Origin of the sequence: Roseomonas aerilata DSM 19363 (genome assembly GCF_000711725.1) — a bacterium.
Classification (GTDB): domain Bacteria; phylum Pseudomonadota; class Alphaproteobacteria; order Acetobacterales; family Acetobacteraceae; genus Roseomonas; species Roseomonas aerilata.
Genome location: NZ_JONP01000011.1, coordinates 113553 through 202657 on the forward strand (window position 1 = coordinate 113553; position 89105 = coordinate 202657).

Consider the following 89105-nt stretch of genomic DNA (forward strand, 5'->3'; position numbering starts at 1 on the left):
GTGCTGTCGAAGATCAAGCTCGGCCGGCTCGGGCAGGTGGAGGACCTGATGGGCGCGATCGTCTTCCTCGCCGGTGACGGCGCGGCGCTGATGACAGGAAGCGCAATCCTCGTGGATGGAGGATGGACGGCGGAATGAGCACCGCGCGCCGCGTCACCGCCACCGACGTGGCACGGCGCGCCGGCACCTCGCAATCGGCCGTCAGCCGCGTCTTCACGCCGGGCGCCAGCGTCTCGCCCGATTTGCGGGAACGGGTGATGGAGGCGGCGCGCAGCCTCGGCTACCGGCCCAACGCCATCGCGCGCTCCCTCATCACGCGGCGATCACGCATCGTGGCCGTCGCCATGGCCGATCTCGGCAACCCGTTCTACGCGCTGGTGCTGGAGGCGCTCTCGGCCCGCTTGCAGGCGGAGGGCTATCAGATCCTCCTCTTCACCGCCGATCCGGCCGCACCGAGCGATCCGATGATCGAGCAGGTGATGCGCTACCAAGTGGACGCGGTGGTGCTGGCTTCGACGGGTCTCTCCTCCGCGCTGGCGCGGGAATGCCGGGCCCTGGGCGTGCCCGTCGTGATGTTCAACCGGATGACGGACGATCCCGACCTCTCCTGCGTCACCGGCGACAACGAGCGCGGCGGGAGGGAAGTCGCGGCCTTCCTGGCCTCCGGCGGCCATCGGCGCCCCGCTTTCATCGCGGGGCTGGAGGGATCCTCGACGAACCGGGACCGCGAGCGCGGCTTCGTGCGCGGCCTCGCGGAAGCGGGCCTCGCCGCCCCGCCGCGCGCGGCCGGGTACTACAGCTACGAGGGCGCGGCGGCGGCCACGCGCGCGCTGCTACGCGAGGCGGCACCCGATGCCATCTTCTGCGCCAACGACCACATGGCCATCGCCTGCATCGAGGTGGCGCGGCACGAGCTCGGTCTCTCCATCCCCGGCGACCTCTCGGTCGTCGGCTTCGACGACGTGGGGCCGGCGCGCTGGCGCAGCTACGACCTCACCTCCTTCTCGCAGCCCCTCGGGCCGATGGTGGAGGCGACGGTCGGGATGCTGCTCGAGTTCATGGACGATCCCTCCCTTCCGGTGCGGCGGGTGGTCGTCGGGGGGGAACTCGTGCTGCGCGGCTCGGCGCGGCGACCTCCGGCTCCCCTGCCCTGCCCCTGAGATCCCGCTTGCATCGCCTTCTCGCCGCGGATTAGGTTCCGCCCGCGAGTAGAAGCGGTCAGGGCGGCCCCGCCCAGGACATTGCTCCGGCACCCTTTGGCCGAGGCACCCCGCATGCTCGCGATCCCCACCCCTCGAATAGAAGCCACCGGCCGCAGCCGGCGCGGGGCCGTTGCGTGGAATCCTTCTTGCAAGCCCTTCTCCCGCGAGCCGGCCGGTGCATTCCGCCGCCGCGCGTGGTCGCCCCTGCCGGGCGCCTGACGAATTCCGTCCGCCGCCGACCCGGCCGGCGGGTGGCACCCAGGAGTAGAAGCGGTCGGAGCCCCTTCCCCGGGCCGGACATTGCTCCTTCAACCGGAGGCAGCCGCGGGCCGCCTCCCCGAACGAGGAGAGTACGAGCATGAGCGCGACGCAGAAGACCTACGCCCTGGAGGAGCTGAACCGCGAGAAGGGCTTCGGGGGCATGGGCACCACGAAGGAGCGCGAGGTTCCCCGGATCGACATGAGCGACTTCCAGGCCCGCAAGGCGGAGATCGCCGACCAGCTCTGGGCGGCCTCGACCGACACCGGCTTCTTCCAGCTCGTCAACCACGGCATCACCCAGGACCAGATCGACGAGGCATTCGACCTCTGCGCGAAGTTCTTCGACCTGCCGATGGAGAGCAAGGCGAAGCTGCCGATGCTCAAGGGCACGAACACGGGCTGGGAGTACAAGGAGCAGGTCCGCCCCTCCACCGGTACGGCGGACAACAAGGAATCCTTCCAGATCACCGTGCCCCGCATGAAGGGCCTCTGGCCCTCGGGCGACGAGCTGCCGGGCTTCAAGGCCACCATGCTCGCTTTCGAGCGGGCGAACTGGGCCCTGGGGATGAAGGTGCTGTCCTGCTTCGCCCTCAAGCTCGGCTTCCCGCCGGACTTCTTCACCGAGGCGCATGACCCGACCTCCCCCGAGTACCAGTCCACGCTGCGCATGATCCACTACATGGCCATGGAGAACGCCAAGCCCGAGGACTTTTCGGGTTGGCGGGCCGGCGCGCATACCGACTTCGATTGCCTGACTCTGCTGCACCAGCGCACCGGCCAGGGCGGGCTCCAGCTCTGCCCCGGCAAGGAGGTCTCGGGCGAGCTGGCCTGGACCGACGTGCCGCCCCTGCCCGGCGTCATCACCTGCAACATCGGCGACATGCTGATGCGCTGGAGCGACGACCAGCTGCAATCCACCCTGCACCGGGTGCGGATGCCGCGGGCGGACGAGTATCTCGGCCCGCGCTACTCGCTGCCCTTCTTCTGCCAGGCCAACAAGGACGCGGTGATCCGCAGCGCCAGCGGCCGGTTCGAGCCGATCACGGCGCACGACTACCTGCAGCAGCGGATCGCCGCCAACTTCGCGAAGCAGGGCTAAGGCCAGGACGGGGCGCCCGGCCGCGCAGGCCGGGCGCCCTTTTCCTCGGTCCGGCCCCCAGGGCCAGAAGGGCACGAGGGCGGACCGGGCCGCGACAACCCTGGGGGGCTTGCGTCGTTGAGACCGCGCAATGCCGAGGACCCTTCCATGCCCGCACCCAAGCTAAAGCCCCTATCGGAACAGGTGATCGTCGTCACCGGCGCCACCTCCGGCATCGGCCTCGCGACCGCCCGCATGGCCGCCAGCCAGGGGGCTGCCGTGGTCATCGTCGCGCGGAACGAGGACGCGCTGAACGCCCTGGCCGCCGAACTCCGCGCCAAGGGCGGCCGGGCCGAGCCGGTCGTGGCCGATGTCGCCGACCTCGCGCAGGTCGAAGCGGTCAGCGCCGCCGCCATCACGGCCTTCGGTGGCTTCGACTCCTGGTGCAACAACGCGGGCGTCGCGATCTACGGCTCGCTTGAGGACGTGCCGGTGGAGGACCAGCGCCGCCTCTTCGACGTGAACTACTGGGGCGTCGTCCACGGCACCCTCGTCGCGGCGCGGCACCTCAAGGGCAAGGGCGGGGCCATCGTCAACACGGGCAGCGTGCTCTCGGACCGCTCCATGGCGCTGCAGGGCCCCTACTCGGCCTCCAAATTCGCCATCAAGGGCGTGACCGAGGCCTTCCGCACGGAATTCCTGGCCGAGGGCTACCCGATCAGCGTCACCCTCATCAAACCTGGCCCGATCGACACTCCTTATATGGAGCACGCCCGGAACCTGATGGGCACGACCGGCGTCCGGAACCCGCCGCCCGCCTATCACCCGCGCGTGGTGGCCCGCGCCATCCTCTATGCCTGCGAGCACCGCGTGCGCGACCTCACGATCGGCGGGGGCGGGCTCGCGGTTTCCATCATCGGGCGCCTCGCCCCCAAGCTGACGGACCTTGTGATGAGCAAGATCGCCAGGCCCACCCAATCGAGCGTCCAGCCCGGGCGGCAGGAGCGCCGCGACAACCTCTATGACGCGCGCGAGGATCTGGCCGAGACCTCCTCCCTCGCCGGCCCGCCGCCGCGCCGCACCTCGTTCCTGCTGGAAGCCCAGATGAACCCGCTCGGCCCGGCCGGGATCATCCTGGGGGCCACCGCCCTGCTCGCGGGCGCCGCCTTCGGCATGTACACGCTGCGCCACTCCCGGCCCCTGCCGGAGCGCTTTGCGGACCGGGCGCGGCGCGGCATCGGCTCCCTGGGCTCCGAGGCGCGGCGCGGGATCGGGTCGCTCGGCCACGAAGCGCGCCGGGGGATTGGCTCCCTGGGGTATGAGGCTCGGCGCGGCATCGGCTCCCTGGGCTCCGAGGCGCTGCGCGGCATCGGCAGCCTCGGCGACGAGGCGAGCCGCATCGCTGGCCGCGCCCTCGGCCATACGGGGAAGGAAACGCGCCCCTATCTGCGCGGCGCGCGCAAGGGCAGCGAGCGCTTCGCCGATCGCGCCAGCCGCTACGCCGCATCGGCCTATGAGGACGTGCTGGATCGCGGCGCGGACCTCTACGACGAGGCGCGCAGCCGCGGGCGCTCGCTCTACAAGGCGGCGCGCGGCGGCGGCGAGGACGTCTACGACGACGCCCGCGACCGCGGCTGGAGCCTGTTCCGGCGCGGCCGGAACACGGCCGAGGACGTGCGCGATGCTGGCTGGGGCCTCTTCGGCCGGGCCCGGCACGAGACGGAGAAGCGGAGCCGCTACGCCGCCCGGCAGAGCGAAGGGCTGCTCGACCGGCTTGCCGACCTGCTGAAGGGTCGGTGAGACCCGGGAGGAGACAGCCTCTCCTCCCGCCCCATCATCTCGCCCCCGGCCCGCTTGGCGACCGGGGGCGAGCGTTTACTGCGCCTCGGAATAGGCCTTGAAGAAGGCCGTCGGCGCGACGATGCGGTTCTGCATCTCCTGCAGGACGCCCAGCTCCGCCGCCTTGGCGAGATAGGCCTGGAAGCCGGGATCCGCGGCCATGGCCGCGCGGCGCTGCTCGCGGTCCGCCTGGCTGTCATAGGCCCAGAGGTGCACCACGCGGTTCAGCGGCCCCTCCAGTGTCGTGTACCAGCCGAGGCAGCGGCCGAGGTACCTCTTCTGGATCTCCCAGGCCATGGTCTCGTACAGCTTCACGAACTCGGCCATGCGGTTGGGCTGGCATGTGTAGATCCGCAGGTCCACGATCATCGCGGTCTCCTCTCATATGGGCGCCGAAGTCGCCGACGCCCGCAGTGGCGGCCGGTGAGCGTCCGAGCTTCCCTGTTTGCGGGCAGACCCTCCGTCCGGGCGACGCGGCCCGCCGGGGGTCTGCTCCTGTCCGAAGGTCAGGCCGGCACACGTTCCTCGACCGCGAGGAGGGCGTCCAGGGTGCGGGCGGCGATCCGCAGCACGCCTTCGTCGCCGCTCACCATCAGCTCGGCGGCCGTGCCGTCCACCAGGAGCAGCAACTGGCGCGCGAGATCCCTGGTGGCGGCGTAGCCGGCGTCGCGGACCAGCCCCTCCAGGAAATCGAGGCAGGCGCGCTGGTGCTCGGCCGCCAGCTCGCGCAGCCAGGGCTCGCCCTTCGTGTGCTCGGCGACGGCGTTGATGAAGGCGCAGCCGTAGAAACGGCCGCCGTTGAACCAGCCGGACAGCACGGGCACGATGGCGCGCAGCCGCTCCATCGGGTCTTCGGCGGCCTCCATGACCTTCGACGAGAAGGTTGCCCGCCAGATCTCCCCCTCCTGGCGCAGGGCGGCACGAACGAGCGCCTCCTTCGAGCCAAAGCGGGTATAGAGCGTCATCTTGGAGGCATTGGCCGCGGCGAGAATACGGTCCACGCCGGTCGCGTGGATGCCGTCGCGGCAGAACATCTCCCGGGCGACAGCCATGATCCGCTCGTGCGGGGGAGCCCCTTCGGGCACGGAAAGGGACGCGGCGATCCCGGCCTTGGGCGAGATGGGACCTCTCCTGTCGATGAATGGGGGTGACGGTCGAGCGGACTTCCGAGCCCGCCCGAGGTTTTCAGGCTATCATGCCTATTCGGGGAACGCAGGCGAGCATCCGAACCGGCGCGGCGCCCCGCAGGGCGAAGTGGGGAATGCTTCACCCGCTCCCCTGCCCCAATGCCTCCCGCCCGTGCGGCGCGCGGAGGTCCTGCAAGGGCCCGAGCGGCACGATGCCCGTCGGGTTTACGCCGCGATGGCTGCCGTAATAATGCCGCTTGATGTGGCCGAAGTCGCAGGTCTCCCCGAACCCCTCGGACTGGTAGAGGTCGCGCAGATAGGGAAACAGCGCGGGGTAGGCCGCGATCTGCCGGAGGTTGCACTTGAAGTGGCCGTGGTACACGGCGTCGAACCGCACCAGCGTGGTAAAGAGGCGGATGTCCGCCTCGGTCAGCCCGTCGCCCACGAGGTAGCGGCGCGAGGAGAGGCGCCAGTCCAGCAGGTCCAGCGTCTCGAAGAGCGGGCGCACCGCCTCCTCATAGGCTTCCTGCGTGGTGGCGAAGCCGGCCTTGTAAACGCCGTTGTTGACGGTGTCGTAGATCGTGGCGTTCAGCCCGTCGATCTCGGGGCGCAGGGCTGCCGGGTAGTGATCGCCCGGGCCGCCGAAGGCGTGGTCGAGCATCCGGATGATCTCGGCCGATTCGTTGTTCACGATCGTCCCGCGCTGCTTGTCCCATAGGACCGGCACCGTGACCCGGCCGGTGTAGTCCGGCTCGGCGGCGGTATAGACCTCGTGCAGGAAACGGGCGTGGTGGATGGGGTCGGGGATGACGCCCGGTCCCTCCTCGAAGGTCCAGCCGTTCTCGCCCATGTGCCAGTGCACCACGGAGAGGCCGATCGCCTCCGTCAGCCCCTTGCGCGCCCGCATGATCAGCGCGCGATGCGCCCAGGGGCAGGCAAGGGAGACGTAGAGGTGGTAGCGGCCTGGCTCCGCCTTGAAGCCGCCCTCGCCGCTGGGCCCGGGGGCGCCGTCGGGGGTCACCCAGTTGCGAAAGGCGCTCTCCTTGCGGAGAAAGCGGCCGCCGCTGGCCTTCGTATCATACCAACGGTCCTGCCACCGGCCGTCCACGAGCAACCCCATCCCGGCTCCTTTCCTTAGCGCGCCCGATAGTCGGCGAGGATTCCTGCGCCCTCCGCCCCAGCCCGCGCGGACCATTCCGCCAGCACGGGCGCGGCCGCGGCGCTGAGCGCGGCCCGCAAGGGCCCTCCGCTCGAGAGCGTCACGCCGTTTTCCCGCATTCGCGTCGCGTTCTCAACTAGGCGATTGCCGATGGCGCGAAACTGCCGGGCCTCCGTCTCGCGCCCGGCTGCCATGATCGCCTCCTGCCCTGCGGGCGGGAGCGCGCGGAGCGCCGCGAGGTTGCAGAAGGCAAGGCTGAGCGGCGAGGCATAATCGAGCGCGGTGAAGTGCGGCAGCACCTCCCACAGCCGCGCCCCGGCCCCGCCATCCCCGGAGGAGAGCACCGCGTCCAACTCGCCGGCGCGCAGGCGCGGCATGGCGTCGGCAAAGGAGATCTGTGCGGGGGCCGCGCCGGCCTCGCGCATCACCGCCGTGCTGGCGGCGTCATAGGTGCGGATGCGGAGGCCGCGCAGCGCCTCCGGGCCGGAGACGGGATTGCGGGACCAGAGGCCGGTGGCGGGCCAGGGGGTCGCGTAGAGAAGCGTCACGCCGCGCGCCTCGAGCGCCGAGGCATAGGCCCCGCGGGCGGCGCGCAACAGACGGGCGGTATCCTCGCCGGAGGCGGTGAGGAAGGGCAGCGCGGAGAGCTGGAAGATCGCCCCCTCCCCCGCCAGCGCGCCGGTGAAGGCATCGGCGGCCTCCACTCGGCCCTCGGCCGTGGCGCGGATCATGGCGGCGGAGCGCAGGCCCTGCGGCGCGTCGAAACCGGGGGTGACGGTCGGCACCCCGGCGGAGAGGCGCGTCGCCGCCTCGGCGAAATAGGCGATTCCCTCGCCGGGCATGGCATTGGCCGGGTATTCAGTAACGATCCTCCACCCGGGCGCGGCGCGGGCCGACCGCGCGGCAAGGGCCGCCGGGGCCAGGGCGAGAAGGGCACGGCGAAGCATGGGCGGGTCTCCAGAGGGAAGCGGGCGAGTATCCCGCCGCCCGCACCCGCACTGCAACATCCGGCCGCCGCACCGCGCGGCCGGATGGCTCCCGCCCTGCGCCGGCTACTCCGCCGCCTGCGCCGCAGAGAGCACGCCGCGCCGCAGTTGGTCCTCCTCGATGCTCTCGAAAAGGGCGCGGAAGTTGCCCTCGCCGAAGCCGTCGTCGCCCTTGCGCTCGATGAACTCGAAGAAGACAGGGCCGATGACGTTGCCGGAGAAGATTTGCAGCAGCAGTCGCGCCTTGCGGTCCTCCACCACGCCCTCGCCGTCCACGAGGATGCCGTTCCGCTTCAGGCGAACCAGATCCTCGCCATGGCCGGGCAGGCGGGCATCGACCTTGTCGTAATAGGTGTCGGGCGGCGCCGGCATGAAGGAGAGGCCGGCCTCGCGCAGGCCCTCGATCGTGCCGTAGATGTCGTCGCAGCCGCAGGCGATGTGCTGGATACCCTCGCCCTTGTACTCGCGCAGGTACTCCTCGATCTGGCTCTCGTCGTCCGCGCTCTCGTTCAGCGGGATGCGGATGCGGCCGTCGGGGCTCGTCAGCGCGCGGGAGAAGAGGCCCGTGTACTCGCCCTTGATGTCGAAGTAGCGGATCTGCCGGAAGTTGAAGATGCGCGCGTAGAAGTCGTACCAGACGTCCATGCGACCGCGGAACACGTTATGGGTCAGGTGGTCGATGTAGTAGAGGCCCGCGCCCACCGGCCAGGGGTCGCGCGCACCCAGCCACTCGAACTCGGCGTCATAGGCCGAGCGTCCCTCGCCGTACTGGTCGATGAAGTAGAGCAGGCTGCCGCCAATGCCCTTGATGGCCGGGATGTCCATCGTCTTGCCCTCGGTCGCGGGCTCGGCGCCGTTGGCGACTGCGCGCTCGAAGGCGTGCTTCGCGTCCACCACGCGGAAGGCCATGGAGGGCACGCAGGGGCCATGGGACTCGGTGAAGCGCACGGCGTGCGAGCCCGGCTCCTCCGTCAGCAGGTAGTTGATGTCGCCCTGGCGATAGAGGGTGCTCCGCTTCGTCCGGTGCCGCGCAACGGCGGTAAAACCCATCTGGCGGAAGAGGGCGTGGAGCTTCTCGGGCTCCGGATGGGCGTACTCGACGAAGCCGAAGCCGTCCGTGCCGGCTGGGTTGTGCTCGGAGATGGTGGCGCGGGGCGCGTCGTGCGGGAAGGGGCCCATCGGGAAGTCTCCTCTTATCCTCTGACTTCCCATCAGCCTATTGCGTCCGCCTCGCGCAAAGCGTGCGAACTCGAACCCGACCGGAGCTTTTCCACACAGTCCGTGCACTGTATTGGCTTTTTATGCACGGAACCCTTGACCTTGATGCCATCGACCTCCGGCTGCTCGCGGCCCTGCAGGAGGACGGGCGGCTGACGAACCAGCAGGTAGGGGAACGTATCGGCCTCTCGCCTTCCCAGTGCTCGCGCCGGCGGCTGGCACTGGAGGCGGCGGGCGCCATCCGCGGCTATCATGCGGAACTGGCGGCGGGCGCGCTGGGGCTGCGGCTGCTTGTGTTCATCAACGTCACGCTGGCTACCCACAGCCGCGACAACGCCCAGCGCTTCCGAGAACTCGTCGCGCGTCTGGACGAGGTGCAGGAGGCCTATGCCATGACCGGCGACGCCGACTACCTGCTCAAGGCCGTGGTGCCGGAGCTGAAGGATCTCTCGGCCCTCGTAAATGACGTCCTGCTGCCGCATGAAAGCGTTGCGCGGGTGCGCTCCTCCATCGTTCTGGACCGCCTGAAGGAAGCGAACCGGCTGCCGCTAGGGGCGCTCCGCCGCGGGTAGTGTTCGGCACGAGGTTTGCAAACGAGCTGCCCATGGGCTGCCGATCCTCCTTACAGGGCGCGACGACGAACCACGTGGAGGCCCGCCCTCCGGGCTCGCACGGGTTGAGCCGGGCGCGGGTCCGCTGGCGGCCTCGCCGCTGAATCCCGCCCCTCCCGCCTCCTGCCCACCACGTCCGCCTCAGGCTCCCTGATGCATCCCATTCCCCGTGCCAGCGCGCTCGACGACCTGCGATCCCGGATCCGCCGGGATCTCGAAACCCTCGCCTACCCCACCCCGGCCTGGGTCGAGCCGGTCGCGGCGCCGGACGGCACGGTGGCGCTCGATTGCGCGGTCATCGGCGCGGGCCAGTACGGGCTGACCCTTGCCGCCGGGCTGCGGCGGGAGCGGGTGGAGCGCATCGAGGTCTTCGACGCGGCCGAACCCGGGCGGGAGGGGCCCTGGGTGACCTTCGCGCGCATGTCGATGCTGCGCACGCCGAAGACGCTCACCGGCCCCGACCTCGGCCTCCCCTCCCTCTCCTTCCGCGCTTGGTGGGAGGCGCAGCACGGGGCGGAGGGGTGGGAGGCGATGTTCCGCATCCCGCGCACTGCCTGGATGGACTACCTCAACTTCTACCGCGAGGCGCTCGATCTGCCGGTGACGAATGGCTGGCGCCTTACGTCGCTGGAGCCGGTGGAGGGCGGCGCGCTACTGCGCCTCGGCTTCGAGACCACGGCGGGGCCGCGGAGGGTCTTTGCCCGCAGCTGCGTCCTCGCCACCGGGGCGGCCGGCAGCGGCGGCTTCTCCATCCCCGACTGGATGGCGCAAGCGGTGCCGGCCGACCGGGTGCACCACGCAAATCACGCTTTCGACCCGGCCATCCTGCGCGGCATGCGGGTGGGCGTGCTGGGCGCCGGAGCCTCGGGCTTCGACACGGCGGTGGCGGCGCTGGCGGCCGGGGCGCGCTCGGCCGACCTCTGCTTCCGCCGCCCCGCCCTGCCGCTGACCAACCCGCGCCGCTGGATGGAGAATGCGGGCTACCTCGCCCATTACGTGGACCTGCCGGACGCGCGGAAATGGGCCACGATGCACCGGCTGCTGAGCATCGGGCAGGGCCCGCCGAAGCCGACCTACGACGCGGCCCTGGCGACGCCAGGCTTCGCGCTGCACCCTGCCACACCCTGGGATTCCATCCGCTGGACCGGGGGCGAGATCCTGGTGGAGGGTGGCGGCCGCCGCTTCGCCTTCGACGCGGTGATCGCCGCCACCGGCATGCGTGTGGACCTCGCCGAACGGCCTGAGATGGCGGCCATCGCCGCGGAGGCCGCGCTCTGGTCCGACCGCTACGCCCCGCCGCCGGAGGAGGCCAACCCGGCGCTCGGCCGCTTCCCCTATCTCGACCGCCTCGGCGCTTTCACGGAGCGCGAGGTGGGGCGGGCGCTCTGGCTCTCCCGTGTGCTGACGATCACGCGCGGGGCGACGCTCAGCCTCGGCCCTGTCTCGGCCTCCAACAGTGGGATGAAATACACGGCGCCGCGGCTGATCGAGGGCGTGAAGCGCCGCCTCTTCCTCGACCAGGAAGCGGCCACCTGGCGCGACTTCATCGGCGGCGACCACACCGAGCTCGCGCGGGAGGCCGTTGCGTGAGCGCGGTCTCCGCGCCGGCGTCGGTCTGGGGTAGCTACGACCAGGCGGCGCTCGACGCACAGTACGACAACAACGCCGCCGCCGGCGCGGAGGGGGCTGCGGCGCTTGCCCGGCTGCGGGCGCTGGCGCAGCGCAACCGCGCCGCCCTGCCGATCCGGCCCGACATCGCCTATGGCCCACACCCGGCCATGCGCCTCGACCTCTATCCGGTGGAGGGGGTGGACGGGCCGCAGCCACTTCTTGTCCTCGTGCACGGCGGCGGCTGGAGCACGGGCAATGCCGCCGGCGCAGGCTTCTGGGCGGCCCGGCTGCGCGAATGGGGCATCTCCCACGCGGTGGTGACGCACGCGAAGCGGCCCGAGGCGAAGCTGGCCGAAATGGCCGCGCAGGTGGCCGAGGCCTGGCGTTTCCTCCGGCGGGAGGCCGACGCGCTCGGGATCGATCCGCGGCGCATGCACCTCGCCGGCATCTCCTCCGGCGCGACTCTGGCAGCGATGGCGGCCATCGCCCTGCGGGAGGAAGCGCAGCCGGCCTCGCTGCTGCTGATGGGTGGCATGTACGACCTCGAGCCCGTGCGCCGCTCCTTCCGCAACGCGGTCCTCTCGCTGAGCGAGGCGGAGGCCGCCGCCCTCTCCCCGCTGCATCGTGCCGCGCTGCTACCCGGTGAGGTCACGATCACCCACGGGGCGCGGGAGACGGCCGAGTTCCGGCGGCAGGCGGGGGAACTTGCGGCCCGGCTCGGCCCCCGCGCCACGCTGATGGTGATCGAGGGCGCCGACCACTTCTCCCAGGCCGAGGCGGTGCTCGATTCGGGAACGCCCCTGGCGAGGCGCCTCCATGCCATGCTGACCGCCCCCCGCATTACGGAGCCTAGGCCATGAGCGACACAGCTATCGAGACCCGCGCCCTCCCCGCACGCGAGGCGACGCCCGAGGCAATCGCCCCCTACGGCACGCTGATCGAGCCCGGCGAGGACGGCGCGCCCTTCGGCCCCGCCGAGGCCGTGCTCGAACTCGGGCGCGGCACGCCCCGGCTCTATATCATGCGGCTGACGGCACGGCCGATGCGCGTCACCGGCATCACCCGCCACACCGCCGTCACCCAGTGCCTCGCGGCCACGAAGGGGGAGGAGTGGTTCATCGCCCTCGCTGCCCCCGGCAACGTGGACGATGCGGGCGCGGAGCCCGATCCTGCTGCCATGGAGGCCTTCCGCATCCCCAGCGGCAAGGCCCTCGCCCTGCACCGCGGCACCTGGCACGCGGGGCCCTACTTCACTGGATCGTCGGTCGATTTCCTCAACCTGGAGCTGGCGGACACGAACGTCACGGACCACCACACGGTGCGGCTCGACCAGCGCTTCGGCCTCGCCCTCGACATCACGCCCTGATGCCGCTCGCGACCCACGGCCGCTACGCCTACTCGCCCCTGCCCGAGCGGCCGGTCTGGGAATGGCCGAACGGCGCGCGGCTCGCCGTCTACATCGCCGTCAACATCGAGGCCTTCCCGTTCGCGGAGGGGTTGGGCATCCCGCTGGTGAACCCCCTGCCCGAGCCTGACGTGGTGAATTTCGGCTGGCGCGACTGGGGCAATCGGGTGGGCATCTGGTACCTGCTGGACGCGCTGGCCGAGCACGGGCTGCCGGCCGCCGCGCTGATGAACACCGAGATCATCGACCTCTGCCCGCAGATCCCGGCGGCCCTCCTCGCACGGGGCGACGAGATCGTCGGCCATGGCCGCACCAATGCCGAGCGGCAGTCCGACATGGACGAGGCGGCGGAGCGCGCGATGATCCGGGAGTGCCGCGACCGCCTCTCGGCGCTGACCGGCGCCCCGCCGCGCGGCTGGATGGGACCCTGGGTGGCCGAGACGCACCGCACGCCGGAGATCCTGGCCGATGCCGGCTTCGACTACGTCATGGACTGGCCGCATGACGACCAGCCGACCCTTCTCTCCACCGAGACTGGTCGCGACCTCGTGGCCGTGCCCTATGCCCGCCCGCTGAACGACCTGCCGGCGCTGCACGCGGCCAAGTGGACGCCCGCCGAATGGGCGGATGCCACGCTGGACGGCTTCGAAGAGACGCTGCGCCTTTCCGCCCGCCACCCGATCGTCTTCAACCTCTCGCTCCACCCCTTCCTCGTCGGCTGGCCGGCGCGGCTGCGACACCTGCGGCGGATCCTTGCCCGGCTTGCCGCGGCCGCCATCGCGGGGGAAGTGTGGCTCTGCACGCCGGGCGCCATCGCCGCCCATGCCCGGCCGATTCTATGCGCCCAAGGAAAGAGAGCATGACCGACCCGCTGAACGCCTTCACCCCCGGACCGCAGCCGCATATCGCGGGCTCGCCGGGTGGCGCGCTCTCCGGGATCACCTTCGCGGCCAAGGACCTTTTTGATGTCGCGGGCTTCGCGACCGGCGCGGGCAACCCGGACTGGGCGCGCACCCATCCGGTGCCGGCGCGCCACGCCGAAGCGGTCGCGGCGATGCTGGCCGCCGGCGCCACCCTATCGGGCAAGACGCATACGGACGAGCTGGCCTTCTCCCTCAACGGCGAGAACGCGCATTACGGCACGCCCGTGAACACGCGGGCGCCAGGGCGCATTCCCGGTGGTTCCTCCTCCGGCTCGGCCTCGGCCGTCGCGGGCGGGGCGGTGGACACGGCGCTCGGCACCGACACGGGCGGCTCCGTGCGGGTGCCCGCCTCCTATTGCGGGCTGTTCGGCATCCGCACCACGCACGGGGCGGTGCCGGTGGGCGGACTGGTGCCGCTGGCGCCGCGCTTCGACGTGGTCGGCTGGTTCGCGCGCGAGGCCGGGTTGCTGGCGCGCGTCGGTCGCACCCTGCTGCCCCAAGTGGAGGCGGCGCCGATCACCCGCCTCGTCCGGCTGGAGGACGCCTTCGAGCTGGCAGGGGCAGAGGTCGGCGGCGCGCTGGCGCCGGCCGTCGCAATGCTGGCGGAGCGCCTGCCGGTCGAGTCCGCGCGGCTGGCGCCGGCGCCGGAGGGGCTGTCCGGCTGGTTCGGCGATTTCCGGGTTCTGCAAGGCCGCGACGCCTGGCGCACCCATGGGGAATGGGTGACCGCGGTGGAGCCGGCCTTCGGTCCCGGGGTCCGCGAGCGCTTCTCCTGGGCCTCGAGCCTGAACGAGGAGGCCGAGCAGGCCGCCGAGGCCGGGCGCAACGCCGCCCTGCGCGTGCTGGACGCCGCCCTGCCGCCGGGCACCGCGCTCTTGTTGCCCACCGCCCCAGGCATCGCGCCCCGCTTGGCGACACCGGCCGCGGAGCTGGAGGCCTTTCGCACGCGGGCAATGACGCTGACCTGCATCGCGGGCCTGGGCGGCCTGCCCCAGGTTTCCATGCCCGCGGGGCTGCTGAACGGGTGCCCGATCGGGCTTTCCGTCATCGGCGCGCGCGGAGCGGATCTGGCGCTTCTGGATGCGGTGGCCGGATGGGGCCTCCCGGTGGCCTGATCTGCCCGCCCGCTATGGCCTGGCCGGCTCAGCGCCGGCGCAGGCCGGGATGGCTGACGAGGATCGCGGCAAGTAGGGCGGAGAGCACCCAGACCGAGGTACCCGTCGTAAAAAGGGGATGGATCTCCCGCGCGAACTCCTGAAGGGCCGCGACGGGGGTAGATTTCACCGCGAAGAGGGCAACGAGAAGGAAGATGCTGCGGCGAAGGAAGAGAACTGCCATGGGGATTCCTGAGCCGTGTCGAGGGGCCCTTGGCCAGGGGGGGTGGCCAGAGGTCGGTTCGGGCGCTTAACGCTTCCTTCAGGAATTGGTTGATCATCCAAATCGATTTTGCACTCTCTTTTTTAACCTGGTCTTTATTTTGTTATGGGACGTCGAAATTTCTGTCCCGCCTGGGGCCCGGAGACGGCCGTGAAAGCGCCCAGCCGGGTCGACGCGTGTCAGTCAACGATGAACAGCCGCGCCCCGGTTCGCGTCGAGGATCGGTGCGCGGCATCCCCGAAGTCGGAGACCTGGTAACTCATGCCGGGCCGCAGCGTAAAACGGCGGCCATCGCGCAGTTCGGTCTCCAGCTCGCCCTCCAGCACGGTCAGCACATGGCCGCGGTCGCACCAGTGGTCCGCGAGATAGCCCGGCGAGTACTCCACCATCCGCACCCGCAGGTCCCCCACGACGAAGCTGCGCCAGGTGGCCTCCCCGGTCTCGCCGGGGTGGTGGGTCGTGGGAACGGCGGCCCAGTCGGTGACGGTGAAGGGCAGATCGGGGATCTTCATGGGCGCGCATGCTCCGGGGCGCGCCGGGACGGGATGGCCCCGCGCCGGCGCGCGGAGGCTGTCACCCCGCCTGGCGTGCCGCAAGCGCCGCGCCGGGTCAGTCGGGGGTGATCCCGGCCTCGCGGATCACCCCCGCCCAGTGGGCGATGTCGTTCACGATGCCCTGGCGGAAGGCCTCCGGCGTGCCGCCATCCGCGACCATTCCCTGGGAGCGCAGCCGCTCCTTCGTCTCCGGCAGGGAGAGCCAGCCGTTCACCGCCGCGTTGATCCTGGCGACGAGGGCGGGCGGCATGTTGGCAGGGCCGAAGAGGCCGAAGAGGAGGGTGGCGCTCGTCATGGGAAAGCCCGCCTCCGCCATGGTCGGCACCTCCGGCGCCTCCGCCGAGCGCTTATCGGCCACGATGGCGAGGATCCTGATCTGCCCATCGCGCGCCATCGGCAACGCGACGTGGACGGGCACCATCATCGCGTCGATCCGCTTGCCGATGAGGTCCTGGAGGGCCTGCGAGGCGGCGCGATAGGGCACATGGGCGATGTCCAGGTGGTTCGTCACCTTGAACATCTCCATGATCATGTGATGGGGCGTGCCGTTGCCGGGGGAGGCGTAGTTGAGCCGCCCTGGGTTCGCCCGCGCCAGTTCCACGAAGCCGCGGAGGTCGTTGGCCGGCGAATCCGCCTTCACCGCCAGCACGACAACGCCGCTGGCGAGGCGGATGAGGAAGGAGAAGCCCGCGACGGGATCGTAGGGCAGGCTCTTCGTCAGGCTGGGGCTGGTGACGAAGGGATCGCCCATCACCAGCAGCGTGCGTCCGTCGGGGGCCGCGCGGGAGACGGCCTGGGCGGCGATGATGCCGCTGGCGCCCACGCGGTTCTCCACCACGACCGGCTGCCCCAGGCGCTGCTGCAGGTAGGGCTGCATGAGGCGCGCGAGGATGTCGTTGCCGGTGCCCGGCGCGGAGCCGACGATGATGTTCACGGGGCCGTCCGGCAGGCGAGTGGCGCCCGCCTCCGGGGCGCCTTCCTGGGCGGCGGCGGGTGCCGCGAGCGCGAGCAGCCCGGCGGCCGCGGCCTGTCGGCGGGTGAGCATGGCGAACCTCCCCTCTCCGGCGCGCCGGTTGTCCCGGCGTCGCCCTCGTCGTTGCGAGCGTCGCTTGGGGGCGGCGCGCGAGAGGGCGCGCCGCCCGATGCGTCAGCGGGGCTTGAGCCCGAAGAAGCCTTCGGCGTTGCGGTAGTTGATCTTCAGCCGGTCCTCCTCGGGCATGTCGATGCTCTCGAGCACCTTGATCGTCTCGCGGATGTAGCCGGGACCACGCTCGGGATCGAAAGGGCAGTCGGAGGCGAAAAGAACCTTGTCGGCGCCGTAGAAGTCGAGACCGCAGACGGTCGCCGCGCGCGAGCCGAAAGTGGCGCTGTCGGCGTGCATGGCCTTGAAGTAGTCGAGCGGCCGCTTCTTGAGTCCGGCAAGCACGCCCGAGAGATCCTCGTCCGTCGTGCGCTTGCCGAGCTGGTCCCAGCCGGGCCCCACGCGCCCCTCGAAATAGGGAACCATGGCGCCGAGGTGGTGGGCGAGGATCTTGAGGTCCGGCAGCCGGTCCATCACGCCGCCGAAGACAAGGCGGGCCATAGCGGCGGAGGTCTCGTAGGGCCAGCCGAAGGTCCACCAGATCTCGTAGCGAGACTTCGGTTCCGTGACGTAGTCGGTCACCTCGTTGCCGCGGGAGGGATGCAGGCAGACCGGCTTGCCGTGCTTCGCCGCCATCTCGAAGATCGGGAAGAAGCGCTCCTCGTCGAGCGGCGCGCCGTTGATGTTGCTGTGGATCTGCACGGCATTGGCGCCGAGGTCGCGGAAGGCGCGCTCGGCCTCGCGCACGGCGGCGTCGGGGTCGTTCATCGGCAGGGCGGCGGCGTAGCCGGCGAAGCGATCGGGGTGCTTCTGCACGAGCTCCGCCATGCCGTCATTCGCGAGCTTCGCGAGCTCCACCGAGACCTCGGGCGTGCCGAGTTGTTCCAGCGGCGGCATGCCGAGCGAGATGACCTGCGTGTAATCGTGCTGGCTGAACAGATCCATCACGCGCATCCGCTCATCCAGGTCGTAGATGGCGGGAATGCCGCGCATGCGCGACCCAATGCCAGCGCCAGCGCCCTCCAGGGTCAGGATCCGGTCCCAGAGGCGCTTGGGAAAGAAATGGCAGAAGGCATCGACGTAGCGCACGGCGTTTCCTCGTTTCTTGTTGGTGGAGGGGTGGGCGCGCCACCCGCCTCCGGCCACTCGGGATGCCCGCTCGGACACGGGTCGTCGCCGATGGCAACATGCTTAACCAGCGCCACCGGCCCGTCCAGGCCGCGCGCACCAACGGTGCGGTGAGCCGCGCCGCTTCACCGGCGATCAGTCGCGCGCGTGGAGCCGCAACAGGCGCTCGGCATTGCCCCGCATGACCGCGTGGCGCTGCTCCGGCGTCAGGTCCAGCCCTTCCAGCGCGCGCAGGGTCTCGGGGATGGGCCCGAGCGGTGCATCGGTCGAGAAGACGAGGTGCTCGTGGCCGAAGAAGGCGAGGGAGGCGGGCAGTCCGGTGCCGGAGCCGAACATGGCGGTGTCGGCGTAGAAGTCGCGGAAGTAGTCGAGGTGGGGTCGCCTGAGGGCGGGGAGGATGCCCGAGAGGTCCTCGTCGGTGGTGCGGCTGCCGAGCACGGCCATGCCGGGGCCGACGCGGCCGTCGAAGGTCGGGATCATGCCGCCGCCGTGGTGGGTGATGATCTTGAGGGTGGGGTGCTGGTCGAAGAGGCCCGACAGCACGAGGCGGGCCATGGCGACGGAGGTCTCGTAGGGCCAGCCGAAGCACCACCACATCTCGAAGCGCGACTTCGGCTCGCTCGCGTAGTCCGCCATGTCGGCGGTGCGGGCGGGGTGGAGCCAGACCGGCAGGTCGTGCCCGGCCATGGCGGCGAAGAGCGGCTGGTACTCGGGCAGGTCCAGCGGCTTGCCCGCGACGTTGGTGAAGATCTGCACGCCGCGGGCGCCAAGCGTCGTGATGGCGCGGTCCGCCTCGCGGAGCGCGTCCTCGGGGTCGAGGAGGGAGAGGGTGGCGACGAAGGCGGGGAAGCGCTCGGGGTGGCGGGCGCAGAGCTCGGCCATGGCGTCGTTGGCGATGCGCGCGAGGTCGGCGGCCTGGGGTGCCGAGACGATGTCCTCGAGCGGCGGGTTGGGCAGCGAGATGACCTGGCTGTAGCCGGGCACCTCGTCCATGGCGCGGAAGCGGGCGTCGAGGTCGTGCAGCGCGCGCACGCCCTGCAGCCGGGCGGTGATGTTGCCGAGCTTGGGCGAGACCTTCCCCAGCGCCTCCGAGAAGGCACGCGGCAGGATATGCGTGTAGATGTCGATCATGCCTGTTCCTCAGCTGGCGGCGCGCAGGGCTTGCCAGATGCGCTCGGGGGTGGCGGGCAGCACCAGGCGGGCGGCGGCCTCGGGCGGCAGGGCGTTGGTGATCGCGCCAAGGATGGCTGGAGGTGCCGCCGTGGTTCCGGCCTCGCCGGTGCCCTTCACCCCCAGCGGATTGGTCGTCGAGGGAACCTCGATGTGCAGCCCGCGGATCGGCGGCACGTCCTCGGCGCGCGGCAGGGCGTAGTCCATGAAGGAGCCGGAGATGAGTTGCCCATCGGCATCCATTGCCACGCGCTCCGTCAGCGCCTGGCCGAGGCCCTGAGCGACGCCGCCCATGATCTGCCCCTCCACCACCATCGTGTTCAGCACCCGCCCGCAATCATCCACGGCGAGGTAGGAGACGACCTGGGCCGCTCCTGTTTCGGGGTCGATCTCCACCTCGGCCACGTGGCAGCCATTGGGGAAGGTGGTGGGGGCCATGACCTTGCCCGTGGTGTCGAGCGGCGTGCCGAGTTCCACCGCTCGCGCCGCGACCTCGATCAGGCCGACGCCGCCCGCGGCACCCGCGGAGAAACGGCCCTCTGCATAGGCCACGTCCTCTTCCCGCGCCTGCAGCAGCAGGGCGGCGACGGGACGCGCCTTGCGCAGCACCTCGTCCGCCGTGTTGGCGATGGCGCCTCCCACCGTCATGGCGGAGCGCGAGGCGACGGCGCCGAAGCCGGGCACGTCGCGATCGCTGTCGCCCTTGGTGACGCGCACGGCATCCCGCGGCACGCCCAGCCGCTCTGCCACGAGGTCACCGAACACGGTCTGATGCCCCTGCCCGCTGGAGACGGAGTTGATGCTGACATGCACCTCCCCGCCCGCGGTGAAGGCGATGCGCGCCGGCTCCTCCGGCATCACGCCGGCATTCTCCAGGAAGCAGGCGAAGCCGATGCCGCGCAGTCGCCCCCGCGTGGCGGCCTCCGCGCGGCGGGCCGGGAAGCCCTCGTGGTCCGCGGCCCTCAGCGCGGCATCGAGGATCGCCGGGAAGTCGCCGCTGTCATAAGTGGTGCCGACCGCCGTGGCATAGGGCATGCGCGCGGGCGGGATGAGGTTGCGTCGGCGCAGCGCCGCGCCGCTCTCGCCGCGCAGCCGGGCTGCCTCCTCCACCGCGCGCTCCAGCAACAGGTTGATCTCTGGCCGCCCCGCGCCTCGATAGGGGCCGGTGGGCACCGTGTTGGTGAAGGCGCAGCGCGTGTGGAGGGTGATGTGCGGGATGTCGTACATTCCCGGCAGGCACATCATCACCAGGCCGGTCGGCACGAAGGCCGCGGCTTGGGTGAGGTAGGCGCCGAGATCCGCCACGCCCTCTACGCGCAGCGCGAGGAAGCGGCCCTCGGCGTCCAGCGCCAGCTCGGCCGTCCAGTCGCTGCCGCGACCCTGGTTGTCGGTCAGGAAGGCCTCCGAGCGCGTGGAGACCCAGCGCACCGGCCGCCCCAGCCGCTCCGCCGCGCGCAGCAGGGCCGGGTATTCCGGGTAGTTGCCTGACTTCATGCCGAAGGCGCCGCCGACATCGTGGCTCACCACGCGCAGAGCGGCTTCCGGAATGCCCATGGAGGCCGCGACGCCCTGGCGCATGCCCGCGGCGCCCTGGGAGCCGGTGATCAGCGTATAGCGGCCTGTGCCGGGGTCGTGCAGGGCGGTCGCGGCGCGCGGCTCCAGGGAGGCGACGACCAGCCGCCCGATCGGCACCTCGACGCGCGCGACGAGCGCCGCGCGGGCAAAGGCGGCCTCCACCGCCATGGCCATCGTCCCGTCCGGGTCGGGCGGGCCCACCCAATCGAGCGCGAGGTTCCCCGGTGCCGCTTCAGGCCAGAGCACCGGCGCACCCGGGGTGAGCGCGGCAGCGGCATCGGTCACGGCGGGCAGCGGTTCGTAATCCACCGCCACCGCCTCCGCCGCGTCCTGCGCCTGGGCGGCCGTCTCGGCCACGACGAGCACGACGGGCTCGCCGAGATGCAGCACGCGGCCCCTCGCCAGCGCTGGCCGGTGCACGGGGCGGATCGGCACACCGTCGCGCCCGCGAACGGGCATGGGGCTGGTGACGCTGCCGAAACCTGCGAGATCCTCGCTGGTCAGGACCGTGAGCACGCCAGGCATCGCGCGCGCGGCGTCCGTATCGATGCTGCTGATAGCGGCATGGGCGTGGGGAGAGCGGAGGAAGAAGGCGCAGGCCGCGCCCTCCGCCATCTCGTCATCGGAGTAGCGGCCAAGGCCGCGCAGCAGCGCCTCGTCCTCGACCCGCCGGCCGATGCTCCAATGTCCCATGCCGCCCCCTCCGCGCGTTACAGGCCGAGCAGGCGCTTCGCGTTCCCGCTCGCGATTCCCTCGCGCACCGCGTCGCTGACGGGCACCTCGTCGAGGAAGCGGCCGGCAATGTCGGCCGCTTCGAAGGGGTAGTCCACCGCGAACATCACCCGGTCCTCGCCGAGCGAGGCGAGGGTGCAGAGCAGCGGCTCCTTTGCGCACTGGCCGGAGGTGGTGACAAGGATGTTCTCCCGTATATAGGCGGAGGGCTCCTTCTTCAGCGGACGCTCCGCCTTGTAGAGCTTCGCGCGGCTGTCGAGGCGCCACAGCAGGAAGGGCAGCGTCTCCCCCATGTGGCCGAGGATAACGCGGGCGTTGGGATGACGGTCGAAGACGCCCCCAAAGACGAGGCGCAACGCGTGCGTCGCCGTCTCCACCGTCCAGCCCCAGGTGGCGCGGGAGAGGATCTTGGCATCCGCCCAGCCGCCATAGGGCGCGGGCGGGTCGTTCGGGTGAATGTAGATCGGTACGCCCAGCGCGGCCGCCCGTTCCCAGAAAGGCTCGTACTTGTCGTGGTCGAGGTAGGTGGCATCGGTCTGGCCGTTCACCATGCCGCCGACGAGGCCAAGCTCGCGCACGCTGCGCTCCAGCTCATCCGCCGCCGCGCGGCCATCCTGCATCGGCAGGTGCGCGAAGCCGGAATAACGGTCGGGGCGCTTCGTGATCTCGGCAGCCAGCGCGTCGTTCGCCTCCTTCGCGCGGCGGATGGCGGTCGCGGTGTCCGGTTCCGCCTGCACGCCCGGCCCCGCGAGCGAGAGCACCGCGCGCGAGATACCGGCCGTGTCCATCGAGGCCAGGCGGCTCTCCCCGAAATCCGAGAGGCGGCCGTGAATGTCCTTGTAGAGCGCGGGTGGAAGGTCCTCCACCGTCGCCCGCCAGTACTCCTCCATGCCCGGGGTCATGAAGTGTTCCTCAAGCGCGATCTTGCTGATCAAGCCTCATCTCCGTCACGGCGAGTCCGGCTACGGCCGGCGTCTGGGAAGGATGCGCGGCGCGATCAGGCCGCGCCGCGGTGCGAGCGCAGCAAGCTGCGCCGCAGGACTATCGCACCTCGATGCCGGCCGCGCGCACGATGGCCACGCCGCGCGTGCGCTCCTCCTCGATGATCGCGGCGAACTCGGCGGGGGTGTTGCCGACGGCCTCGTAGGCCTGGGGCTCCAGCAGGCGAGTGCGGAGATTGGCGTCCTGCAGCGCCGCGCGTGTCGCGGCCGCGATGCGCTCCATCACCGGCGCGGGCGTGCCGGCGGGCGCGGCGAAGCCCCACCAGGGGCCGTCATAGGGGAACTCGTAGCCGAGTTCGCCGAGGGAGGGCACCTCCGGCAGGCGTGGCGAGCGGCGGCTGCCAAGCACCGCCAGCGGCTTTACCCGCCCCGTCGCGATCGGCTCCAGCGCGAAGCCGAGGGCGATGTAGGAGACCTGCACGCGCCCGGCCGCCATTTCGTTGAAGGCCTCGATGATGCCGCGATAGGGCACGTGCTCGATCCGCAGCCCGTCGTGCTGCTTGATGAATTCCCAGAGGAGATGCGGCGTGGAGCCCTGGCCGGAAGAGGAGTAGTTCAGGCCCGTCTGCCCGCGCGCCCAGGTGACGAACTCGCGCAGGTCCTTCGCGGGCACGGCGGGATTGGCGAGCAGCACGCCCGCATTCCGCGCGATGAGCGTCGCTGGCACGATCGAGCTGTAGCGGGCGTAGAGCGCGGGCTCTACGAGCGGGTAGGTCGAGAGCACCTCGGCCGAGACGGCGCAGATCGTGTAGCCATCGGGCGCCGCGCCCGCGCAGGCCTCGAGGCCGACCACGTTGTTCCCACCGGGGCGGTTTTCCACCACGATCGGCTGGCCGAACTGCTGGCGCAGCGGCTCGGCGAGGGCGCGGATGAGGATGTCCAGCACGCCGCCGGGCGGCTGGGGGATGATGACGCGCACGGGGCGGTTGGGCCAGGCGCCGGCGGGCTGGGCACCTCCCTGGGCCTGCGCCCCCGTGATAGAGGCGAGGTCGCCCATCAACCCGGCGGCCAGCAGCAGGAGCGAACGGCGAAGCGACTTCCGCTTGTTCATGACGACCTTCTCCCGTTTCGGCGCGGCCTTTACGACGCGCATTCTTTTCGTTGTCCACGATACGGTATGTGTGTCCCACATCCCGGTCAACGACGATCGCATGACGGGTGTCTCATTCGCGCTCGGACCGGGGTGGCGGAAGCGCTCCGGTGGATGCCGGGACGCTTCGGCCGCGCGCTAGGCCGCGAAGGTTTCGGCCAGGAAGTCGCGGATCATGCGGTAGCTCGCCCACGCCGCGGCCTCGTTATACTCGGCGATCCCAGGCACCGCGGCGTCCTCCTCGCAGAAGGAGTGGACGAGGCCGCCGAAGGTCATCATTCGCCAGTTCGCGCCGGCCGCGTCCATCTCCGCCTCGAAGGCGTCGCGCTCCGCTTTCGGTGCCACCGGATCACGCGACCCGTGCAGGACGAGCAGCGCCGCGCGCACCGTGCCGTGCATGGCCGGCATCGGGCTGGTGAGGTCGCCGTGCAGCGAGATCGCGGCCCGGATGTCCGCGCCGGTGCGGGCGAGTTCCAGCACGTTGCCGCCACCGAAGCAGAAGCCGATGGCGGCGCGCATCGCCGGATCGCCCAGGCCGCGCCGCGCCGCTTCGGCGGTCAGCGCGTGGAGCGCGGCCACGATGCGGCGGCGGCGCTCCGCGGGGTCGCGGCGCAGCGCGTCGGCCAGCGGCCCCGCGTCCTCCGGTCCCTTGGCGGTCCGGCCATCGCCATACATGTCCGCGACGAGCGCGATGCCCCTCTCGCCCGCGATGCGGGCGGCGCGGGAACCGGCTTCAGGCGTAGTGCCCAGCCAGTTGGGCGAAACCAGCAGCAGCGGGCTGCTCCGGTCCGCGCGCGGCCCGATGACGAGCGTGCCCGCGCAGGTGAGATCGCCGCTTGCATAGCGCAGCGTCTCGGTGGCGGCCTCAGAACCCGACAAGATCGGCCCCCTTCAGGGCGAGGGCTTGGCGCGCTTCCTCGGGGGTTGCGACCTCAAGGCCCAGCTCCTCGATGATGCGGCGGATCTTCGCGACCTGCTCGGCGTTGGATGAGGCGAGCTTGCCACGGCCGATATAGAGGCTGTCCTCCAGCCCCACGCGCACGTTGCCGCCCATCATCGCGGCCTGGGTGCAGATCGGCATCTGCTGACGCCCGGCGGCGAGCACCGACCAGACGTAGTCCGTGCCGAAGAGCCGGTCTGCCGTGCGCTTCATGAAGAGCACGTTGTCCCAGTCGCTGCCGATGCCGCCGAGGATGCCGAAGATCGTCTGCACGAAGAAGGGCGGTTCGATCAGCTTGCGGTCCACGAAGTGCGCCAGGTTATAGAGGTGCCCGACGTCGTAGCACTCGTGCTCGAAGCGCGTTCCGTGGTCCTTGCCGAGCAGTTGAAGGATGCGCTCGATGTCGCGAAAGGTGTTGCGGAAGATGAAGTCGTCGGTGCCCCGCAGATAGGGCTCCTCCCAGTCGTGCTTCCAGGTCTTGTAGCGGTCCGCCAGGCCGAAGATGGCGAAGTTCATCGAGCCCATGTTGAGCGAGCACATCTCGGGCTTCGCGCGGAGCGGCGCGGCGAGACGGTCCTCCACCGTCATGTTCAGCCCGCCGCCGGTGGTGACGTTCAGCACCGCCCCCGTGGCTTGCTTGATGCGCGGCAGGAACTGCATGAACACGTCCGGGTCCGGCGTGGGCTTGCCGGTCTCGGGGTCGCGCGCGTGCAGGTGGAGGATGGAGGCTCCCGCTTCCGCCGCCGCCACCGCCTGCTCCGTGATCTCGTTCGGGGTGATGGGCAGGGCGTCGGACATGGTGGGGGTGTGGATCCCCCCCGTGACCGCGCAGGTGATGATGACCTTGTTGCGAAGGCTGCTCATGACGGTTCTCTCGACGAGGGGGTGGAAACCAGGGGAGCGCGAAGCGGCGGCCCGGCGGCTTGCGCCTCGAGCCGCCGCGCCAGCGGGAAGACCTGCCAGCCCAGCCGGTCCGCCAGCACCCCCCAGAGGCCGCGCGGCGCGAAGAGCATGACCGCGATCGCGACCGCGCCGAGCACCATGAGATAGAGGCTGCCGAGCTGCGACAGGGTCTCGCGCAGGAGGAAGAAGATGGCGGTGCCGATCAGCGGCCCCTCCACGCGCCCGATGCCACCGATCACAGCGATGAAGATCACGAGCGCCGTCCAATCGTTCACGCTGAAGGCGGCGTCCGGCGAGATGCGGAGCTTCTGGAGGAAGATCAGCGCCCCCACCATCGCGGCGCCGGCCGAGGCGAGGACGAAGACCACCAGCCGCGTCCGGTCCACCTCGATCCCGCAGGAGCGCGCGGCCACCTCATTGTCCCGGATGGCCGCGAGCGCCAGGCCGTGGCGCGAGCGCAGCAGCAGCAGGATCGCGAGGAGAACCACGACCGCCAGGCCAAGCGCCAGCCAGTAGAGAAGTTGTTCCCGTGCCGCTCGCCCGCTGGCGATGGAGGCCACGACCGAAGCCGGCAGGCTGGTGCCCGACCCGCCGCCCAGCGCGGTGAACTGCGCTGCGAAAAGGCGGAACACCTCCGCCACTACCCAGGTGCCGATGGCGAAATAGGCGCCGCGCAGCCGAAAGGTCAAAGCGGCCACAGGCACCGCGGCCAAGGCGCCGATCAGCCCTGCGGCCGGGATGCCCCAGAGCGGGTTCAGGCCGAGCAGCAGCGAGAGCGAGAAGAGAGCATAGGCGCCAAGCCCCACGAAAGCCTGCTGCCCCACCGTCACCAGCCCGGCATAGCCCGCCAGGAGGTTCCAGAGGCTGGCCAGCGCCGCATAGGCGTAGATCTCGCCCAGCAGCCGCATGCCCTGGCGGTCCGTCCACCAGGGCGCAGCGGCCAGGACGGCCAGCAGCAGGATGAAGAGCGGCAGCCCAACCCGGCTCGCGCGCGTGCCATGAGTGACGTGGACGGCGCTCATCCGCGCAACCTCGGGAAAAGCCCCTCGGGCCGGACGGCGAGCACGAGGAGGAAGAGGAGGTGCCCCGCGAGGATCTGCCAGCCCGGGTCGATCTGCGCCCCGATGGACTGGGCGACGCCGAGCAGCACGCCGCCCGCCAGCGTGCCCCAGAGGCTGCCGAGGCCGCCGATGATCACCGCCTCGAAACCGAAGATGAGGCGTGCCGGGCCGATCGCCGGGTCGAAGTTTGTGCGCACCGCCAGGAACACACCCGCCAGCGCCACCACGGCCAGCGACAGCGCCATGGCCAGGGCAAAGACGTGCCGGTTGTCGAGCCCCATCAGCCGCGCAACCTCCGGGTCATCCGCCGTCGCGCGGAAGGCGCGGCCGAGCGGCGTGCGCCACGATAGAAGCTGCAGCCCCGCGATCGCCGCGACGGCCACGCCGAATTGCAGCAGCGGCAGCACGCCCACCGCCAGGCCGCCACCGAGCGGCAGGGCCGCCGTCTCGATCGCCCCGGCCTGCAGGCGCCGGCTGTCGGCGGAGAAAGCTTCCAGCAGCCCGTTCTGGATGATGACAGACAGCCCGAAGGTGACCAGCAGGGGCGGCAGCAGGTCGTCGCCCAGTGCCCGGTTCAGCAGAAGCCGCTGCAAGCCGTAGCCGATCGCCGCCATCAACGGCACCACAAGCAGGAGCGAGGTCAGCGGCCCCAGGCCGAGCGCCCCCGTGACCACCAGCGCGAGATAGGCGGCCAGCACGATCAGGTCGCCATGCGCGATGTTCACCAGCCGCATGACGCCGAAGATGAGCGAGAGCCCGGCCGCGAAGAGGCCGTACAGCCCCCCCAGCAGCACGCCCTGGATGATCGCGTTGATCCATTCCATCGCGTCAGACCCCGAAATAGGCGGCCGCGACCGCCTCCCGCGTCAGGGCCCGCGCCGTGTCCTCCAGCACCACCCGTCCCTCCCGAAGGCAGAACACATGATCCGCCGCGGCCAGCGCCTGGGACACGTCCTGCTCCACGATCACCATCGCCGTGCCCTGCGCGGCCAGAGCGGGCAGGCGCGCGTAGATGTCGCGCACGATGACGGGCGCGAGGCCGAGGCTGATCTCGTCGCAGAGCAGCAGCCGGGGATTGGACATCAGCGCGCGCCCGATCGCCACCATCTGTTGCTGCCCGCCCGACAGCGCCGTGCTGGGTGAATGCCGCCGCTCCGCCAGCACCGGGAAGAAGCCATAGACCGCTTCCAGCGACCAGGGGCCGGGCCGGCGCGTGCGCCCGCCGATCAGCAGGTTCTCCTCCACGCTGAGGGAGGGGAAGAGGCGCCGGCCCTCGGGCACCAGCGCGATCCCGCGGCCGACCACGCCATGCGCCGGCAGCCCACCGATGGGCTCCCCGCCAAAAACCACGGCATCCCGGCGCGGCGCCGCGATCAGCCCGGCGATCGTTTTCAGCAGCGTGCTCTTGCCCGCGCCGTTCGCGCCGATCACGGCCACGACCTGGCCGGGCGCGACCGCCATGGAGATGCCGAACAGCGCCTGGAAGTCGCCGTAGAACGCGTCGAGCGCGCGCAGTTCAAGAAGGGGTGCCTCAGGCATCCATGGGGATTCCCATATAGACCTCGGCCACGGCGGGAATGCGGACCACCTCGTCCGCCCGCCCCTCCGCGATCAGGCGGCCGCCATGCAGCACCACGACGCGGTCCGCGACGGCCACCAGCGCGTGCAGCACGTGCTCGATCCAGACGACCGTCACGCCGCCCGCGCGTACCTCCCGCACCAGATCGACCAGAACAGCGCATTCCCGCTCGGTCAGCCCGCCCGCCACCTCGTCCAGCAGCAGCAGCTTCGGGCGTGTGGCCAGCGCTCGCGCCAGTTCCAGCCGCTTGCGGTCCAGCAGCCGCAGCCCGCCGGCGCGCCCGTTCGCCTGGGCCATCAGCCCGCAGCGCTCGAGGATAGCGGCGCAGCGGTCGTAGGTGGCGCGCTCCCCCTCCCCCGCTCCGAAGGCGGCGGCGGCGACGAGGTTCTCGAAGACCGTCAGCCCCGCGAAGGGCTGCGGCACCTGGAAGGACCGCGCCATCCCCTGCCGGCAGCGGCGCGCTGGCGAGAGGGCGGTGACGTCCCTCCCCTCGAACAGCACGCGGCCGGCATCGGGCCGGACGGTGCCGGTGACCATGCCGAAAAGCGTGGTCTTGCCAGCGCCGTTGGGGCCGAGGATGCCGAGCGCCTCGCCCTCCCGCACGGAGAGGTCGATGCCGTCGGCCACCACCACCGCGCCGAAGCGCTTGCGGATGCCCTTCAGCTGGAGGATCGGGACCGTATCAGCCGAGGGGTTCAAGGGTGCTGCCGACCGGGATCTCGGCCGAGCCGGGATTCGCGAGCACCACCAGGTCGAGCGAATTGCCCCCGGCCCGCCGCCACTGCCCCGCCACGAGCGGCGTCTTGGCCACGTTCTTCACCGGCCCCGATCCCCACTTCACGGGCCCCGCGATGGTGCGAAGGTCGGTCGAGCGGATCGCGCGGATGATCGCCTCTGGCTCCAGCGCCGTCGTGCGCTTGAGCACGTCCACCGCCACCTCGAACAGCGCGTGCTGATAGCCGATGGGCTGGGTCCAGAGCTTGCCGGTGGACTGCGTGTATGCCGCGCAGACCTCCGCCGCCGTCTGGTTCGTCAGCGAGGAGCGGAAGGGGTGGTGCGGGGACCACCAGATCTCCGTTGTCAGCCCCAGCCCGCGCTCGCCCAGCGAGGACACGGCCGAGGGGAAGAGCAGCGCCTTGCCGATGGTCGCGATCTTTGGCCGGAAGTCCTGTTGCCCGGCCTGGGTCCAGAAGGTCGCGAAATCCGGCGGCGGCATGACGCCCGTCACGATCTGCACGCCCGCCGCCTTGAAGGCGGAGATCTGCGCGGAGAAGTCGTTGGCGCCCGGCTGGTAGCGGCCGGTATCGATCAGGCGGTAGCCCTTCCCCGCGAGTGCCGGCGGCAGCCCCAGCCGCGCGTCGCCCCAGGCATTGCCGTCGGCGTCGTTCGGGAACAGGGCGCCCACCACCTTGTTTGTCTCGGTCTTGGACCAGAGATCGGTGAAGGCCGCGATCACGTCCTCCAGGCCCCAGAAGAAGTGGTAGGTCCAGTCGAAGCCCTTCGCGGGGTCGCCGCGCCGCCCGAAGAAATAGGGCTGCCAGGGGCAGTTGGTGGTCAGGCAGGGAACCTCGTTCACCTCCGCCTGGTCGGCCACGGGGTTCACCGTCTCGGGCGCGCTGGTGGCGGTGATCAGATCCACCTTGTCGCGCAGGATGAGCTCGGAGGCGACCTCGGCCGCGCGGCTCGGGCTCGACTGGCTGTCGCGCGCGAGGATCTGCACGGGGTGGGTGCGGCCGGCGATGCGGATGCCGCCCGAGAGCGCGCGGGCCAGCCCTTCCTGCACGAAGGCATCCGCCTCCCCGAAGGCCGCGAGCGGCCCGGTGCGCGGGTTCACGAAGCCGATCTTGATAGGGCGCCCGGCGCCCTGCGCGTGCAGCACCGAGGGTGCCGCCAGCGCCCCGATGGCCGCTGCCGCGGCGGCGCGGCGCGTCAGTTTGGCGCTAGTCGCCTGCCCGTCCGTCTCCATGGCCGTCATCTCCGTCCGTTCCCTTGGCACGCAGGGCGTCGTTGCTTCGCGCCCGCTTCAGTTCGACGACGATATCACGGCGCAGCGCCGCCTGCTGCTCCGGAGTCCAGCGGCGGAAGCCCTCGCCGGACTTCATGCCCAGCCGGCCCTCCGCGACGAGCTTCTCCAGCAAGGGCGAGGGGCCGGGGCGGCTGTCGATCGCCCCCAGCACGTTCTGGTGGATGGCGAGCGTCAGGTCGGTGCCCACCAGGTCCGCGTTCTCGATCGGCCCCAGCACGCCCGAGCGGCGGCCGAAGCTGTTCTTGACGACGAGGTCCACCGTCTCGGCGTCGCAGATGCCGTTCTCGATCAACGAGATCGCCTCTCGCCACAGCGCGTGCTGAAGGCGGTTGCCGACGAAGCCCGGCACGTCCCGCTTCACGTGAACCGGCACCTTCCCCAGCGCCTTGTGCAGCGCCATGGTCCGCGAGATCACCTCCGGCGCGGTCCATTCCGTGCCGATCACCTCGACGAGCGGGACAAGGAAGGGCGGATTCCACCAATGGGTGCCCAGCGCCCGCGCGCGGTCGCGGAGCCCGCCCATGATGTCGGTGATCGGGATGACGGAGGTGTTGCTCGCGAGGACCGCGTCCGGACGGCAAACCGCCTCGATCGCGGCGAAGAGTTCCCTCTTCACCGCCAGGTTCTCCAGCGCTGCTTCTACCACGAAGTCGGCCTCGCGCACTGCCTCGGCGAGATCCGAAACCGGTGTCACGCGGTCCGCGGCAGCCTCGTCCTCGCCGAGGTCGCGCAGGTTCGCCCGGATGCGGTCGAGCAGCGCATTGCGGGCGGCGGGGGCGGGGTCATAGACGGAGACCGCCAGCCCCGCGCCGGCGAAAACCTGCGCGATGCCGTGGCCCATGAGCCCGGCGCCGATCACCGCGATGCGGTTGAAGCCCTCGATCATCCTGCGGTGTATCCGCCATCGGCGTAGAGCACGTGCCCGGTGTAGAAGTCCGAGGCGCGGGAAGCGAGGAAGAGCAGCGGCCCCGCAAGGTCGGCTGGCTCGCCCAACCGTCCCTTCGGGACGCGCGAGAGGAATCCGGCACGCACCGTCTTGGCGCGGTCCGTGTCCTCGAACATCCAGGCGGTGAGAGGGGAGCGGAAGACGGTGGGCGCGATGGCGTTCACCGTGATGCCCGTCTCGCCCCACTCGCAGCCCAGCGCGCGCGTCATCCCATCCACCGCGGCCTTGGAGGCGCAATAGGCGGAGTAGCCCGCGGGATGCCCGAGCTTGCCGCGAGCGGAGGACATCAGGACGACCTTGCCGCCCTCCCCCTGCTCCAGCATCCGCTTGCCAGCGGCGCGCGCCATCAGCCAGGACTGGGTGACGTTCGCGTCCATCACGTCGAGGAAGCGCTCGGGCGCCATCTCCGTGATCTTGGCCACGTCGTTCTTGCCGGAGGCGACGACGAGGATATCGACCCGCCCGTAGTGCTGCACCGCCTCGGCCACGATGGCGTCGCACTCGGCCTCGGAGGACGGGCGGCGGTTCACGCCCTCCGCCTCGGCGCCGAGGGCGCGACACTCGGCCACCACCTCGTCCAGCGCGTCCTTGCTGCCGGCGACAGCAATGATCTTCGCCCCCGCCCCCGCCAGGACCTTTGCGGCCAGCGCTCCGAAGGCGCCGGAGGCGCCGGTGACGATCGCCACCTTCCCCTTCACGCCGAAGAGCGACATGGGATCCGACAGGAAGTCGCTCATGCAGCACCCTCCGGATAGGGCATGATGACGATCATCGTCGCGACGGTATTGGAGGCGTTCACCACCTCCCGCACCACGTTACCACCGATATAGATGGAATCGAGCGGCCCGAGCACGACCTCCTCGCCCTCGGCGCGTACCGTTACCTCGCCGGCGACGACGACATAGACCTTCTCCAGCGGCGAGCTGTCGGGCCCCGCGCCGCCGCCAGGCAGGAAGTGGGAGAGGCCCGTCCAGAATTTCTCCGGACCGCCCTCCTCGAAGCCCTGGAGGCGCAGCCCCTTCATGTCGAAGTGGTTGGGCGCCTCGTAGGGCTTCGCGTCCTGAAAGCGCCTGACGCGCATCAGAAGGACGAGCCCGGCTCGATCCGGTAGTTCTGCGTGGGATCGGTGATGGCGACCAAGCGGATGATGCAGCCGTCGCCGCGGTCCCAGTTCCAGGGGAAGAAGGCAAAGGTCACGCGCTTGCCGGTCACGGCGTCGAGGTCGCCGCCCACGTTCTCGATGCCGAGGATGCCGTTGGTGAAGAGCTTGCGGTGCACCGGCTCCCACTCCGGATGGTCCTGGTCCCAGGAACGGCCGCCGGACCACTCCAGGTATTCCTTCGCCAGGTGCGGCAGCAGCGGGCCGTTGCGGTGCGGGCCGATGGCGGTGGCCAGCGGGTGGTCGTTGGCCTGGGTGTCGTGGCCGACCACCTTCACCTTCTTCTCGACGAACCAGTCGCCGGCCGAGGGCACGAAGCCCGGGCAGTAGGCGAAGTATTCGTCGTTGTCCTCGTACTTGTGGTGCCAGCCGGTGTTGACGATCACCACGTCCCCGGGGCGCACAACCTTGCCGGCCGCCTTCTCCAGGTCGTCATAGGTAATCATCTCCCAACGCTTCTTGGGGATGGAGACGACGATGCCCGTGCCGAAGAAGTGCGGCAGCGGCACCTCGTCGATGAAGGGCGTGCCGGAGACCACATGCGCGGGCGCGTCGATATGCGTGCCGTTGTGCATGGTGGTCGTGATGCGCTGGCTCAGCACGCCCGACTTCGCCATGTAGTGGATGCGCTCGATCTGCACGTCCTGGAAATACGGCCAGTTCGGCGACTGGAAGCCGAAGCGGTGCGAGAGGTTGTGGAAGTGCAACCCCATCGTGTTGTCGAGATTCGCCTCGAACTGGATGCCCTTGACGGTCACCGGCATGCGCGTTCCCCCTTCGCCGGAAGGGGCGACTGCCCCCATCAACCCCGGCTTCTTGTACTGCTTTGTGGGCGGACCGTATCGGGATACGGGCGAGCTTCGCAAGAGGTTTTTCGGTCAGGCGCTCTCGGCGGCAAAGCGGTCGGCCAGCGCCCGCTTCGTCGCGAGCAGCCGCGCGGCGATGTCCTCCTCCCGCCCAAGGAAGCGTTGCGTCGGCACCGGCACAGAGATGGCAACAGGGTTTCCCATCATGTCCCGCAGGGCGACTCCGACCGCGGAAATGCCGAGAACGTGCTCCTCCCGGTCGAAGGCGAATCCCGCCTGCCGGACAACCCGAATTTCCTCCAGCAGTGGCTCGGCCGCGGTGAGCGTGTTCGGGGTGCGGCGCGGGTAGCTGCGCCCGACAAGGGCCAGGATCTCGTTGTCCGACAGGGTTGCGAGATAGGCCTTGCCGTTCGCGGTGCAGTAGAGCGGGAAGGTCTCCCCCACCGCCGAGACCGCCTGCAGCCGCTGCATCCCAATCACTTGGTCCACAAAGACGAGGTGGTCGCGCCGCACAGCCGCAAAATCCACCGTCTCGCCGAGCGAGGCCGAGAGTTCCGCGATGAATGGATGCGCGAGCGCGGCCACGTTCGTCTCCACGGAGGCCGCAAGCCGCAGCAGCGCCGGGCCCAGCCGCACGCGCCCACCGGGCGTCGCGGCCACCACCAGCTTCTCGCTCTCCAGTGCCGCGACGATCCGCTGAACCGTGGAGCGTGCGAGTTCCACCTTGGCGGCGATCTGGCCCAAGCTGAGGCCGTGGGACTGGTTCTCCAGGCAGCGCAGGATGGCGGCGGCACGGCCGATTACCTGGATCTGGTTCTTCTCGGGTGGCAACCTGTTCTCCTGACGCCATTCTTCCGGTGCTGGCGCGCCTGGCAGGGAAAGCCATTCGTGCGGTGATGCGCAAGACGGGAGGCTTCCTTCGCCTCCGCCACCCCTTCCTGTTGACAGGACGGGGTAGCCGAACCGTATCGTAGGCTTGGCGTACTGCAATGCGGTTCAGGACAACACCGTGCACCGCAGGCCAGCAAAGAAAAAGCCGCGCCAGGACAAGGCCGCGGCATCGGGGAGGGGTTCGATGGCGACACGACGCGCCCTGTTGACCAGCATTGCCGCAGCCGGCACGGCAAGCGGCCTGCCCGCCCTCGCGCAGGGCCACGCGACGCCCGGCGGCTATCCCGATCGCCCCGTCCGGGTCGTCGTTCCCTACGCGGCCGGCGGTGGCAACGACATCCTCGCGCGCATCTATGGCCAGAAGCTGGCGGAAGCGCTGGGCCAGCCCTTCGTGGTGGATAACCGGCCCGGCGCCAGCGCGGTGATCGGCACCGAGTCGGTCATCCGCTCCCGCCCTGATGGCTACACACTGCTCGTTCATGCCAGCGGCCCCGTCCTGTCGGAAAAGGGCGCGACCAAGCCGGCCTACGATTTGCAGTCCGACATGACGCCGGTCGCCGTTCTCGGTGCCTTTCCCGGCATGCTGCTGGTAAAGGGCGACAGCCCGCACCGTACGGTGGCGGACCTCGTCGCCTGGCTGAAGGCAAATCCGGGACGGGCGAATTACGGTACCGGCGGCACGGGCTTTCAGCTCCTCGGCGCCTGTTTCGCGCAGCGCGCGGGACTCACGCTCGAGAACATCATCTATCGCAGCAGCACCGAGGGCGTGACCGCCCTTTCCGCGGGCGACGTGGCGCTCGCGCTCAGCGATCCTGGCCCGGCGCGCGCGGCGATAGAGGGTGGCCGGGTACGCCTCCTGGCCGTCACCTCGGCGCATCGGATGGCCGCCTATCCCGACGTGCCGACCATGGTGGAGGCGGGCTTCCCGGATTTCGTGGTGGAATACTGGATCGGCCTTTTCGCGCCCGCCGGCGTGCCCGAGGAAATTCTCCGCCGCCTCCACGACGAGGTGCGGCGCGCCGCTGCCATGCCGGACATGCGGCAGCGGCTCGCGCTGAACTCGGTCGAGCCGGACGGCAAGGACCCGGAGGCCTTCCGCGCCGCCGTGAAGACGAATGCCGAGTTCTGGATCACCGTCGCGCGGCAGGCCGGGATCTCGCTGGAACGATAGGGCCGCGGGAGACCGCGGCGAAACATTGGATATGAAGGGGTGACCATGTCCAACCAGGACCAGAGGATCCAGCTGCCGATCTCGACCGCCGAGCTCGAGCGGCGCTGGGCGGCCGTGCGCGCGGCGATGGAGGCGGCGGGCATCGACGTCCTGCTGATGCAGAACAACAGCGACCACATGGGCGGCTACGTGAAGTACTTCACGGACCTGCCGGCCACCAACGGCTATCCCGTGACAGTCGTCTTCCCGCGCGACGACCTGATGACGATCGTCCGCCAGGGCCCCTTCGGCGGGGTGGAGGAACCGGCGGGCGGCAGCAACGGCGTGCTGCGCGGCGTGAAGCGGGCGCTGACGACGCCCAGCTACTCCTCCTGCTTCTACACCGCGCCCTACGACGCGGAACTCGCGGCCACGGGCCTCGCGCCCTATGCGCGCGCGACCATCGGCCTTGTCGGCACCTACCAGATGTCGGCGGCCGTCACCGACCATATCCGCACCACATACCCGCAGGCGCGTTTCGTCGATGCCTCGGACCTCGTGGACCGCATCAAGGTGATCAAGAGCGACGAGGAGAAGGGGCTGATCCGCGACGCCGCGCGGATGCAGGACGGCGCCATGCGCGCCGCCTTCGCCGCCATCAAGCCGGGCATGCGAGACCGCGAGGTGGCCGCCGTGGCCCAGCAGTACAGCCACGCCTATGGCAGCGAGCAGGGCATCTATCTCTGCGCCTCCGCCCCCGCCGGCACCCCCTTCCACTTCGGCCAGTGGCACTTCGGCAACCGGATGCTGCGCGAGGGCGACCAGTTCGTCCTGCTGGTGGAGAACAGCGGCCCGGGTGGAATGTACACGGAGCTCGGCCGCAGCTGCGTCCTGGGGAAGGTCTCGCAGCAGATGAAGGACGAGTTCGCCTTCACGCTGGAGGCGCGCAAGTTCACCCTCGACCTCCTCAAGCCTGGCATGCCCAGCCGCCAGATCTGGGACGAGTTCAACGCGTTCATGGTGCGGAATGGCCGCCCGCCCGAGAACCGCCTCTACTGCCACGGCCAGGGCTACGACATGGTGGAGCGCCCGCTCATCCGCCATGACGAGCCCTTCCCGATCCAGGCGGACACGAACATCGTCGTCCACCCGACCTACAACCACAACGGCATCATGTCCTGGGTCTGCGACAACTACTTCATCGGACCGGAGGGGCCGACGGGCCGGCTGCACGAATTCCCCGAGATCATCACCGAGATCGGTTGAGCCATGACCGTCTCGGACATCCTCTTCTTCGGCAAGGACGCCGAGTTCTACCGGGAACACCTGGCGCAGGAGTTCCCCGGGCTGCGCCTGCACTTGGCGAAGGACAATGCCGGCATCACCGGGCAGGCGGCGGAATCGCAACTGCTCGTCGCCATGGCGCCGGCCGTCACCGCCGCCACCGTGCGCGCGCTGCCGCGGCTGCAATGGGTGCAGGCCATGACCACGGGCGTGGACAACCTGCTCATCATGCCGGAGCTCCCGCCCGAGGTCGCCATCACGCGCGTGCGCGGCATCCACGGCCCGCAGATGTCCGAGATGGCCATACTCAACATGATGCTGCTGGCACGGAACTTCCCCGCCGTGCTGCGCAACCAGGAGAGGCGCCGCTGGGAGCGCTGGCCGCAGAAGCTGCTCGTCGGCCGCACCGCCGTCATCCTCGGCGTCGGCTCCATCAGCGAGGAGCTGGCGCCGCGCTGCAAGGCCTTCGGCATGCGCGTGATCGGCATCAGCAGCCGCACCGCGCCGCCCCCGGGCTTCGACGAGATGATGCCGCGCACGAGGCTGGCCGAGGCGGCGGCGCTTGCCGACTTTCTCGTCCTGCTCACGCCCTACACGCCCGAGACGCACAACATCATCGACGCGAAGCTGCTCGCCTCGATGCGGCCGGATTCCTGGCTGGTGAATCTCGCCCGCGGCAACGTGGTGGACGAGGAGGCGCTGGCCGCTGCCCTTCGCGCCGGCACCATCGCGGGCGCGGCGCTCGACGTCTTCGCGCAGGAACCCCTGCCGGAGAGCAGCCCACTCTGGGACACGCCGAACCTCATCATCACGCCGCATATCGGCGGGATGAGCGAAACCTATGCGGAGCAGGCCCTGCCGACGCTTCGCCAGAACCTTGCCGATTTCCTGCGGGGCGGCGCCGGTGGCCTGCAGGAGCGGATCCAGCGCACTGCCCGGGCAGGCGCCGCATGACGGTGTTCGCGAAGACACTCCCGGGAGCGCGATGCTTGGCAGGCGCGGCTTTCCCCAACGACCGGCGCCGCAGGGTGCCGACCGCGCAGCCTCAAGGATCCAGGCCCTGGATCCGCCCGACCAGATCCCTGCCAAGGCTGTGATGCCGCTCCTCCACAGTTAGGCGGAAGCCGGCAGCAAGATGAATGCGTCGAGACGAGGTCGTCGTTCGTCCGAGAGCGAGATACGCGCGGCTGGGCCAAGCGCCCCCGCCCCTCGACCGAAAGGGGTGACCGGAGGCACGATGCGGGGACGACCGCCGCCCCCACGTGACCGGCAGGCCGAGGAGACGCCCCATGCTGGACCATCCCGCCCCCGCCCTGGTGGAGGGCTGCGCCGCCGTGCTGGAAGCGGCCGAACGGCTGCACGAGGCCACCCGCACGGCGCTGGGTGCCACCCTTGCTCCCGAGGGCCGGGCCGATCCCACCCGGTTGGAGGCTGCGCAGTTCGCCGCCCACGGCCTCGCCTGGCAGGCTACCTATGTCGAGGCGCTGCGCCAGTCCCTCGCCTGGGCACGGCGGCTAGAGGCCGTCGGCACCTTCAGTGAGGTGGAGGCGGCCATCCTCCGCCTCGGCTTCGCCGAGTACGGCGCGCAACTCGCCGGCGGGATCCCGATGAGCCAGGCCGAGATCGTCCGTCCCCACGACATGGGCGTGCCGGAGGCGCGGCTGGAAGCCCTCCGGCCCAGCCTGATGGCCCTCTCCGACCCCGCCGCCCTCGACACCGCGCGCCTCTCCCTCGCCACCGCCGTCTCTGAGGGTCGCTTCGGCGCGCTCGCGCTGGAGGACGAACTGCTGGAGGCGACGCGCGGCGAGTTCCTCCGCTTCGCCGCCGCCGAGATCGCTCCCCATGCGCAGGAATGGCACCAGGGGAACGCGCTTATCCCTATGCCTGTCGTGCGCAAGCTCGCGGAGATGGGCGTCTTCGGCCTGACGGTGCCGGAGGAATTCGGCGGGCTTGGCCTCGGCAAGGTCGCCATGTGCCTTGTCTCGGAAGCGCTGAGCGGCGCCTATCTCGGCGTCGGCTCCCTCGGCACGCGCTCCGAGATCGCGGCGGAACTCATTCGCCTCGGCGGCACGGAGGAGCAGAAGGCGCGCTGGCTGCCCCTCATCGCCTCCGGCGAGATCCTACCGACCGCCGTCTTCACCGAGCCCGACACCGGCTCCGACCTCGGCAACCTCCGCACGCGCGCGGTGCGCGATGGCGACACCTATCGCATCCATGGCGCCAAGACCTGGATCACTCACGGCTCGCGCTCCGACCTGATGACGCTTCTCGTCCGCACGGGGGCGCCGGGCACGGGCTACAAGGGGCTGTCGATGCTGCTGGCAGAGAAGCCGCGCGGCACGGAGGAGGATCCCTTCCCCGCCCCTGGCATGAGCGGGGCCGAGATCCACGTCCTCGGCTATCGCGGCATGCGGGAGTACGAGATCGGCTTCGATGGCTTTGAGGTGCCCGCTTCCGCGCTGCTGGGAGGCGTGGAGGGCCAGGGCTTCAAGCAACTCATGGAGACCTTCGAGAGCGCGCGCATCCAGACCGCCGCCCGCGCGCTCGGCGTTGCGCAGAACGCGCTGGAACTGGGCACCGCCTATGCCAACACGCGCGCCCAGTTCGGCAAGCCCATCCTCGCCTTCCCGCGTGTGCACGCGAAGCTCGCCTGGATGGCGGCGGAAACGATGATGGCGCGCCAACTCTCCTACTTCGCCGCCCGCCAGAAGGACGCTGGCCGCCGCTGCGACGTGGAGGCCGGCATGGCGAAGCTGCTGGCCGCGCGCGTCGCCTGGTCGAACGCGGATGCCGCGCTGCAGATCCATGGCGGCAACGGATACGCTATCGAGTACCCGATCAGCCGCGTGCTCTGCGATGCTCGCATCCTCTCGATTTTCGAGGGCGCGGCGGAGATCCAGGCGCAGGTGATCGCGCGCGGGCTGCTCGGCCGCGTGAACTAGGGGCCGGGGAGCAGCCCCGGCCGCCCTCGCTCAGCCCGCGGCACGCGCCTCCAGCCCAACGGCGCGGCTGCGCGCATTCGCCGCCGCCCCCTCGACGTCGGCGTGCAGCAGGCGTCCGTCGCGCTTAAGGACGCGCCCGTCCACCATCACGAAATCAACGGCCCCTGCCCCGCACTGCATAAGGGCGGAGGAGATGGGATCGAGCACCGGCGAGGTGCCGACCGTGTCCGCCCGCAGCAGCACGATGTCGGCGCGCTTGCCCGGCGTCAGGCTGCCCGTGACATCACCCATGCCAGCCGCCCGTGCCCCGCCGAGCGTCGCCCAGCCCAGCGCCTGCCGCGTGGTGAAGGCCACGGCCCGCAGCGGTGCCCCGGCCCGCAGCGCCTCGGCATTGGCTAGGCCGCGCGCGGCCGCGAGGGCGATGCGCGCCTGCGTGAAGACATCGCCGCCCACCCCGGCCGAGATATCGCTGCCGATGCCGACCGTGCCGCCTGCCCGCTGCATCCGCGGCGCGGCGGGGAAGCCGTGCCCCATCTGCATCTCCACCTCCGGCGTGGAGACGGTGCTGCCGCCGGCGTCCGCCAGCATCTTGTACTCGTCCTCGTCGAGGTCATTCGCGTGGGCGAGGCTGATGCGCGGGTTCAGCAGCCCCTTTTCGTGCAGCGCCGCGATGCTGCGCCGCTTGCGCTCGGCATAGACGGGGGCGCCCGCGTGGAACTGCACGAGGAGGTCGAGGTCGCGCGCGAGGCGAAGGTCGCTCTCCGTCTCCTCCAGCGAGGAGAAGTCGGGCCCGCGCATGGCCAGCGCCAGCCGAACCCGCCCGGGCGAGGCCATGCGGCCGGCGCGCAGGCGGCGGATATCGGCGGAAACCGCCTCGGGGCTGTTCGCGCTGGTGGTGCTGCCCGCACCCGACCCCGCCAGCCCATAGGCGAAGATGGCGCGGATGCCGGAATTCTCGAAGGCATCCAGCGCGGCGTCCGCGTGCGCGGAGCTGGTCGTCTCTCGGCTCCAATCCACCACCGTGGTCACGCCGGCCGAGAGAAGCTCGAGGCAGCCCGCGTAATCCGCCGCGCGAAGGTCGTCCGCCGTGAGGCGGGAGGAGCGCTTCGCGACGACCGTGCCGAAATACTGCGCGAGCGTCTGGTCGCCGGACATGCCACGCTGCAGCGCCTGTCCAAGGTGGATATGAGCGTTCACGAGGCCGGGAATGGCGATCCGCCCCGCGCCATCCACCACCTGCGCGCCCTCGGGCTGCGGCAGGTCGCGCCCGACGGCGGCAATGGCGCCATCCCGCACGAGGATGTCGCCGGCGGGCAGATCGGGCACCGAGGGATCCATCGTGACGACGACAGCGCCACGAATGAGCACCGGCCGGGCGGGATCAAGGGCGGGCGCGGTGCCCTGAGCAGCGGCCGGAAGGCTGGCGACGAGGCCGGCAGCAGGCACGGCGCCCAGCAGCGCACGGCGGGACGGGGTCATGGACGCGTTCTCCTGCGCCCTTTGTTTGCTGAGCGCCGCGAGCGGGCGCGGCCCGCGGCGCCTTAGGAAAGAGTGCTAGCTCAGTCCGCGTACTCGCCGGCGGACTGAATGATCGGGCGCCAGCGGGCGACCTCGGCTTCGAGAAGCGCGCGGTGCGCCTCGGGCGTCGCGCGCTCGGCGGGCTCCGGCGTCGTCGCCAACTCCGCGAAGCGGGTCACCACCTTGTCGTCCGCCAGCGCGGCGCGCAGTGCCTGGGAAAGGCGGTCGATGATCGGGCGCGGCGTGCCGGCAGCGACGTAGAAGCCGTGCCACACCGTCACCGTCAGCCCGGGCAGCCCGCCCTCGGCCGCGGTGGGCAGGTTGGGCAGGGCGGCCAGCCGCCCCTCGGTGGTGGTGGCGAAGGCGCGGACGCGGTTGTCCTGGATATAGGGCACCGTGTTGGTCGTCTGGTCGCAGGTGAGATCGAGCCGGCCCGCCATCAGCTCCGTCATGATCGGCGCCGTGCCTCGGAAGGCAATCGGCGTCATCGGGGTCTGGAGAAGGGAGCGCAGCAGCGTCGCGCAGAGATGGCTGGCGGAGCCGAGGCCGGCATGCCCGATATTCACCTCCGCCCCCGGCCGCTTCAGCCAGGCGACGAGCTCCTGCAGGCTCGCCGCCGGTATGTTCGGGCGAGCGACCAGCGTCATCGGCACGGGCGTGATGAGACCGACCGTGTCGAAGGACTTCAGCACGTCATAGGGCAGGTTGCGGTAGAGGCTGGGCGCCGTTGCGACGCCGATATTGCCGAGCAGCAGCGTATAGCCGTCCGGCCGCGACTGCGCGACGCGCTGGCCACCAATGGTGCCGCCCGCACCGGTCACGTTCTCCGCCACGACGGAGACGCCGAGGTCGCGCCCCATCGCCTCGCCGAGTTGGCGCGCCACCACGTCGGTCGGGCCGCCAGCCGCGAAGGGAACGATGATAGTGATGGTGCGGTCGGGAAAGCGCCCCTGCGCCTGTGCGCCCGGCAGGAGCAGCAGGACCGCCGCGAGGCCTCCCGCAAGGCGGGTGAGGATGGATCGGACGTTCATTCTTTTTCCTCCTTCAGACCTGCTCGTTCAGGCAGGCGGCGCGAAAGGCATAGCCAGGACCACGGCTGCGGGCCGGTTCGTCCGGTTCTCGAGTTGCCGCCCCTCACCCGGCGCGATGCGACAGGAATCGAGGCGGCCGAGCGTCGCCTCCTCCTTCACGCCATCGCGCTCCGCGATGATCGTCAGCTCGCCCTCCACCACCACGTAGTGCTTCTCCACCGACGAGGCATCGAGCGTGGTGTGCCCGCCCGGCAGAAGCCAGGAGAGGCCGAGCCAGAGGCTCTCGGCCGGCCCGGCTTCGCGGCCCTGCAGGCGGAGCATGCGCATGTCGAAATGCCCGGGCGCCTGGTAGGCGGGGGCGTCGGCAAGCCGGGTGACGTTCACGCGCCCATCTCCAGCAGCACGCGCTGAGGCGCACCGCCGAGCACGATGCGATAGGCCTCCTCCGCGCGGGAGAGCGGGAAGACGAAAGCCGGCTCGATCTCATAGGGCGTCAGCGCGCCGGACTCGAAGCCCGGCCGCAGCGCTTCCAGCACGGCGCCCGTCTCGGCGGCCGAGAGCGCCAGCGTGTCCACGCCGACATAGCGGTGCTGCCCGCGATAGAAGAGGAAGATGTCGAAGGGCACCGCGCGGTCGAGCGTCGCGATGAAGATCTGCGTCGCGCCATGCGCCATGGCCGTATTCCCTGTCGCGAACCAGGGAGAACCGACACAGTTGAAGACAAGGTCGGCGCCATGCCCCGCCGTTGCCTCCCGCACGGCGGCGGCCACGTCGCCCGTCTCGCTGTCGAACACCGCCTCGGCGCCCTCGACCGCAATGCCCGGCCGCCGCACGCCCGCGAAGACCCGCGCGCCAGCTGCGTGCGCGATGCGGCAGGCCGCCTGCCCGACGCGGCCATTGGCGCCGAGCACGAGTACCACCTGCCCCGCCCTCACGCCGCCTGCCTCGCGGAAGCCGACCTCGGCCGTCACGAAGGGCACGCCGATGGCGGCGGCCTGCTGCATGGAGAGGTTCTTCGGCTTGGCGAAGACCGCGTCCGGCGGCAGGGCGAGCAGGCTGGCATGGCTGCCGTCCCGCGAGATGCCGATATCGCCGCCCGATCCCCAGACCTCTCGGCCGATCATCTCCGCCGGCCCCTCAACCACGCGCCCCGCGAAGTCGCGGCCGGGCGTGCGCGGAAACACCGCCTTGGGCATGACGCCCAGGAGGGCCTTCACGTCGGAGGGGTTCACGCCGGCCGCCGCGACCTCGACGAGGCACCAGCCGGGCGGCAGCTCCGGCGAAACCTCGGCATGGGAAAGGCCGAGAGCGTCGGGTCCGGTGGCCTTGGTCTCGATGCGCAGCCCCGGGCCGCTGCGGCGCCCGGGATTGAGGGAAGCTGACACGTCTCGTGGATCCCTCAGGAAAGGCCGATGATTTCGCGCGCGCGGGCAGGCCCGACGACGCGCGGTCCGAGGTCCTCCACCATTCGCCGGGCCTTCTCGACCATGGCGGCGTTGGAGGGGGCGAGAACGCCGCGCGCGATCATCGTCGCGTCCTCCAGCCCGACGCGCGCGTGGCCGCCGGCGATGATCGATTGCGCGACCATCGGGAAGGCGCTGCGCCCGATGCCGATCGCGGTGAACTGCGCGTCCGCCGGCAGGAGGTTGCGCGCATAGATCACCGTCTCGGGCGAGGGCTGGAAGCCGTACTTCACACCCATGACGAAGGAGGTGAGCGCCGGCGCCGCCAGGCTGCCATCGGCCAGCATGTCGCGCATGAGGGCGATGTCGCCGGAATCGAACAGCTCGATCTCCGGCACCGCCCCGGCTTCCCGCAGGAAGGCGGCCATGCGGCGCACGTTGCGCGGCGTGTTGATCACCACCTCGCGCCCCGAATTCATCGTATTGAGGTCCAGCGTTGCGATATCCGGGCGCAGCGCGGTGATATGCGCTGTGCGGATCTCGGGCGTGGTCAGCGTCGTACCGGGGCCCGCGACCTTCGGGTCCTCCTCGCCCACCACGAAGCGGCCGCCCGGGCCGGTGGTCAGGTTGATGATAAGGTCCTTGTTGCGGTCGCGGATGCGCGCGACCACGTCCTTGTAGTATTCCAACTCCATGCTCGGCTTGCCTGTCGCAGGGTCGCGCACGTGCAGGTGGACGACGGCCGCCCCTTCCTCCGCCGCGGCGAGGGCGGCGTTGGCGATCTCCTCCGGCGTCACCGGCAACTCAGGGTGCTGCTCCCGCGTGGTCAGGTTGCCCGTCACCGCGCAGGTGATGAAGACCTCGTCGCGCATGGATCTCAAAGCGCACGCCCTCCGTCGACGAGGATCAGCGATCCCGTGGAATAGGCAAGAAGCGTCGCGCAGGCGAGGACGGCATTCGCCACGTCCTCGGGCTGCGCGACGCGCTTCAGCGGAATGGAGGGCGCGATCTTCGCGTTCGCCTCTGGCCCCCGCCCCGGCACGAAGCCCGTCTCCACTACGCCGGGGGAGACGGACATCACCCGCACCTTCGGCGCGAGCGCCCGGGCGAGCGACTTCGTCAGGCTGTCGGTTGCCGCCTTCACCGCAGCATAGGCGAGGTTGGAGCCCGACCCGTTCAGCCCCCCGATGGAGGAGATGTTCACGACCAGCCCCTCGGACTCCTCCAGCAGCGAGCGGAAGGCTCGCACTGCGGAGAGCGGGCCGCGCCAGTTCACGCGCCACATGGAATCGAGAAAGTCGTCGTCCAGCGCATCGAGATCGGCATGCGCAATCGCCCGCGTAAAGCCCGCGCTGTTCACCAGCACGTCGCAGCGGCCGTGGCTGCGCGCCACGTCAGCCGCTAGCGCCTCGATCGAGGCCCGGTCCTCCATTGAGGCCGGGCGGGCGTCGTGCCCATCACCTGGCAGCGAGGCGACCAGCGCGCGCGCCTCCGCCTCCCGCCCACGATAGCTGACGATCACGGAGGCACCGGCCTCGGCCAGCACCCTGGCCGTCGCCGCGCCGATCCCCCCGGAGCCGCCGAGGATGACCGCGGTCTTCCCGTTGAGAGTGCTCATTGGATCGGCGGCACCGGCAGGCGGGAGTCACCGGGCTCCATGTGGAAGGTGTAGTCGAGCGACCACCACTCTCCCTCGCTCCCGTCCGGCGCCGGTCCCTCGCCTTTCACGTAGCCGCCGACCAGCGCCTGCGTCACGCCGAAGACCACGTCGCTCTCCAGGTGCTCGTCGTCGTCCACGAAGACCTGGGTGATCAGCGTCTTCAGCCCGGGCTTGTGGATGAGGAAGTGCAGGTGCGCCGGGCGAAAGGGGTGGCGGCCCTGGGCGCGCAGCAGGTCGCCCGTCGGCCCGTCCGTCGGCACCGGGTAACCCGCGGGCTTGACGGAGGTGAAGCGGAACCGTCCCTCCGCATCGGTCCTGAACTGGCCGCGGAGGTTCATGTCGGCCATGTTCGGATCCTGGTTCTCGTAGACCCCCTCCGGCGAGGAATGCCACACATCCACCCGGGCATCCGTCACGGGCGCCCCACCCGAGAGCACCTGGCAGGTGGCGAAAAGCTTCGGCCCGGGCGTCGGCCCGCGCACGATGCTGCCGCCATCCGGAACGGCCGGCGAGTTGTCGCGCCAGAAGGGCCCGAGCAGCGCCGCCGCCGTCTCGGTGGACCCGTTCGCCCCGTTGTTCAGCAGGCAGACCAGCGTCGAGACGCCGACCGCGTCCGAGAAGAGCACGCCCTCGTTGTGCACCGGGCTGTTCGCCTGGCCGATCCGGCCGAGGAACTCCACGCCGTACTCCCATTCCTGCTCGGTCGGCTTCACCTCGCGGATAAAGGCGTGCAGGTGGCGGACCAGCGCGGTGGTGACCTCGTGCAGGCGCGTGTCCTTCGTGCCGGCCATCGCCTCGAGCACCGCCGGCGTGACCATGGCTTCGCCGTTGATGATCACGGATTGCCCTCCCATTCCCTCTGCAATCGATTGTATAGGCTCTGGCAGCGGCTCCGCAATCGCTATCTTGGTGACAATGACGACACCCATCCCTCGCTCGATCAATCTCCGCCAGGTCGCGGAGGAGGCGGGCGTGCACCCCTCCACGGCCTCCCGCGCGCTCAATTCCGCGACCCGGCACCTCGTCGCGGCCCCCGTTGCCGAGCGCGTGCAGGAGGCCGCCGCGCGCCTCGGCTATCGACCGGACGCGGCGGCGATGTCGCTTCGCACCGGGCGCTCGCGCCTTGTCGGCGCGTTGGTGCCGGGCATTGCCAACCCCGTCTTCGCGCCCATCCTCGCCGCCGCTGCGGCCGCCCTTTCCGCGGACGGCCACGCTCTTCTCGTCGCCGATCCCGGCGACGACCCGGAGCAGGCGGCCGAATTCGTGGCCGAACTGGCTGCCCGCCGTGTGGACGGCCTCCTGCTCGCCACCGTGTCGCTGCGCGACGACCCCGCGCTCGCCGCCTGCCGCCTGCGCGGCTTGCCCACGGTGCTCGTCAACCGCAGCGGCGGCGAGGGCGTGCCCGCCGTCGTCTCGGATAACCGCGGCGGCATGGCGCTCGCGGTCGAGCATCTTGTGGGCCTCGGCCATCGCCGCATCGCCCATGTCGGTGGCCCCGCTCCCCTTTCCACCGGCCTGCTGCGGCGAGAGGGCTTCGAGCGCGCCATGGCCGCCGCCGGCCTGGATGTCCCGCCGGGCTGGATAGAGGCCGCCACGGCCTATGGCCGCGCCGAGGGGGAGGCGGCCGCCACCCTTCTCCTCGCCCGCTGCTCCGGCGTCACGGCGCTGGCCTGCGCCAACGACCTGCTGGCGCTCGGCGCCTATGATGCCTGCCGCCGGGCCGGCCTCCGCATCCCCGCGGACATTTCCGTCACCGGCCACAACGACATGCCGATGGTGGACCTGATCGAGCCGCCCCTGACCACCATCCGCATCCCGCACGAGAGGATGGGCCGCGAGGCGGCGCGCCTGCTGCTGGAGCGCATCCACCGTGGGGCGGAGGGGGGCACCCTCGTCCTCGCCTCAGGGCTGGTGCGGCGCGGCTCCTCCGGCCCGCCGCCCGATGGAATGACCGCCACGGCTTGACCCGCGGGGCACATCGCCACCTATAGCGGCATGAGCGAGACCAACCCCCTCCTGTCGGCCTGGGACACCCCCTTCGGCCTGCCGCCCTTCGACCGGATCCGGCCCGAACACTTCGCCCCCGCCTTCGAGGCGGCCATGGCCGAGAACCTGGAGGAGATCGCGGCCATCGGCACCGATCCCGCAGCACCCGGCTTCGCCAACACGATCGAGGCGCTGGAGCGCAGCGGCCGGGCGCTGGCGCGGGTGAGCCTCGTCTTCTCCAACCTCGTCTACAGCTTCGGCGGCGCCGACCTGGAAGCGCTGGACCGGGAGATGTCGCCCCGGCTGGCCCAGCACGGCATGCGCGTGGCCCTTAACCCACAGGTCTTCGCCCGCGTGCGTGCGCTCCACGAGCGCCGCGAGGAGCTGAACCTGGAGGAGGACCAGCGCCGGCTGCTGGAGCGCACCCATCTTGGCTTCGTCCGCAGCGGCGCGGCGCTGGACGAGGCGGCGCGGGCGCGAATGACCGCCATCTCCGAGCGCCTGGCCGTGCTGCACACCCAGTTCGGCCAGAACGTGCTGCACGACGAGAACGAGTGGCACATGGCGCTCGAGGAGGGCGACCTCGAGGGCCTGCCCGCCTTTCTCCGCGACGGAATGGCCGCGGCCGCCACTGAGCGCGGTATCCCCGGCTACGCCGTGACGCTCTCGCGCTCCCTCATCGAGCCCTTCCTCACCTTCTCTGCCCGGCGCGACCTGCGCGAGCGCGCCTACAAGGCCTGGATCGCGCGCGGCACCCATCCCGGTGAGCACGACAACCGCCCGCTGATCCCTGAGATCCTGGCGCTACGGGCGGAGCGGGCAAGGCTGCTCGGCTACGAGACCTACGCCGCCTTCCGCCTGGCCGACACCATGGCCGGCAGCGCGACCGCCGTGCAGGGCCTCCTGGCCGAGGTCTGGGAGCCCGCCAAGAAGAAGGCCGCCGCCGAGCGCGACCACCTGCTCGCCCTGGCCCGCCGGGAAGGCTTTGAAGGCGATATCGCTCCCTGGGACTGGCGCTTCCTCGCCGAGCGCGTCCGCCTGGCCGACTACGCGCTGGACGAGGCGGAGCTGAAGCCCTTCTTTGTCTTCGACAACATCCAGAGGGCCGCCTTCGACACCGCGACCCGCCTCTTCGGCGTCACCTTCACACCACGGGACGACGTGCCCCTTTATCACCCCGACGTGCGCGCCTACGAGGTGCGGGACGCGGAGGGGCATGTCGGCGTGTTCCTGGCGGACCCCTACGCGCGGTCGGGCAAGCGCTCCGGCGCCTGGATGAGCAGCTACCGCGACCAGGAAGACCTCGACGCGCCGGTCTCCCCCGTCATCGTCAACAACAACAACTTCGCAAAGTCCGAGCCGGTGCTGCTGAGCTTCGACGACGCGGAGACGCTGTTCCACGAGTTCGGCCACGCTCTGCACGGGCTGCTCAGCCGGGTGCGCTACCCCGCGCAGTCCGGCACCTCCGTGCGGCGCGACTTCGTGGAGCTGCCGTCGCAGATCTACGAGCACTGGATGGCGCTGCCGGAGACGCTGCGGCGCTACGCCCTGCACCACCGCACGGGCGAGCCCCTGCCGGAGGCGCTGAGCGAGCGCCTGCTCTCGGCGCGCAACTTCAACCAGGGCTTCGCGACGGTGGAATACACCTCCTCCGCCCTCATCGACATGGCGCTGCACGGCCACCCCGATCCGGCCTCCATCGACATCGATCGCTTCGAGGCGGATTTCCTGACGGAAATGGGCATGCCCGCCGAGATCGGCTTCCGCCACCGCCCCGCGCACTTCCAGCATCTCTTCGCCGGCAGCGGCTACGCGGCGGGCTACTACTCCTACATGTGGGCGGAGGTGCTGGACGCCGACGGCTTCGACGCCTTCACCGAGGCCGGCGATCCCTTCGACCCCGCCACGGCCGCGCGGCTTCGCACCCTGCTGAGCGCCGGCGACACGCGCGACCCGATGGAGCTCTACGTCGCTTTCCGGGGCCGGGAGCCGAGCACCGCCGCGCTGCTGCGCAACCGTGGCCTGGTGGCTGCATGAGCGCTCTGGAAACGACCGGCGGGATGCCCCTGCTAGTCACGCACAGCGGCAAGTTCCACTGCGACGAGGTCTTCGCCTACGCTACGCTACGCTTGGCTCTCGCGCTGCGGACACCGGGCGAGGACCACAAGCTGGTACGGACGCGCAAGCCCGAGCCGATCGCGGCGGCCGACATCGTCTGGGACGTCGGCACCACTTTCGACGTCGCGCGCCAGCGCTTCGACCACCACCAGCGCGGCGCCCCGACGCGCGAGGACGGCACGCCCTTCTCCTCCGCCGGCCTCGTCTGGCAGGTCTATGGGGAACACGCGGTGGCGCGGCTGCTGAAGGTCTCGGACAGCGAGCGCTTCGCCCCCGCCATAGCGGCGGAGTTGGACCGCAAGCTCGTGCGCCGCATCGACGAGGTGGACAACGGCGTATCCATGACAGGTCCCCTGGTGGATGACACGCTGAGCCTCGCCTCGCTGGTCGGCGACTTTAATCCGCCCTGGGACGATCCCGCCTCGGAAGGCCCCACCGCCGGCGACGCAGCCTTCCTGGAGGCAACCGCCTTCGTGGAGGGCGTCCTGCGCCGCCGCGTAGAGGGGCTGCGCGCGCGCCACGCGGCCGATGCGCGCGTGCTGGCCGCGCATCAGGCCGGGGAGGACCCGCGCATCCTCGTGCTCGAGCGCGGCATGCCCTGGAAGGGCGCCGTCTTCGCGCACGACCTGCCCGTGCTCTTCGCGGTCAGCCCAGCTTCGAACGGCAACTGGATGGTCGACACCATGCCGCCCGAGCCCGGCTCCTTTGCCCAGCGCCAGCCGCTGCCGGAGGACTGGGCGGGCCTGCAGGACGCGGAACTGGCCGAGCGCTCGGGCGTGGCGGACGCGGTCTTCGTCCATGTGCGGCGCTTCGTCGGCGCCGCACGCTCGCGGGACGGGGCGGTGGAGATGGCGCGGCGCGCACTGCCGGCGGCCTAGACGCTTCAGCGGCGGGGCAGCGTCCCCGCCTCTGCCCGCATGGAAAACCCCGGCAGCGGCGTGACCGCCACCGGTGCGGTGCCCGTGCGCCCCATGCCGAGCCGCGTGGCGACGCCGGGACTGACGTCCAGGATGCGATGCCGCGCGTGCGGACCGCGATCCCGCACGTGCACGATCGCGCTGCGGCCGTTCCGCAGGTTCGTCACGCGCGCCCGCGCACCCAGCGGCAGCGTCCGGCTGGCTACGGAGTCAGAACGGGGATCGAAGCGCCCACCGTCCGCCATCCGCCGCCCCGCAAGGCTGGAGGCGTAAATGGAGGCATGGCCGCGCTGGGTCACCGCAGCGTGACCGCGCCTGATCGTAGACCGCCGCTCCTGCGCCCGCGCTTGGCGCGCCCGCCGTCCCGTGACGGAGCGCAGCACCGGATGCGCGCGCTGGCTCGCATCAGCACTCGCATGCCGCGTATCCTTTCCACCTCCCGCCGCCAGCGCGGGTGCCTGGACCATCGCAAGGCCGATCGACGCGCAAAGAAGCGCCACCTTCCAAAAACTCATCGTCCTATCCTCATTATTACCGGCCTTCCCATTTGGTGCTGCGGAGCGAAACCAGTTCGGGGCCGCAATCGAAACCATCTCTTGCAAACGATTGACCTCGGGCGAATGGAACGCCATCCAAGGCGCGCCATGCACCTGACAGCCATCACCGTCGCCGGCCGCACCTTCGTCGCGCTCCAGAAAGCTGGCCGCCCGACCCGGGGACGGGCCGCCGTCTTCCATGCCGTGACACCGAACTGTCGCATGTCCCTCTGCGCCGACGAGCCCGGCGCCGGGTCCTATTGGGCGGAACCGCCGGCCGAAGCCGTCACCTGCCCCGAATGCCTTCGGCGCCTCTCCCGAATAGGCACCCGCTGAGCGCGGCGCTCCCGATCAGATCGAGGCGACCCGACCGTATTTCCAGCCCGCCGCGCCGCCTCACCCGCGGCCCAGCACCACCCGCAGCTTTTGCGCAAGCTCGTCCCGCCGGTAGGGCTTGTTCAGAACGTCCATGTCGTCGGCGATCGGCTTGTTCGCCAGCGGCTCCCCTACATAGCCGGACGTGAGGAGCACCTTCAGCTCAGGCCGCAGCCGACGCGCTTCCACCGCCAACTGCGCGCCATTCATGCCCCCTGGCATCACCACATCCGAGAACATGATGTCGATCCGCGCCGGCCCGTGGATATGCTCCAGCGCCTCTCGCGCGTTGTGGGCGACGATCACGTTGTAGCGCAGTTCCTCCAGGCTCTCGACGGCCATGGCGAGCACCTGCTCGTCGTCCTCTACCAGCAGCACCGTCTCCCCGCTCGCCGCCGGGCGCAGCGGCACCTTGCCCGGTGCTGTCGCCGGCTCCTCGGCCGGCGCGTCGAAGGAGGGCGGGAAGTAGAGCCGCACGCTCGTGCCGTGGCCGACCGCGGAATCGATGGCCACATCGCCGCCGGCGCTGCGCGCGAAGCCATAGACCTGGCTCAGCCCGAGACCCGATCCCTTACCCACCTCCTTCGTCGTGAAGAAGGGCTCGAAGGCGCGCAGCAGCGTCGGCGCGTCGATTCCCGTGCCGGTATCCGTCACCGTAACCATGACATAGGCGCCGGGCGCGATGCCGCGCTCGTTGGTGGCGCGCGTGTCCCGGTGCACGTTGCGGCTCGACACCGTCACCTCGCCGCCTTCGGGCATCGCGTCCCGCGCGTTCACCACGAGGTTGAGCACGGCCGATTCGAACTGCGCGGGATCGACGCGGATCGGGTCCACCGCGGGGTCGAGGTCGAAGCGCAACGTCACCGCCTCTCCCACCGCGCGCCGGGCAAGGCCCGCGAATTCCAGCAGCAGCCGGTTCGGGTTCAGCGTCTGCGGCCGCAGCATCTGCCGGCGGGAGAAGGCCAGGAGCTGCTGCGTCAGCTGCTCCCCGCGCCGCGCCGCGGTCATCGCGGCGGTGGCCAGCCGGGTCACGCGCTCGGTCTGCTCCGGGCGCCGCAGCACCATGTCCAGCCCGCCGACGATAACGGTCAGCAGGTTGTTGAAGTCGTGCGCGACCCCGCCCGTCAGCTGCCCGATCGCCTCCATCTTCTGCGCCTGGTGCAGCGCATCCTCGGTCACGCGGCGGTCGGTGGTATCCATGACCACGCCGGCCATGCGCACCGCGCGCCCCGTCGCGTCGTAGCCGGCGCGGCCCTTGGCGGTGATCCAGCGCACGGCGCCGTCAGGCCGGCGGATGCGGCACTCGATGTCCAGAACGCCCGTCTCGGCCGCGCGCGCGAAGGCTGCGGCGGCCTCCTCGCGCTCCTCCTCAAGCACGTGCTCCAGGAAGGTCGCGCGGCCCCAGGCGGGCAGCATCGTCGCGTAGCCGAAGATGCGGTCGTGCTGCGGCGTCCGGCGGGAGGTATCCGTGACGAGGTCGAGGTCCCAGGATCCCATGCCCGCGGAATCAAGCGCGAACTCGAGAGCGACCCGCGTCTTCTGCAGTTCCTGGGCACGCTCGCTCACGCGCTGCTCCAGCGTCTCGTTCAGCAGGCGGAGCTCCCGCTCGCGCCGCTCGCGCTCCTGCAGCAGGTCCCGCGTCTCGTATTGGCGGCGCCGCACGCGAAGGCAGGCGCGCGCGGCGCTCGCCAGCGTCTCCGCGTTCACCGGCCGCTCCAGCAGCACGACGTTGCCGAGGCGCTCCAGCACGCGGGTCGCGGCATCGGAACGACGTCCGATCTGGCGCGTCGCGAGCACGATGAAGGGGATGTCCGACCAGGAGGGCTGGGCCTCGCAGAGCGCGAGCAGCGGCTCGAGCGCGGGCCCGGCGAGCGCCTCCTCCGTCACCAAGGCGCTTCCCACCTTGCCTTGCAGGCGCTCATGCAGGTCCGGAAGGTCGTCGCAGAGCTGAACGGTAATGCCGGCGCGCTGCATCACCCCTTCAATGACCCGGCCGTCCCGCCCTCGCGGCGCCAGAACGAGTATGCGCTCGGCCATGGGCGATCAGGCCCCGTCCACCCGGGGAAGCCTGTCCTTCAGCATGGAGACGCCACCCTTGTAGGAGGGCAGGCCGGTCAGCACGCCCTCGAAATCCGTCAGCGCCTCGCCGACCTGCAGCCCGCCAGCACTCAACTTCAGCTCGCGGATCGTCCGCTCATGCGCGTTGCTGCGCGTCTTAACAACGGAGATCGCGGTTCGAACCTGCCCCGCCGCCTCGAAGAAGCGGAAGAAGAGGATGCTGTCGCTGAGATAGCTGAGGTCGACATCGGCGCGCACGTCTCCCACCAGCCCGTGATGGCCGAGGACGAGCATCGTCTTGACCCCGCGCTGGCCGAGATAGCTCAGCAGCTCGTGCATCTGCAGGAGAAGGTAGTTCTCCCCGGGCATCGACTGCATGTAGGCGTTGAGGCTGTCGATGACGATGAAGCTGCATCCCCCCTCCTCCACTGCGGCGCGCACACGGCAGGCGAACTCGCCGGGGGAAAGCTCGGCCGGGTCGATCTGGCGGAGCGTCAGCCGCCCCGACTCGACATGGGGGCGAAGGTCCATCCCCAGTGCCGCGCTGCGGGAGAGGAAGGTGCCCAGGCCCTCGTCGAAAAGGTAGTAGGTCGCGCGCTCCCCGCGCTCGAGGGCAGCCATCACGCAGTGCGCCGCCGTCGTGGACTTGCCCACGCCGGAAGGGCCGCTGAGAAGGATGTTCGTGCCGGGCACCAGCCCGCCGCCGAGAAGGGTGTCGAGGTCGGCGTTGCCGCTCGATGCGGGGGCGGACGTGAAGCTGCCGTGGTGCTCGGCTGCGACCAGCCGCGGGAAGACGGTCAGCCCCCCGGTGTCGAGCACGAAGTCGTGGAAGCCGCCACGGAACTTGATGCCGCGCATCTTCACCACGCGCAGCCGCCGCCGCTCCGCGCCGTAGTTGCGGGGCACCTGCTCAAGCGAGATCACGCCGTGGGCGATGCTGTGCAGTTGCAGGTCCGTGGGATCGGCCGTGCGGTCGTCCAGCATGAGCACCGTGCAGCGGCGGCTGGAGAAGAAGCCCTTCAGCGCCAGGATCTGGCGGCGGTAGCGAAGCGGGCTCTGGGCCAGCAGCCGCATCTCGGAGAGGCTGTCGAACACCACGCGGGCGGGGCGCAGGTCCTCCACCCGCTGCATCACCTCCCGCGTCGTTTCACCCAACTCCACCTCGGAGGGGTGCAGCACCGTCTGCTCGCTCTCCGGATCGAGGCCGAGGTCGCCGGCCAGCTCGAAGAGGGAAAGGCCGTCCAGCGACCAGCCATGCGCCTCAGCCACCGCGCGCAGCTCTTCGGCGGTCTCCGAGAGGGTGATATAGAGCCCCGCCTCCCCCTTCGCCGCGCCCTCCAGCAGGAACTGCAGCGAGAGCGTGGTCTTCCCCGTCCCCGGCGTTCCCTCCACGAGGTAGAGGCGGTCCCGCGTCAATCCCCCGCCGAGGATGTCGTCCAGGCCCGCAATCCCCGTAGAAGCGCGATTCGGATCGACAGGCGGCACAGTCTCAAAGGAGCGGGTCACGGGCGCGGAGGCCTCCTCTTCTGCCGGGCGCGGCGAGGTGGGGAGCAGGGGGCGGATTTCATCAACAAATGCAAATCACGTGTGGGTCTTAACGGAACCGTTTTAAACGGGCTCGCAAAGAATTTTGTCCCCATTAGCGAGTGCCGAAGCGCAGTTGCGTCGTCGAGCGGAACACCTCCCCCGGCCGCAGCACGGTGGAGGGGAAGGCCGGCCGGTTCGGGCTATCCGGGAAGTGCTGGGTCTCCAGCGCCACGCCGTCGCCGCTCCGGTAGAGGCGCCCGCCGGGTCCCGCCAGCGTCCCATCCAGCAGATTTCCGCTGTAGAACTGCAGGCCCGGCTGGTCCGTCAGCACCTCCAGCACCCGCCCGCTGCCGGGGTCGCGCAGGCGCGCGGCGGGCCGCACCCCGGCGCCGGGCACGCCGCGCAGCACCCAGTTGTGGTCGTAGCCCTGCCCGATCCGGAGCTGCGGGTGGTCGGCGCGGATGCGGGCGCCGATCGGCACGGGGGTGCGGAAATCGAAGGGCGTGCCCTCCACCGGCAGGATCTCGCCCGTGGGGATCACCGTCTCGTCCACCGGGGTGAAGCCGTCCGCGGCGATCTCCAGCTCGTGACCGAGGGCGGTGCCCGACCCCTCTCCCGCCAGGTTCCAGTAGCTGTGGTTGGTCAGGTTCACGACCGTCGGCGCGTCCGTTTCCGCGGCGTAGTCGATGCGCAGCGTGTCCGCCCCCTCCAGCGTGTAGGAGACGCGCACGGTCAGCGTGCCCGGATAGCCCTCCTCCCCGTCCGGGCTGACCAGGGAAAGGTCCAGCCGGCGGGGATCGGCGGCGGCGACATCCCAGATCCGCTTGTCGAAGCCGCGCCCCCCGCCATGCAGGCTGTTCGGCCCGTCATTGGTAGCGAGGCGGTGCTCGCGCCCATCTAGCGTGAAGCGCCCCCGTGCGATGCGATTGGCATAGCGGCCGATGAGGGCGCCGAAATAGGGCCCCTGCGCCGCGTAGTCGGCCGGCGCGGGCAGGCCGAGCGCGACATTGGCGAAGCGTCCCTCGCGGTCCGGCACCTCCAGCCGCTCGATGACGCCGCCGAGTGTGAGGATGGTGGCGCGAAGGCCGGGCGCCTCCAGAAGGTGGCGTTGCGCCCGGGCTGGATCATTGGCTGGCATGGGACCTCCTGGCATCGGCCGTAGAAGGAAGGTCCGGCAGGGCGCGGCGTTGCACGGGCGCCGCGCCCTGCCGTCAGGGCAGCCAGACCTCGATCGTGCCCGGGCGCGGCCGCGGGCGGTAGGAGGAGAAGTCCTGCACCCGCGCCTCGACGCCCGAGGAGGCGAGAAGGCCAGCGACCGTCTCCGCGCTGCCCGCATCCGCCGGGAGGAAGTGGCGCACCACGGCGAAGCTCGGCCCCCTTCCGCCTCGGCGGACCTGAAGGTCCGGGTAGCGCGCGGTCAGCCCGGCCAGGAGGCGCTCCGACCTTTCCTGTGGGGTGGCGGAGAGAAAGTGGACAATCACCCGCGCCGGCGGCCCTCTGGGCGCTTCAGTCCGGGCCGGCGCCTCGGCAGGGGCAGGGGGCGCTGGAGGCGCGAGGAACCCCTGGTTCAAGGGTGGCACCGGTGGGATGGCCACGGGCGCGGAAGGCTCGGCGGCGGGCGCCGCATTCCCCTCCGCCGCGGCCGGGGGCGGCGTTGAAGAAGCGGGCTCGGTGGGCACTGCTGGCGCCGCGCTGGTGGCCGGCGGGGGCCCGGAGAGGTCCGGCCGCGGCGCGGCTGGCTCCGGCGCCGCGACTGGCTCTGGCGTTGCCACTGGCGCGGGCGCAGGCGCCACTGTTGGCGCGGGTGGGGCGGGCGCAGGCGCGGGCGGCACCGTCGCGGCTGACGGCTCGGGCGCCACGGCGGCCGGGGCTGTCCTCGTGGCCGTCGAGCTTCCGCTATCGCTGCGCAGGGCGACCATGATGCGGTCCAGGTCGGTTCTCTCCGCCAGCCAGGCGCGGGCCGGCGCCAACCGCGCCAGCGGACTGCCAGGCGGGGCGTCCTTCGATCGTTCCACCGCCACCGCCGCCCCGACCAGGATCAGCAGGGCCACGATGGCGAGCACCCAACCGCCACCCCGCCGCCTCCGGGCAGGGGAAACGGCGGGGGCGGGCTCCGCGAGGACCGGTTCCGCCGCCGCTGGGGACACCGGCCGGACGGGCGGTGCGTCGCTTCCCGAAGAGGGCTTCGCGGCGTTCGTCGGGGGCTCGATCCTGCCGGGAGCCGGCGCGACGAGGCGCGCCTCCGCGACGGGCTGCGGAGGGATGGCGATCTCGTCGGCCGTCGCCGGCACCGTCTCGGTCGGCGGGGTAACGGGGGCCGTGAACGTCGCATCCGCCGCCACCTCGGGCAGGGGGCTGCCGGCTGGAGCATCGCCCGAGGGCGGAGCAGCTGCGGGCACCACCGGCGCGGTGGGCGGCGGTGCGGCAGGTGGAAGGGGGCGGAGACCGTCCACCCACTCCGCCGCCGCATCCACCAGGTGCGGCCGCGTGGGCGGCGCGCCCTCCTCCGGTCGGGGACGCGGGGTGGGCGGCTCTGCCGGGTCCGGCGGGGGCGCGGTCCGGGTGGCCGGCGCGATCCCCGCGGCGTGGCGCGTCGCCTCCACCACATGATGGGCCAGGACCTCCGGCGATCCCTCGAGCGAGGCGGCGAAGGCGGCGGCCTTCGTGAGCACGTTCACCAGCCGCGGCACGCCGCCGGAGCGCCGGGCGATCTCCTCCACCGCCTCGGCCGCGAAGAGGTCGGGCGGGTAGCCGGCAGCGGCGAGGCGGGCCGCGACGAAGCCGGGCAACTCCGCGCGGGACACGGGGCCGAGCGTCACGGCAACGGCCGGCCGGCCCAGCGCCTCCAGCCGGCGCAGAAGGGGCGGCAGGCCGACGAGGATCCGAGGAGGAAGATGGGCGGCCTGCCCGACACCGAGCAGCGGGGCGATCTGGTCGTCGCCGCTGCGGTCAGCCTCGTCGAGCAGCACGGTGGACGCGGCCAGCGCGGCGTCCCCCGCCTCCGCCCGATAGGTCAGCAGGTCATGGGTGGTGCGCAGCAGAAGGACGCCGTCCTGCCGCCCGCGCAGGATCTCCGCGAGTTGCCCAAGCAGCAGCGTCTTGCCTGTCCCGGCCGCGCCGACCAACGCGACCACCGGCGCCCCGCGCTCCAGGGCCTCCAGCACCCGGCGGCGCGCCTCCTCCAGGGCCGCGTGCGGCACGGCCTGTCGCGACGCCTCGATCGCCGGAAGGGGCGCCGCGGTGGGTGGCAGCCCCGGCTCGGACTCTGCGTCGGTCGTGTGCTGCAAACGGCCTCCTCACCTCAGCGGCAGGGGCAGACATAACCCGGATCGGCCCGATTCTGATGGCTCCGGCCCCCTATGGCGATGAGTTGAAGAGGGCGCTGCCCCGGCGCGCCATCCGCCTGGCCCGGGTGCGTGCGCTGGATGGTCGTCCCCACCGCACCGTCTCTGCCTCAGGGGCGCGAGCCGCGGACACCGTCCAAGCCCTTTGGCACACACCTTGCTCAGCTTCACCTCAAGGGCTGGTCAGCCCAGGGAATGCGGGGACGGATGCACGGCGCCAGCGTCGAACTTGTTCAGGTCAGCAAGCGCTACGGCCCCGCCGTGGCGGTGGACGCGATCAATCTGAGGATCCCCGAAGGCGCCTATTGCTGCCTTCTCGGCCCTTCCGGCTGCGGCAAGACCACGACCCTGCGGATGATCGCGGGGCATGAGATCGTCACCGACGGCGACGTGCTGATCGGCCCGCGCGAGGTCGGCCACCTGCCGCCCGCGGCCCGCGGCACGGCCATGATGTTCCAGTCCTACGCCCTGTTCCCGCACCTCAACCTCCTCGACAACGTCGCCTTCGGGCCGCGCATGCGGGGCGTGGACAAGGCCGCCCGACAGAAGAAGGCGCGGGAGATGCTCGCCCTGGTGCGGATGGAAGCCCTGGCGCACCGCCTGCCCGCGCAGCTCTCGGGCGGACAGCAGCAGCGGGTGGCGCTCGCCCGCGCACTGGTCACCGAGCCCTCGGTCCTGCTGCTGGACGAGCCGCTGAGCGCGCTCGATCCCTTCCTGCGCATCCAGGTTCGCGCCGAGCTGAAGCGGCTGCAGTCGGAGCTGGGCATCACCTTCATCCACGTCACCCACAGCCAGGAGGAGGCCATGGCCCTCTCGGACCTCGTGGTGGTGATGAACAACGGGCGGATCGAGCAGGCGGGAACACCGCGCGAGGTCTTCTCTCGGCCCGACACCGCCTTCGTCGCCCGCTTCATCGGCGGGCACAACGTGATCGTCCTGCCTGGCGGCAAGGCCATGGCGGTGCGGGTGGACCGGATGCGCCTCCTGCCGGAAGCCTCGCCGACGACGCCCCTCTCGCTCGGCGCGCGGGTGGAGACGGTGGAGTACCAGGGCTCCTTCGTGCAGCTCCGCCTGCGGCCGCTGGATCCTGCCCTCGGCACCACGGAGCTCTTCGCCGTGGTGCCGGACGACGCCTTCGCCGCCCGCCCCTTCGCGGTGGGCGATGCCGTGACCGCGCGCTGGGAGGCGGGCGACGCCCATCCCCTGCGCGACGCGCAACCGCCGGCCCTCGTGCCGGCCCTGGAGGAACCCACCCCATGACCGAGACCCCCTTCCGGAGCGCGCGGCCCGGCCGCCGCGACCTGCTGCGCGCGACCGCCGGCCTGGCCCTCGCCGGCGCGGCCACGAAGCTCGCCGCCCCCGCCGTGCACGCGCAGGAGCCGGTAACGCTGCGCTATCTCGGCACCGCCGTGAACCAGAGCGCCGAGATCGCCGCCAAGGCGAAGCAGGACCTCGGCATCACCATCGAGTACATCCCCGTCACCACCGACGACGTAATCCGCCGCGCCGTGACGCAGCCCAACACCTTCGACCTGCTGGACATGGAGTACTTCTCCGTCAAGCGCGTGCTGCCCTCCGGCAACCTGCAGGGCATCGAGGCGCGGCGGATCAAGCTGTTCGACAAGATCACGCCGGTCTTCACGCGCGGCGTGACGGCGGGCGGCAAGACGCTGGGCGAGCAGGGCACGGCGCCGAAGAAGGTGCAGTTCATCACCGGCCGCGGCAGCAAGGATCTCGCCCCCTCTCCCACCGAGTGGATGACGCTGATCCCCACCACCTACAACGCGGACACGCTGGGCATCCGCCCCGACCTGATCGGCCGCCCGATCGACAGCTGGGCCGAGCTGCTGAACCCGCAGTTCAAGGGCAAGGCTTCCATCCTCAACATCCCCTCCATCGGCATCATGGACGCAGCCATGGTGATGGAGGCGACTGGCGCCTATAAGTACCCGGACAAGGGCAACATGACGCGGGCCGAGATCGACCGCACCATGGCCATGCTGACCGAAGCCAAGAGGGCCGGCCAGTTCCGCGCCTTCTGGTCCGAGTTCAACGAGAGCGTGAACCTGATGGCCTCCGGCGAGACGGTCATCCAGTCCATGTGGTCGCCCGCCGTGACGAAGGTGCGCAGCCAGGGCGTGCAGTGCATCTACCAGCCGCTGAAGGAGGGCTACCGCGCCTGGGCCACGGGCTTCGGCATGCCGCGCACGCTGGACGGCCGCAAGCTCGACGCTGCCTATGAATTCATCAACTGGTTCCTCTCCGGCTGGGCTGGCGCCTTCCTCAACCGCCAGGGCTACTACTCCGCCGTGCTGGAAACCGCGCAGGCCAATATGGAGCCCTACGAGTGGGCCTACTGGATGGAGGGCAAGCCGGCCGCGCAGGACATCAAGGCGCCGGACGGCTCCCTGCTGGAGAAGGCCGGCACCGTGCGTGACGGCGGCTCCTACGAGGACCGCATGGGCCGCGTGGCCTGCTGGAACGCCGTCATGGACGAGAACACCTATCTCATCCGCAAGTGGAATGAGTTCATTGCCTCCTGAGTCGCGGGTATGATGGACGGCATGGCGCGCGTGTCCGATACCACTGGGAAAGACGCGCGCGCCATGCGGCGCGGCCGGGGGACCGCCTACTGGCAGGCGGCGCCCTTTGCCCTTCTGTTCCTCGTCTTCTTCATCGTGCCACTGGTGCTCACCGTCGCCGTCTCCTTCTGGCGCTTCGACGACTACGTGCTGTCGCCCGACCTCAACCTCGATGCCTACCGCGAGGTCTTCGAGGGCTGCATCGACAAGCTGCCCTCGCTCTGCGTCACCTTCGCGACCTATCTCTCCACGCTTCGCTTCGCATTGATGGCCTGGGCAGCAACCCTCGTGCTCGGCTTCGGCATCGCCTATTTCCTCGCCTTCCACGTTCGCAGCGTGCCGGTGCAGATGGCGCTGTTCCTTCTCTGCACGGTACCCTTCTGGACCTCCAACATCATCCGCATGGTCGCCTGGGTGCCGCTGCTCGGGCGGAACGGGCTGGTGAACCAGGGGCTGCAGGCGGTGGGGCTCACGACGGGACCGCTTGACTGGCTGCTCTACTCGCAATTTTCCGTCGTGCTCGCCTTCGTGCACCTCTACACGCTGTTCATGATGGTGCCGATCTTCAACTCCATGGCGCGGATCGACCGCTCCCTCATCGAGGCCGCGCGCGATGCCGGGGCCTCGGGCTGGCAGACGCTGTGGAACGTGGTCATCCCGCTCTGCAAGCCCGGCATCGTCATCGGCTCCATCTTCGTGCTGACCATCGTGATGGGCGATTTCGTGACCGTCGGCATCATGGGCGGGCAGCAGATCGCCTCCATCGGCAAGGTGATCCAGGTGCAGATGAGCTACCTGCAATTTCCGATCGCCGCCGCCAATGCCGTGGTGCTGCTCGGCATCGTGCTGCTGATGATCTGGGCCCTGACCAGGCTGGTCGATATTCGGCGGGAGCTATGATGAACCGCGACGGCGAGCGCCGCCCCGCCGCCTTCTGGTGGCTGGCCGCGCTGTTCACCCTTTTCGTGCTGTTCCTCTACGGGCCGATCCTCGCGATCATCGTGCTCAGCTTCCAGGGACCGTCCGGCGGGCTCACCTTCCCGATGAACGGGGTCTCAACCTACTGGTTCTCCAAGCTGTGGCAGGGCGTGGGCGTGGTGGACATCTGGGCGGCCTTCGGGCGCTCGCTTCGCCTCGGCGCGGTCGTGATGCTGCTGACCGTGCTACTCGCACTGCCAGCCGGCCTGGCCTTCCGCAAGCGCTTCATCGGCCAGGGGGCGCTGTTCTACGTCGCGGTCGCGAGCCTCATCGTGCCCTCCATCGTCGTCAGCCTCGGCATCGGGCTCGAGTTCCGCATCATCGACGACATGATGAAGTCGTTGGCCGAAAGCACGGGCTGGGGCTTCCTGCAGGGCTACGAGACCTCGTCAGGCCTCTACAGCTCGGCCCTCGGCGCGCACCTGACCTGGACGCTGCCCTTCGGCCTGCTCATCCTCTTCGCGGTCTTCAACCGCTTCAACCCCGCCTACGAGGAAGCCGCGCGCGACCTCGGCGCGACGCCATGGCGCACGCTGCGCCACGTGGTGCTGCCGATCATCGCGCCCTCCCTCGTCGGCGTCGCGCTCTTCGGCTTCACCCTCTCCTGGGACGAGGTGGCGCGCACCAGTCAGGCGATCGGCGGCCGCAACACGCTGCCGCTGGAACTCCAGGGCCTGACCACCACGGTGACGACGCCGGAGATCTACGCGCTCGGCACCGTCACCACGGGGCTGTCGCTCGCGGTGATCGGAATTGCGCTCAGTTGTGTGGTGATCCTGCGGCGCCGGCGGGCCGCCGCCTCGCGCTGACCGGCTGGCGCCTGCGGCCCTGGAGAGGGCCCTGCCCTCTCCAAACCTCACCCGCCAAAGGCCTGAGGCCCTTGGATCCCCATCTGGCTATCGCGGAGCCGTCCTGAACGTGCCGTCGCCTCGGGTCCACAACCCGAGGCGCACCGGCCGCAAAGCCCTTTGGACAGATAGAAGAAGATGATGGTGAGGGGTCCGGGGAGAGGAAGAATTCCTTCTTCCTCTCCCCGGAGTCACCGGCGCCACCAGACCAGCACAAGCGCAGCTGCTATCACCCCTCGGGCCTCCGCCCGTGCCAGGCGTCGTCCAGCAGCGCGCGGATGGCGGTCCGCTCGACTGGACGCGGGTTCCAATAGGGGTTGGCGGTCGCGAGGTCGGCCGCGCGGTCCAGCCCGTCCTCCGGCATGCCGAGATCGCGCAGCGCGACGGGTGCGCCGAGGGATTGGGCGAGATCGAACAACCCGGTCGCCGCCTCCCCGGCACCGAGCGCGCGGGCGATGCGCGCCATGGCCTCGGGCGCCGCGGGCGCGTTGAAGGCGGTGGCGTGCGGCAGCACCACCGTGTGCGTCTGCGCGTGCGGCAGGTCGAAGGAGCCGCCGAGCGTATGGCAGAGCTTGTGGTGCAGCGACATGCCGACGGTGCCGAGGCAGACGCCGCAGGCCCATGCGCCGAACAGCGCGTCCGAGCGCGCCTCGCGATCGCCCGGGTCCTTCACGATGCGCGGCAAGGCGCGGGCGAGAGCCGCAATCCCCTGCTCCGCCATGGCCGAGGTGACGGGGTTGCCGTCGCGGGCGTAGAGCGCCTCCACCGAATGGGCGATGGCGTTCATGCCGGAGGTGGCGGAGAGAGCAGGCGGCAAGCTGAGCGTCAGCTCCACGTCGTACAGGATGACCTCAGGCAGCACCTTCATCGTGCGCTGCGTGGTCTTCCGCCCGCCCTCGGTCTCACCCAGGATCGGCGTCGCCTCCGACCCGGCATAGGTGGTGGGGATGGCGATCTGCGGCAGGTCGGTCCGCAGCGCGATCGCCTTGCCCAGCCCGGTGGTGGAACCACCGCCGATGGCGACGGTACAGTCGGCGCCGGCCTCGCGCAGCGCCGCCATGGCGCGCTCCGTCACCTCGACCGGCGTGTGCATGGCGGCCCCCGCGAAGACCCCGGCGGAGAGCGGGCCGAGGCGGGCGGACAGGGCCTCCGCCATGTCGCGCTGCTCGGGGGTGGAGAGCACGAGGGCGCGCTTGCATCCGAGGGCCTGCACCTCCTCCCCCGTGCGGGCGAGGGTGCCCGTGCCGAAGATCACGCGCGCGGGCAGCGCCTCGTAGGTGAAGGCTTCCATCCTGATCGTTCCCCCCAGGCCTCGTCCGGGCAGCCACCGTCCGGCCGCCCCGCCGCATCCAGGCGCGGCGCGGGATCATCGCCCCGCACCCGCCCGGCCGCCAAGGGGCCGGGCCTGGGCGCGGGCGCCCTTCCGCGACAGAATGCGCGCGTTCCAGGCGACGGCGAGGCCGCTTCCATGACCCTCCTCCTTCCCCGGCGCGGCCTGCTGCGGGCCGGGATGGCCATGCCGGGCCTGGCGCTGCTCGGCCACCTCCCCGCGCGGGCGGATGAGTACCCCTTCGCCCTCGGCGTCGCCTCGGGCGAGCCCGGCTCCGATTCGGTGATTCTCTGGACCCGCCTGGCCACGCGCTGGCAGGGCGGCGGCATAACGCCCGCGCCCGTGCCGGTGGACTGGGTGGTGGCACGGGACGAGGGGCTACGCGACGTGGTCCGCCGCGGCCGCGCGATGGCTGTGGCGGAGGACGCGCATTCCGTTCACGTCGAGGTCACCGGCCTCGATCCGGACCGCCCCTACTGGTACCGCTTCACCGCGCTCGGCGCCGAGAGCGGCACGGCCCGTACGCGCACCGCGCCCCGGCCCGGCACCATGCCCGCGCACCTTCGCTTCGCCGTGGCCTCCTGCCAGCAATACGAGCAGGGCTATTACGGCGCCTATCGCCACATGCTGGCGGAGAACCCGGACCTCGTCGTCTTCCTCGGCGACTACATCTACGAGGCTTCTTGGGGCCGCAACCTCGTGCGCAGCCACGAGGGGCCGAGCGCTCGGGACCTGGAGGGCTACCGGGACCGCTACGCCCTCTACAAGACCGACCCCGACCTTCAGGCGATGCACCGCGCCTGCCCCTGGCTCGTCACCTGGGACGACCACGAGGTGAGCAACGACTACGCCGCCGACCGCGGCGAGATGGAGGAGGGCGCGGGTTTCCTCGCTCGCCGTGCCGCCGCCTACAAGGCCTTCTGGGAGCACATGCCGCTCCCCCTCTCCGCCCGTCCGGAGGGGGCGAGCGCGCGGATCTACCGCCGCGTGGGCTTCGGCGACCTCGCGGGGTTCCACATCCTCGACGACCGGCAGTACCGCGCCTACCAGGCCTGCCAGCGGCCGGGGCGGGGCGGTGGCGGCTACGTCTCGCGGGAGGCCTGCGCCGAGTTGGACGACCCCGCACGCTCCATGCTCGGCTCGGCGCAGGAGACTTGGCTGCGCGAGGGGCTGCACGGCGCGAGGGCGCGCTGGACGGTCCTCGCGCAGCAGACGCGGATGGCCCGCCTCGGCACGATGCGCACCCCCGTCACCTACTGGACCGACGGGTGGGACGGCTACCCCGCCGCCCGCGCCCGCCTGCTGGGGGACCTCGCGGCCAGCCGCGCGCCGAACCCGCTGGTCATCGGCGGCGACATCCACGCGCATCTCGTGGCGGAGCTGCGCCCCGACTTCGACCGGCCGGAGACGCCGCCCGTGGCCGTGGAGTTCACGGGAACCTCCATCACCAGCCAGGGCGGCCGCTACCGCGAGAGCTACCCGGCAGACCCGCATATCGCCTACGCCAATGGCAGCGCGCGAGGCTACCTCATGATGACCCTCACCCCGGCAGCGGCCACCTCGGAGCTACGCGCCATCGACGACGTCCGGGACCGCGACACGGGCCTCTCGACGCAGCGCCGCTTCGTCCTGGAGGCCGGACGCCCGGCCCTCCTGCCGGGGTAGACCCTAACCCAGCTCCGACATCCCCGGCGGGCTGGGTGGAATCGCCTTCGCCGCCATCACTGCCCGCAGCACGGCCGCTGCCATCACCTGCGGCACGATGGCGGCGAGGGTCATCATGTTCCCCGGCAGCCCGCTCCTGCCCGTGGAAAGCGCGAAGACCGTGTCGCCGTCCGACATGGTGTGGGAGGGGTCGATGGTGCGGGCGAAGCCATCATGCGCGGCGCCCGCGAGGCGCTGGCACTGGGCCTTGGTTAGCGCGGCATCGGTCGCCACCACGCCAATCGTGGTCGCCATGCCCGCCTGCATGGGCGGCGGAAGCTCGCCGCGCAGCAGGGCGGCGGTCGTGCCGAAGGGCCGGCGGCCTTCCGGGTCGCGCGCCCCAGCCAGGACCCGTCCCGTGCCGGGCTCGATCACGTCGCCCACCGCGTTCACCGCGACGATGGCCCCTACCGTGATCGCGCCCACCTTCAGCGAGGCGGTGCCGATGCCGCCCTTCATGGCGCGCGCCATGCCGAAGAGCTTCCCCACGGTCGCGCCCGTGCCGGCGCCGACGCTTCCCTCCGCCGGCGCCTCGGCGCGCACGGCCTCGCAGGCGGCGTAGCCGGCGGCGGCGTCGGGACGGATGCGGGGGTCCCCCACCGAGAGGTCGAACAGGACGGCGGCGGGCACGATCGGCACCAGCGCCGGTCCGGCGGGATAGCCAGTGCCATGCTCCTCCAACCAGCGCGTCACGCCGGTCGCCGCCTCGAGCCCGAAGGCGGAGCCACCGGCGAGAAGGATGGCATGGACCTTCTCCACGAGGTTGGCGGGGTCAAGCAGGTCGGTCTCGCGCGTGCCGGGCGCCGCGCCGCGCACGTCCACCCCAGCCGTCGCCCCCTCCTCCGCGATGATGACGGTGCAGCCGGTCGGGCGGCGGCGTTCGGTGAAATGCCCAACCCGGATGCCCGGTACCTCGGTGATCGCGCCACCCATCGGGATGCGTTGGGCGTGCTGGATCATGGCGGCTCCCGTGGCGCCCTATACGGCTCGGCCCAGGCTGCCGGAGGCGTTACCGCGCGCCCGGTCAGGGTCGGTCGCCCGAAGGACGAATTCCTCGATCTTCGGCGCGTAGTCGCGCCAGAGACCCGCCAGCTCCGCGATCGGCGCCGCCGCGCGGTCCACGCGAAGGTCGGCCAGGGCGAAGTCGTGCCCGCCATGCACCTCCAGCACGGCGGAGAGGACCGGCCCGTGCTCGCCGCCCGCCGCCTCCCCGGCGGCGAGCGCCGCGAGCAGCCGGTCGCCAAGCGGCGCCTCCGGCTCCGCCTCGAAGGCGCACCGCATGGCCTCGGGCACCCCCTCGCTCGAGAGGATGTTGCCGATGGTCACGCAATCCCGCCCCTGGGCTGCCGCCCGCGCGGGCTTCACGCGGGCGCCGTGGTGATGAGCCGTCCGCCCCTCCGCGTCCAGCGCCGCAAGCTGACGCCACTCCGCATGGGCGGTGGAGGCGACCAGCGCCGCCACCGTCTCCGCCGCCGTGCAACCGCTCCGCAGCAGGGCCAGGCCGCGTGGGCCGAGGCGCGGGTCCGTCCGGTGCTGCGTCAGCACCGCCCCTACCCCGCCCGCGATGTGCTGGATGCGCGCCCCTACCCCGATATCCGACGTGGCGCCGGCCGCGCCGATCTGACCGGTCCGGGCGCAGCGGCCGAGGAGCGAGAAGGTCATGGCCCGGATCCTGGAAGCGTGTCCGGCGGGTGTCCATCCCGCTCGTTACGCGCCCAGGTGGTGGGTTCGCGCTTGCCTTCACCCGAGGCCCGTGACCAATGGATCACAAAATCGGGAGCAACCAAGTCACCCATGCCGCGTGCCGCCCGGCCCGCCGTCCTCCTGCTCGCCCTGCTGGCCGCCCCTCTGGTTGCCCCTCTGGTTACCCCTCTGGCCCTTCCCACGGCAGCCCGGGCGGAGGAGGTGCCGGCCACCGGAAGCGACTTCGGCGGGGCCGGCCTCATCGAGATGCGCAACGCTCGCTTCCGCGAGGACGGAACCCTGGAGGCTGGCGCCACGATCCGCCACCAGCGGCGCTTCTTCTTCGCCAACTTCCAGGCCCTGCCCTTCCTGGAGACCACCTTCCGCCTGACCGAGCGCCTGAACGCCACCACCGGCCGCGGCACGACCACCGACCGCTCCTTCGACCTCAAGCTGCGCCTGCTGGAGGAAGGGGCCTGGACCCCCGCCGTGGCGGTCGGCCTGCAGGACCTCATCGGCACCGGCCTCTACGGCGGGGAATACGTGGTCGCCTCCCGCCGCTGGGGTCCGGTGGATTTCACGCTCGGCCTCGGCTTCGGGCGGCTGGGCACGCGGGGCGACGTGACCAACCCGCTGACCGAGATCTCCGAATCCTTCCGCGTGCGTCCCCGCAGCATCGGGCGCGGCGGCACGCTGCGGCTGGACTTTTTCCGTGGCGAGAACACGGCCCTCTTCGGCGGCGTGGAGTACAGCCTGCCCCGCTTCGACACGCCCTGGGGCGAGGTGGACGGGCTGCGCGCCAAGGTCGAGTGGTCCGGCGACGCGCTGCGGGACGAGCGCGGCGGCTATCCCGTGCGGCGCGGCCCGCTGCGGGGCCTGGCCGAGAGCCCCGTGAACCTCGGCCTGCAGTGGTCGGGCGAGTACGTGGATGCCGCCCTCTCCTTCGTGCACGGGACGGACCTGATGGCCCGCATCTCGCTGCGGATGGACCCGGCGAACCCGCCCGCCGCCACGCCGCTGCGCCCCCTGCCGGCCATGCCCGCGCGCGCCGCCCAGCGGCACGAGAACGGGGGCGACGAGGACGGCCGCGCCACGGCCGCCTTCGCCGCCCTGCGCGCCGCGGGCTTCCGCCCCCTCGCCTATGAGGAACGGGGGGTAGAAGCGCGGATCGCGGTGTCGGAGGGGGATTTCCGCACCCTGCCCCAGGTCGCCTCCCGCGTGCTGCGCGCGGTCAACGGCATCCTTCCGCCAGAGGTCGAGGCGATCCGCCTCTCCTGGTGGCAGGCCGGGATCGAGACGGGCTCGCTGATGGTGCCGCGCCGTGCCGTGGAGAACGCGCCGCCGCGCGCCGGCCTCGGCAGCCCGGAGGAGGCCTGGTCGGCCACCACCCTCTTTCCCGCCGAGGGTGCCCCATGGCCCGAGGCCTATGCCGAGCCCGGACCGCAATTCGACTGGGTGCTGGAACCCCGCCTGAACCTGCAGCTCGGCGATCCCAGCCGCACGCTGCGCTACCAGGGTGCGGCCGCCGCGGGCGCGCGGGTGGAATGGGGCGCCTACAGCCTCTCGGGCGCGGTCCAGCAGGCGGTCTTCGGCAATCTCGACCGCGGCCTACCCTCGGACAGCAAGCTGCCACATGTGCGCAGCGACTACGCGCTCTATGCGCGGGACGGAAAGACCTCGATCCCCGGCCTCTACGCCGAAGGGATCTGGAACCTGGCGCCGGACGTCTTCGCCCGCGCCAGCGCCGGGCTGCTGGAGCCAATGTTCGGCGGCGTCTCGTCCGAGGTGCTCTGGCGCCCGGTGAACCGGGGCTTCGCGCTGGGCCTCGACCTCAACCTCGTGCAGCAGCGCGCGACCGACGGCCTCTTCGGCTTCCGCCGCTACGGCGTGGCGACGGGGCACGTCTCGCTCTACGCCGACCTGCCCTTCTGGAACCTCTACGGCATCCTGCGCGCCGGCCGCTACCTCGCGGGCGACTGGGGCGCGACGATCGAGATGGGCCGGCGCTTCGACAGCGGCGTGGAGGTCGGCGGCTTCGCTACCTTCACCAACGTGCCCTTCTCCCGCTTCGGAGAGGGCTCCTTCGACAAGGGCATCTACGTGCGCGTGCCGCTCTCGCTCTTCGGCACGAACTCGCGCGGCAACGGCACGGCGGTGTTCCGGCCGGTGCAGCGCGACGGCGGGCAGCGGCTGGCCGTGGACAATCCGCTCTGGGCCATCACGCCAAGACTTTTCAGCTACTTGGAAAAGCAACTGCGGAAAGTTCAGAGAACCTTGGAAACGCTGTGTTCCGGTTTGGTTCCGACGCTTAGAGTCCGTCCGTCAGCGATTCTCGGACGAGCGCATGAGCTACGAGCACCTCTACAAACCCGAACCCTGCTCTGCTTGGCCGGCCCACGAGCTGCGCGCCGTCGGGATCGCCTACCGGGAAGCGGCCGGGGATGGACTGAGCTGGCAGCCCTGCCTCGATCGAGCGATCGCCGCCTACGTCGCCGCCGGCGGGCGGGAGCAGGGCGCCGCGCGAGCGGTCCAAGACATGATCGCGTCCCTCTCGCGCGAGCAGGGTGATTGGCTCTGGGGACCAGCGCAGGCCTTCCGCGGCCGCCAGCGGCCGGAGCTCGAGCAGGGTGACCCATTCCTGCAGCCGGGAGACCTGGCGTGACCGGCGACGGCTGGCGCGAGGCTGACGCGGCCGACGTTGCCCAGGCGGTCCACTACGCCTTGCGGTTCGACCTGACGGGCAAGCCGCATGGGAAGCGGAAGCAGGAAGACGCTCGGAGGCTCGCGGAGCACGTGGTCGCCCACCTGCTGCGGGCGAATTACCGGATCCAACAGGGTCCGCCGGCACCGCGGCACAGCACCAGCGACATCGCTCGCAACCCCTGCGGTTTGCCGGATGGGGCTTGATCTATCAGGAGTACTCGCTGCGCTGCAGGAGCTGCGGGCGGCGTCCTGCCGGAGTAGCCTTAGTAGACCGGCCTGACCGGGTGACGGGCGGATTTGGCAGAGGCAAGGGCGCGACGATCAAGCCACTGCTGGGCGCCGGCGGGTAGCGGCCTCCGCCTTACACAGTCAGACAAAGGCTAACCTGCATCCTCAATCCGCCCACTCATGAATTTAAGCATTCCATCCTCAAGTAGCAGATCTGCCTCTTCTTTCCTCAGGCCTCCTATCAGGCACTGCGGTCCCCACAAGGCAAGTGGATGCTGATCATCGTGAGTATCACACTCGCAGCGGTGCGCTACGGGCTCGCCAAACTGCTCAGCAAGAGCAAGTCCGGCTTCAGTTCTGCAGTTCGCTCGAGCGTGTTTGTCTTCAAGGAAGATCTCCAACTCCACGTCGACGTGAGCCTCCACGTCACCTTCTGGTGCGTGAGTAATTCGTATTGCAAATCCTTCGCCGCTCGTGGGCAGGGCGCAGAAGGGTGCAGTTCGGAACCCGCAGTAGTAGCGGCGCTTACGGCCTGGCGGCGGATTCTTTTTTCTCTCATTTTGGACTGCTGCAATATTGCAGCCAATCTGGTGTACGTCCGCAGCCCTCGGAGCGAACGATCGCAGAACGGCAGACTCATGATAGGTACCGTCCGCTCGTGAGGCACCAAACTGCCATAGATGGCTATTTACGTGGATGTTCTCGTTGAAAGCGCGATCATATATGATGCAACGCGAAATTTCATCTCCTTCCTCAATCGACACCGGCATAGTCAACCCATTTCGAGTAATTTAAACGAATGGAGCGCGAGGGAATTCGATTTTCTAATTGTCTTTCGATCGCGCCTAACAACGAAACCGACATGGCCATCAGTCACTGTCAAGGCACAAGTCGTGTCTTGAAGCGACCAGATCATCACCACAGCATCCCCGCCATGCCAGCTAAGCTCTGGTGGCGCGAGCTGCAGTTGTTTTGCATCTGCCAGAAGAGATCTAGCTGTATCGATAGCGCCTTGCTCGATGGGCTCATCTTCGTCGGTGCTGGCGAGCGAGATCAGCTGCTCATCTACTCTGCTGTAGTAGTCCAGCGTTGTTGAACTCAGACTTCCGGACGAGTTCCGCAAGGCTACGGTGGGAAGACTGCTGGGCTGAGATGAGTTCATGCCAATGTAAAGAAGCGGCCTGGGCGTAAGCTCGGCACTTGCACTTCTAAGCAGCATAATCCTATGCGTCTGCATGTTTGATACAATGGATGCGGCACGTTCCGCACCCGCCAATTTTATGCGCGACGGAAGCTGCACATCACCTTCAAACGGGGCAGAAGCTTCTGTTGAGGCTGCGCTATTACCGCTGAACGTGAGGGTATTGGTTGGCACAAGTGGTATTATGCTCATGCTTGGAGCCTCGCAAAGCCTTCTTCGTAAATAGCCAGCGCTTCCACACGAAGTTCTTCAATAAGAGCAGGCACCAAGTCAGATGAAAGCCGCGCTTCTGGAGCGGAGTTGACGTCTATTTTAACGTTTACGATCGGCGTGAACTTCATGTTTGCCATGGGTATCTGCATTAATTGCCCAGGCATCATCGGTGTCGTCATCATGCCGATCTGTGCGTGAGCCCACGAACACAACCGGTTCATGCCTATTTCTGACGCAACACCGAACGCGCGCCGCACATTAAACTGCAATGTTACGTCAGTAGCGTCAGGAGGAATTCCGACCCCCGGAAGAAGCTCCATCAGCGATGTACTTTCCATCCCACCCTCAATGGACTTGGATAGATCAAGCACCAATGCAATTCGTACCGGCGCGACTCTGTCTGCAGTCACCCTTAGAAACCCGGCGGCGCGAGTGACTGCGGCTTGAACATCAGCAATCCTGGGGGGACCTGCATCATCGGCGCTTGGAACCTTCCCAAGGAAAATATCGATGCGGCCCACCTGGGAGGTTATCATAATATTATGTCCATCCCGGGCACCTGCAGCATTCGATGCCAGCGAAGGTGTTGAACCAGTTGCCCGCTGGAAACTGTCCGGCGCATCTCCAGGAAACAGCGCCTCCCAAAGTTGCAGGGCGGTCCGCTGCTGCTGTCCAGGCGCCATGAATGCCACAGCTTGAACGCTGTCGGCCTGCAGATCCATCTTAGTTCCTCGCGTGACTCAATTCGTGCAGCAGGTGCTCGCAGGCATGATTGGACGGGGTCGCCGCATGATGCAACGGGCACCAGACGAGCGGCTTCAATCATCTCTGAATCGTGTCCGGAACGATCCAAGGTCGCGAGCGGCTAAATTGAGGATCTGGCGGAACTCTGTGCCGAAGAGGTACGCCGGAGGAACAACAAGGGAGAGCGGCCAGCCAGTCATGGCGAGAAGCGCCACTGGCCAGCCGCATCCGGGAGAGGCCTAGCCAGCCTCCCCTGTCCTCTTGTTGACGTATGGTCGAGGCAGCCGGCCTGTGTCGAGCCAGGCATCGATCGTGTGCATGGCCTGCAGTGCTGAACTGGCCACCAGCCAGTGGCCATCCTCACAACCAGGTAAGTCAGGATGATGGAAACGGTACGTTGTGCAGCCCTTGGACGCGTGGATGGCGGCGCTCCGGTACTCGTAACAGGGCCCACCCAGGGAGCCCTGGTCGGCCAGGAGAACGAGCTCCCCAGGCTCCGAGGGCGTTGCGACTACTGCAGGGTCACAGGGTGACAAGGTGTCGCTTGCATCATCTGCCATCATCGCAGCTGCAGCTTTCCGCAAGGCACCACGCTGACCATCCTCCGCAAGCGCAAGCTTCCTTGCCGTAAAGCCGACCGTTCGACGAGGGTGATCGAGTGAGCGGTCGGGAGAGGTCTAGCCACTCTCCCCCGCCCCCCTATTCACGTATGGAGCGGGCAGCCGGCCCGTGTCGACCCAGCTATCCACCAGCCGCACGATCATGTCGATGTTGCCCAGGCCCGACCATCCGCCACCGGGAAAGCTGAGCAGGCTGAAGCTGAACACAGTGCCCTTCTCATTCGAGCCGATGCGCGCGCCGCGATACTCGTAGGTCGGGCCGCCCGCGCTTCCGATCGGGACGATGATGCGGGGCGGGCGATGGGACTTCTGATCGGTCATGCCTGCTCGCGGTGAGGGTGGGGCGGCGTCGCCTTTTCTTACGGAATACCCGTTGCGGTTGCAGAAGGCTACAGCAAGCGTCTGGTGGGAAAGGGTTCCTCAGGATGGCCCGCCCCTTGCCACTCCATCCCCAGCGGTCGCGATCGGGCCTCCGCGGGAGAAACTTCCATGCAGTTCATCAAGGCGGCGACTGCCGCTGCGGCCCTGTGCCTGGGCATCCTCGCCGCGCCGGCAGCCCAGGCCGACGTGATCTATCGCTTCCAGCAAGTTGGGCCCGCGACCGGGAATGACTTTCCGTCGGTTGCCCTCCTGCGCATCTTCGGCGAGATCGTCGTGACCGACGCGGCCGCGCAGAACGGTTTCTCGATCTCGTTCTTCAACTCCGCCAACAACACGCTTGACCGCTCTTCAATCAGCGGGCTCGTCGGGCTGAATGTTAACAATCCTGGCGGTTTCGATACCGTGACGCTTCCCAGCTTTCAGCTTCAGCGCCCGACACCCGTTCAGTACAATTGGGGCTTTGATCTAACAGGCGGTGCTGGAAACGGCCTGTTGGGACGGCTCTTCTTCAGCACCGGCGCCGAGGATCTGTTTCTCACCTTTAGCGGGACAACCTTCACCGGCAGGTTTGGTGACGAGACTTATGGATGCGGCAACTTGGCGTGCAATCTGAGTGGCACCGTCACCACTGCCGTCCCCGAGCCCGCCTCCATGGCGCTGTTCGGTGCCGGGCTGCTCGGGCTGGCAGCGGTGCGGCGGAAGCGCGCGGTCTGAAACGGCAAACCCCCGCCCTGAAGGGGGGGCGGGGGCCAGTCGGATCGGAATGGCGTAGCATAGCGGCGCCACACCACTAACGGTTGTATCTTAACCTAGGTTGCAGCCTTAGCGACTAGGCCAAGTAGGGCGCCCGCATTGGAAGCTGCCAGTGCGGGCCGTCCTTGAACGAGATCCAGTCCCCGCCCCATTCAATCGGCACGCCCTCGGCTTTGGCGGCCGCCTTCACCCGCTCCGCCAGGGGATAGTAGTGGGTCCAGTCCCAAGTGACCGAACCGCCCACCACCGGCGCGAGATCGACGGCATGCCCGGTGAGGTGGCGGGACTTCATCGTCTGGGACTTGCCACTACTGACCATCATTGCTTGGCGCTCCTTCGAGCGGAGCCCCTCGATGATCCGGAAGGCAGCCCCGTCCCACCGAGCCCGCAGCACGACCCGCACCAGGCCAGGATGAACGCCGACGAGCAGCAGCTCGTCTTTTTGCACAATGAGCGCCGGCGAGGGTTTGGCAGGCTCCGGCTTTGCTGCGGGCGGCTTGGGCGGCGCGGCCGGGTGCACGTCCACGGTGATGTCCGGCTCTCCCTCCTCCCAGGTGGCGACAGAGCTGCCGTCCTTGCCCGTCAGCCAGCGCAAGAAACCCCTCATGACTGCCGCCCGCCGAGCGCACGGTTTATCTCCTCCGCCGACCGCTCGGCCATGGGCTGGCGAGCTGCGGCCTCGATATTTCCAGTGCCGGTCACGCTGACCATCGCCGGTGCGGTTCCAGCAGCCGGCCCTCGCTCATCCTTCACCGCGCTGCCGCGGCTCGAGCCGATCCAGTACGTCGCCGCTGCAATGGTGAGGGTCTTCACCGTCTCCCGGATATCCACGTCGACGTAGAGCCGCCCGAGCACGATGGCGGCGAAGAGGCCTAGCAGGATGAGGGTGACCACCGCGGCGCCCCAGGACAGGACCGAGTTCTGCGCTGCCAGTGCGACTGTCTGCCGGCGAGCGTCGGCCATTCCGGCGAGCTCCGCCTTCATGACTTCCAACCGCGCCTGGTCGGCCGCAGCCCCGCGCTGAGCCGCGATCTCAGCTAGGCGCACCGCCACTGCCGTCACCTGCTGAGGGTCGGCCAGGGCAGCGCGCACGTGGGCCTCGTCGGTTCCCCCGAGAACCGCGCCGGCCACGGAGGTCAAAGCGGCCTCCGCCTGCTCGCCACCGATGCTCGCGACTAGGCGGCCGACGATCGGCGCCAGCAAGGGCGCAAGCGTCGGCAGCAATACCAGGAGTGGCATCTTGCTTCCTTCCAGGTTGTGGGGTGCCGGGGTGCCGCCCGGCGGCGGTGAGCGCGCGCAGCCGTGATCCGACAAAGCAAGCGAGAGCAGGGCCAGAGGAGTAGGATTACGCGCAGCCCCGGGTGCTGTTATGGGCGCAAGGTGCCGGGGTCAGGCCGGGCGGGAGCTAGCCCATGGGCGTCCGCCCGGCTGCTCCTGCCTCATCCATCGGCCCTGATGAGGGCGAAATTGGCGCCGAGGGGAGCTGACGTGGTGAAGGTCGCCACCACGCCAGCTCAGGCCACGAGAACGCTGAAGGGCTTCCAGAGGCGAATTTAGTGCTGGCCCTCTCGGTCCGCATATAAGGTCATGGGCCCAATGAATGGCGGATTAACCAAGGAACGCAGGCGCGGGAATACCCGCCCCCGTTTGCATCTCAGTGGGGCTACTCGGCCGGGTGCCTCGGGATGGGCGCCTCGAGGTCCTCGGGAAGGTCGAGCGAGACCTTCCACGGCGGTGGGTCGATCCCCTTAGAGCGCGCCAGGTCGTCGGCCGCCTGCCGAGCGTTGCCAGCATGGTGCTTCATGCGCCAGGCCGCACCCTTCCAGTACCGGGCGAGATCCCAGCCGCGGTCGCGGTCACGCTTGGTCTCCGCGTGCGCGTCCTCCTCCGCTCGGCGGGCTGCACGCTCGCGCTCGAGATCGGTGCGCATCTCGGCGCGCCACTTGCGGTCGTCATCCACCTCGTCGCGGTCTTCCTGCCGCCCTTCACCACGAGCGTCGGCGCGGCTCTTCATCCAGCGGTCCAGCAGCCCGAGCAGCACACCGCTGGTGATCAGGCCGCCAAACCATGTCGCGACCTGGATGAGCACGCCCGTGAGGTTTGGCACGTCACCAGTCACGGACATGCCTCGCCACGACCAGCAGGTTCATCATCGCGAGCTGCACCGAAAAGCCGACGAGCAGCGGTGAGTAGGGATAGATCGGCCAGACAAAGCAGCCCATGAACGCCACCCAGAGCAGCATCAGGCCGGCGGCAGCGAAGCGGATGAAACGGTTGCCGAGGTACAGGCCGATGAATTGCGCAAGCGCCCCAGCAATGGTGGCAGCGGCCCACCACCAGTCTGGGAGGGCATCCGTCAGTAGCTCAAGACTCGACCAAGCCTCGGGCCCCTTGCCGCCGACGAAGAACGAGGCCCCATAGGCGGCCACACCCACGGCGGATCCGAACTCAGCGTAGCTCGGTGGATCTCGGAAGAGGCTGAACAGCCGCCAGCCAAAGGTGGTGAGCGGCCGGCGGATGAGCATGAGCGGCGCCATGGTCAGATCCTCTCAGGCAAGAGGCCGCGAGCAATGTGCGAGCGCCAGGCGGCAGCGCAGTGACCGTCCCGCAGCCCAAAGCCATCGACTGCCCAGCGACGGAACTCCGCGCCCCGCTTACCCCTCAGGACGAGCTGCCAGGACCAGGCCGAGAAGGTGACGGTGCGCGGCCCGCCGGTGAGAGCGTTCAGCAGGCAGGACGCTCCGCTGCCCGTCTCCTCGGCGTAGGTGGCCCGGTTGCAGGCGAGGATAAACGGCAGCACCACCGCCCCGAACAGATGGACCTGGTATGAAGCGCACCCTCCTGGCGACGGCCTTCCTCGCCTGCATCCCCGCCGCGAACTACCTCATTAGCAATGTGGGTACGGTCTGCGTGCCAGCCGGGCCGTGCCTGATCCCAGTGTTCCCGGGCGTCATGGCGCCCTCCGGGGTGCTGTTGATTGGCGCCGCCCTGGCGCTGAGGGACGCGCTGCAGGAGGTTGCCGGTCGCCGCATAGTCCTCGGCTGCATCGTGGCCGGCGCAGTCCTGTCGCTGGGTCTGTCCCCTGCCCTCGCTGCCGCCTCGGCCGCGGCCTTCCTGCTCTCGGAACTGCTGGACTTCGCCGTATATGACCGGCTGCGGGCGCGGTCGCTGCCCTGGGCGGTGCTGGCCTCAGGACTGGCCGGCGCTCTGGCTGACAGCCTGCTCTTCAGCGCCCTCGCGTTCGGCTCGGTTAAATGGGCGCCGGGGCTGGTGCTCGCCAAGCTCTACGCCTCAGCCGCGTTCGCCGCCTGGCTGGCGGTGCGTCGCCGCAGCATTCCCACCTAAACCCATGGCTCGAAGTACCGGCTTTCCCTTCATGTCAGTCGCTCACCCGACGACTAGAATCAGAAAGCTTCAGGAACCTGAACATTCGAAGAAGTGGCGCCCACCATCGAGGCCGAATTGATACACTTACCCCAGCGCCTAGAAGCGTCGGTGATGGAAGAGGCCTCCACCCAGGTAAGTGGTCCAGCAAACGGCCTCGTTGCGATACAAGCACAGTCTCGCGCTGAGGAAGTAGGGTGCCGGTCACGAACGTCGCGCGTTCTGTAACGTAATCATCAAGGTTGATCGGCATCTTTAGTGGTTCGACAAAAGGCCGCAGCGACGCCACTGGAAAATCGTCGCCCGGCCACCTCATCTCTTTAGTCTGCTCGCAAGTACCCAGCCAGGCAACACGCCCGTCACCGGTTACCAAAACTACTTTCATGCAAGCTCCCATCACTGCGCCATCGAGTTGTGGGCAGGTGCGGCGCCGAGTGGATTATCAGTGCGCCCTGCGCCTCCAAGGCTCGACGGCGGACCTGGGGCCTGGGGCCTGGGGCCTGGGGGCGACCGGCCTCATGCGCCCCATCAGCCAGTTTCAATTCGGACAGCCTTCGCGTCCTTCCAGCCAATTTCCGGGCGCAGTGTAAGCCGCCCGGCTCCGCTCCTGGTGTGCTGCACCACAAGGGGGTCCACTCCCGGATGCTGCTGCATCCAGTCCCACGTCTGAAGCATTGCGCGCATATGGGTTTCGCCGCCAAGCGCGTAGCGCGTGCCGTTCCAGTCGAACCAGGCGATCGGCCGGCCCGGCACGCCGTATGCGCCGTCAAGGCGCTCCCAACCCGGATGAGCCTGTGCCAGCGGCAGGACCATTCGATCGAGTAGAGTCGCGAAGTCCAGGTAATCTGTGGGGAGGGTCGCCTTGCCTTCCGAGTCTTCTTCTTCAAACTCCCGGTCGAGCGAGGCCGTTTCGGCTTTGCGCCGGCGCCTAGGCCCGCCGACAACCAGCCTGATAAGTCCACCGAGCAAAAGTACGCATACAAGGACAATGCCCGCTGGACCCAATATTGCTTCGAATCTGCCCATCGGTTTTCCTGAGATGACGACACCCCTGTTTGCCACCGTAGACAGGACTCGGAAACCCGGCTGACCCCAGCGCCTTGAGCGCTACCGGGAACAGCAGCCGGCGATCAGCCCTCCTGCATTCCCCGCCGTTCACGAGCTGGAAAACAGGCCTCGCAGCTGTGCTCACATTAAGGCCGAGCACGCGGACGGCTCTGCGCCGCTTCCCTCGTCGCGGCAAGTGCGTCGCCCGCTCCTCCCCGATCCACAGGAGCCTGCCCCGTGACCTATCCGGCCTGGATAGTCTTCTGGTCGGGCATCGTGCGGCGCTTCTACCCGGGCGGCCATGGCATGGGCAGCCCCATCCATACGAGTGGCAGCCACACAGCGACCTGGATCAAGAGCACTACTATCGCAACAACAGCAATCTCTCCCCAGGTGAGCGACTGCCGTTCGGAACTGCCAGCCAAGCAGACCTGGCTGCCTTCCCTCCTCTCCCGGTCGCCCACTCCTGGTCACTCCATGGCATCTGGCGCTTCGAAAACCCGTCGCCTTTCCTTACGATCCACCCGTTGCGATTTCAGAATGCTACGGTAAGCGTTCGGTGTGCAATAGTTCCTAGAAATGGCCCGCACCTTGCCGTTCGTTCCCACAGCGGCGGAGATCGGGCCTTCGCTGGGACAGACCCCATGCAGTTCATTAAGGCGGCGTCCGCCGCCGCACCGCTGCCGCCCGGCAAGACGCGCCGGCAGTGATCGCTGGCACCACCCGCTCCCGCAGATCGACCGACAGCGCCCTCTACATGCCCCCCACCTCCGCATCAGGGAGAGGAATCACCTCTCCACGACCTCGTGGATCACAAGCAATTCAGTCGAACGGGAACCGCTCCAAGTTTCAAGTTTCGTTATAGTTATAATTGCACGTTGCCGCACGCATTGGATGGGGAGCGTGCGCTCCGATGATGGCTCTTACCTCAACCCCAGTGGCTGCCACTCGGCTGTGCCGCCGGTTGGTGCAGCGAAGACCTATGCCGGCGGCGCTGCTGTCGGAGCGGTTCGGTTCCCTTCCCCATGCCGCACAGACAGTGCCGGCCAATGGCCTCGGCGAAGGGTGGCCACAATGAGGTCGGCCGAGCGGCTCTTTGCCGCCAGTCTGCCACTGGGCTTCGGCCTGCTTGCGGTGTTGCTGGGCAAGGACAACAACTGGGACCTGCTCCACTATCACTACTACAATCCTTACTCGTGGCTGCATGGCCGGTTTGGCCAAGATGTCCTAGCCGCCGACTACCACGTCTTCTTCAATCCGCTCCTCGACGTGCCCTTCTACCTCGGCAACCAAGTGCTGCCGGCGGCGGTGCTGACCTTTCTCCTGGGCGCGGTCCACGGCGTGAACGGGGTGCTGCTGTGGCGCATTGCCCGCCACGCCCTGCCGGGAGCGGAGCTGCTGCCAGGCGTCGTCATGCTTATCGGCATGCTCGGCGCGGGCTCGCTCTACGTGATGGGCACGACCTATTACGACACGCTCGCGAGCCTGCCGATCTACGTTGCCGTCTGGCTGATCGCGCGCGCAGGGCTCGTAGCTTTCGAGGGGCCGTTGCGGCGCAGCCTGCCCGTGCTGCTGGCGGCCGGTATCGCGGCGGGTGCCGGCATGGGGCTGAAGCAGACCGGCATCGTCCTGGCGGGCGGAGTAGGGATGGCGGTCGTCCTGCTGCCCGGGCGGCGGATCGCGCACGGCGCCGCCTACGGGGTGGGGATCCTGCTCGGCCTGACGCTGACCTCGGGCTTCTGGCTCTGGCACCTCTGGCAAGCCACCGGCAATCCCCTCTTTCCCTATTTCAATCACGTCTTCCACTCGCCGCTTGGCTCTGTCAGCGACGACCGTGCGCGTAACGCTATGCCGCGCGACCTCCTGGAAGCGCTGGCTTATCCCTTCGTCTTTACGCGCATGCCCTGGCGGATCGACAGCCCGGTGCTGCGCGACCCGAAGCTCATGGTGGCGTACCTTGTGGTGCCGTTCAGCATCCTTTTTGCCCTGTTCGGGCGCCAGCGGATCCGCGACATGCGGGCGGAGAAGCGGTTCAGTCTCTTCCTGCTAGTCGCGGCGGCGGTCACCTACGCGCTCTGGCTGCACCTCTTCTCCATTTACCGCTACATCGTTCCACTGGAGATCATGGTGCCGCTGTTGCTCGTGGTCGCGGCCGGCTTCCTGCCGCTCCCAGCGCGCGCCAAGCGCTGGGCTGTAGTCGGGCTCCTGCTCCTCGTGGTGCCCGTCCAGCCGAGCAACCGCGACCGCCTGCCCTGGAACGGCACGCAGTTCGACCGCTTTGTGAAGGCGGTGCCGCCAGCGGGGATGGACCTTTCCGGCGCCATGATCGTCGTGCCGGGCTACCACCCAGGCTGGCGGCCAAATGCCTTCGTCATTCCCTTCTTCCCGCCCGAGGTGTCGTTCCTGCGCATTCTTGCGTTCGACAACCCGGCGGAGCGCATGGCGATGGGCTTCGAGGCAATGGCGACCGAGCGGATCGCGGCGCATGTTGGTCCCTTCTTCGTTCTCGAGACGCCGGGCGGGGAGGAGCACGTTGCGGCGAGCCTCGCGCGGCACGGCCTCACCGCCGAATTCTCCGGCTGCAGGCCCGTGGCTGCGAATGCTGGCAGCCCGCTGGCGCTCTGCCCGGCAAGGCGCGAGAATGCTGACTGAAGCCTTGAGGCATGGTCGCGCACATGGTGCTCGACGATCCGATCAGCAGCTGTGTTTTTCAGGCCTATGTGCCTAAGCGAAGCTGGGCTTGAGCATCAAGCAATCAGCTTCCCATATAGCGCCCTGTATGGGCGATCCGGTCAGTAGGTCCGCGAACATGAAGCCGGCGCGCTCGAAGGCCTTAATGCCCTCGATCCAATTGGGCGCGTCATGGTAGATCGGGCGGAAGCTGACCTCGAACTGAACCAGGGGGACCTTGGCGAAGGCTTCTGGGCCACCTGCCAGAACCTCAACGTCGAAGCCCTGAGTGTCAATCTTAACCAAGGCGCGTTCCAGAGGACCGATCTCGGGGAGGAGTTCATCCAGCCGGACGACTTGCACGTCGAACTGCGCAACCGGAACATTGTCCGGATCCTGACCGGCAATGGGCGACAGGAAAGAGTTGAAGCAAGTCATTTTCATTCGGTTGAAGGTCTGTACGGCTGCCTCACGCCCTAACGCTTCCTGGCGGATTGTCCAAAGCGGGTCAGTCATGGCCTTGCGACGCATAACCTCGGCCATCTGCGGGTCGGGCTCAAAGGAAAGGACAGGGCCGGTCCACTCGACGTCGAAGCGTATGAAGTCGTGGAACTGACCTTTGTTGCCGCCAACGTCCAACACCCGCTCAATGCCGCATCGTTCGATCAGGTGCTTTAGGCGGGCGGCGAGTGGCCGGCGTTCCGCGAGGTACTTCGGGAACGCCTCGTAGCCCAGCGCGTTAGCCGAACGTCCAATGATTTTTCTCAGCTGCACATCGGGTACCCCTCTGGAGAATATCGATGGTCGGCAATTAAGTCGTGGAGGTCAAAACGGGCTGGGGTGGGGTGAGTAGCGGGCGCCGCGGCTTTTCGCACCATCTCCGAGCCCGCTTCGATGGCCCTGTTCGGCGCCGACCTTTAGTGTCCCACAATTGCCTTCCTGATGTCCTCCCAAAGCGGACGGGGGGAGCGGCGCGTCCCATCGAAGGTCCGGATGTTGCCCAAGGAGGCTCCGCTGAGATGATCACGAGTAGCGAACCTGCCGTTCGCCCCATCATCGCGGCCGGATGCCTCTTCGGCATCCTGATCGTCATCCTCGTCCTCATCGCAAGCCATGAAATACCCCGGCGTCGCACCATGACGGACAGCGAGAAGGAGAAGGAACGCGAAGCCCAGGACACCTGGGATCCAGACAGTTAGTGCGACTTCTGGAGCACCTCGCATGACCGTTCCGCAATCACGCCCAAAGCCAAAAGCCTTGGCCAGGCGGAGGATCACCCTCCCTCGGCCGGGGCTTCGGTCGTGGCGGTGGGAAGCGTCACCCCAGCGGCGGCCACGTCACTGTGTCGTTGATCTCCGCCCAGGCCCGGGCCTTTGCCTTCGCCGGATCCATGCCGAGGAAGAACGCCGCCTCCGCCCAGCGCCGGCGGCGCAGCCCCTTGGAAGGCGTGAGCACGCCGTTGATCCGCTCGTTGCTGAACTTTGCCATGAAGTCCGCGGCCTCGCGCCACTTCTGGCTGTTCACGAGCCGCACCAGCGTCGGGCCAGCCACCCGGAGGTCGCCAAGGTTGTTCGCCATCAGGATGAGCACGGCGGCCTGGCGATTGGTCAGCGGGCCGGGGCACGCCTTCCGCACCAGCCCGGCCGCCTTCTCGAGGTCGCGCATGGCCATCACGTCGGCCATGGCATCGGTGATGGGTGGCGTGCTGGCCGTCACGCGGTTGCCCTTCATGTCAGTCGTGGACCCCACACCGATCGTCCACGTTCCGTTGCTGTCCTTGTAGGGAGAGAGCTTCCGCCCCTCGAATGCCTCAGACAGGGAGATGGCGGCATAAGGCACATCGCCATGCCAGAGATCGGCCAGAGTGGCGGGTGCGGGCTTCTCCGCCCCGGGCTTCAGAGCTGGCGGCTTAGGCGGGATGGCGATCTCGGAAGGCGCGAGTTCGTCGCCCACAAGCAGTACCGGGACATGCCCCATGGGCGAAGCGACGGTGCCCGCCATCTCCTTCCGGTTCCGCGCCTGCGCCCACTCGGCGATGCTGAGCAGCAGGCGGAAGAGGCCCATCAGCCCTGCCCCAGGTTGGATGGCGTCGGAGGTAGGGACGGCTTGGTCAGCCGGGACATGGCATCGGCGATCGCTGCGGCGGCCATGGTCTGCAACGCGTCCTGGCTGGGCGCCAGCTTGCCCATGACCTCGGGCAGGTTCGCTTCTGCGTAAGCCACCACGTCGGACACGATAAGGCCCGGCAGAGCCTTGGCACTGGCGCCTGACATGATCCGCTCGGTCGCCTTGCGCGTCATGGCGCCAAGGATGAGCGCCATGTCCTTGCTATGGGACGACGCCTGCAGCGAGGTCCGTAACGGGCCGGGCAACAGGGTCACGAGGTAGCCGCCGAGCGCGAGGATTAGTGGCGTCGCCACGTACTCCACCAGCGCCGGCACCAGGGGTGCAAGCCAATCGGGCATAGATTTTCTCCGTGTGGGATGCCGGATACCGCCCGGCGGCGGAACTAGATGTGCGCGCGCGGGTCCATGTAGATGGCCGGCGCTTCGTCCATGCCCTGGCGTTGGCCCGGGCTGGAAAGCCTATTCTCGAGCCGCTCCTGACGCCGCAGCATTTCCTCCATGCGGGCGACGAGGCCGGCGAGGCTTTGCGCGAGCGCGTTTACTTGCTGCTGTCCCGACTGATCCGAGAGCTCAAGTCCTCGAAGCCGGTCCGTGAGCGACTGCTGCTGCTGGTTTCGTATCGTCGTGGCGGTGTTTAACTGGGTCGCGAGTTCTACCAGCTTGGCGTCCGTCGCCTGCTGCCGAGCGACGACAGCCGAGAGCGCGGCAGTCCCCTCTGCCTTAGCCGCCTCCAGCGCGGTGATCCGCACGTTGACGGGGGCAATGGCGAAGTTCCAGATGATGCCGACGACGCCGAGGCCCGTCAGGGTGACGCCAGCCAGCGCGACCATGACCTTCAGCCACACGGGCACGTCAGCAAGGCGGTTCTGTGGGGGGGCGGCAGCAGCGCGCTTGGCTTCTGCCCGCTCGACGGCTCGCTCGATAGAGAGCTCTATCTGCTCCCGATCCTGCTTGTGGTGGTTGGCCTCGCGGATCTTCGCTTGGCCCTCCTTGATTTCAGTCAGATCCGCGACCGGAACCGCCACAGTCTTTGTGGGAACTGAGCGGGCACGGCCGCGGGACGTGGGCATTATTGTTCTCCGATTTGGCTGGGGATGTGCGGACGCATGGTCAATGCCTTTGCCCCGCGCGTTCGCGCGATGAGGGGATCATGCGGGGCTCCATTGTTGCAGCGAGTAGAAACGAGACGGCGCTTTAAGCGGCGTTGATCGCCGCCCCTTCGGAGAGAAGCTGGCTCCGAAGCTCAGCCACATTGATGTCCTGCAAGGCGACATCGCCGGGGCTCGCGGTAGCCATGGCAGCAGCCAGGCCAGCCGCGTGCCCGATGCACATGCTGGTAGCCTCCATGCGCACCAGACCCATCGCGCAGTGCGTCAGGCTCAGGCTCCACGTCGTAGAGACGTTGGTGAGTTCGTGGCGGCGAGGGAGCAGGCAGCCATAAGGGATCGGCACCATGCGGTTTGATCCTCCAACGTCAAGGAACAACCCGCCCTCGTTGTAGACGTACCAGGAGCCGTCGCCCCGCTGCAGGGCCACGCGCTGGATGTGGTGGCTGTCGAGCCAGTAGGAGCCCAGCGCGACCACGCTGCCCGCGTAGGGCACGGGCTGGTTGTCGGCCCGGCGGGTGTCGTGCTCGGTCATGATGTACTCGCCGCGCAGCCGGGCGTACTCCCGGACGTAGAGCTGCGGCGACCAGCCCGGCAGGTCGTTCGGGTGGGTCCGCGGGTACTCCCCCGCCGTGAGGCGGAGCGCCCGCATGCTCGCGCGCAGGTCCGCGGAGACCCGCGCGTCCGGGTGCGCCCAGAGCGTCCAGAGGAAGCCGCGGACGTGCGCCTCGATTGCCTTCCAGGCGCGCTCGCGCTGCTGGTAGTCGGGGGTGATGTAGGCCGCGGACAGGCCGAAGGCGTCGGTCGAGAAGGGCCCGTTGGCGTTCACGTCGAGCTTGCCGTTCGGCAGCACGTTCATGATCGCCATGGTGGACGAGCGCGTCACGGCCAGCCCCGCGTCGGCGCGGGCCTTGAGGTAGCGCAGCATCAGCTCGAACCGGGACGGGTCGTAGCCCGGCGGGGGGCTGGTCGGCAGCGGCTGCGCGTTGCTCAGCGTCTTTGTCATGCACAGGCGGAAGTTGAACGCCTGCGTGTCGGTGGGGCTCCCCGTGCCGACGGGGGGCACGGAGGCCGAGACGTCGGGCAGCAGGCCGGAGGCGGGGTCGCCCGCGCGCCGGTGCGGGCTGATGTAGTACCCCGCCCAGTTGTGCTTGGCGTCCTCCAGCTGCACGCCCGCGAGGTGCTCCCCGAACTCGGCGCGGCTCTCCCGCCCCGTGCGGAGGGTGGCCCCCGCGACGCGCAGGAGGTCGCCCTCGTAGGAGCTGTCGATCCACTGCCTCGCCTCGACGGTGATGCCGTCCAGCGTGACGATCTTGCGGAGCCGGGTGCCGTCCTTCGAGGCCCCGGCGACCCCCTTCGTCCAGATGTACTGGACCCCCTCCTCCGCGCACCACGACTGGAAGATCTTGTGCGCGACCGAGGGCTCAAGGTTCTGATTCTGGTCCAAGTCGTTGTAGTGCGCCCAGACCTTCTGGAAGAACTCCAGGCCGAGGCCGCCCAGCGCGGCGCGGTTCCGCAGGTCCGTCCCGCCCAAGCCGCCCGTCATCATCCCGCCGAGCTGGATCTCGCGCCAGCCGCCGAAGATGAGGACGGTGCGCCCCTTGCGCCGGGCCTCGATCGCCGCCGTGATGCCGCCGGGGGTAGCGCCGTAGACCGCGACGTCCACCGAGGCGTGGGCGGGCGTCGACGGCGCCTGTGGGGGCAGAGTGCGGAGGGTGAGGGCCGTCACGCCGCGATCCCGTAGCTTGTGCGGAGGATCCCGCCGTTGCGGAGGCGCACCGGCTCGGCCGGCTTGGCCTGGTAGAGGGCCAGCTTGGTCACGCGGGTGTAGGACACGAGGCCCGCCGACATGCCGAGCGCCGCCGCGTTGCTCGCGGTGTCGGGGAGCAGCCCCAGCCCGCTCGCGAACGAGACGCTGGTGGTCTCCGTGGAGCCGTCGAGGGCGAGCCGGACCGCCCCGCCCTGCGCGTCGAACTCCGCGTAGAAGTAGTGCGGGGTCTGCCGCGTGATCTCGCGGGAGTGGGTGACGGTCACCGCCGCGTCGGTGTCCAGCCGCCGCACCGCCAGCTGGAGCTGGGGGATGCCGGCCCCGGTCGAGACGCGCAGGGCGAAGCGGCCTAATGTCGTGGAGCCAGCCGTGGTGAATCGCAGGATCTCGCTCGTCAGGGCTTCGTCGAGCCAGAACACGCCCTCGACAGCGAAGACACCCACGTTCCGGCAGAGATTCTTGAGGCTCGACCCGCTGGCCGCTGCGAGACCTTGCAGACCGGAGAAGACCACGGCGTCGCTGTTGCCGATGCCGGTGCCATCCGTGCCCAGACCCAGGCGAGGCCACTGCGAAGTCGTCGCGGTCTTCGCGAAGACAACAGGGGTCCCGATCTTGGAGGTCAGACCGTCCACCATGACCGGAGAACCGGAAGTCGTGCGGAAAGATGTGTCGCTGGCGTCGAAGTAGGCGACGGCGCCGCCGTTCGCGCCCGGCGCGTAGACCTCAGCGGCGCCGATCACGTCCACGATCACCGGGACCGGGGGCGACACCCCCTCGGCGCCCGTGGCCCCCGCCGTGAGGGTGTAGCTCGGCGTGGCGCCGGCGTTCAGGGCGCCGGTCGTCTTGAAGACGCCGGTCGCGTCCACCGAGAAGGGTCCCGAGAGCGAGAACCCGGTGACGGCCCCGTCCGTGAGGATCTGCCCGACCGCCGTCCCGGCTGCCGCGCTGTCCCGCAGGGCGAACCGCTGGTTGGTCAGGATGTTCGCGGGGGGGACGTTGGTGACGTTGACGGTGATCGTGGTCTTGACCGTCCCCCAGGGGTTCTCCGCCGTGATCTCCGGCATGAGCTGGGGCGCCCCTTCGTAGTCCAGCGCGGACGCCGTGGTGATCTCCCCCGTCCGCTGGTCGATCGCGAAGGGCTCCGTGACCGAGAGCGTCACGTCAGCGCCACTGAAGCCCACGTAGCCCGCGAAGGCGCCGACCACGTTCTCAGAGACCGTGAACACACCGCCGCCCGTCAGAACCGGAGCGCCAGGCGGCGTCACATAGGCACCGCCGACGAGGGAGTAGCGGTCCGCGCCTGTCCCGATGAGGCTCAGAAGCGTCCCCACTCCGGCCGATCCCTTGCCGCTCGGCGCGTCCACAACAATGGGAGCAGCGTGATCGATCCACACCTGCCCGGCACCGCCCTGGCGGATCAGGCAGGCAAAGGGCGTCAATCCACTAGGGACCGTCACCTTTGTCATCGTCGCGGCGGCGACAGTGACGATGGTGTTTGCGTCGCTGGCCAGGAGCGTCGTCGGGCCAGTGACCGTGCGGCCCGCGAGCCATCCGCCAGTCATGGCGGCCGAGTTTGCGGCGGACGAAGCTGCAGCCTCCGCATCGGCGGTCTTGGTGAGGACCGTCTGCCGATCGGCCGCGACAAGCTCTTGGTTGGCTGCAACCTGCGAGCGTGCAGCCTCAGTGGCTTGTGCAGCGGCCTCTACCAGCGCCCGAGCCGTTTCCACAGCCTGGGCGTCATTGGCAACCTGCTCCACCTCAGCGGCGATGGCAGCGGTGCCGGCCGCCTTCACGGCAGCGAATAGCGTCTCCCCTGAGACGCCCTCGGTCGCCCCACCCACCCGCGACACCGGCAGCACGTCGCCCGGCAGGAACTCATCCGCCGTAGGCAGTTCCGCGATCCGCAGCGCCGTCAGCACCCCGCCGCCATAGGTCAGCAGCCCCGTGTCGTCGCCGGTCAGCCATAGGGGGCTGGACGGCATGGTCGGATCACCGAACCCGGGAACGACCGCAAACGTCATCCAGTCGAGCTGCCGGCTCGGCGTCTCGCACTGCGGCCGCACAGCCCACACGCCAGGCACAGTCACCTCGAGCTTCGAGGACCACGACGCCGGCGGGGAGCCTGCCTCGGGGTAGCCGAGGGTAGTGACCTCGACGCCGTTCGGGTCGCGCCAAAGGAAGGTCACGCTCGTCACAGCCACAGGCTTGCGGTCAAGGCCGGTGAAGAGCCCGACCGCATGCACAGTGTCACCCACCCACACGCGGGGCCGCAGGGCGTCGGAGCCGCCCACCTGTGCAGTAGCGGAGACGATCGTCATTCAGGGCCTCGCAAGCAGGACCGCCGCGGCGCCAGTCAGGCGCGCGGAGACCAAGGGACGGGGAGAGGTCAGAGGAAGGGCGGCCGCTCCGGTAGCAGCCCGTGATCGACATGCCAGAGGCGGACGGCCTCGCAATGGCCGTGCTGGCGGTTCAGCCAGTCCACGCAGCGGACCAGGGTGACGCCCCAGGGGCGCCCCGCCGCCGCCATGTCCCCGCAGCGGGCAGAGAAGGTGACCGCACCGTCCCCGCCGGTCAGGCCATTCAGGAAGCGCGACCCGCCCGAAAGCGTCTCGTGCAGCCAGCCCTCCTGGCGCTCGACTGGCGGCATGGGCGTCTCCTGCTTCGGGATGGTCGTGATTCTTTACGGATCGGTCAGAACGCTGCCGGAACCCTGCCCCAAGGCTTTGTTCCTACAAGCGCCCGGCACTTGGCGCGGCGTATGCACTACCCCCGGTTGCGAGACGCCAGCACGGCGCCGCGGGAGAGGGTCCTAATGAGCTTTCGGAATGTCGCGCTGGCCGTGGGCCTGGCGCTGAGCGTTGCTGCCACCGGTCCGGCGAGCGCCGATGTGATCTTCAATTTTGTCGGGACCAGCTACACCCCGCCGGGTCAGCCGACGGAGTTCGTCAACCGGGTGAATGGCCAGCTCGTGGTGACCGATGCAGCCTATGCTTCGGGGTACACCTTCAGCCGAACCCAGCTCGGAACCTTCGCCAACGGTCCGACCATCCAGCAGTCAGACAGCACTGACGGGCTGGTCGGCGTGACTTTCCGGTTTGGACCGGAGAGCGCCAGCAACGCTGACTTCGGCCTCCAGCGGAACGCCATCCAATACTTCGGGGCGATTTACCAAATCGCTATCGACATCAGCGCCGCCGCCAACAGCTTTCCGGTCGGGAGTCTGTACTTCAAGGATCTGAACTTCCTGGTGAACTACACCCTTTCGGGCGCCACTGGTTCAGGGTTTGGAGGCATTCTCGGCATGGGCAACTGCACCGAGCCTGGCTGCGCCTTCACGACAATCACGACCCAAGCTGTGCCTGAGCCGGCCTCTATGGCTCTCTTTGGGGCTGGGCTGCTCGGGCTGGCTGCGGTGAGGCGGAAGCGCCAGGTCTAAGAACACCTAACAGAACCGCTTGATTTGGCCGAGGCAGACCAGGGCGCAGGCGAGCGTCGTGAACGCCAGGTGGATGTCGGCGCGGCGCTCATAGCGGATGGTCAGGCGGCGGTAGCGGGCGAGCCAGGCGAAGGTGCGCTCGACAACCCAGCGGTGTCGTCCGAGGTGGGTGCTGCTCTCGATGCCTCGCCTTGCGATGCGCGGGGTGATGCCGCGGGCACGGCACTCACGACGGCAGCGGCGATGGTCGTAGGCCTTGTCGGCGTGAAGCTTGCCCGGCCTGCGCCGGGGACGGCCCCGGTGCCCGGTCCG

The 89105-nt window shown here is 69.6% G+C and carries 88 protein-coding genes (1 of these 88 only partly in view); 31 read left to right on the top strand and 57 right to left on the bottom strand.

What is annotated here, in order from left to right:
* From BO39_RS14500 to BO39_RS14515, 4 genes are all read left to right on the top strand, one after another.
* Positions 1 to 138, top strand: the 3' end of a protein-coding gene (locus tag BO39_RS14500; RefSeq protein ID WP_043834489.1) for an SDR family NAD(P)-dependent oxidoreductase. Its footprint begins 624 nt before the window's first position; 138 of the gene's 762 nt are visible here — the last part of the coding sequence; the start codon falls outside the window, past its left edge; its stop codon occupies positions 136 to 138.
* Entirely contained in the window at positions 135 to 1160 is a 1026-nt protein-coding gene (locus BO39_RS14505; protein ID WP_043834687.1) for a LacI family DNA-binding transcriptional regulator, read from the top strand. Before BO39_RS14500 ends, BO39_RS14505 begins: the two co-directional genes overlap by 4 nt.
* A gap of 400 nt (positions 1161 to 1560) precedes the next feature.
* Positions 1561 to 2562, top strand: a complete 1002-nt coding sequence (locus tag BO39_RS14510; protein WP_043834492.1) for an isopenicillin N synthase family dioxygenase — start codon at positions 1561 to 1563, stop codon at positions 2560 to 2562.
* Positions 2563 to 2709: 147 nt separating this feature from the next.
* Positions 2710 to 4341: an SDR family oxidoreductase gene (locus tag BO39_RS14515; protein ID WP_156963689.1), complete on the top strand. Its 1632-nt coding sequence runs from the start codon at positions 2710 to 2712 to the stop codon at positions 4339 to 4341.
* A gap of 75 nt (positions 4342 to 4416) precedes the next feature.
* Here BO39_RS14515 and BO39_RS14520 read toward each other — a convergent pair whose 3' ends face one another.
* From BO39_RS14520 to hppD, 5 genes are all read right to left on the bottom strand, one after another.
* A complete protein-coding gene (locus tag BO39_RS14520; protein ID WP_043834495.1) occupies positions 4417 to 4749 on the bottom strand; it encodes an NIPSNAP family protein in 333 nt (110 codons plus the stop codon).
* Positions 4750 to 4886: 137 nt separating this feature from the next.
* Positions 4887 to 5432 carry a TetR/AcrR family transcriptional regulator gene (locus tag BO39_RS14525; RefSeq protein ID WP_052402099.1) on the bottom strand — a complete coding sequence of 182 codons (546 nt, stop codon included), beginning with the start codon at positions 5430 to 5432 and terminating at the stop codon, positions 4887 to 4889.
* Positions 5433 to 5646: 214 nt separating this feature from the next.
* On the bottom strand, positions 5647 to 6627 hold the full coding sequence (locus BO39_RS14530; protein ID WP_043834498.1) for a glutathione S-transferase family protein: 981 nt from the start codon (positions 6625 to 6627) through the stop codon (positions 5647 to 5649).
* A 14-nt stretch (positions 6628 to 6641) separates the two neighbouring features.
* Positions 6642 to 7613, bottom strand: coding sequence for a TRAP transporter substrate-binding protein (locus BO39_RS14535; protein ID WP_043834499.1), 972 nt, complete (start codon positions 7611 to 7613; stop codon positions 6642 to 6644).
* A 105-nt stretch (positions 7614 to 7718) separates the two neighbouring features.
* Positions 7719 to 8831 (bottom strand): 4-hydroxyphenylpyruvate dioxygenase, encoded by a 1113-nt coding sequence (gene hppD, locus BO39_RS14540; protein WP_043834500.1) that lies wholly within the window; start codon positions 8829 to 8831, stop codon positions 7719 to 7721.
* Between the two features lie 122 nt (positions 8832 to 8953).
* Between hppD and BO39_RS14545 the strand changes: the two genes are divergently transcribed.
* From BO39_RS14545 to BO39_RS14570, 6 genes are all read left to right on the top strand, one after another.
* Positions 8954 to 9442: an Lrp/AsnC family transcriptional regulator gene (locus BO39_RS14545; RefSeq protein WP_043834502.1), complete on the top strand. Its 489-nt coding sequence runs from the start codon at positions 8954 to 8956 to the stop codon at positions 9440 to 9442.
* A gap of 192 nt (positions 9443 to 9634) precedes the next feature.
* Positions 9635 to 11071, top strand: coding sequence for an FAD/NAD(P)-binding protein (locus tag BO39_RS14550; RefSeq protein ID WP_052402100.1), 1437 nt, complete (start codon positions 9635 to 9637; stop codon positions 11069 to 11071).
* Positions 11068 to 11952 carry an alpha/beta hydrolase gene (locus BO39_RS29965; protein WP_052402101.1) on the top strand — a complete coding sequence of 295 codons (885 nt, stop codon included), beginning with the start codon at positions 11068 to 11070 and terminating at the stop codon, positions 11950 to 11952. The genes BO39_RS14550 and BO39_RS29965 overlap by 4 nt, the downstream gene beginning before the upstream one ends.
* Complete coding sequence (locus BO39_RS14560) at positions 11949 to 12458, top strand: ureidoglycolate lyase (RefSeq protein ID WP_043834504.1); 510 nt, start codon at positions 11949 to 11951, stop codon at positions 12456 to 12458. Before BO39_RS29965 ends, BO39_RS14560 begins: the two co-directional genes overlap by 4 nt.
* Positions 12458 to 13360 carry a polysaccharide deacetylase family protein gene (locus tag BO39_RS14565; protein WP_043834507.1) on the top strand — a complete coding sequence of 301 codons (903 nt, stop codon included), beginning with the start codon at positions 12458 to 12460 and terminating at the stop codon, positions 13358 to 13360. Before BO39_RS14560 ends, BO39_RS14565 begins: the two co-directional genes overlap by 1 nt.
* A complete protein-coding gene (locus BO39_RS14570) occupies positions 13357 to 14535 on the top strand; it encodes an amidase (RefSeq protein ID WP_084698118.1) in 1179 nt (392 codons plus the stop codon). Before BO39_RS14565 ends, BO39_RS14570 begins: the two co-directional genes overlap by 4 nt.
* A 28-nt stretch (positions 14536 to 14563) precedes the next feature.
* Here BO39_RS14570 and BO39_RS14575 read toward each other — a convergent pair whose 3' ends face one another.
* From BO39_RS14575 to BO39_RS14670, 20 genes are all read right to left on the bottom strand, one after another.
* Positions 14564 to 14758: a hypothetical protein gene (locus BO39_RS14575; protein WP_043834511.1), complete on the bottom strand. Its 195-nt coding sequence runs from the start codon at positions 14756 to 14758 to the stop codon at positions 14564 to 14566.
* 218 nt (positions 14759 to 14976) lie between these two features.
* Entirely contained in the window at positions 14977 to 15309 is a 333-nt protein-coding gene (locus BO39_RS14580; RefSeq protein WP_043834513.1) for a DHCW motif cupin fold protein, read from the bottom strand.
* 97 nt (positions 15310 to 15406) lie between these two features.
* Positions 15407 to 16396 (bottom strand): Bug family tripartite tricarboxylate transporter substrate binding protein, encoded by a 990-nt coding sequence (locus tag BO39_RS14585; RefSeq protein WP_043834515.1) that lies wholly within the window; start codon positions 16394 to 16396, stop codon positions 15407 to 15409.
* A gap of 102 nt (positions 16397 to 16498) precedes the next feature.
* Entirely contained in the window at positions 16499 to 17521 is a 1023-nt protein-coding gene (locus BO39_RS14590) for an amidohydrolase family protein (RefSeq protein WP_043834516.1), read from the bottom strand.
* 174 nt (positions 17522 to 17695) lie between these two features.
* Positions 17696 to 18691 carry an amidohydrolase family protein gene (locus tag BO39_RS14595; protein ID WP_043834519.1) on the bottom strand — a complete coding sequence of 332 codons (996 nt, stop codon included), beginning with the start codon at positions 18689 to 18691 and terminating at the stop codon, positions 17696 to 17698.
* Positions 18692 to 18700: 9 nt separating this feature from the next.
* Positions 18701 to 20998: a xanthine dehydrogenase family protein molybdopterin-binding subunit gene (locus BO39_RS14600; protein WP_043834521.1), complete on the bottom strand. Its 2298-nt coding sequence runs from the start codon at positions 20996 to 20998 to the stop codon at positions 18701 to 18703.
* 17 nt (positions 20999 to 21015) lie between these two features.
* Positions 21016 to 21972: an amidohydrolase family protein gene (locus tag BO39_RS14605; protein WP_211257458.1), complete on the bottom strand. Its 957-nt coding sequence runs from the start codon at positions 21970 to 21972 to the stop codon at positions 21016 to 21018.
* A 106-nt stretch (positions 21973 to 22078) separates the two neighbouring features.
* Positions 22079 to 23089, bottom strand: coding sequence for a Bug family tripartite tricarboxylate transporter substrate binding protein (locus BO39_RS14610; protein WP_169742764.1), 1011 nt, complete (start codon positions 23087 to 23089; stop codon positions 22079 to 22081).
* Positions 23090 to 23266: 177 nt separating this feature from the next.
* Positions 23267 to 24007 (bottom strand): dienelactone hydrolase family protein, encoded by a 741-nt coding sequence (locus BO39_RS14615; RefSeq protein WP_052402103.1) that lies wholly within the window; start codon positions 24005 to 24007, stop codon positions 23267 to 23269.
* Positions 23994 to 24932, bottom strand: coding sequence for a 3,5-dioxohexanoate:acetyl-CoA acetone transferase (kce, locus tag BO39_RS14620; protein ID WP_043834523.1), 939 nt, complete (start codon positions 24930 to 24932; stop codon positions 23994 to 23996). Before kce ends, BO39_RS14615 begins: the two co-directional genes overlap by 14 nt.
* Positions 24929 to 25993, bottom strand: a complete 1065-nt coding sequence (locus BO39_RS14625; protein WP_052402104.1) for a branched-chain amino acid ABC transporter permease — start codon at positions 25991 to 25993, stop codon at positions 24929 to 24931. Before BO39_RS14625 ends, kce begins: the two co-directional genes overlap by 4 nt.
* Positions 25990 to 26856 (bottom strand): branched-chain amino acid ABC transporter permease, encoded by an 867-nt coding sequence (locus BO39_RS14630; protein ID WP_043834526.1) that lies wholly within the window; start codon positions 26854 to 26856, stop codon positions 25990 to 25992. The genes BO39_RS14625 and BO39_RS14630 overlap by 4 nt, the downstream gene beginning before the upstream one ends.
* A gap of 4 nt (positions 26857 to 26860) precedes the next feature.
* Positions 26861 to 27571, bottom strand: a complete 711-nt coding sequence (locus BO39_RS14635) for an ABC transporter ATP-binding protein (RefSeq protein ID WP_043834528.1) — start codon at positions 27569 to 27571, stop codon at positions 26861 to 26863.
* Positions 27564 to 28310, bottom strand: a complete 747-nt coding sequence (locus tag BO39_RS14640; protein ID WP_043834531.1) for an ABC transporter ATP-binding protein — start codon at positions 28308 to 28310, stop codon at positions 27564 to 27566. The genes BO39_RS14635 and BO39_RS14640 overlap by 8 nt, the downstream gene beginning before the upstream one ends.
* Complete coding sequence (locus BO39_RS14645) at positions 28294 to 29586, bottom strand: ABC transporter substrate-binding protein (RefSeq protein ID WP_211257459.1); 1293 nt, start codon at positions 29584 to 29586, stop codon at positions 28294 to 28296. The genes BO39_RS14640 and BO39_RS14645 overlap by 17 nt, the downstream gene beginning before the upstream one ends.
* Positions 29552 to 30523, bottom strand: a complete 972-nt coding sequence (locus BO39_RS14650; protein ID WP_084698121.1) for a 3-hydroxyacyl-CoA dehydrogenase family protein — start codon at positions 30521 to 30523, stop codon at positions 29552 to 29554. Before BO39_RS14650 ends, BO39_RS14645 begins: the two co-directional genes overlap by 35 nt.
* Complete coding sequence (locus tag BO39_RS14655; protein WP_043834534.1) at positions 30520 to 31320, bottom strand: SDR family NAD(P)-dependent oxidoreductase; 801 nt, start codon at positions 31318 to 31320, stop codon at positions 30520 to 30522. Before BO39_RS14655 ends, BO39_RS14650 begins: the two co-directional genes overlap by 4 nt.
* Positions 31317 to 31664: a cupin domain-containing protein gene (locus BO39_RS14660; RefSeq protein WP_043834535.1), complete on the bottom strand. Its 348-nt coding sequence runs from the start codon at positions 31662 to 31664 to the stop codon at positions 31317 to 31319. Before BO39_RS14660 ends, BO39_RS14655 begins: the two co-directional genes overlap by 4 nt.
* On the bottom strand, positions 31664 to 32506 hold the full coding sequence (locus tag BO39_RS14665) for a cyclase family protein (RefSeq protein ID WP_043834538.1): 843 nt from the start codon (positions 32504 to 32506) through the stop codon (positions 31664 to 31666). The genes BO39_RS14660 and BO39_RS14665 overlap by 1 nt, the downstream gene beginning before the upstream one ends.
* A 114-nt stretch (positions 32507 to 32620) precedes the next feature.
* Entirely contained in the window at positions 32621 to 33379 is a 759-nt protein-coding gene (locus BO39_RS14670; RefSeq protein ID WP_052402105.1) for an IclR family transcriptional regulator, read from the bottom strand.
* Between the two features lie 244 nt (positions 33380 to 33623).
* Here BO39_RS14670 and BO39_RS14675 point away from each other — a divergent pair, with 244 nt between their 5' ends.
* The 4 genes from BO39_RS14675 to BO39_RS14690 all read left to right on the top strand — a co-directional run bounded on the left by BO39_RS14675 (position 33624) and on the right by BO39_RS14690 (position 38815).
* Entirely contained in the window at positions 33624 to 34610 is a 987-nt protein-coding gene (locus tag BO39_RS14675) for a Bug family tripartite tricarboxylate transporter substrate binding protein (RefSeq protein WP_043834540.1), read from the top strand.
* Positions 34611 to 34655: 45 nt separating this feature from the next.
* On the top strand, positions 34656 to 35855 hold the full coding sequence (locus BO39_RS14680; protein WP_043834543.1) for a M24 family metallopeptidase: 1200 nt from the start codon (positions 34656 to 34658) through the stop codon (positions 35853 to 35855).
* A 3-nt stretch (positions 35856 to 35858) separates the two neighbouring features.
* Positions 35859 to 36827 carry a D-2-hydroxyacid dehydrogenase gene (locus BO39_RS14685; RefSeq protein WP_052402106.1) on the top strand — a complete coding sequence of 323 codons (969 nt, stop codon included), beginning with the start codon at positions 35859 to 35861 and terminating at the stop codon, positions 36825 to 36827.
* Positions 36828 to 37162: 335 nt separating this feature from the next.
* Entirely contained in the window at positions 37163 to 38815 is a 1653-nt protein-coding gene (locus tag BO39_RS14690) for an acyl-CoA dehydrogenase family protein (RefSeq protein ID WP_043834545.1), read from the top strand.
* Positions 38816 to 38845: 30 nt separating this feature from the next.
* On the opposite strand, the gene BO39_RS14695 is transcribed toward BO39_RS14690, so the two are convergent.
* From BO39_RS14695 to BO39_RS14725, 7 genes are all read right to left on the bottom strand, one after another.
* Positions 38846 to 40294, bottom strand: a complete 1449-nt coding sequence (locus BO39_RS14695; RefSeq protein ID WP_084698122.1) for an amidohydrolase family protein — start codon at positions 40292 to 40294, stop codon at positions 38846 to 38848.
* Between the two features lie 80 nt (positions 40295 to 40374).
* Positions 40375 to 41364: a tripartite tricarboxylate transporter substrate-binding protein gene (locus BO39_RS14700; protein ID WP_043834548.1), complete on the bottom strand. Its 990-nt coding sequence runs from the start codon at positions 41362 to 41364 to the stop codon at positions 40375 to 40377.
* Positions 41365 to 41391: 27 nt separating this feature from the next.
* Positions 41392 to 41748, bottom strand: coding sequence for a cupin domain-containing protein (locus BO39_RS14705; protein WP_043834550.1), 357 nt, complete (start codon positions 41746 to 41748; stop codon positions 41392 to 41394).
* The gene (locus BO39_RS14710) at positions 41745 to 42749 is read right to left on the bottom strand and encodes a quinone oxidoreductase family protein (RefSeq protein WP_052402107.1); all 1005 of its coding nucleotides are present in this window, start codon (positions 42747 to 42749) and stop codon (positions 41745 to 41747) included. The genes BO39_RS14705 and BO39_RS14710 overlap by 4 nt, the downstream gene beginning before the upstream one ends.
* 14 nt (positions 42750 to 42763) lie before the next feature.
* Positions 42764 to 43639 (bottom strand): beta-keto acid cleavage family enzyme, encoded by an 876-nt coding sequence (locus tag BO39_RS14715; protein WP_043834552.1) that lies wholly within the window; start codon positions 43637 to 43639, stop codon positions 42764 to 42766.
* 5 nt (positions 43640 to 43644) lie between these two features.
* Complete coding sequence (locus BO39_RS14720; RefSeq protein WP_043834554.1) at positions 43645 to 44385, bottom strand: SDR family NAD(P)-dependent oxidoreductase; 741 nt, start codon at positions 44383 to 44385, stop codon at positions 43645 to 43647.
* Positions 44382 to 45266 carry a dioxygenase family protein gene (locus tag BO39_RS14725; RefSeq protein ID WP_043834556.1) on the bottom strand — a complete coding sequence of 295 codons (885 nt, stop codon included), beginning with the start codon at positions 45264 to 45266 and terminating at the stop codon, positions 44382 to 44384. Before BO39_RS14725 ends, BO39_RS14720 begins: the two co-directional genes overlap by 4 nt.
* Positions 45267 to 45342: 76 nt before the next feature.
* Here BO39_RS14725 and BO39_RS14730 point away from each other — a divergent pair, with 76 nt between their 5' ends.
* From BO39_RS14730 to BO39_RS14740, 3 genes are read left to right on the top strand one after another with little or no spacing between them, the layout of a single operon-like run.
* Entirely contained in the window at positions 45343 to 46392 is a 1050-nt protein-coding gene (locus BO39_RS14730) for a LacI family DNA-binding transcriptional regulator (protein ID WP_084698123.1), read from the top strand.
* Positions 46393 to 46422: 30 nt separating this feature from the next.
* A complete protein-coding gene (locus BO39_RS14735; RefSeq protein ID WP_043834558.1) occupies positions 46423 to 48450 on the top strand; it encodes a M3 family metallopeptidase in 2028 nt (675 codons plus the stop codon).
* Positions 48447 to 49409, top strand: a complete 963-nt coding sequence (locus tag BO39_RS14740; RefSeq protein WP_245615171.1) for an MYG1 family protein — start codon at positions 48447 to 48449, stop codon at positions 49407 to 49409. Before BO39_RS14735 ends, BO39_RS14740 begins: the two co-directional genes overlap by 4 nt.
* 5 nt (positions 49410 to 49414) lie before the next feature.
* Here the strand turns inward: BO39_RS14740 and BO39_RS31105 are convergent, their stop codons facing one another.
* The gene (locus BO39_RS31105; RefSeq protein WP_211257460.1) at positions 49415 to 49963 is read right to left on the bottom strand and encodes a septal ring lytic transglycosylase RlpA family protein; all 549 of its coding nucleotides are present in this window, start codon (positions 49961 to 49963) and stop codon (positions 49415 to 49417) included.
* A gap of 129 nt (positions 49964 to 50092) precedes the next feature.
* Between BO39_RS31105 and BO39_RS14750 the strand changes: the two genes are divergently transcribed.
* Positions 50093 to 50320: a hypothetical protein gene (locus tag BO39_RS14750; RefSeq protein WP_043834560.1), complete on the top strand. Its 228-nt coding sequence runs from the start codon at positions 50093 to 50095 to the stop codon at positions 50318 to 50320.
* A gap of 60 nt (positions 50321 to 50380) precedes the next feature.
* Here the strand turns inward: BO39_RS14750 and BO39_RS14755 are convergent, their stop codons facing one another.
* The 4 genes from BO39_RS14755 to BO39_RS29970 form a co-directional block, all read right to left on the bottom strand.
* Positions 50381 to 52396, bottom strand: coding sequence for a hybrid sensor histidine kinase/response regulator (locus BO39_RS14755; RefSeq protein WP_043834562.1), 2016 nt, complete (start codon positions 52394 to 52396; stop codon positions 50381 to 50383).
* A 6-nt stretch (positions 52397 to 52402) separates the two neighbouring features.
* Positions 52403 to 53923 (bottom strand): ATPase domain-containing protein, encoded by a 1521-nt coding sequence (locus BO39_RS14760; protein ID WP_052402109.1) that lies wholly within the window; start codon positions 53921 to 53923, stop codon positions 52403 to 52405.
* Between the two features lie 133 nt (positions 53924 to 54056).
* Positions 54057 to 55082 carry an aldose epimerase family protein gene (locus tag BO39_RS14765; protein WP_245615172.1) on the bottom strand — a complete coding sequence of 342 codons (1026 nt, stop codon included), beginning with the start codon at positions 55080 to 55082 and terminating at the stop codon, positions 54057 to 54059.
* A gap of 73 nt (positions 55083 to 55155) precedes the next feature.
* A complete protein-coding gene (locus BO39_RS29970; protein WP_052402111.1) occupies positions 55156 to 57231 on the bottom strand; it encodes an ATP-binding protein in 2076 nt (691 codons plus the stop codon).
* Positions 57232 to 57495: 264 nt separating this feature from the next.
* Between BO39_RS29970 and BO39_RS14780 the strand changes: the two genes are divergently transcribed.
* The 4 genes from BO39_RS14780 to BO39_RS14795 are packed head-to-tail and all read left to right on the top strand — an operon-like array spanning position 57496 to position 61657.
* Positions 57496 to 58548 (top strand): ABC transporter ATP-binding protein, encoded by a 1053-nt coding sequence (locus BO39_RS14780; RefSeq protein WP_043834566.1) that lies wholly within the window; start codon positions 57496 to 57498, stop codon positions 58546 to 58548.
* The gene (locus BO39_RS14785) at positions 58545 to 59831 is read left to right on the top strand and encodes an ABC transporter substrate-binding protein (protein ID WP_043834568.1); all 1287 of its coding nucleotides are present in this window, start codon (positions 58545 to 58547) and stop codon (positions 59829 to 59831) included. Before BO39_RS14780 ends, BO39_RS14785 begins: the two co-directional genes overlap by 4 nt.
* Positions 59832 to 59861: 30 nt before the next feature.
* On the top strand, positions 59862 to 60770 hold the full coding sequence (locus tag BO39_RS14790; protein ID WP_342666325.1) for an ABC transporter permease: 909 nt from the start codon (positions 59862 to 59864) through the stop codon (positions 60768 to 60770).
* Positions 60767 to 61657, top strand: coding sequence for an ABC transporter permease (locus BO39_RS14795; protein ID WP_420493640.1), 891 nt, complete (start codon positions 60767 to 60769; stop codon positions 61655 to 61657). Before BO39_RS14790 ends, BO39_RS14795 begins: the two co-directional genes overlap by 4 nt.
* Positions 61658 to 61925: 268 nt before the next feature.
* On the opposite strand, the gene BO39_RS14800 is transcribed toward BO39_RS14795, so the two are convergent.
* On the bottom strand, positions 61926 to 62987 hold the full coding sequence (locus BO39_RS14800) for a maleylacetate reductase (RefSeq protein WP_043834572.1): 1062 nt from the start codon (positions 62985 to 62987) through the stop codon (positions 61926 to 61928).
* Between the two features lie 177 nt (positions 62988 to 63164).
* On the opposite strand from BO39_RS14800, the gene BO39_RS14805 reads away from it, so the two are divergent.
* The gene (locus tag BO39_RS14805) at positions 63165 to 64691 is read left to right on the top strand and encodes an alkaline phosphatase D family protein (protein WP_052402112.1); all 1527 of its coding nucleotides are present in this window, start codon (positions 63165 to 63167) and stop codon (positions 64689 to 64691) included.
* A gap of 3 nt (positions 64692 to 64694) precedes the next feature.
* Here the strand turns inward: BO39_RS14805 and BO39_RS14810 are convergent, their stop codons facing one another.
* Positions 64695 to 65690: a P1 family peptidase gene (locus tag BO39_RS14810; RefSeq protein WP_043834574.1), complete on the bottom strand. Its 996-nt coding sequence runs from the start codon at positions 65688 to 65690 to the stop codon at positions 64695 to 64697.
* An 18-nt stretch (positions 65691 to 65708) separates the two neighbouring features.
* Positions 65709 to 66392 (bottom strand): DUF1028 domain-containing protein, encoded by a 684-nt coding sequence (locus BO39_RS14815; protein WP_043834576.1) that lies wholly within the window; start codon positions 66390 to 66392, stop codon positions 65709 to 65711.
* A 132-nt stretch (positions 66393 to 66524) separates the two neighbouring features.
* Here BO39_RS14815 and BO39_RS14820 point away from each other — a divergent pair, with 132 nt between their 5' ends.
* The 3 genes from BO39_RS14820 to BO39_RS32615 all read left to right on the top strand — a co-directional run bounded on the left by BO39_RS14820 (position 66525) and on the right by BO39_RS32615 (position 70006).
* Positions 66525 to 68981 carry a YjbH domain-containing protein gene (locus BO39_RS14820; protein ID WP_084698124.1) on the top strand — a complete coding sequence of 819 codons (2457 nt, stop codon included), beginning with the start codon at positions 66525 to 66527 and terminating at the stop codon, positions 68979 to 68981.
* Positions 68982 to 69071: 90 nt separating this feature from the next.
* On the top strand, positions 69072 to 69320 hold the full coding sequence (locus BO39_RS14825) for a hypothetical protein (RefSeq protein WP_043834579.1): 249 nt from the start codon (positions 69072 to 69074) through the stop codon (positions 69318 to 69320).
* A 296-nt stretch (positions 69321 to 69616) separates the two neighbouring features.
* A complete protein-coding gene (locus BO39_RS32615; RefSeq protein ID WP_156963690.1) occupies positions 69617 to 70006 on the top strand; it encodes a hypothetical protein in 390 nt (129 codons plus the stop codon).
* 110 nt (positions 70007 to 70116) lie between these two features.
* Here BO39_RS32615 and BO39_RS32620 read toward each other — a convergent pair whose 3' ends face one another.
* The 3 genes from BO39_RS32620 to BO39_RS14830 form a co-directional block, all read right to left on the bottom strand.
* A complete protein-coding gene (locus BO39_RS32620; protein WP_156963691.1) occupies positions 70117 to 70719 on the bottom strand; it encodes a hypothetical protein in 603 nt (200 codons plus the stop codon).
* A gap of 14 nt (positions 70720 to 70733) precedes the next feature.
* Entirely contained in the window at positions 70734 to 71480 is a 747-nt protein-coding gene (locus BO39_RS32625; RefSeq protein WP_156963692.1) for a hypothetical protein, read from the bottom strand.
* Between the two features lie 699 nt (positions 71481 to 72179).
* The gene (locus tag BO39_RS14830) at positions 72180 to 72443 is read right to left on the bottom strand and encodes a hypothetical protein (protein WP_043834581.1); all 264 of its coding nucleotides are present in this window, start codon (positions 72441 to 72443) and stop codon (positions 72180 to 72182) included.
* A gap of 168 nt (positions 72444 to 72611) precedes the next feature.
* Between BO39_RS14830 and BO39_RS29975 the strand changes: the two genes are divergently transcribed.
* Positions 72612 to 73217: a PEP-CTERM sorting domain-containing protein gene (locus BO39_RS29975; protein ID WP_052402113.1), complete on the top strand. Its 606-nt coding sequence runs from the start codon at positions 72612 to 72614 to the stop codon at positions 73215 to 73217.
* A 115-nt stretch (positions 73218 to 73332) separates the two neighbouring features.
* On the opposite strand, the gene BO39_RS14840 is transcribed toward BO39_RS29975, so the two are convergent.
* The 5 genes from BO39_RS14840 to BO39_RS14860 all read right to left on the bottom strand — a co-directional run bounded on the left by BO39_RS14840 (position 73333) and on the right by BO39_RS14860 (position 76056).
* The gene (locus tag BO39_RS14840) at positions 73333 to 73863 is read right to left on the bottom strand and encodes a M15 family metallopeptidase (RefSeq protein ID WP_084698125.1); all 531 of its coding nucleotides are present in this window, start codon (positions 73861 to 73863) and stop codon (positions 73333 to 73335) included.
* A complete protein-coding gene (locus BO39_RS14845; RefSeq protein ID WP_043834583.1) occupies positions 73860 to 74495 on the bottom strand; it encodes a hypothetical protein in 636 nt (211 codons plus the stop codon). Before BO39_RS14845 ends, BO39_RS14840 begins: the two co-directional genes overlap by 4 nt.
* 424 nt (positions 74496 to 74919) lie before the next feature.
* A complete protein-coding gene (locus BO39_RS14850) occupies positions 74920 to 75381 on the bottom strand; it encodes a hypothetical protein (protein WP_043834585.1) in 462 nt (153 codons plus the stop codon).
* A complete protein-coding gene (locus BO39_RS14855; protein WP_043834587.1) occupies positions 75365 to 75793 on the bottom strand; it encodes a hypothetical protein in 429 nt (142 codons plus the stop codon). Before BO39_RS14855 ends, BO39_RS14850 begins: the two co-directional genes overlap by 17 nt.
* Before the next feature lie 2 nt (positions 75794 to 75795).
* Positions 75796 to 76056, bottom strand: coding sequence for a hypothetical protein (locus tag BO39_RS14860; RefSeq protein WP_156963693.1), 261 nt, complete (start codon positions 76054 to 76056; stop codon positions 75796 to 75798).
* A gap of 26 nt (positions 76057 to 76082) precedes the next feature.
* On the opposite strand from BO39_RS14860, the gene BO39_RS14865 reads away from it, so the two are divergent.
* A complete protein-coding gene (locus BO39_RS14865; RefSeq protein WP_043834592.1) occupies positions 76083 to 76601 on the top strand; it encodes a VUT family protein in 519 nt (172 codons plus the stop codon).
* 567 nt (positions 76602 to 77168) lie between these two features.
* On the opposite strand, the gene BO39_RS14870 is transcribed toward BO39_RS14865, so the two are convergent.
* Complete coding sequence (locus BO39_RS14870) at positions 77169 to 77666, bottom strand: hypothetical protein (protein WP_043834595.1); 498 nt, start codon at positions 77664 to 77666, stop codon at positions 77169 to 77171.
* 1095 nt (positions 77667 to 78761) lie between these two features.
* Here BO39_RS14870 and BO39_RS14875 point away from each other — a divergent pair.
* Positions 78762 to 80339 carry a hypothetical protein gene (locus tag BO39_RS14875; RefSeq protein WP_043834598.1) on the top strand — a complete coding sequence of 526 codons (1578 nt, stop codon included), beginning with the start codon at positions 78762 to 78764 and terminating at the stop codon, positions 80337 to 80339.
* A 72-nt stretch (positions 80340 to 80411) separates the two neighbouring features.
* On the opposite strand, the gene BO39_RS14880 is transcribed toward BO39_RS14875, so the two are convergent.
* On the bottom strand, positions 80412 to 81131 hold the full coding sequence (locus tag BO39_RS14880; RefSeq protein ID WP_043834600.1) for an FkbM family methyltransferase: 720 nt from the start codon (positions 81129 to 81131) through the stop codon (positions 80412 to 80414).
* Positions 81132 to 81376: 245 nt separating this feature from the next.
* Here BO39_RS14880 and BO39_RS14885 point away from each other — a divergent pair, with 245 nt between their 5' ends.
* Positions 81377 to 81556, top strand: a complete 180-nt coding sequence (locus BO39_RS14885; RefSeq protein WP_043834602.1) for a hypothetical protein — start codon at positions 81377 to 81379, stop codon at positions 81554 to 81556.
* Positions 81557 to 81674: 118 nt separating this feature from the next.
* Here BO39_RS14885 and BO39_RS29980 read toward each other — a convergent pair whose 3' ends face one another.
* The 6 genes from BO39_RS29980 to BO39_RS33635 form a co-directional block, all read right to left on the bottom strand.
* On the bottom strand, positions 81675 to 82421 hold the full coding sequence (locus BO39_RS29980; protein WP_052402114.1) for a lysozyme: 747 nt from the start codon (positions 82419 to 82421) through the stop codon (positions 81675 to 81677).
* Entirely contained in the window at positions 82421 to 82822 is a 402-nt protein-coding gene (locus tag BO39_RS14895) for a hypothetical protein (protein WP_043834604.1), read from the bottom strand. Before BO39_RS14895 ends, BO39_RS29980 begins: the two co-directional genes overlap by 1 nt.
* A 44-nt stretch (positions 82823 to 82866) precedes the next feature.
* Positions 82867 to 83553, bottom strand: coding sequence for a hypothetical protein (locus BO39_RS14900; protein ID WP_156963694.1), 687 nt, complete (start codon positions 83551 to 83553; stop codon positions 82867 to 82869).
* Positions 83554 to 83677: 124 nt separating this feature from the next.
* Positions 83678 to 85318, bottom strand: a complete 1641-nt coding sequence (locus BO39_RS14905) for an FAD-dependent oxidoreductase (protein WP_043834609.1) — start codon at positions 85316 to 85318, stop codon at positions 83678 to 83680.
* Positions 85315 to 87675 carry a cadherin repeat domain-containing protein gene (locus tag BO39_RS33630; protein WP_169742765.1) on the bottom strand — a complete coding sequence of 787 codons (2361 nt, stop codon included), beginning with the start codon at positions 87673 to 87675 and terminating at the stop codon, positions 85315 to 85317. Before BO39_RS33630 ends, BO39_RS14905 begins: the two co-directional genes overlap by 4 nt.
* Before the next feature lie 68 nt (positions 87676 to 87743).
* The gene (locus tag BO39_RS33635) at positions 87744 to 88004 is read right to left on the bottom strand and encodes a hypothetical protein (RefSeq protein WP_043834612.1); all 261 of its coding nucleotides are present in this window, start codon (positions 88002 to 88004) and stop codon (positions 87744 to 87746) included.
* A 165-nt stretch (positions 88005 to 88169) separates the two neighbouring features.
* Here BO39_RS33635 and BO39_RS33640 point away from each other — a divergent pair, with 165 nt between their 5' ends.
* A complete protein-coding gene (locus BO39_RS33640) occupies positions 88170 to 88793 on the top strand; it encodes a PEP-CTERM sorting domain-containing protein (protein ID WP_043834614.1) in 624 nt (207 codons plus the stop codon).
* Between the two features lie 6 nt (positions 88794 to 88799).
* Here BO39_RS33640 and BO39_RS14925 read toward each other — a convergent pair.
* The coding region (locus BO39_RS14925; RefSeq protein ID WP_043834616.1) for a transposase at positions 88800 to 89105 on the bottom strand (306 nt) is incomplete at its 5' end.

What these genes read in the sequence shown, in the direction of transcription:
- BO39_RS14650 (WP_084698121.1), bottom strand. Translation starts at nt 30,523, where the DNA reads ATGATCGAGGGCTTCAACCGCATCGCGGTGATCGGCGCCGGGCTCATG.
- BO39_RS32625 (WP_156963692.1), bottom strand. Translation starts at nt 71,480, where the DNA reads ATGGATCTGCAGGCCGACAGCGTTCAAGCTGTGGCATTCATGGCGCCT.
- BO39_RS14545 (WP_043834502.1), top strand. Translation starts at nt 8,954, where the DNA reads ATGCACGGAACCCTTGACCTTGATGCCATCGACCTCCGGCTGCTCGCG.
- BO39_RS32615 (WP_156963690.1), top strand. Translation starts at nt 69,617, where the DNA reads ATGCTGATCATCGTGAGTATCACACTCGCAGCGGTGCGCTACGGGCTC.
- BO39_RS14515 (WP_156963689.1), top strand. Translation starts at nt 2,710, where the DNA reads ATGCCCGCACCCAAGCTAAAGCCCCTATCGGAACAGGTGATCGTCGTC.
- BO39_RS14845 (WP_043834583.1), bottom strand. Translation starts at nt 74,495, where the DNA reads ATGCCACTCCTGGTATTGCTGCCGACGCTTGCGCCCTTGCTGGCGCCG.
- BO39_RS14795 (WP_420493640.1), top strand. Translation starts at nt 60,767, where the DNA reads ATGATGAACCGCGACGGCGAGCGCCGCCCCGCCGCCTTCTGGTGGCTG.
- BO39_RS14610 (WP_169742764.1), bottom strand. Translation starts at nt 23,089, where the DNA reads ATGAACAAGCGGAAGTCGCTTCGCCGTTCGCTCCTGCTGCTGGCCGCC.
- BO39_RS14660 (WP_043834535.1), bottom strand. Translation starts at nt 31,664, where the DNA reads ATGCGCGTCAGGCGCTTTCAGGACGCGAAGCCCTACGAGGCGCCCAAC.
- BO39_RS14550 (WP_052402100.1), top strand. Translation starts at nt 9,635, where the DNA reads ATGCATCCCATTCCCCGTGCCAGCGCGCTCGACGACCTGCGATCCCGG.
- BO39_RS14810 (WP_043834574.1), bottom strand. Translation starts at nt 65,690, where the DNA reads ATGATCCAGCACGCCCAACGCATCCCGATGGGTGGCGCGATCACCGAG.
- BO39_RS14895 (WP_043834604.1), bottom strand. Translation starts at nt 82,822, where the DNA reads ATGCCCGATTGGCTTGCACCCCTGGTGCCGGCGCTGGTGGAGTACGTG.
- BO39_RS33635 (WP_043834612.1), bottom strand. Translation starts at nt 88,004, where the DNA reads ATGCCGCCAGTCGAGCGCCAGGAGGGCTGGCTGCACGAGACGCTTTCG.
- BO39_RS14530 (WP_043834498.1), bottom strand. Translation starts at nt 6,627, where the DNA reads ATGGGGTTGCTCGTGGACGGCCGGTGGCAGGACCGTTGGTATGATACG.
- BO39_RS31105 (WP_211257460.1), bottom strand. Translation starts at nt 49,963, where the DNA reads ATGAGTTTTTGGAAGGTGGCGCTTCTTTGCGCGTCGATCGGCCTTGCG.
- BO39_RS14560 (WP_043834504.1), top strand. Translation starts at nt 11,949, where the DNA reads ATGAGCGACACAGCTATCGAGACCCGCGCCCTCCCCGCACGCGAGGCG.
- BO39_RS14520 (WP_043834495.1), bottom strand. Translation starts at nt 4,749, where the DNA reads ATGATCGTGGACCTGCGGATCTACACATGCCAGCCCAACCGCATGGCC.
- BO39_RS14815 (WP_043834576.1), bottom strand. Translation starts at nt 66,392, where the DNA reads ATGACCTTCTCGCTCCTCGGCCGCTGCGCCCGGACCGGTCAGATCGGC.
- BO39_RS14885 (WP_043834602.1), top strand. Translation starts at nt 81,377, where the DNA reads ATGATCACGAGTAGCGAACCTGCCGTTCGCCCCATCATCGCGGCCGGA.
- BO39_RS14690 (WP_043834545.1), top strand. Translation starts at nt 37,163, where the DNA reads ATGCTGGACCATCCCGCCCCCGCCCTGGTGGAGGGCTGCGCCGCCGTG.
- hppD (WP_043834500.1), bottom strand. Translation starts at nt 8,831, where the DNA reads ATGGGCCCCTTCCCGCACGACGCGCCCCGCGCCACCATCTCCGAGCAC.
- BO39_RS14630 (WP_043834526.1), bottom strand. Translation starts at nt 26,856, where the DNA reads ATGGAATGGATCAACGCGATCATCCAGGGCGTGCTGCTGGGGGGGCTG.
- BO39_RS14535 (WP_043834499.1), bottom strand. Translation starts at nt 7,613, where the DNA reads ATGCTTCGCCGTGCCCTTCTCGCCCTGGCCCCGGCGGCCCTTGCCGCG.
- BO39_RS14635 (WP_043834528.1), bottom strand. Translation starts at nt 27,571, where the DNA reads ATGCCTGAGGCACCCCTTCTTGAACTGCGCGCGCTCGACGCGTTCTAC.
- BO39_RS14565 (WP_043834507.1), top strand. Translation starts at nt 12,458, where the DNA reads ATGCCGCTCGCGACCCACGGCCGCTACGCCTACTCGCCCCTGCCCGAG.
- BO39_RS14755 (WP_043834562.1), bottom strand. Translation starts at nt 52,396, where the DNA reads ATGGCCGAGCGCATACTCGTTCTGGCGCCGCGAGGGCGGGACGGCCGG.
- BO39_RS33630 (WP_169742765.1), bottom strand. Translation starts at nt 87,675, where the DNA reads ATGACGATCGTCTCCGCTACTGCACAGGTGGGCGGCTCCGACGCCCTG.
- BO39_RS14840 (WP_084698125.1), bottom strand. Translation starts at nt 73,863, where the DNA reads ATGAGGGGTTTCTTGCGCTGGCTGACGGGCAAGGACGGCAGCTCTGTC.
- BO39_RS14875 (WP_043834598.1), top strand. Translation starts at nt 78,762, where the DNA reads ATGAGGTCGGCCGAGCGGCTCTTTGCCGCCAGTCTGCCACTGGGCTTC.
- BO39_RS14900 (WP_156963694.1), bottom strand. Translation starts at nt 83,553, where the DNA reads ATGCCCACGTCCCGCGGCCGTGCCCGCTCAGTTCCCACAAAGACTGTG.
- BO39_RS14575 (WP_043834511.1), bottom strand. Translation starts at nt 14,758, where the DNA reads ATGGCAGTTCTCTTCCTTCGCCGCAGCATCTTCCTTCTCGTTGCCCTC.
- BO39_RS14830 (WP_043834581.1), bottom strand. Translation starts at nt 72,443, where the DNA reads ATGACCGATCAGAAGTCCCATCGCCCGCCCCGCATCATCGTCCCGATC.
- BO39_RS14685 (WP_052402106.1), top strand. Translation starts at nt 35,859, where the DNA reads ATGACCGTCTCGGACATCCTCTTCTTCGGCAAGGACGCCGAGTTCTAC.
- BO39_RS14525 (WP_052402099.1), bottom strand. Translation starts at nt 5,432, where the DNA reads ATGGCTGTCGCCCGGGAGATGTTCTGCCGCGACGGCATCCACGCGACC.
- BO39_RS14805 (WP_052402112.1), top strand. Translation starts at nt 63,165, where the DNA reads ATGACCCTCCTCCTTCCCCGGCGCGGCCTGCTGCGGGCCGGGATGGCC.
- BO39_RS14655 (WP_043834534.1), bottom strand. Translation starts at nt 31,320, where the DNA reads ATGAGCGACTTCCTGTCGGATCCCATGTCGCTCTTCGGCGTGAAGGGG.
- BO39_RS14870 (WP_043834595.1), bottom strand. Translation starts at nt 77,666, where the DNA reads ATGGGCAGATTCGAAGCAATATTGGGTCCAGCGGGCATTGTCCTTGTA.
- BO39_RS14800 (WP_043834572.1), bottom strand. Translation starts at nt 62,987, where the DNA reads ATGGAAGCCTTCACCTACGAGGCGCTGCCCGCGCGCGTGATCTTCGGC.
- BO39_RS14505 (WP_043834687.1), top strand. Translation starts at nt 135, where the DNA reads ATGAGCACCGCGCGCCGCGTCACCGCCACCGACGTGGCACGGCGCGCC.
- BO39_RS14785 (WP_043834568.1), top strand. Translation starts at nt 58,545, where the DNA reads ATGACCGAGACCCCCTTCCGGAGCGCGCGGCCCGGCCGCCGCGACCTG.
- BO39_RS14780 (WP_043834566.1), top strand. Translation starts at nt 57,496, where the DNA reads ATGCACGGCGCCAGCGTCGAACTTGTTCAGGTCAGCAAGCGCTACGGC.
- BO39_RS33640 (WP_043834614.1), top strand. Translation starts at nt 88,170, where the DNA reads ATGAGCTTTCGGAATGTCGCGCTGGCCGTGGGCCTGGCGCTGAGCGTT.
- BO39_RS14510 (WP_043834492.1), top strand. Translation starts at nt 1,561, where the DNA reads ATGAGCGCGACGCAGAAGACCTACGCCCTGGAGGAGCTGAACCGCGAG.
- BO39_RS14625 (WP_052402104.1), bottom strand. Translation starts at nt 25,993, where the DNA reads ATGAGCGCCGTCCACGTCACTCATGGCACGCGCGCGAGCCGGGTTGGG.
- BO39_RS14855 (WP_043834587.1), bottom strand. Translation starts at nt 75,793, where the DNA reads ATGGCGCCGCTCATGCTCATCCGCCGGCCGCTCACCACCTTTGGCTGG.
- BO39_RS14715 (WP_043834552.1), bottom strand. Translation starts at nt 43,639, where the DNA reads ATGCGCGACGAGGTCTTCATCACCTGCGCGGTGACGGGCAACCTGACC.
- BO39_RS14645 (WP_211257459.1), bottom strand. Translation starts at nt 29,586, where the DNA reads ATGACGGCCATGGAGACGGACGGGCAGGCGACTAGCGCCAAACTGACG.
- BO39_RS14730 (WP_084698123.1), top strand. Translation starts at nt 45,343, where the DNA reads ATGACGACACCCATCCCTCGCTCGATCAATCTCCGCCAGGTCGCGGAG.
- BO39_RS14750 (WP_043834560.1), top strand. Translation starts at nt 50,093, where the DNA reads ATGCACCTGACAGCCATCACCGTCGCCGGCCGCACCTTCGTCGCGCTC.
- BO39_RS14695 (WP_084698122.1), bottom strand. Translation starts at nt 40,294, where the DNA reads ATGACCCCGTCCCGCCGTGCGCTGCTGGGCGCCGTGCCTGCTGCCGGC.
- BO39_RS29980 (WP_052402114.1), bottom strand. Translation starts at nt 82,421, where the DNA reads ATGGGCCTCTTCCGCCTGCTGCTCAGCATCGCCGAGTGGGCGCAGGCG.
- BO39_RS14585 (WP_043834515.1), bottom strand. Translation starts at nt 16,396, where the DNA reads ATGCTCACCCGCCGACAGGCCGCGGCCGCCGGGCTGCTCGCGCTCGCG.
- BO39_RS14675 (WP_043834540.1), top strand. Translation starts at nt 33,624, where the DNA reads ATGGCGACACGACGCGCCCTGTTGACCAGCATTGCCGCAGCCGGCACG.
- kce (WP_043834523.1), bottom strand. Translation starts at nt 24,932, where the DNA reads ATGAGCAGCCTTCGCAACAAGGTCATCATCACCTGCGCGGTCACGGGG.
- BO39_RS14570 (WP_084698118.1), top strand. Translation starts at nt 13,357, where the DNA reads ATGACCGACCCGCTGAACGCCTTCACCCCCGGACCGCAGCCGCATATC.
- BO39_RS14850 (WP_043834585.1), bottom strand. Translation starts at nt 75,381, where the DNA reads ATGTCCGTGACTGGTGACGTGCCAAACCTCACGGGCGTGCTCATCCAG.
- BO39_RS14700 (WP_043834548.1), bottom strand. Translation starts at nt 41,364, where the DNA reads ATGAACGTCCGATCCATCCTCACCCGCCTTGCGGGAGGCCTCGCGGCG.
- BO39_RS14865 (WP_043834592.1), top strand. Translation starts at nt 76,083, where the DNA reads ATGAAGCGCACCCTCCTGGCGACGGCCTTCCTCGCCTGCATCCCCGCC.
- BO39_RS14665 (WP_043834538.1), bottom strand. Translation starts at nt 32,506, where the DNA reads ATGCCGGTGACCGTCAAGGGCATCCAGTTCGAGGCGAATCTCGACAAC.
- BO39_RS14735 (WP_043834558.1), top strand. Translation starts at nt 46,423, where the DNA reads ATGAGCGAGACCAACCCCCTCCTGTCGGCCTGGGACACCCCCTTCGGC.
- BO39_RS14820 (WP_084698124.1), top strand. Translation starts at nt 66,525, where the DNA reads ATGCCGCGTGCCGCCCGGCCCGCCGTCCTCCTGCTCGCCCTGCTGGCC.
- BO39_RS14740 (WP_245615171.1), top strand. Translation starts at nt 48,447, where the DNA reads ATGAGCGCTCTGGAAACGACCGGCGGGATGCCCCTGCTAGTCACGCAC.
- BO39_RS14595 (WP_043834519.1), bottom strand. Translation starts at nt 18,691, where the DNA reads ATGATCGACATCTACACGCATATCCTGCCGCGTGCCTTCTCGGAGGCG.
- BO39_RS14580 (WP_043834513.1), bottom strand. Translation starts at nt 15,309, where the DNA reads ATGAAGATCCCCGATCTGCCCTTCACCGTCACCGACTGGGCCGCCGTT.
- BO39_RS14680 (WP_043834543.1), top strand. Translation starts at nt 34,656, where the DNA reads ATGTCCAACCAGGACCAGAGGATCCAGCTGCCGATCTCGACCGCCGAG.
- BO39_RS14765 (WP_245615172.1), bottom strand. Translation starts at nt 55,082, where the DNA reads ATGCCAGCCAATGATCCAGCCCGGGCGCAACGCCACCTTCTGGAGGCG.
- BO39_RS29975 (WP_052402113.1), top strand. Translation starts at nt 72,612, where the DNA reads ATGCAGTTCATCAAGGCGGCGACTGCCGCTGCGGCCCTGTGCCTGGGC.
- BO39_RS14600 (WP_043834521.1), bottom strand. Translation starts at nt 20,998, where the DNA reads ATGGGACATTGGAGCATCGGCCGGCGGGTCGAGGACGAGGCGCTGCTG.
- BO39_RS14720 (WP_043834554.1), bottom strand. Translation starts at nt 44,385, where the DNA reads ATGAGCACTCTCAACGGGAAGACCGCGGTCATCCTCGGCGGCTCCGGG.